The organism is Streptomyces calvus (genome assembly GCF_006782915.1).
GTDB lineage: Bacteria > Actinomycetota > Actinomycetes > Streptomycetales > Streptomycetaceae > Streptomyces > Streptomyces calvus.
Window position 1 is genome coordinate 1 of record NZ_VCNP01000004.1, and the last position, 115343, is coordinate 115343.

Annotated in this window: 96 protein-coding genes and 5 pseudogenes (1 of these 101 running past the window's edge); 61 read left to right on the forward strand and 40 right to left on the reverse strand. The window is 72.4% G+C overall.

All coding sequences use genetic code 11. From position 1 onward, the window contains the following. Positions 1 to 174 precede the first annotated feature (174 nt). The 4 genes from hisG to FGW31_RS00515 form a co-directional block, all read right to left on the reverse strand. Positions 175 to 1071 carry an ATP phosphoribosyltransferase gene (hisG, locus tag FGW31_RS00500; protein WP_142191271.1) on the reverse strand — a complete coding sequence of 299 codons (897 nt, stop codon included), beginning with the start codon at positions 1069 to 1071 and terminating at the stop codon, positions 175 to 177. A gap of 9 nt (positions 1072 to 1080) precedes the next feature. Then, entirely contained in the window at positions 1081 to 1785 is a 705-nt protein-coding gene (locus FGW31_RS00505) for an SDR family oxidoreductase (RefSeq protein WP_142191272.1), read from the reverse strand. After that, complete coding sequence (locus FGW31_RS00510) at positions 1772 to 2527, reverse strand: phosphoribosylaminoimidazolesuccinocarboxamide synthase (RefSeq protein ID WP_182674815.1); 756 nt, start codon at positions 2525 to 2527, stop codon at positions 1772 to 1774. The genes FGW31_RS00505 and FGW31_RS00510 overlap by 14 nt, the downstream gene beginning before the upstream one ends. 147 nt (positions 2528 to 2674) lie before the next feature. Next, positions 2675 to 3430 carry an NADPH-dependent FMN reductase gene (locus tag FGW31_RS00515; RefSeq protein WP_142191273.1) on the reverse strand — a complete coding sequence of 252 codons (756 nt, stop codon included), beginning with the start codon at positions 3428 to 3430 and terminating at the stop codon, positions 2675 to 2677. 424 nt (positions 3431 to 3854) lie between these two features. Here FGW31_RS00515 and FGW31_RS00520 point away from each other — a divergent pair, with 424 nt between their 5' ends. The 9 genes from FGW31_RS00520 (at position 3855) to FGW31_RS00560 (ending at position 15338) form a co-directional block, all read left to right on the forward strand. Continuing rightward, complete coding sequence (locus FGW31_RS00520) at positions 3855 to 5075, forward strand: MFS transporter (RefSeq protein ID WP_233452296.1); 1221 nt, start codon at positions 3855 to 3857, stop codon at positions 5073 to 5075. 434 nt (positions 5076 to 5509) lie between these two features. Then, complete coding sequence (locus FGW31_RS00525) at positions 5510 to 6166, forward strand: hypothetical protein (RefSeq protein ID WP_233452298.1); 657 nt, start codon at positions 5510 to 5512, stop codon at positions 6164 to 6166. Further along, positions 6150 to 6779 carry an NUDIX domain-containing protein gene (locus tag FGW31_RS00530; RefSeq protein ID WP_142191275.1) on the forward strand — a complete coding sequence of 210 codons (630 nt, stop codon included), beginning with the start codon at positions 6150 to 6152 and terminating at the stop codon, positions 6777 to 6779. The genes FGW31_RS00525 and FGW31_RS00530 overlap by 17 nt, the downstream gene beginning before the upstream one ends. Before the next feature lie 55 nt (positions 6780 to 6834). Continuing rightward, the gene (locus tag FGW31_RS00535) at positions 6835 to 7299 is read left to right on the forward strand and encodes a hypothetical protein (protein ID WP_142191276.1); all 465 of its coding nucleotides are present in this window, start codon (positions 6835 to 6837) and stop codon (positions 7297 to 7299) included. 611 nt (positions 7300 to 7910) lie between these two features. After that, the gene (locus tag FGW31_RS00540; RefSeq protein ID WP_142191277.1) at positions 7911 to 8909 is read left to right on the forward strand and encodes a Gfo/Idh/MocA family protein; all 999 of its coding nucleotides are present in this window, start codon (positions 7911 to 7913) and stop codon (positions 8907 to 8909) included. Positions 8910 to 8911: 2 nt separating this feature from the next. After that, on the forward strand, positions 8912 to 10342 hold the full coding sequence (locus FGW31_RS00545; protein WP_233452300.1) for a cation:proton antiporter: 1431 nt from the start codon (positions 8912 to 8914) through the stop codon (positions 10340 to 10342). After that, positions 10339 to 11166 carry a hypothetical protein gene (locus FGW31_RS00550; protein WP_142191278.1) on the forward strand — a complete coding sequence of 276 codons (828 nt, stop codon included), beginning with the start codon at positions 10339 to 10341 and terminating at the stop codon, positions 11164 to 11166. The genes FGW31_RS00545 and FGW31_RS00550 overlap by 4 nt, the downstream gene beginning before the upstream one ends. A 3-nt stretch (positions 11167 to 11169) precedes the next feature. Further along, the gene (locus FGW31_RS00555) at positions 11170 to 11808 is read left to right on the forward strand and encodes a histidine phosphatase family protein (protein ID WP_233452302.1); all 639 of its coding nucleotides are present in this window, start codon (positions 11170 to 11172) and stop codon (positions 11806 to 11808) included. Positions 11809 to 12167: 359 nt separating this feature from the next. Beyond that, entirely contained in the window at positions 12168 to 15338 is a 3171-nt protein-coding gene (locus tag FGW31_RS00560; RefSeq protein WP_267905327.1) for an AfsR/SARP family transcriptional regulator, read from the forward strand. 365 nt (positions 15339 to 15703) lie between these two features. On the opposite strand, the gene FGW31_RS00565 is transcribed toward FGW31_RS00560, so the two are convergent. Together FGW31_RS00565 and FGW31_RS00570 are read right to left on the reverse strand one after the other, a co-directional pair. Further along, positions 15704 to 16117: a hypothetical protein gene (locus FGW31_RS00565; protein WP_182674813.1), complete on the reverse strand. Its 414-nt coding sequence runs from the start codon at positions 16115 to 16117 to the stop codon at positions 15704 to 15706. A gap of 90 nt (positions 16118 to 16207) precedes the next feature. Beyond that, positions 16208 to 17611 (reverse strand): MFS transporter, encoded by a 1404-nt coding sequence (locus tag FGW31_RS00570; RefSeq protein ID WP_182674811.1) that lies wholly within the window; start codon positions 17609 to 17611, stop codon positions 16208 to 16210. Between the two features lie 276 nt (positions 17612 to 17887). Between FGW31_RS00570 and FGW31_RS00575 the strand changes: the two genes are divergently transcribed. The 3 genes from FGW31_RS00575 (at position 17888) to FGW31_RS00585 (ending at position 20835) form a co-directional block, all read left to right on the forward strand. Then, the gene (locus FGW31_RS00575; RefSeq protein ID WP_142191281.1) at positions 17888 to 18310 is read left to right on the forward strand and encodes a DUF6027 family protein; all 423 of its coding nucleotides are present in this window, start codon (positions 17888 to 17890) and stop codon (positions 18308 to 18310) included. Positions 18311 to 18407: 97 nt separating this feature from the next. Beyond that, positions 18408 to 19835: a sulfatase-like hydrolase/transferase gene (locus tag FGW31_RS00580; protein ID WP_142191282.1), complete on the forward strand. Its 1428-nt coding sequence runs from the start codon at positions 18408 to 18410 to the stop codon at positions 19833 to 19835. A gap of 1 nt (position 19836) precedes the next feature. Further along, on the forward strand, positions 19837 to 20835 hold the full coding sequence (locus FGW31_RS00585; RefSeq protein ID WP_142191283.1) for a dimethylarginine dimethylaminohydrolase family protein: 999 nt from the start codon (positions 19837 to 19839) through the stop codon (positions 20833 to 20835). A 163-nt stretch (positions 20836 to 20998) separates the two neighbouring features. On the opposite strand, the gene FGW31_RS00590 is transcribed toward FGW31_RS00585, so the two are convergent. Then, complete coding sequence (locus FGW31_RS00590; protein ID WP_142191284.1) at positions 20999 to 22168, reverse strand: sulfatase; 1170 nt, start codon at positions 22166 to 22168, stop codon at positions 20999 to 21001. A 119-nt stretch (positions 22169 to 22287) separates the two neighbouring features. On the opposite strand from FGW31_RS00590, the gene FGW31_RS00595 reads away from it, so the two are divergent. The 8 genes from FGW31_RS00595 to FGW31_RS00630 all read left to right on the forward strand — a co-directional run bounded on the left by FGW31_RS00595 (position 22288) and on the right by FGW31_RS00630 (position 31595). Further along, positions 22288 to 23334, forward strand: a complete 1047-nt coding sequence (locus FGW31_RS00595) for a ParB/RepB/Spo0J family partition protein (protein ID WP_142191285.1) — start codon at positions 22288 to 22290, stop codon at positions 23332 to 23334. Positions 23335 to 23367: 33 nt separating this feature from the next. After that, positions 23368 to 25050 (forward strand): B12-binding domain-containing radical SAM protein, encoded by a 1683-nt coding sequence (locus FGW31_RS00600; protein WP_142191286.1) that lies wholly within the window; start codon positions 23368 to 23370, stop codon positions 25048 to 25050. Then, on the forward strand, positions 25047 to 26126 hold the full coding sequence (locus tag FGW31_RS00605; RefSeq protein WP_142191287.1) for a sulfotransferase family protein: 1080 nt from the start codon (positions 25047 to 25049) through the stop codon (positions 26124 to 26126). Before FGW31_RS00600 ends, FGW31_RS00605 begins: the two co-directional genes overlap by 4 nt. 262 nt (positions 26127 to 26388) lie before the next feature. Then, positions 26389 to 27156, forward strand: coding sequence for a class I SAM-dependent methyltransferase (locus FGW31_RS00610; RefSeq protein ID WP_202432158.1), 768 nt, complete (start codon positions 26389 to 26391; stop codon positions 27154 to 27156). Between the two features lie 9 nt (positions 27157 to 27165). Beyond that, positions 27166 to 27642 (forward strand): ferritin family protein, encoded by a 477-nt coding sequence (locus FGW31_RS00615; RefSeq protein WP_142191288.1) that lies wholly within the window; start codon positions 27166 to 27168, stop codon positions 27640 to 27642. Then, complete coding sequence (locus tag FGW31_RS00620) at positions 27635 to 29620, forward strand: methyltransferase domain-containing protein (protein ID WP_142191289.1); 1986 nt, start codon at positions 27635 to 27637, stop codon at positions 29618 to 29620. Before FGW31_RS00615 ends, FGW31_RS00620 begins: the two co-directional genes overlap by 8 nt. Further along, positions 29617 to 30999, forward strand: coding sequence for a sulfotransferase (locus tag FGW31_RS00625; RefSeq protein WP_233452305.1), 1383 nt, complete (start codon positions 29617 to 29619; stop codon positions 30997 to 30999). Before FGW31_RS00620 ends, FGW31_RS00625 begins: the two co-directional genes overlap by 4 nt. A gap of 11 nt (positions 31000 to 31010) precedes the next feature. Continuing rightward, the gene (locus tag FGW31_RS00630; RefSeq protein WP_142191290.1) at positions 31011 to 31595 is read left to right on the forward strand and encodes an adenine phosphoribosyltransferase; all 585 of its coding nucleotides are present in this window, start codon (positions 31011 to 31013) and stop codon (positions 31593 to 31595) included. A gap of 68 nt (positions 31596 to 31663) precedes the next feature. Here FGW31_RS00630 and FGW31_RS00635 read toward each other — a convergent pair whose 3' ends face one another. Then, entirely contained in the window at positions 31664 to 32200 is a 537-nt protein-coding gene (locus tag FGW31_RS00635) for a helix-turn-helix transcriptional regulator (protein WP_142230912.1), read from the reverse strand. Positions 32201 to 32473: 273 nt separating this feature from the next. Between FGW31_RS00635 and FGW31_RS00640 the strand changes: the two genes are divergently transcribed. Beyond that, on the forward strand, positions 32474 to 33295 hold the full coding sequence (locus FGW31_RS00640; protein WP_142191292.1) for an S-methyl-5'-thioadenosine phosphorylase: 822 nt from the start codon (positions 32474 to 32476) through the stop codon (positions 33293 to 33295). Between the two features lie 69 nt (positions 33296 to 33364). Then, positions 33365 to 36088, forward strand: coding sequence for an FAD/NAD(P)-binding protein (locus tag FGW31_RS00645; RefSeq protein WP_182674809.1), 2724 nt, complete (start codon positions 33365 to 33367; stop codon positions 36086 to 36088). Between the two features lie 66 nt (positions 36089 to 36154). Here FGW31_RS00645 and FGW31_RS00650 read toward each other — a convergent pair whose 3' ends face one another. Then, a complete protein-coding gene (locus tag FGW31_RS00650; RefSeq protein ID WP_142191293.1) occupies positions 36155 to 37072 on the reverse strand; it encodes a glycosyltransferase family 2 protein in 918 nt (305 codons plus the stop codon). Positions 37073 to 37581: 509 nt separating this feature from the next. Here FGW31_RS00650 and FGW31_RS00655 point away from each other — a divergent pair. After that, positions 37582 to 39468 (forward strand): LamG-like jellyroll fold domain-containing protein, encoded by a 1887-nt coding sequence (locus FGW31_RS00655; protein WP_142191294.1) that lies wholly within the window; start codon positions 37582 to 37584, stop codon positions 39466 to 39468. A 169-nt stretch (positions 39469 to 39637) separates the two neighbouring features. Next, entirely contained in the window at positions 39638 to 40720 is a 1083-nt protein-coding gene (locus FGW31_RS00660; RefSeq protein WP_142191295.1) for a protein kinase family protein, read from the forward strand. 90 nt (positions 40721 to 40810) lie between these two features. Here FGW31_RS00660 and FGW31_RS00665 read toward each other — a convergent pair whose 3' ends face one another. From FGW31_RS00665 to FGW31_RS00680, 4 genes are all read right to left on the reverse strand, one after another. Then, positions 40811 to 42250 (reverse strand): GH1 family beta-glucosidase, encoded by a 1440-nt coding sequence (locus tag FGW31_RS00665; RefSeq protein ID WP_142191296.1) that lies wholly within the window; start codon positions 42248 to 42250, stop codon positions 40811 to 40813. A gap of 62 nt (positions 42251 to 42312) precedes the next feature. Then, positions 42313 to 43227 carry a carbohydrate ABC transporter permease gene (locus FGW31_RS00670; protein ID WP_142191297.1) on the reverse strand — a complete coding sequence of 305 codons (915 nt, stop codon included), beginning with the start codon at positions 43225 to 43227 and terminating at the stop codon, positions 42313 to 42315. 12 nt (positions 43228 to 43239) lie between these two features. Continuing rightward, positions 43240 to 44226 carry a carbohydrate ABC transporter permease gene (locus FGW31_RS00675; protein WP_142191298.1) on the reverse strand — a complete coding sequence of 329 codons (987 nt, stop codon included), beginning with the start codon at positions 44224 to 44226 and terminating at the stop codon, positions 43240 to 43242. Positions 44227 to 44321: 95 nt separating this feature from the next. Further along, positions 44322 to 45632 carry an ABC transporter substrate-binding protein gene (locus FGW31_RS00680; protein WP_142191299.1) on the reverse strand — a complete coding sequence of 437 codons (1311 nt, stop codon included), beginning with the start codon at positions 45630 to 45632 and terminating at the stop codon, positions 44322 to 44324. A gap of 302 nt (positions 45633 to 45934) precedes the next feature. Between FGW31_RS00680 and FGW31_RS00685 the strand changes: the two genes are divergently transcribed. Next, a complete protein-coding gene (locus FGW31_RS00685) occupies positions 45935 to 46948 on the forward strand; it encodes a LacI family DNA-binding transcriptional regulator (protein WP_142191300.1) in 1014 nt (337 codons plus the stop codon). Between the two features lie 230 nt (positions 46949 to 47178). On the opposite strand, the gene FGW31_RS00690 is transcribed toward FGW31_RS00685, so the two are convergent. The 4 genes from FGW31_RS00690 to FGW31_RS00705 all read right to left on the reverse strand — a co-directional run bounded on the left by FGW31_RS00690 (position 47179) and on the right by FGW31_RS00705 (position 51848). Then, positions 47179 to 47634 carry a nuclear transport factor 2 family protein gene (locus tag FGW31_RS00690; RefSeq protein ID WP_142191301.1) on the reverse strand — a complete coding sequence of 152 codons (456 nt, stop codon included), beginning with the start codon at positions 47632 to 47634 and terminating at the stop codon, positions 47179 to 47181. Positions 47635 to 47826: 192 nt separating this feature from the next. Continuing rightward, the gene (locus FGW31_RS00695; RefSeq protein ID WP_142191302.1) at positions 47827 to 48903 is read right to left on the reverse strand and encodes a lytic polysaccharide monooxygenase; all 1077 of its coding nucleotides are present in this window, start codon (positions 48901 to 48903) and stop codon (positions 47827 to 47829) included. 249 nt (positions 48904 to 49152) lie between these two features. Beyond that, positions 49153 to 50286 carry a GH12 family glycosyl hydrolase domain-containing protein gene (locus FGW31_RS00700; protein WP_142191303.1) on the reverse strand — a complete coding sequence of 378 codons (1134 nt, stop codon included), beginning with the start codon at positions 50284 to 50286 and terminating at the stop codon, positions 49153 to 49155. A gap of 539 nt (positions 50287 to 50825) precedes the next feature. Beyond that, complete coding sequence (locus tag FGW31_RS00705) at positions 50826 to 51848, reverse strand: LacI family DNA-binding transcriptional regulator (protein ID WP_142191304.1); 1023 nt, start codon at positions 51846 to 51848, stop codon at positions 50826 to 50828. A gap of 259 nt (positions 51849 to 52107) precedes the next feature. Here FGW31_RS00705 and FGW31_RS00710 point away from each other — a divergent pair, with 259 nt between their 5' ends. The 10 genes and pseudogenes from FGW31_RS00710 (at position 52108) to FGW31_RS00755 (ending at position 64621) form a co-directional block, all read left to right on the forward strand. Continuing rightward, a complete protein-coding gene (locus FGW31_RS00710; RefSeq protein ID WP_142191305.1) occupies positions 52108 to 52887 on the forward strand; it encodes an AfsR/SARP family transcriptional regulator in 780 nt (259 codons plus the stop codon). 88 nt (positions 52888 to 52975) lie between these two features. After that, complete coding sequence (locus FGW31_RS00715) at positions 52976 to 53455, forward strand: hypothetical protein (protein WP_142191306.1); 480 nt, start codon at positions 52976 to 52978, stop codon at positions 53453 to 53455. A gap of 39 nt (positions 53456 to 53494) precedes the next feature. Beyond that, complete coding sequence (locus FGW31_RS00720) at positions 53495 to 54187, forward strand: SH3 domain-containing protein (RefSeq protein ID WP_142191307.1); 693 nt, start codon at positions 53495 to 53497, stop codon at positions 54185 to 54187. Between the two features lie 51 nt (positions 54188 to 54238). Then, positions 54239 to 54925: a peptidoglycan DD-metalloendopeptidase family protein gene (locus tag FGW31_RS36045; RefSeq protein ID WP_142191308.1), complete on the forward strand. Its 687-nt coding sequence runs from the start codon at positions 54239 to 54241 to the stop codon at positions 54923 to 54925. A gap of 16 nt (positions 54926 to 54941) precedes the next feature. Continuing rightward, positions 54942 to 56081: a hypothetical protein gene (locus FGW31_RS00730; RefSeq protein WP_142191309.1), complete on the forward strand. Its 1140-nt coding sequence runs from the start codon at positions 54942 to 54944 to the stop codon at positions 56079 to 56081. Between the two features lie 273 nt (positions 56082 to 56354). Further along, complete coding sequence (locus FGW31_RS00735) at positions 56355 to 58256, forward strand: hypothetical protein (protein WP_142191310.1); 1902 nt, start codon at positions 56355 to 56357, stop codon at positions 58254 to 58256. A 1231-nt stretch (positions 58257 to 59487) separates the two neighbouring features. Beyond that, positions 59488 to 59742, forward strand: a pseudogene (locus tag FGW31_RS35405) (peptidoglycan-binding protein); the annotation flags it as partial. 40 nt (positions 59743 to 59782) lie between these two features. Beyond that, positions 59783 to 60919 carry a hemopexin repeat-containing protein gene (locus FGW31_RS00745; protein WP_142191311.1) on the forward strand — a complete coding sequence of 379 codons (1137 nt, stop codon included), beginning with the start codon at positions 59783 to 59785 and terminating at the stop codon, positions 60917 to 60919. A gap of 158 nt (positions 60920 to 61077) precedes the next feature. Next, entirely contained in the window at positions 61078 to 62127 is a 1050-nt protein-coding gene (locus tag FGW31_RS00750; protein WP_142191312.1) for an LLM class flavin-dependent oxidoreductase, read from the forward strand. 238 nt (positions 62128 to 62365) lie between these two features. Further along, entirely contained in the window at positions 62366 to 64621 is a 2256-nt protein-coding gene (locus tag FGW31_RS00755) for an RICIN domain-containing protein (RefSeq protein WP_142191313.1), read from the forward strand. A gap of 132 nt (positions 64622 to 64753) precedes the next feature. Here the strand turns inward: FGW31_RS00755 and FGW31_RS00760 are convergent, their stop codons facing one another. From FGW31_RS00760 to FGW31_RS00770, 3 genes are all read right to left on the reverse strand, one after another. Continuing rightward, complete coding sequence (locus FGW31_RS00760; RefSeq protein WP_142191314.1) at positions 64754 to 66316, reverse strand: hypothetical protein; 1563 nt, start codon at positions 66314 to 66316, stop codon at positions 64754 to 64756. Further along, positions 66316 to 67497, reverse strand: coding sequence for an FAD-dependent monooxygenase (locus tag FGW31_RS00765; protein ID WP_142191315.1), 1182 nt, complete (start codon positions 67495 to 67497; stop codon positions 66316 to 66318). Before FGW31_RS00765 ends, FGW31_RS00760 begins: the two co-directional genes overlap by 1 nt. 159 nt (positions 67498 to 67656) lie before the next feature. Then, entirely contained in the window at positions 67657 to 68835 is a 1179-nt protein-coding gene (locus FGW31_RS00770) for a Cmx/CmrA family chloramphenicol efflux MFS transporter (protein WP_142191316.1), read from the reverse strand. Positions 68836 to 70217: 1382 nt separating this feature from the next. Between FGW31_RS00770 and FGW31_RS00775 the strand changes: the two genes are divergently transcribed. From FGW31_RS00775 to FGW31_RS00785, 3 genes are all read left to right on the forward strand, one after another. Then, positions 70218 to 71699, forward strand: a complete 1482-nt coding sequence (locus FGW31_RS00775; protein ID WP_233452307.1) for an MFS transporter — start codon at positions 70218 to 70220, stop codon at positions 71697 to 71699. A gap of 45 nt (positions 71700 to 71744) precedes the next feature. Further along, positions 71745 to 72188, forward strand: a complete 444-nt coding sequence (locus FGW31_RS00780; protein WP_142191318.1) for an SMI1/KNR4 family protein — start codon at positions 71745 to 71747, stop codon at positions 72186 to 72188. A 78-nt stretch (positions 72189 to 72266) separates the two neighbouring features. Then, entirely contained in the window at positions 72267 to 72599 is a 333-nt protein-coding gene (locus FGW31_RS00785; protein ID WP_142191319.1) for a putative quinol monooxygenase, read from the forward strand. 30 nt (positions 72600 to 72629) lie between these two features. Here the strand turns inward: FGW31_RS00785 and FGW31_RS00790 are convergent, their stop codons facing one another. Together FGW31_RS00790 and FGW31_RS00795 are read right to left on the reverse strand one after the other, a co-directional pair. After that, complete coding sequence (locus tag FGW31_RS00790) at positions 72630 to 73508, reverse strand: endonuclease/exonuclease/phosphatase family protein (RefSeq protein WP_142191320.1); 879 nt, start codon at positions 73506 to 73508, stop codon at positions 72630 to 72632. 288 nt (positions 73509 to 73796) lie between these two features. Beyond that, positions 73797 to 75323, reverse strand: coding sequence for a PTS transporter subunit EIIC (locus FGW31_RS00795; protein ID WP_142191321.1), 1527 nt, complete (start codon positions 75321 to 75323; stop codon positions 73797 to 73799). A 165-nt stretch (positions 75324 to 75488) separates the two neighbouring features. On the opposite strand from FGW31_RS00795, the gene FGW31_RS00800 reads away from it, so the two are divergent. The 10 genes from FGW31_RS00800 (at position 75489) to FGW31_RS00850 (ending at position 84771) form a co-directional block, all read left to right on the forward strand. Continuing rightward, entirely contained in the window at positions 75489 to 76004 is a 516-nt protein-coding gene (locus FGW31_RS00800; protein ID WP_142191322.1) for a nucleotide triphosphate diphosphatase NUDT15, read from the forward strand. A 128-nt stretch (positions 76005 to 76132) separates the two neighbouring features. Next, positions 76133 to 76699, forward strand: coding sequence for a dynein light intermediate chain family protein (locus FGW31_RS00805; protein WP_142191323.1), 567 nt, complete (start codon positions 76133 to 76135; stop codon positions 76697 to 76699). 302 nt (positions 76700 to 77001) lie between these two features. After that, positions 77002 to 78207 carry a serine hydrolase domain-containing protein gene (locus tag FGW31_RS00810; RefSeq protein WP_142191324.1) on the forward strand — a complete coding sequence of 402 codons (1206 nt, stop codon included), beginning with the start codon at positions 77002 to 77004 and terminating at the stop codon, positions 78205 to 78207. A 440-nt stretch (positions 78208 to 78647) separates the two neighbouring features. Further along, a complete protein-coding gene (locus FGW31_RS00820; protein ID WP_182674807.1) occupies positions 78648 to 79856 on the forward strand; it encodes a sensor histidine kinase in 1209 nt (402 codons plus the stop codon). Next, positions 79853 to 80254 (forward strand): roadblock/LC7 domain-containing protein, encoded by a 402-nt coding sequence (locus tag FGW31_RS00825; RefSeq protein ID WP_142191326.1) that lies wholly within the window; start codon positions 79853 to 79855, stop codon positions 80252 to 80254. The genes FGW31_RS00820 and FGW31_RS00825 overlap by 4 nt, the downstream gene beginning before the upstream one ends. After that, entirely contained in the window at positions 80251 to 80625 is a 375-nt protein-coding gene (locus FGW31_RS00830; protein WP_142191327.1) for a DUF742 domain-containing protein, read from the forward strand. The genes FGW31_RS00825 and FGW31_RS00830 overlap by 4 nt, the downstream gene beginning before the upstream one ends. Beyond that, entirely contained in the window at positions 80600 to 81202 is a 603-nt protein-coding gene (locus tag FGW31_RS00835; RefSeq protein WP_142191328.1) for a GTP-binding protein, read from the forward strand. The genes FGW31_RS00830 and FGW31_RS00835 overlap by 26 nt, the downstream gene beginning before the upstream one ends. Before the next feature lie 101 nt (positions 81203 to 81303). Further along, positions 81304 to 82605: a cytochrome P450 family protein gene (locus FGW31_RS00840; protein ID WP_142191329.1), complete on the forward strand. Its 1302-nt coding sequence runs from the start codon at positions 81304 to 81306 to the stop codon at positions 82603 to 82605. 106 nt (positions 82606 to 82711) lie between these two features. Then, a complete protein-coding gene (locus tag FGW31_RS00845; protein ID WP_142191330.1) occupies positions 82712 to 83974 on the forward strand; it encodes a cytochrome P450 in 1263 nt (420 codons plus the stop codon). Further along, positions 83971 to 84771 carry an enoyl-CoA hydratase/isomerase family protein gene (locus FGW31_RS00850; protein WP_142191331.1) on the forward strand — a complete coding sequence of 267 codons (801 nt, stop codon included), beginning with the start codon at positions 83971 to 83973 and terminating at the stop codon, positions 84769 to 84771. The genes FGW31_RS00845 and FGW31_RS00850 overlap by 4 nt, the downstream gene beginning before the upstream one ends. An 83-nt stretch (positions 84772 to 84854) precedes the next feature. Here FGW31_RS00850 and FGW31_RS00855 read toward each other — a convergent pair whose 3' ends face one another. Continuing rightward, positions 84855 to 85436 carry a DinB family protein gene (locus tag FGW31_RS00855; RefSeq protein ID WP_142191437.1) on the reverse strand — a complete coding sequence of 194 codons (582 nt, stop codon included), beginning with the start codon at positions 85434 to 85436 and terminating at the stop codon, positions 84855 to 84857. Between the two features lie 273 nt (positions 85437 to 85709). On the opposite strand from FGW31_RS00855, the gene FGW31_RS00860 reads away from it, so the two are divergent. Next, positions 85710 to 86636 (forward strand): GNAT family N-acetyltransferase, encoded by a 927-nt coding sequence (locus FGW31_RS00860; RefSeq protein WP_142191332.1) that lies wholly within the window; start codon positions 85710 to 85712, stop codon positions 86634 to 86636. A gap of 40 nt (positions 86637 to 86676) precedes the next feature. Here the strand turns inward: FGW31_RS00860 and FGW31_RS00865 are convergent, their stop codons facing one another. Further along, positions 86677 to 87492 (reverse strand): SAM-dependent methyltransferase, encoded by an 816-nt coding sequence (locus FGW31_RS00865; RefSeq protein WP_142191333.1) that lies wholly within the window; start codon positions 87490 to 87492, stop codon positions 86677 to 86679. An 88-nt stretch (positions 87493 to 87580) separates the two neighbouring features. Beyond that, positions 87581 to 88456: a helix-turn-helix domain-containing protein gene (locus FGW31_RS00870; protein WP_142191334.1), complete on the reverse strand. Its 876-nt coding sequence runs from the start codon at positions 88454 to 88456 to the stop codon at positions 87581 to 87583. Between the two features lie 268 nt (positions 88457 to 88724). Between FGW31_RS00870 and FGW31_RS00875 the strand changes: the two genes are divergently transcribed. Beyond that, entirely contained in the window at positions 88725 to 89294 is a 570-nt protein-coding gene (locus FGW31_RS00875; protein WP_142191438.1) for an ATP-binding protein, read from the forward strand. Between the two features lie 469 nt (positions 89295 to 89763). Here FGW31_RS00875 and FGW31_RS00880 read toward each other — a convergent pair whose 3' ends face one another. After that, positions 89764 to 90708 (reverse strand): helix-turn-helix domain-containing protein, encoded by a 945-nt coding sequence (locus FGW31_RS00880; RefSeq protein WP_142191335.1) that lies wholly within the window; start codon positions 90706 to 90708, stop codon positions 89764 to 89766. 124 nt (positions 90709 to 90832) lie between these two features. Here FGW31_RS00880 and FGW31_RS00885 point away from each other — a divergent pair, with 124 nt between their 5' ends. Next, complete coding sequence (locus FGW31_RS00885) at positions 90833 to 92353, forward strand: alpha/beta hydrolase (RefSeq protein WP_142191336.1); 1521 nt, start codon at positions 90833 to 90835, stop codon at positions 92351 to 92353. Positions 92354 to 92412: 59 nt separating this feature from the next. Here the strand turns inward: FGW31_RS00885 and FGW31_RS00890 are convergent, their stop codons facing one another. From FGW31_RS00890 to FGW31_RS00900, 3 genes are all read right to left on the reverse strand, one after another. Further along, the gene (locus FGW31_RS00890) at positions 92413 to 93327 is read right to left on the reverse strand and encodes a MerR family transcriptional regulator (protein ID WP_233452308.1); all 915 of its coding nucleotides are present in this window, start codon (positions 93325 to 93327) and stop codon (positions 92413 to 92415) included. A gap of 4 nt (positions 93328 to 93331) precedes the next feature. Further along, entirely contained in the window at positions 93332 to 93652 is a 321-nt protein-coding gene (locus FGW31_RS00895; protein WP_142191337.1) for a nuclear transport factor 2 family protein, read from the reverse strand. 63 nt (positions 93653 to 93715) lie between these two features. After that, positions 93716 to 94489, reverse strand: a complete 774-nt coding sequence (locus tag FGW31_RS00900; protein WP_142191338.1) for an SDR family oxidoreductase — start codon at positions 94487 to 94489, stop codon at positions 93716 to 93718. Positions 94490 to 94801: 312 nt separating this feature from the next. On the opposite strand from FGW31_RS00900, the gene FGW31_RS00905 reads away from it, so the two are divergent. The 7 genes and pseudogenes from FGW31_RS00905 to FGW31_RS00935 all read left to right on the forward strand — a co-directional run bounded on the left by FGW31_RS00905 (position 94802) and on the right by FGW31_RS00935 (position 103024). Next, complete coding sequence (locus FGW31_RS00905) at positions 94802 to 96289, forward strand: NCS1 family nucleobase:cation symporter-1 (protein ID WP_142191339.1); 1488 nt, start codon at positions 94802 to 94804, stop codon at positions 96287 to 96289. Positions 96290 to 96315: 26 nt separating this feature from the next. Then, on the forward strand, positions 96316 to 97041 hold the full coding sequence (locus FGW31_RS00910) for an aspartate/glutamate racemase family protein (protein ID WP_142191340.1): 726 nt from the start codon (positions 96316 to 96318) through the stop codon (positions 97039 to 97041). Positions 97042 to 97185: 144 nt separating this feature from the next. Next, complete coding sequence (locus FGW31_RS00915) at positions 97186 to 97935, forward strand: GntR family transcriptional regulator (protein ID WP_233452310.1); 750 nt, start codon at positions 97186 to 97188, stop codon at positions 97933 to 97935. Positions 97936 to 98366: 431 nt separating this feature from the next. Next, positions 98367 to 98646 (forward strand): annotated as a pseudogene (locus FGW31_RS00920) (urease accessory protein UreD); the annotation flags it as partial. Positions 98647 to 98916: 270 nt separating this feature from the next. Further along, positions 98917 to 100629 carry an amidohydrolase gene (locus FGW31_RS00925; protein ID WP_220450344.1) on the forward strand — a complete coding sequence of 571 codons (1713 nt, stop codon included), beginning with the start codon at positions 98917 to 98919 and terminating at the stop codon, positions 100627 to 100629. Positions 100630 to 100847: 218 nt separating this feature from the next. Continuing rightward, positions 100848 to 102359, forward strand: a complete 1512-nt coding sequence (locus FGW31_RS00930; RefSeq protein WP_142191342.1) for a carboxylesterase/lipase family protein — start codon at positions 100848 to 100850, stop codon at positions 102357 to 102359. Positions 102360 to 102427: 68 nt separating this feature from the next. Then, positions 102428 to 103024, forward strand: coding sequence for a GNAT family N-acetyltransferase (locus FGW31_RS00935; protein ID WP_142191343.1), 597 nt, complete (start codon positions 102428 to 102430; stop codon positions 103022 to 103024). 112 nt (positions 103025 to 103136) lie between these two features. Here FGW31_RS00935 and FGW31_RS00940 read toward each other — a convergent pair. Continuing rightward, positions 103137 to 103310, reverse strand: a pseudogene (locus tag FGW31_RS00940) (pirin family protein); the annotation flags it as partial. 111 nt (positions 103311 to 103421) lie between these two features. On the opposite strand from FGW31_RS00940, the gene FGW31_RS00945 reads away from it, so the two are divergent. Further along, positions 103422 to 104576, forward strand: coding sequence for a tyrosine-type recombinase/integrase (locus FGW31_RS00945; RefSeq protein ID WP_142191344.1), 1155 nt, complete (start codon positions 103422 to 103424; stop codon positions 104574 to 104576). Between the two features lie 89 nt (positions 104577 to 104665). On the opposite strand, the pseudogene FGW31_RS00955 reads toward FGW31_RS00945, so the two are convergent. Next, a pseudogene (locus FGW31_RS00955) lies at positions 104666 to 104878 on the reverse strand (hypothetical protein); the annotation flags it as partial. Positions 104879 to 105285: 407 nt separating this feature from the next. On the opposite strand from FGW31_RS00955, the gene FGW31_RS00960 reads away from it, so the two are divergent. Continuing rightward, positions 105286 to 105984 carry a hypothetical protein gene (locus FGW31_RS00960; protein WP_142191346.1) on the forward strand — a complete coding sequence of 233 codons (699 nt, stop codon included), beginning with the start codon at positions 105286 to 105288 and terminating at the stop codon, positions 105982 to 105984. A 113-nt stretch (positions 105985 to 106097) separates the two neighbouring features. On the opposite strand, the gene FGW31_RS34845 is transcribed toward FGW31_RS00960, so the two are convergent. Next, on the reverse strand, positions 106098 to 106244 hold the full coding sequence (locus FGW31_RS34845; protein WP_182674805.1) for a hypothetical protein: 147 nt from the start codon (positions 106242 to 106244) through the stop codon (positions 106098 to 106100). 642 nt (positions 106245 to 106886) lie between these two features. Here FGW31_RS34845 and FGW31_RS36050 point away from each other — a divergent pair. Further along, positions 106887 to 107117 (forward strand): hypothetical protein, encoded by a 231-nt coding sequence (locus FGW31_RS36050; protein ID WP_142191347.1) that lies wholly within the window; start codon positions 106887 to 106889, stop codon positions 107115 to 107117. Here FGW31_RS36050 and FGW31_RS00970 read toward each other — a convergent pair. The 8 genes and pseudogenes from FGW31_RS00970 to FGW31_RS01005 form a co-directional block, all read right to left on the reverse strand. Beyond that, entirely contained in the window at positions 107111 to 107992 is an 882-nt protein-coding gene (locus FGW31_RS00970) for a universal stress protein (RefSeq protein ID WP_142191348.1), read from the reverse strand. The genes FGW31_RS36050 and FGW31_RS00970 overlap by 7 nt on opposite strands. A gap of 651 nt (positions 107993 to 108643) precedes the next feature. After that, the gene (locus tag FGW31_RS00975; RefSeq protein WP_142191349.1) at positions 108644 to 109288 is read right to left on the reverse strand and encodes a CBS domain-containing protein; all 645 of its coding nucleotides are present in this window, start codon (positions 109286 to 109288) and stop codon (positions 108644 to 108646) included. A gap of 239 nt (positions 109289 to 109527) precedes the next feature. Further along, positions 109528 to 109950, reverse strand: a complete 423-nt coding sequence (locus FGW31_RS00980) for a pyridoxamine 5'-phosphate oxidase family protein (RefSeq protein ID WP_142191350.1) — start codon at positions 109948 to 109950, stop codon at positions 109528 to 109530. Between the two features lie 338 nt (positions 109951 to 110288). Then, a complete protein-coding gene (locus FGW31_RS00985; RefSeq protein ID WP_142191351.1) occupies positions 110289 to 110729 on the reverse strand; it encodes a pyridoxamine 5'-phosphate oxidase family protein in 441 nt (146 codons plus the stop codon). A gap of 339 nt (positions 110730 to 111068) precedes the next feature. After that, a complete protein-coding gene (locus FGW31_RS00990) occupies positions 111069 to 111575 on the reverse strand; it encodes a flavodoxin domain-containing protein (protein WP_142191352.1) in 507 nt (168 codons plus the stop codon). A gap of 16 nt (positions 111576 to 111591) precedes the next feature. After that, positions 111592 to 112323: a CBS domain-containing protein gene (locus FGW31_RS00995; RefSeq protein ID WP_142191353.1), complete on the reverse strand. Its 732-nt coding sequence runs from the start codon at positions 112321 to 112323 to the stop codon at positions 111592 to 111594. A 12-nt stretch (positions 112324 to 112335) separates the two neighbouring features. After that, positions 112336 to 115036, reverse strand: a pseudogene (locus FGW31_RS01000) (bifunctional acetate--CoA ligase family protein/GNAT family N-acetyltransferase). 151 nt (positions 115037 to 115187) lie between these two features. Beyond that, on the reverse strand, positions 115188 to 115343 hold the 3' portion of the coding sequence (locus FGW31_RS01005) for a universal stress protein (RefSeq protein WP_142191354.1). The gene runs 708 nt beyond the window's last position; 156 of the gene's 864 nt are visible here — the last part of the coding sequence; its start codon lies beyond the right edge, outside the window — the gene reads right to left on this strand; its stop codon occupies positions 115188 to 115190.

Sequence of the window (115343 nt, forward strand, 5' to 3'; positions counted from 1 at the left end):
GCACGGGCGCGCAGAAGCGGACGGCGACCGCCGCGGGTTCGCGGGGCGGCACGCCGGCGCGGGCTCACCGGGGACTCGGTGTGACAGGGTTCGACACCGTGTGACGCGTTCGGGTGCCGTGCGGTGGACGCGAGAGGGCGCCGGGCTGCCGTCGCCGTGATCGTTCCGGGCGGGTCAGCAGGCGGTGTGCGGCGCCGGCACGGTCTTGCGGATGTCCGACTCGGTGATGTCGAGGGCGCCGGCGGCCAGGAGGGCGTCGGTCGTCTGCAGGAGCTCGGTGTGCGGGGCCAGGCCCTGGAGCACGACGACGCCCGCCTCCGCGAGGTCCGTGCCGGCCCGCCAGGAGCCGGCGGGCATCAGCGGTGTCACCGTGTGCAGCGACTGTTCCGGCACCCGGACGGTGATCATGGTGCGGCGTGTTCCGGCGGCGGCCGCGCGCAGCAGCCGGACCACGTTGTGGACCCGTTCGCGTTTGGACGGGTCGGCGAGGGTGTGCGGGCCGGCGATCACCTGCGAGGTGCAGGTGCGGACGGTCCGCAGGACGCGCAGCCCGTTGTGGCGCAGGGAGTCGCCCGTTTCGACGACGTCGATCACGGCGTCGGCCAGCTCGGGGATCTTCGCCTCGGTGGCGCCGTAGGACCGCACGATGTCGGCGTGCAGGCCCGCCTCCTCGAAGAAGCGCCGGCCGATGTTGACGTACTCGGTCGCCACCCGTGTTCCGTCGGGCAGGTCGCGCACGTCGGTGGCCGGGTGGTCCGTGGGGACCGCGAGGACCAGCCGCCACGGGGCGTCGGAGGTCTTGGCGAAGGCGAAGGAGGCGAGCGTGTCGACCTTCGCCTCCGACTCCTCGATCCAGTCCGCGCCGGTCAGGCCGACGTCGAACGCTCCGCTCGCCACCACCGCCGGAATCTCACGCGGTTTGCAGAAGACAACCCGGATCGGGCCGCCGTAGTCGATGGTGGCCCGCTGGGAGCGGGCGGCGGCGCGTCGGATCTCCAGGCCGGCCGTGGCGAACAGGTCCAGCGTGCGCTGCTCCAGGGACGAGCCCTTGGGCAGGACCAGGGAGAGCATGCGTTCTCCTTAGACGTAGAGCAGCCGGTCGATGCCGGTGACCGGTGCCTGGAGCGGGGCCGCGGGCCTGATCTCGATCCGGCCGACGGTCATGTCCGGCGGCAGGTCCACGATCGACGCGACGCACCGGGCGACCGAGTCGACGGTCATCTTGTACGGGGCGTGGTCGCCGTCCAGATTGGCGATGGCACCGGGCTCCACCAGGCATGCGCGGACGCCGTTGGGGCGTTCCTCGATGAGGAGCGTCTCGGTGAAGGCGGCCAGGGCCGCCTTCGTCGCGCTGTAGGCGGCTCCGCCCTCGAAGTAGCGGGTTCCGGCGTGGCTGCCGAGGAACACGAACAGTCCCCGGCTCGCGCGGATCGCCGGCAGCAGCGCCTGGGTGAGGTGCAGGCTGGCGGTGAGGTTGACGGCCAGCATGCGCTCCCACCTCCCGGCGGGCATGGTGGCGATCGGTTCCAGGACGCGGTCGACGGCGTTGGAGACGCAGAGGTCCACACGGCCGCCGGTCTCCTCCAGGACACGGTCGACCGCGCGCGGGACCTCCTCCGGGACGGACAGGTCGCAGGGGACCTCCGTCAGCCAGTCCTCCTTCAGCAGCGTCCGGTTGAGGCCGAAGACTCGGTGGCCGCGCGCCCGCAACTCCTCGGCGATGCTCCGGCCGATTCCGCGGTTGCAGCCGGTGACCACCGCCACGGGAGCGTCAGCGGAGCTCATCGAGGAGCCTCCGCCAGGCGGTCACGATCTCCTGGTGTCCCGCTCCCTTGCGGAAGAGGTCCTTGTCCAGGGAGGAGCCATCCGCGTGGCGCAGGCGCATGCAGTCCTGGGAGACCTCCGAGATGAGGACCGGGGCCCCGTCGGCAGCGGTGCCGAAGATGAGGCAGAAGTCCCACAGTTCGAGCGGGTGCAGCCAGGAGGCGAGGCTGTCGTTCACGGTGCGGGCGAGCCGGGCGAGTTCGTCCACGTCGATCCCGAGCGCCCGCAGGTAGTCCTCCGCGATGGGCTGGTCCTCGGGATCGGTGCGGTAGTCGAACTTCACGACGGGCCGGGGCAGTTTCTCCTCCGGGACGAACAGTCCCGGGTACTTGATGAGCGTCGAACCCACGGCGCGGTTCTTCACCACCACCTCGAAGGGCGGGGCGGGGCAGTAGTCCGCCAGGTAGCAGATGGGTGAGACCTTCCTGACGAACGCCGTGCGGACGCCGTCGGCGGTCAGGCGTGCGGCCGCCCGCTCGTAGAACTCCAGCCGGAGCGGCCCGGTGTCGGTGACGATCTCGTCGCGGTCGTAGGTGAAGCTGCGCAGGCTCGGGATGAGCTCGATCAGGCAGCGGCCGTCGTCGAGCCGCCACAGCTTCTTGCTCTTCCCCACGATGTCGGGTTCCCGGCGCTCACGCAGTGCCAGCAGTTCGTCGTCCGGCAGGCCTTCAGAGGGTGTGTCGGAGGCAACAGAGACCGGCATGGATCCTCCCCGGATCGCAGGCGTCGCACCTGGAATGTCATGGGCTCGAGGAACTCTCGGCCCCGAGCGTAGCCACAAGGGCGACGATGAGCACTCTTGACGATCAGCACCCCGGGGGACGGCCGGCGGGAACGGCACGCGAATGCTCTATGCGCGTTGCAGCGTGGCCTCCGCGCGACTCAACCCGCGGGCGTGGACGGCGAGTTCACCGATCATCCGGGTCACCCGCTCGTCCAGGTCCGCGGGAGCCCAGGAGCCGTGGCCGGCCACGACGGCCGTGGGCACGGTCGTCGCGTGCATCGAGCGGCAGAAGTGGTCCATCGCGGTGATCGCGTTGGCGCCGCCGAGGGGCGTGCCGCCGACCGCCATCAGCGCGGCGGCCTTGCCGGTGAGCCAGGGCCGGTCGTCGCCCGCCAGCGCCTGGAGGTGGTCGACGGCGTTCTTCAGGGCCCCGGCGACGGTGCCGTGGTAGACGGGCGTGCAGAACACGACGGCGTCCGCCCTTCTGACCGCGGCCAGCAGCTCCGCCACGACCGGCGGCGGGTCGAGGAGGAGGGACTCGCGGAACACGGGCACGTCCCGGTGAGCGAGCGCGAACAGCTCCGTGGCCATGCCCTCCCTCCCGGCGGCGTCCAGGGCCGTGCGCAGGAGCCGTTCGGCGGCCGAACCCGCCCGTGTGCTGCCGCCCAGACCGAGCACCGTCAGCGCGCGGTCCGCCGCCGCGGCCCGGCCGGAGGAGCCGTACGCAGGAGCGCGGGAGGGTTCACGGTGCGGATGTTCGAGAGGGGATTTCTCCGGATGAACGGCGGCGGGTGACGGCGGGGCGGCCGAGGGGACGTCGAGGGGAGCGGCGGGGACGGGGTCGTGGGGGGAGCGCGCTTCAGGGTCTGCCCCGAGGGTCATACGGCCTCCGTCCTGAGCACTGACGCGGAACACCCGCTTTTCGTGGTCAGCCTACGAAATACTCATCAGTAGGGAATCCATGCGCCATGAGCACGGCCGGAAAGGGAAATTGCTCCTTCCGCGCCCGCGGCCCTTACGGCCGTTGGGCTTCGCCTCCGTTCACGGCGCGGACCGCCGGAGGCGCGTACGGCCGGACGCTTCCTTTCGCCTTCGCTGTCGCCTTTACTCTCCCTTCGAAGCGAAACCGGTCGGCTCACCCGCTTCACACACCCGCAGGTCAGTGCCCGGCAGCCGGCCGCCGGCGCATCCGCTCGTCCCCTCACTCCCGCGGTCGCCCCGGCGTCCGCGCACCCGCCCGCCCTTCAAACCGATTTGTACGGGACCGGCACTCGATCCCCTTTCCTCACACTTCAGGAGTTCCCTCGTGCTCGCCGCCTATCGCACGTTCTTCGCCCAACCCAAGGTGATACCCCTGTTCGCCGCCAATTTTCTCGGCCGCATGACCGGCGGAATGGCTCCGCTGGGCATCACCCTTTTCCTTCGCTCCCATGACCACGGATTCCGATTCATCGGGCTGGTGCTGGCGGTCTACCAGCTCTCCAGTGCGACCGGCGGGCCGCTGCTGGGGCGGGCCGTCGACCGGTTCGGGCAGGTGCCCGTCCTGTGCGGCAGCGCGCTGGGCGCCGCCGCCGGTTACGTCCTCCTGGTCGGTTCGGGAGGCGACAACCGCCAGGCGGCACTGGCCGCCGTGATGCTCGCCGGGCTCCTGGCGCCGCCACTGGAGCCGTGCCTGCGCAGCCTGTGGCCGAACGTGCTGGCCAAACCGGAACTGGTCGCCACCGCCTACGCGTTGGACGCGTCCCTGCAGGAGATCATCTTCATCGTCGGCCCGCTGCTGATCGTCCTGGCCGGTGAACTGGCCGGACAGGGCACGGCACTGCTGCTCACCGCCGCCCTGATGCTCCTCGGCACGGCGGCGTACGCGCTGCCGCACCGGGCGGTCCGCGCCTGGCGCGGGCTTCCGCACCAGCCCGACTGGGCCGGCCCGCTGCGCTCGACCGTCCTGCGCCGCTTCGTGCTGGCCATGGTCGGGGTCGGGGTGGGGCTCGGCGCACTCAACATCGGCACCGTGGCCTACGAGGAGCACGTCGGGCAGCCGGGGCTGTCCGGTGTCCTCCTGGGCACGTTCGCCGGCAGTTCCCTGGTGGGCGGTCTCGTCTACGGCGTCGTCCGGTGGCGGATCGCTCCGGCGGGCCGGCTGCCCTGGCTGATGTCCGGCAGCTCGCTGGGCTTCGCGCTGATGATCAGCGTTCCCCGGCCGGCCCTCGCGCTGGTCCTGACGGCCGCCGCCGGACTGTTCCTCTCGCCCGTCATGGCCTGCGGCTTCTCACTGATCAGCGAGCACGTCCCGAACGGAACGGCGACCGAGGCGTTCGCCTGGATGGCCACCGCCGTCACCGCCGGCAACGCGCTGGGCGCCTATCTGGCGGGCCTCGCGGTGCAACAGGGCGGCCTGCGCGCGGTGTTCGTGCTGCCGGTGGTGGCGGCCCTGGCCGCGGCCCTCGTCGCGCTGACGCTGGGGCGCGCGGCCCGCGGCGGGCCCCGGCTGCCGGAACCCCGTCCCGTGAGCGAAGCGGTGCGGTGACGGCGGCACGGCACACGGTGGCGGTGGCCGCGCACACGGTGCCCCGAGACGGCGGCACACGGTGTCCGCAAGCAGGGCCGCACGAGTGGGGGTGCTTCGGAGGTGACCGTTCGGCTACCTCCGACGGCCCACCCCATCGCGCACTTGTTGGCCGTTCGAACAGGGGGTGATGATTCGGGGTATCTGACCGGGATCTCCGGGCACCCCACCGCGGCCGCACGCGTGTCGGCGATCGAGCAGAACACACTCCGTCCTTGGGTGGACCAGTTACAGGAGAAGGTGCGATGGTTGTGCAAGCCGTTTCAGAACGTGTTCTCGGCGGCCTGGGGCCACTTGACCTCGAGGCTCTTCTCAGGGGACTGCCGCAGGCGACGAGCGACCGCCAGAAGGACTACAACCTGAGTCTCGTCCGGCGCCTGGGCACGCGGTCCTGCATGTCCGACCTGCTGGCCGGCTATCTGGCCGACGAGGAGGCGCTGCGCCGGATAGCCGACCGCTCCTACCGGCACGTCAATCACTTCGACAAGATCGTCCTGGTGGACTCCGGTGACCCGCGGGGCTACCGGCTCACCCTGCACGCGTGGTGTCCTCCGTACAGCGAGCAGGAGTTACGCGACGAGCTCATCCATGACCACCGGTTCAGTTTCTGGTCCACGATCCTGACGGGCCGTCTGACGTCCGAGAACTTCGCCCGGCCGGAGCCGGACGGCGCCGCCCGCGGCCCGGTGACGGCGTTCCGGCAGTACCGCTACAGCCCGGAGAAGGCCGGCGTGTCCACCCAGGCGAACTTCTACCGGTTCGTGGACGAGGCCGAGCTGGAGATGACCGGCGAGACCGTCGAGGAGCAGGGCAACGCCTACCACTTGGAGTACCACCGCATTCACCGGGTGGTGCTGCCGCGTGAGTCGATGGTCTGCACCCTCGTGCTGCGCGGCCCCCGCGAGCGCGACTTCTCCAACGTGTACAACACCTCCTACCCCTCGACCGACACCCAGTCGGCGAACGTGATGTTCACCGTCGAGGAGCTGGCGGGCAAGCTGCGCAGGCTGCGGCAGGAGCTGCTCACGCCGGGCGATGGCCGGACCGCCTGACGCCGGACAGGAGCCGCCCGACGGGCAGCAGTGGAGTGTGCGCGCCGTCCGGACCGTGACCGAGGACTGGCTGACCCTGGCCGAGTACCGCCTCGGGGCACGGCAGCCGGACGGCCGCACGCGCGGTGCGACACGGGTGAGTGTTCACCGGGGCGACCGGGCCGCGGTGTTGCTGTACTCCCGCCGATACGGCACCGTCGTCCTCACCCGCCAGTTCCGTCTGCCGGTCCTGCTCGACGGACGGGCGGACGGTCAGCTGCTGGAGACCGCGGGCGGGCTGCTGGACGGACAGGAGGCGCACGAGGCCGTCCGCCGCGAGGCGGAGGAGGAGACCGGCTTCCGCGTCGGTGCGGTGACACCCGCGTTCCGTGTCTATCTGGCGCCTCAGCTCAGCCGCGAACGGACGTACCTGTTCACCGCCGAGTACGAACCGGGCGACCGGGTCGGACCCGGCGGCGGCGTCGCGGCCGAGGGCGAGGACATCCAGGTGGTCGAACTGCCCCTGGAACGGGCCATCGAGCTCGTACAGGGCGAGGAGACCGCGGACGCCAAGACGCTGCTGCTGCTGTTGCACGCCCGCGACCGGGGTCTGTGCTCCCGAGCGGGTCGGTGAGGTGCGCGGCGGCGCACCCGTGGGGACGACACGTCGGAAAGGACACCCGGAGACCATGACCGACCCCTCCATCGGCACACCCGCATCCCGGCCGGCCGCCACGTGCGGCCCGCTCCCACGCGTTCGCGGACGGTACGGGGAGGAGGTGCTGCACGTGTACTGCGCACCGGATCTCGGGTGCGCGGTCGAGCACCACGACCTGGTCGTGCCGAGCGAGATCGACGGCGACGCCGGGGGCCGGGTGACCGATGTCGTGGTCAAGGACCTGCCGGCCGGTGTGCTGGCCAAGCTCGGCCGGCACACCCGCGCGCCGGTCGAGGAGGCCTCGCCCGCCGCGGGCATCTCGCTGGATCCCGACGCCGGCCGGCTGTGGCTGCACCTCGGTGCGGGGCGCCGGGTACGGCGGCGCCAGGTGCGGGCACGGGTCCGGCTCACCTTCGGCGACGGCGTGCTGACCGCCGTGGAACTGGTGGTGCCGGCCGGCGCGGCCGACGGCGGAGCGCAGGACCGCTCCCGGTGAGCCGGCGCTCCCCCGCGCGCCACCGCCCGCCGCACCGCCTCTCCCCCGCACTCCGCTGACCGCCGTAGCCGCACGCCCTGCACTCCACTGACCGCCGCACCGACACTCCCCGCAGTCCACCGGCCGCCACACCGACACTCCCCACAGTCCACCGGCCGCCGCACCGACACTCCCCGCAGTCCACCGGTCGTCACACCGACACTCCCCGCAATTCACCGGTCGTCACACCGACACTCCCCACAGTCCACCGGCCGCCGCACCGACCCCCCCCGCAGTCCCCCGGCCGCCACACAGACACTCCCCACAGTCCACCGGCCGCCACACCGACACTCCCCACAGTCCACCGGCCGCCGCACCGACACTCCCCGCAGTCCACCGGTCGTCACACCGACACTCCCCGCAATTCACCGGTCGTCACACCGACACTCCCCACAGTCCACCGGCCGCCGCACCGACACTCCCCGCAGTCCACCGGCCGCCGTGCCGACACTCCCCGCAGTCCGCCGGCCGCCGTGCCCTGCCGTCCGGCTGACACCGGCGCGGCCGTACGGCACGGGGCCGGTCCGCCGCGACGGCCGGTGGCATCCGAGAACCCTGGAGGAGCATCCTCGATGAACGCAGCCCTCATCGGCACCCGGCGAGGGGCGGTGCACGCGCGCTGGCTGACCGCGGCGCCGGGCTTCACCGTCGTCGGTGTCGCCCACGACCGGGACGAGCGGACCGCCGCCGCGCTCGCCGCCCGCCATCCCGGTGCGCAGGTCACCTCGGACGCCCTGTCCCTGGTCAAACGGCAGGACGTCGACCTGGTCGTGGTGGCCGTGCCGCCGACGGCCTGCGAAGAGGTGGTCGCCCTGGCGCTGCGGCGCGGGGTGCGGGTGGTGTGCGAGATGCCGCTGGCCGCGGACCGGGACACCGCGCTGCGCCTGGCGGAACTGGCCGCGGAGAGCGGGGCGCCGGCCCACGCGTCGTTCCAGTGGCGGTGCAACGAGGCGCTGCGGCAGGCGCGTTCGCGGGTGCTGGGCGGGGAGGTCGGGGAGGTCGTCGCCGTCGACATCACCCTGTACGACGACTCGCACCTCGGGCCGGGCACCCGGTGGCCGTGGCGTCAGCGGGCCGGTGCCGGCGGTGCCCTGCTGGAGCTGGGCACCCACGCCCTCGACCTGGTGCGCTGGACGACGGCCGTGCCGGTCTGGGACGTCGGCTCGGCCTGGACGCACCGGCTCCACGACACGCGGCGCGGTCCGCACGGTCCGGTGCCCGTCGAGGTCGACGACGTCGCGCAGGTGGAGTTGCGGGCCTACGCCCGGGACACCCGGGCGCGGGTGATGGTGTCGCGGGTGGACCCGGAACGCCGCCTCACGGCGGTCTTCACCGGCAGCAGGGGCGTCCTGGAGGTCCGGGTCGACGGCGCGGACGGGTCCGGGGTGGTGACGCTGCGCACCGGTTCCCGCTCGGTGAGCCGGGTGACCGGTCCGGACGACATGAACCCCTACCCGCGGCTCGTCCCGGACACCGCCCTCGACGGCGTGGCCACGTTCGACGACGCGCTGGCCGCGCTCACGTCCGCGCACGCCGCGCTCGCCGTGGCCGCACCCGTCAGTGGGGCCTGAGCGTGCCGGCCACGGCGGGAACGACCGCCCAACTGCTGTGTGCGATCGCGGCGTTGCTGGTGGCAGCGCACGCGATGGGACAGTTGTTCGTCCGGCTGCGTCAGCCGCAGGTGATCGGGGAGATCCTCGGCGGACTGCTGCTCGGCCCGATGGTGCTCGGCATGGCGGCGCCCGGGGTGCAGCGCTGGCTGCTGCCCTCCGACGGTCCCGTGGCGGGGGCGCTGAGCGCCTTCTCCACGCTCGGGCTGCTGCTCCTTGTCCACTTCACCGGCGCGGAATTGCACCGCGGCGCGGGCGGAGCGCGGCGGAACACGATCGTGCTCATCACCGTGATCGGTCTGGTGCTGCCGTTCGCCGTCGGGCTGGGCATGGCGTACCTGGCCGACCTGGACGAGCTGACCGGCCCGCACGGCTCCACCACCACCCTCACCCTGGTCTTCGGCATGGCGATCGCGGTCACCAGCGTGCCGGTGATCTCACGAATCATGCTCGATCTGGGCATCCTGGAGTCGGTGTTCGCGCGGATCGTCCTCGCGGTCGCGGTCGCCGAGGACGTGGTGCTGTACGTCGTCCTCGCGGTGGTGCTCGGTCTCGCGCAGGCCGGCTCGTCCGGAATCCCGCTGTGGCAGCTGGTGTCGCAGGAGGCGCCGCCCGATCTGGTCACCTACACCTACTACGCCGTCGTCCCGGTGCTGTTCCTCGCGGCGGTGTACTGGCTGGGGCCCGGCGTGTACTCGCGAACGGCGGCGGCGCGTGCCAATCTTGTGGCGCGACGCAGTCCGATGGCGTACCGGCTGCTGTTCGTGCTGGTGCTGTGCGCCGCCTGCGCGGGGCTGGGGATCGACCCGATCTTCGGTGCCGTCACGTCCGGGATGTGTGTGGCCCGGGCGGGCGCCGGGCAGCGCGACGACGGTCCCGCGGCCGGCGGCAGCGGGCGCCGGGAGCGGGACGACGGTCTGCGGCCCTTCGCCATGGGCGTGTTCGTGCCCGTGTACTTCGCGCTCGTGGGTGTGCAGCTGGACCTGGCGCACCACTTCGACTTCCTGTTCCTGTGCTGGTTCCTGGCCCTGGCCTGTGCGGCGAAGTCGTTCAGCGTGTGGCTGGGCGCGCGGCTGGCCGGCGAGCGCAACAGCACGGCCGTGAACCTCGCCGTGGCGATGAACGCACGGGGCGGACCCGGCATCGTCCTCGCGTCGGTCACCTACGCCGCCGAGATCATCGACCGGGGGTTCTTCACCACCCTGGTCCTGCTGTCCGTCATCACCTCGCACCTGGCCGGCCAGTGGCTGGGCCGGGCGGTGGCCCGTGGCATCCCGCTCACGGACCAGGACGCACCCGTCCCGCCGCCGCACGGTCCGCGGGAGCCCGGCGCCGGCACATCCGTCGGACAGCGGCCGACGACCGCATCTCACCCGAAGGAGCACCTGAAGTGATCGATCCGAGGATGCCCGAGAGCGACGCCGTCTACCGCAGGGCCGGGGACTTCGTCGTCTTCCAGCAGCTCGCCGTGAAGATCGAGATGGACGAGGTCGACAACGAGGACTACTACCGCTGGCTCGACGACATGACCGCGACCGTCGGCGACCTGGTTCCCGGCGCGCAGATCGCGGAGAAGGAGGGTGCGCGCCACTCTCCGCCGCTCAACACCGCCATCTACTACGACACCGAGGACCTGCGGATCCTGCGGACGGGCGCGCTGCTGCGGACCTCCTGCAACAAGATCACTCACGCGTTCTGCGCCTTCAAGGCCGCCCAGGACGAGCACAACGTCCGCCGCGACCACCGTTATGTGTTCGACGGCGAGGAGAAGGCCACCATCCAGGCGGCGCCCGACTCCCCTGAGGCGGTGGCGATCGTCCAGCGGCTGCTCGCCCGCGACGACATCGACCACCCGGGACTGTTCCTGGAGCGGGAGTACGGCATCCCGCGCACCGAACTGCTGCCCACCGTCCGGCTGGACGACTACCGGTACACGTTCTTCGTCTGGCTCGACGAGCGGGACGCGCTGCGGTGCAGCATCGACCGGGCGTTCGTCAGCAATCTGCGTCTGCCGCCCGAGGAGCGCGTGACCCGGCCCGTCAGCGAGGTGGAACTGGCCATCTACCCGCGGATCTCCGAGGAGATCGCGCAGGACCCGAGGGTCGTGCAGCTGATCAAGGTGCTCTCCAGCGAGCTGTGCGAGCGTTTCGACACCCGCATCACCTCGGACATCAAGTACCAGCGGGCCGCCACCGCGCTGGGCATGCGAGAGAGCTGACCGGTGCCCGAGTCCCCTCCCCCGCGCGGCCCGGGACGGTCCCTGCGGATCTACCTGGTGCGTCACGGGCAGTCCGAGTGGCAGTTGAACCCCGGGGACGACCTGGACATGCCGCTCAGCGCGCTCGGGCACGAACAGGCCGCCCTGCTGGCGGACTGGTGCGCGCGGCGGGCGCCGCTGGACGCGGGTTCCCGGTTCGACGTCGGGCCACTGCGCACCAGCCCGCTGCGGCGGGCCCGGCAGACCGCCGCACCGCTGGCGGCGGCGCTGGGCGCCGGCGTGGACACCCAGCCGAGCCTGAGCGAGGCCCCGTACCGGGTGATCGGTGAACTGCCGCGCGCAGACACACCGTTGACGCCGCCGGTCGGTGAGGTATCGGCGCGCTACCGGGAGTTCCGGCGGCAGGTGCGCGGTGCCCTGGCGGAACTGGTGGAGTCGGCGGACGGCAGCGGCAGGCCGGTGCTCGCCGTCACCCACGGCGGAGTGATCAAGACGGTGCTGCGGGTCGTCGCCGGCACCGACGCCTTCTGCGCCCGGCTGTACAACTGCGGGATCACCGCCCTCGACTGGAAGGAGGGCATCTGGCGGGTCGCGCACGTCAACCTCTGGGACCATCTCCCGCCCGCGCTGCGCACGACGTGACAACGCGGCGCCCCCGCACCGCCCGGACCGTCCCGGCGGTGTCCGGCGGGCGGAGTAGCACCGATCCGGCCACCACGGCCGTCGCCCGGCACGGCGTCCGGGCGGCGGCCGTCGCGCTGTTCACCCGACCACTGCTGCCGGACGCGGGTAGACGAAGGTGATGGGCCAATCAGCCGCCTTCGCCGCAGATTCTGTTGTCATGGCATTTGTGGGGTTACCCTTCGTCCTGGCCCACCCTGGGCACAGCACCGCGCCAGGCCCCCGCACGACCAGGTCCGACCAGCCACCTCACCTGTGCACCCGGCTCACGGACCGCGGGCGTCCGGCAGGGCACAGGGGATCAGAGAAAGGCCAGTGGGTTGACGGATGAGTATCGCTTCGTCCTGTTGGGTGCGGTACGCGCCTACCGCGGCGACACCGAGATCCGGGTCGGCCCACCTCAGCAGCAGGCGGTGCTGTCGATGCTGCTGCTGAACTCCGAGCACGCCGTGTCCATGAACAAGCTGGTCGAGGCGCTCTGGGGCGAGCGGCCGCCGGCCCGCGCCGTGCCCACGGTGCGCACCTACGCCTGGCAGTTACGCAAACTGCTGGAACCGGACTCGGCCGAACCGCGAGTGCTGGTGTCCGTCTCGGGCGGCTACCAGGCGGCGGTGTCGCGGACGGCGTTGGACGTCCGGCGCGCGGAGTCCCTGCTCAACGAGGCGTTACGTGCCCGTGCCGAGGGCCGCGGCAGACAGGCCGACCACCTGCTCCAGACGGCGTTGCGCATGTGGCGGGGCGATCCGCTCACCGGTGTGCCCGGACCGTTCGCCCACCGGCAGCGCGAGCGCCTCGAAGAGCTGCGGCTGGTGATCCTGGAAGAACGCTTCGAACTGGCGATCGAGCACGGTCGGCACCACATGACGATACCGGGGCTCACCGAGCTCACCGCCTCCCACCCCCTGCGGGAACGCCCGCACGGCCTGCTGATGCGGGCGCTGTACGCGGCCGGCCGGCAGAGCGACGCGCTGGCGGTCTTCACCGGGCTGCGCCGCCGCCTGGTGGAGGAGCAGGGCGTCGACCCCGGCGCCGAACTCACCGGCCTGCACCGCCGCATCCTCGGCGCCGACCCCACCCTGCTCCCCGCCCGGTCCACCCCGTCCCCGGCGCCCGCCGTGCATCCCGCGCCCGCCCGCGGGAGCGCTCCCGCACCGGATGCCGTGCCCGTTCCCATGTCCGTCTGCAGCACGGCCGCCGAGGACTGTCCCGGGGCGGCGGAGACGGGCCGCAAGGAACACGCCGGCACCGTCCCGCTGCCCGCCCAACTCCCCCCGGATCTCCCCGACTTCACCGGTCGCGCGGCGCACGCGGCCCTGCTGCACAACCTGCTGACCGCGCGCGGCCGGACCACACCGCCCCTGATCGCCATCACCGGCATGGGCGGCGTGGGGAAGACGGCGCTCGCCCTGCACGCCGCCCACCAGGCGCGGCACGCCTACCCCGACGGCCAGCTCCACGCCGACCTCTACGGCAGCCACGCGAATCCGGCCGACCCGGCCGTCGTCCTCGGCGGTTTCCTGCTGGCCCTCGGTGTGCCGAGCGAAGGGATTCCCGAGCGGCTCGACGAACGCAGCAAGCTGTTCCGGTCGCTCGTCAACAACCGGCGTCTGCTCGTCCTGCTGGACGACGCCCGTAACGCCCGGCAGTTGATGCACCTGCTGCCCGGCTCGGCGGAGTGCGGCGTGGTCGTCACCAGCCGGCACCGGCTGTTCGGTGCTCCGCTCAGCTTCCAGCTCAACCTGGACGTCTTCTCCCCCGAGGAGGCGATGGACCTGTTCGGCACGGTCGTCGGGGAGCGGCGGCTGGCCGCGGAGCGCACGCAGGCGCAGGAACTGGTGCGGGCCTGCGGCTGCCTGCCGCTGGCGATCCGGATCGTCGGGGCGCGGCTGGCCGGACGGCCCCGGTGGTCCATCGCCGCGCTGGCCGGCCGTCTCGCCAACGAGCAGCGCAGGATAGCCGAACTGCACGTCGGCGATGTCGCCATCAGCGCCGTGTTCGAGATGGGCCACCGCCAGCTCACCCCTGCTCAGGCGCGCGCCTTCCGGCTGCTGGCGGTGCTCGGCGCTCCGGACATCCGGCTGCCGACCGCCGCGGCGATGCTCGCCCTGAGCGAGGAACACGCCGAGGACCTCCTCGAATCCCTCGTCGACGCGGCCATGCTGGAGTCCCCCCGTCCGGGTGTCTACCGCTACCACGACCTGATCCGCGTCTTCGCCCAGCAGCGCGCGGCCGAGCCGGGCGAACAGGACGAGCACGACGAACGCGAACGGGCCCTGCACCGCCTGATGCAGTTCCTGCTGAGCACGGCGTACAACGCGTTCGTCCACGCGGTGCCCGGCGACCCGGTGGCCGAGGCGCTCGGCCCCATCACCGCGGCGGGCGTGCGCTTCGCCGACATCCACGCCGCGCGTGACTGGGTGCGCACCGAACTGCCCACGATCACCGCGGCGCTGCGCCTGGTCGAAGGCGCACCGGACACCGACACGCGCTTCCTGCGGATCGCGGTGGACCTGCTCGTGGCGCTCAGCCCGTTCAACCGCGACCTGCCGGGCGGGCGGCTCCGCGAAGCGGCCCTGGCGCTGCTCGAGGCGGCCGAGCCGACCGGGGACCAGCGGATCGTCGGGCGTGCCCGGTTGCTGTGCAGTTCGCTGGCGCTGCAGAGCGGTTCCACGGCCGCGGCGGAGCAGCACGCCCGGGCGTCGGTCGCGGCGGCACGGCAGGCGGGCGACATCGTTATCCTCCGTCAGGCCCTCAACGACCTCGGTCTGGCCGCACAGTACCTGCGCCGCTACGACGAGGCCATCGCCCACTACGACGAGGCGATCGCGCTGGCCCGGCAGCTCGGCCACCGGTCCGGCGAGGCCGCCACCACGGTCAACGCGGCGCTGGTGCATGTGCTCAGCGGCCGGCCCGAACTGGCCGTGCCGTCCTGCGAGGCGATGCTCGACCTGCTGCACCGCATCGACGACCGCGCCGGCTGCGCCTACGCGCTCTACGTGCTGGGCCTGGCCCTGCACGAGCAGCGCCGCTACGACCAGGCCCTCGCGCGGTACCGGCACTGTCTGGTGGTGAGCCGCTCCAACGGGGTGCGGGACCGTGAGGCGTACGCGCTCTACCGGATCGCCGAGACGCTGCGGTGCTCCGGCCGGCTCCAGGAGGCCGCGCACCACGCGGCCCGTGCCGTCGCGCAGTTGGAGGAGCTCGACGCGCGGCGGGATCTGGCGCGGGCGCTGACGGTGTGGGGCAGGACGCTGATCGACCTGGGACACCTCAGTGCCGCCCGCCGTCACCTGCGCAGCGCCCACGAGCTGTTCAGCCAGGAGGAGCTGCCCGAGGCCGAAGAGACCTCCCGGCTGCTGGACGGGCTACAGGACGTGCCGGACGCCGGGCGTGCGGCCCCGGCGGCGGGAGCCGGTGCTGTTCCAGTCGTCGTCCGACGTGATCCCGTGCCGGGCAGCGGCTCGCGCGGACAGCGGGGGTCGTCCCGCTGAACCGGACGCCGCGGGCCCGGAGGTGCGTACGCCGCATTCCTCCGCAACACAATTGCGTCGCATCACCGTCTCCTCGTCGATCGATGGATGTAACGAACCGATGTGCCAGGGGAATTGAATACCACAGGCTCCGCTTTTCACGGCGGTGTTCATTTGCCGGACGTTCATTACCGGCCGATGTGTTTTCCGCCGCGGACGGCGGCCGCCTTCCGGGAGGCACGCCCGCGGACCGGCGGTGCGCAATGAGTGGGCAAAACATTTTTCCGGCCGGATGCGCGCTCTTGTCGCATTTTCCGTGCCCGTGACGCAGGCGCCCGGACGGCGCGCGCCTTCCGTTTCCTGCGCCGCGACCGGGTGCGGAGCCGTCAGGGCCGACCGGGCGTGGCTCGAGCCGGGTCGGCCCGGCCTCGCCCCGGGCGCGCAGGAAGGCGCGCGGCCCGGCCGGGGTGAGCACGGCGGGCCGACGGGACCGGTGCAGGAGAGATCGCGGCCGGGTCCGGGATCACGGCGTCCGGCGCGGCGGCGGGGCCGGGCAGGGGGTCGTCGGGCGGTTCCGCTCCGGCCGGGCCGTTGCGGCCGGCGATGCGGGTCTCGCAGCGGTGGAAGCGAGAGCTGTCCGGATCATCGCCGACGGAAACGGCCTCGGCGAACGCCCGGCGGCCGTCGGCGAGTTCGGCGCGCACGGTGACTCCGGGCGAATGCCCGCCCCACTGGAAGCGGGCCCGCACCACAGCGGGTACGAGCCGGGCGTGGACGTGCTCCCGCACCGTGGCGGGCACCCTTCTCCCACGGCGGACGGTCGTGGGTGGCCGCGGGGCGCGGTGACGCGCGGCGGGCCGGCAGGGCCCGTCGCGCGCCGGCCCGCGGCGTCAGTCGGCGGGAGTGTGCGCGGGTGGCGGGACCGGCGGGCCGGCCGCGTCCGCCGTCACGGACGCGTCGCGGGGCGCGGCACCGGCTCCGGGTGCCGCCGTCGCGGGCCGGTACGGGCGGGCGCCCGCCACCGCGGCCGCCGCGGCCAGCAGGCAGCTCCACAGCACGATCATCGCCGGTGTCGCCGTGCGCTGCTCTCCGGCCAGGGCCGCGGCCAGGAGCGGACCGAAACTCGCGAGGGTGGCTCCGAGCTGGTAGGTGACGGCCAGCGCCGAATAGCGGTGGCCGACGGGGAACATCTCGATCAGCAGGGCGGAGAAGGCGCCGTAGATCAGGGCGTGCCCGACGCCCATGGACAGCACGAACGTCGCCGTGATCAGCACGGGATCGCCCGAGGTCAGCCAGGCCGGGGCGGTCAGGCCCGTCACGGCGCAGACGGTGTACCCGCACAGCATGACCGGGCGGCGTCCGACGCGGTCGGAGAGCCATCCGGCAACCGGCAGCACCACCGCCTCCACCATGGCCCCGACGAGCAACCCGTCCAGTACGGCGGTGCGTTGTCCGGCGTCCGGGCCGGAGGAGGCGTAGGACAGCAGGTAGACCGTGTACACGCTGACGGGCATGGCCAGGCCCAGGGCGGCCAGCACACCGCGCACGACCGGTGCCGGGCCCTGCCGCAGCACGCCGGACAGAGGGATGCGCTCCTGTGCGCCCTTGTCGCGCACCTGGCTGAACTCCGGTGACTCGGCCACGCCGAGGCGGACGAACACACCGACCACCACGAGGACGATCGAGGCCAGGAACGGCAGGCGCCAGCCCCAGCTGAACAACTGCTCCTGCGGCAGGCGGGAGACGAGCTGGAACATGGCGGTGCTGGCGCACAGACCGATCGGGAAGCCCGCGGCGGGGAAACTGGTGAACAGGCCGCGGCGTCCGGCCGGAGCGTGTTCGCCGCTCATCAGGACGGCACCGCCCCACTCGCCGCCGATGCCGATGCCCTGGACGACGCGCAGCACCACCAGCAGGACCGGCGCGAGGACGCCCGCCTGTTCGTAGGTCGGCAGCACGCCGACCAGGAAGGTCGCCACGCCCATGATGAGGAGGGTGGAGACCAGCATCGCCTTGCGGCCGATCCGGTCGCCGAAGTGGCCGAAGACGATGCCGCCGAACGGGCGGGCGACGAAGCCCGCGGCATAGGTGGCGAACGAGGCCAGCGTGCCGGCCGTGGCGGACTGGCTGGGGAAGAACAGGGGGCCGAGCACCAGGGCGGAGGCGGTCGAGTACAGGTAGAAGTCGTACCACTCGATGGCGCTGCCGACCGTGCTGGCCACCAGGACCCGGCGGGACGCCGAACGCCCCGGCGCCGCCTTCCGGTTTCCGGCCGGCGGGCGGGAATTCTCCACGGCCGTCATATACGGACTCCGACGAATTCTCTACGGCTCGTCACAGGAATGTCTTTCCCTTCTCGCCCTCTTTCTCCGGCCTGCTCTTTCGGCTGCGGCGGAGCGGGGGACTCGGCACGTCCGGCGGAATGCCGCCGTGTCACCGGCAAACGTTCTACTCGGCCTGTCGAGCGAACGTCCAGAACGTTCGACGCTCACGTCGGACGAGGTTGCCGGGCCGGTACGCGTGACCCGAAAATCTGCGACGGTAAATGTTCACCGCCGGTGGAGGCAGGCATGGACGACACAACCGGGAACCGGGACGTGTGGACCGACGACGAGGGCCAGGAGGTGGTCCGTCTGCGCCGCTGGAAGGAGACCTGGGCCGCCGACGACCCGCACGCCAACTTCAAGCAGGAGGTGGCCGAGTACGGGCGGCTGGACCCGTTGGTCACCCTGCGCGGCATGTCCCGCAACCTCGACATCCCGGTCGGTGTCATCGCCCGCTACGTCCTGGCCAAGTGGGCCACCGGCGGCAGTGGCGGGCTGCTGGAGGTGGGGCCGGTCATGGTGCCCCGGCTCTGGGCGCCGATCGCCGCCGCGGAGGAGGCCGACAGCGACGAGCAGCGTCTGGCGGCCTACCACCAGCTGCGCCAGATGATCTCCTGGCTCAAGGTGCCGCTGGACAACCCGGAGGTCTACCCCGCCCAGCACGACTGATCCGCCCCGTACGGGGTGTTCAGCCGAGGAGGTTCCCCAGTCGAACACGCCGTCCGCGGCCCCTTTCCGCCGTCCCGACGCATCCGAGGTGAGGACCATGCCCGTGGAGTCGAACGCCCCTTACGATCACGTCGTACTGATCTCCATCGACACCATGCGCAGCGACGCGCTGGCCTGCAATCCGATACCGCTGTGGCCGCACAAGTACCACGACATCCGCCCGGCGCGCACCACGGTGCTGGACGAACTCGCCGCGAGCGGAGCCTACTTCCCCAACGTGATCAGCGCGGCGCCGTACACGGCGGCCGCCCACGGCGCCATCTTCAGCGGGCAGTACCCGCTGCACAACGGGCTGCACGAGTTCTACAACGGCTCGCTGCGCGCCCCGTCGGTCTTCACCTACGGGCGCCGCGCGGGCCGCGACACGGTGCTCAAGACCGACTTCCCCATCATCCTCGGCCCGCAGCTGGGGTTCACCCGCGACATCGACACCTACCTCGTGGAGGAGGACGACGCCTTCATCGACGCCGTCCTGGCACGTGACTCCACCGTCTCCTGCGCCCACTTCGGCGCGGTGCACGCGCCGTACGGCTTCCACAACCTGGCCTTCGGCGGCGACGCCTACCGCGAGAAGGTCGCGGAGCTGACCGCCGAACTGCCCCCGTCGCTGCCCTTCAGCGACCTGCTGGTGGAGAGTTACCGCAGCCCGGAGGACACCGAGCTGCTGGTGAGCTACAAGCGGGCGATCGCCTATCTGCACGCCGAGGGCCAGTACGACCGGCTGTTCCAGATCTACCTCGACGGCGTGCAGCACTTCCTGGAGACCCGCTTCACGGCCTTCCTGGACCGGCTGCGCGAGCGGATGGCCGCGGCCGGACGGCGCATGCTGCTGGTGCTCTTCGCCGACCACGGCGAGGAGTTCGACGAGCGCACCAACGGCCACTTCAACTCCATGGCCGAAGCGGTGCTGCGGGTGCCGCTGATCATCGTCGGTGACGACGTGGCGCCCGGCGTGCACACCAACCGGATCCGGACGGTCGACATCGCGCCCACCGTGCTGGAACTCGCCGGCATCCCGGCGCCCGCCACCGGGGTCTTCGACGGCCGGTCCCTGGCGTCCGTGGCCCGCGGCACGCAGAAGCTGCAGGGTGACGCGCCGGCCGTCGCCGAGGCGTACACGTCGGAGCTGAACGAGTTCGTCGCCTACCAGCAGCGCCAGCTCTCCGGGCAGCAGCCGGGCGCCCTGCGGCACTACCTCATCGGGCACGCCGCCTACCAGGACGACCGGCGCGCGGTCCGGCTGACCCGGCAGTACAGCGAGTGGTTCCAGAACATCCGGCCGACCGAGGCGTCCTGGGTCGAGAAGTTCGACGAGTCGTCGGTGCCCCGGCCGGTGCCGGACGACGACGGGGCCGACCTGCTCGCCACCCTGGACGACTACCGCACGGCGCTGCGCGAGCCGGACCAGGTGCCGTTCACCGACGAGATCCGCGGCCAGCTGCGCGCGCTGGGCTACTCGGTCTGACATGGGCCGGTCCGACACGACACCCCGGGCCGGCCTGCCCACCAGTGACCTCGGCGGGCCGGGCTGGGTCCCGCGCTCCGCCGGGCACCGGGAGGAGGTCGAGGCCGGTGTGCGGTGGAGCAGGTGCGGCTACCGCTCGGAGTGGGCGCCGCTGCGCGAGGTGCTGCTGACCCGCCCCCACGACGGCATCGCCTCGGTCACCGACCCGGCCGCGCAGCTGATGCGCGCGCCGGTCGACCTGGGCCGGATGCGTGAGCAGTTCGCCGCGCTGGCGGAGACGTACCGGACGCTGGGTGTGCGGGTGCACGTCCTCGACCCGCCGCCCACCGCGGGTCCCAACATCGTCTTCGCGCGGGATCTGTTCCTGGCCACCCCGCAGGGTGTGGTCCTGGCGCGCTGCGCGTCGGCGCAGCGCGCCGGCGAGGAACGGCACGCGGCCGCTGCCCTGGCCGCCCTGGGCGTGCCGTTGCTGCGGATCATGACCGGCACGGCCGTGTTCGAGGGCGCGGACGCCCTGTGGGTCGACGAGCGGACCGTGCTGGTGGGGATCGGTCTGCGGACCGACCGGGCGGGCGCGGCGACCGTGCGCGAGGTGCTGCGCGAGCAGGGCGTCGACACCGTCGAGGTGCCGGTGAGCGACGGGGCGCAGCACCTGCTGGGCTCGGTCGTCTTCGTGGACCGCCGGCGTGCCGTGGTCCACACGGCCGCGCTGTCCGCACCGGCGCGCGCCGAACTGGTGCGACGTGACTACGAGTTGGTGGAGCTGCCGCCGGACGACGAGGTGGTGCGGCGGCGGTCGATGAACCTGGTGGCGCTCGGCCCCGGGCGGGTGCTGATGCCCGCCGGCTGTCCGGTGACCCGGCGCCGTCTGGAGGACGCCGGCCTTGAGGTGTTCACCGCGGAGGTCGGCGAGTACGTCAAGGCGGCCGGCGCCCTGGGCTGCCTCACCGGCATCCTGCGCCGCGACGACTCCGACGCGGCGGCGGCGCGGGCCGGTTGACCGGCCGGCGCGGGCCGCGGCTCCGCCGCCGTGGACGGCTGCTCCCCGGCCTGCGGCCGGGGAGCGGACGGCGGCGCCGGGCCCGATGTGACGTGTGACGCCGCAACGCCCGCGCGCCGCCGGAACCGACCGGCGGCGCGCGGGCCGTTGCACCCGGGCGGGGTCAGTGGGGCGGAGCGACGGGGGGCGTGCCGGTGGACAGGGTCTCCCCGTGGTGCTCCGTCGGGTCGGCCCGCAGGTCGTAGCTCTCGACGGTGTCACCGCCTATGTGCCAGATGACCTTCCGGCGCGCGCCCTCCCCCTCGTCCCAGCGCACCGCCGACAGCGGCAGCAGATCGGGGTACTGACCGTCGGCCCGGCGCTCCTCCGGGTAGTAGGTCTCGCTGTAGGCGGGGCGGGAGGCGCCGGCGGGTTCCGGGCGCAGGAACTCGGTCAGGGACGCCCCGTCGGCGTCCTTCTGCTCGAGGCCGAGCAGCTCCAGCACCGTCGGCGCGATGTCGACCAGGCGGACCTGGCTGTCGATCTCCGCGCCGCGCGGCAGTCCCGGGCCCGAGACGATCAGCGGCACGTGCTGGGTGGTGTCGAACAGCAGGCAGCCGTGCCCCTCCTCGTAGGGGTGGCCCAGGTCGCCGGAGTGGTCGTTGGGGTACCAGCCCGCCAGGTCCTCGCCGTGGTCGGAGAAGCACACGATCAGAGTGTCGTCCAGCGCGTGCCCCAGCTCCTCGATGCGTGTGAGCATCCTGCTCACGTAGTGGTCGGAGTAGGCGACCTCCCCCTCGTAAGGATTGGCGGCGGTGGGGCAGAAGTCCTCCGGCGGCTCGTAGGGCCAGTGGGCGTCGAAGAAGTGCGCGAAGAGGAAGAACGGCGACTGCTGCCGGGACAGCCAGTCCATGGCCCGGTCCACCACCAGCGGTGCCCGCTTCAGGGCCAGGCCGCGCATCTTCACGTCGGGCGTGGTCAGCGGGTCGCTGCCGTCGGGCAGCAGCGGGATCTCGTCGTCGTAGAAGTCGAAGCCGCGGTCCATGCCGTACCACTTGTTCAGCCCCGGGCAGGAGACCACCGCTCCGGTGGCGTAGCCGGCCCGCTTCAGGTGCTCGGCCAGCGTGACGGCGTCCGGGGCGAGTTGCTCGCGCAGCAGGTGGCGGATGCCGTGCCGGGCCGGCTGGAGTCCGGTGAAGACGCTGGCGTGGCTGATGGGTGTCAGCGGTGCCGAGGAGACGGCCTGCCGGAAGGTGGTGCCCCGGCGGCGCAGTGATTCGATGCCCGGCATCTTCCCCGAGTAGGCGACATCGGCCCGGACGGTGTCCAGGGAGATCAGCAGCACGTTGGGCATGTCCTGTGTGTCCTTTCGCGGGTTGCTGATGGAGCGTTGATCCCTTACTGATCGCGGGTTTGTACGCTGCCTGACGAATCGCGGATGTTCCGCTGGAGTGTGTTCAGGACGGAGGCCGTATGCCCCTCGGGGAAGACCAGGAAGCGCATCCCCCCCACGACCCGGTCCACCTCGTTCCCCTCGATGCCCTGTCCGCCACCGCGGGTGTGCGCCGCCGCGGTGAGGACCCCGACCACGTGCAGCTGCTGCTGGAGGCCGGCACCGACCTGCCTCCGATCCTCGTCCACCGGCCCACCATGCAGGTGATCGACGGAATGCACCGGTTACGCGTCGCGGCCCTGCGGGGCCGCACCCACATCGCGGTCCGCTTCTACGACGGCGACAGCGCGGACGCCTTCGTCCTGGCCGTCCGGCAGAACATCAGCCACGGGCTGCCGCTGTCCCTCGCCGACCGCACCGCCGCCGCCACCCGCATCACCCGTACCCATCCCCACTGGTCCGACCGGGCCATCGCCCGCGCCAGCGGTCTGTCCCCCAAGACCGTCGCCGCCATCCGCCGCCGTTCGTCCGGGGAAATCCCACCGTCGAACACCCGCGTCGGGCAGGACGGTCGCACCCGGCCGCTCGACGCCACCGAGGGCCGCCGCCGCGCCGGGCACCTCATCGCCGCCCACCCCACCATGCCCTTGCGTCAGGTCGCCGCGGAAGCCGGGATCTCGCTGGGAACGGCTCACGACGTCCGTGAGCGTCTGCGTACCGGCCGCAGTCCCGCCCCCGCCCGCTCGACCGCCCCGTCAGACAGTCACATTCCTCCCGCCGTGGCGCCAGCCCCCCGTGCCCCGCTCGCTCCGGCGCCCGCTCCCGCCCTGGTGCCGGCGCCCGTCCCGGCCGGCACCCGGCCCCGCACCCCCGCCGCGGTCCTGCACGTGCTGCGCAAGGACCCCTCGCTGCGCCTGACCGACACCGGGCGGGCCCTGCTGCGGCTGTTCGACGCCCAGGCTCAACTCATGCCACAGTGGAACCGACTGGTCGACACCTTCCCGCACCACTGCGCCGACATGATCGTCGACCTCGCCGACACGTACGCCACCTACTGGCAGCACGTCGCCACACATCTGCGCACCGCCTCGGCCCAGCCCGACACGGGGCATCGCATGTCCAGCTAGAGAGATCCCGCCGACCGGCATAAGGAGCCGTTCATGGCACCCAAGTCACTCGCCCTGGAGTTATACGCCAACGCCGACGAGCTGGTGGACCGCCAGTTCATGAACCAGATGCGCGAACAGGACATCACCCCGGTCCCCACCGACCCGTCGCTGCCGCGCTTCACGCTGGTCGTGGGGCCGTCCCCGTTCACCATGCCCCGCGGCTGGGAGTTCTTCCTGACCTCCCCGTACGAGGGCGCCAGCTACATCTCCACCGTGCTGCACAACGCCGGCTACCCGGTGCGCATCGTCGACGTCCGCTACGACCTCGACCCGCTGAAGTCGGCCTACGACCAGATCGTCGGGCAGACCGACGTGCTCGGTCTGTGCACCTTCGAGGACAACTTCCCCTTCTGCCGCGAGCTGATGGAGAAGGTCCGCGAGGCGGAGCCGGACGTGCCCATCATCGTGGGCGGTTCGCTGTGCACGTCGGTGCCCCACATCTTCATGGAGCACACGGCCGCCGACATCGTCGTCATCAGCGAGGGCGAACTCACCATCCTGGAGCTGATGGAGAGCTACGCCTCGGGGAACTGGTCCCGCGACCTGCCCAACATCCGCGGCATCTGCTACCGCACACCCGAGGGCGAGGCCAAGCGCACCCGGCCGCGCGGCCAGATGATGGACCTCGACGCGCTGCCGCGCATGCGGCTCGACCTGTGGCCGCAGTACCACAGCCCGATGGGCCTCCAGCCGCAGATCATCTCCTCGTACAGCCGCGGCTGCAAGATGGACTGCTCGTTCTGCTACCGCACGACGCCGCAGGTCAGGGCCAAGTCCCCGGAGAAGATGGACCGGGACATGGCCTGGCTGAAGAGCCAGTACGGCATCGAGTTCTCGTTCTTCGTGGACCTGACGTTCAGCTCGCACCGCAAGCAGACGCTGGAGATCTGCGACGTCATCAAGGACCACGACATCCGCTGGACGTGCCTGACCCGGTGCGCCGACATGGACGAGCCCCGCGTCAACGCGATGCGCGACTCGGGCTGCGACATCATCCTGTACGGCGTGGAGTCGCTGGGCACCGAGGTGCTGCGCGAGGCCCGCAAGGGCAGCAGCGAGAACCTGACCGTGCGGGCCATGCGCACCACCTTCGACGCCGGTGTGCGCTTCGGCTCCCTGCTCATCGTGGGCCTGCCCAACGAGAGCGAGGAGTCCCTCAACCACATGGTGGAGTTCGCCGAGACGTACAACCACGTCACCCGGGTCAAGTACCTGTCGGCGATGCCGGGCACCACGATCTACAAGCAGGCGCTGGCCTCCGGCACCATCCGCTCGGAGATCGACCACCTGAACTGGCTGTCGGTCGAACAGGCCCTGCACGAGGACGAGTTCCTCAACGTCAGCGGCCTGCCGGAGAAGGTGTGCCGGGACGCCTACAAGCGCATCTACGACGCCTACCAGCCCGGCCCGGTGATGGACTTCCGTCACTTCCCCGAGCACATGCAGTACTTCCACCCGCAGCCCGCGGACGGCCTGGAGCGCTCGACCAGCTACGCCGGCACCGGATGGCGCCGGGAGTTCAGCTCCGCCGCCGGCCCGCTGGCGCCGGGCTCGGAGCGCTTCACCCTCGACAAGTGCAGCGAGCCCGAGGTGGCCCGCGCGGGCAGCAGCCTGATGGAGTGCGGCGCGAAGAAAATGACGTCGCCCTCGCTGGCCGGCGTCAACGAGGCATGACAGGCCGACTCGGTCCCGTTCTCATCATCGGGACCGAGCGGTCCGGCTCCAACCTGCTGCGGCTCATCCTCAACGCCCACTCCCGCATCGCCGTCCCGCACCCTCCGCACTTCATGCGGTACCTCGCTCCGCTGGCCGCCTCGTACGACCGCCTCCCGGCCGCGGCCGGGCGCGCCCGCGCCACCGCGGACGCGCTCGGCCTGCTGCGGCGGCACATCCATCCGTGGCCGCACCCGGTCGACGCGGACCGGGTGCTGGCCGCGGCGGAACCGGGGCACGGGCTGTTCGGGATCGTGGCGGCGATCTACGACGAGCACCGGATCGCCGAGGGCAAGGCGCGCTGGGGCTGCAAGAGCACGTTCATGGTGGACCATGTCGCCGACGTCCTCGCGGTCCGTCCGGACGCGCGGTTCGTGTGGCTGGTCAGGGACCCGTGCGACGTGGCCGCCTCGGCCAAGCGCGCGGTGTTCGGCCCCAGTCACCCCTACCGCACCGCGCTGCTGTGGCGGGCCCAGCAGGACCGGGCCCGGGCCGCGCTCGACGCCCACGGTCCCGACGTGGTGCACCTGCTGCGCTACGAGGACCTGGTGTCGAACACGGCGGAGGAGGTCGGCCGGCTCTGCGACTTCCTCGGCGAGGAACTGGAGCCGGCCATGCTCGAGCACCACAGGTCCGCCGACGCCCGCCGGACCGCCGGTCTGGCCCAGGCGTGGCGGCAGGCGGGGCAGCCGGTGACGAACCACCGGGTCGGCACCGGGCGTACGGGGCTGACCACCCGGGAACGCCTGCTGGTGGACAAGGTGACCGGGCCGGTCAAGGAGTCGCTCGGCTACCCGGTCGACCCGGCCGCCGCCGGCACGCCCGATCCCTCGCCGCTCGCGGTGGCACTGGGCTCGGCGTGGCTGCGCGCCCGCATCGAGTGGCGCTCGGCCCGCAACGACGACAACTACCGTGCCCGGATGCGCCGCGACGCCTACGTACGGTTCCTCCGGCTGAGAACGGCCGCGGCGCGCGCGGCCGCTCCGCCCGGGGCCGGCGGGCGGCGCCACCAGGCGCACGGCGGCAGCACCGCCTGACAGCACACGTACAACGACACCATCCGACACGACCTGTACTCCGCACGCCCCGGCGCGGTCCGGCACTGCCCGTGCCGGCGCGACCGGCCGCCGCGCGGGCACCACGTGGACCGTGCCCGCACCGGCGGAGCCTGCGGCCGCACGCGCGGGCACGGCGCGGTGCCGCGCGCGGCACGAGCAGGTTTCCTTCCTCTTCCCGATCCGCCGTCCCCCGCCCCCGGGCGGGGTCCGGCTGCACGGGCCGACCGCGAGGAGTCTTTCCTTGACCATCAGTCGCAAGGACGTGGCCGACCACTTCGGACTGCGCGCGCCCACCTACGACAACTCCAGTTCGTGGTGCACCGACACGGACCTCGGTGAACTGCTGCTGGACCTGGCCCGGCCGGGCCCGCAGGACCGTGTGCTCGACGTGGCCTGCGGCACCGGCCTGGTGTCGCGTCTGTTCACCGGGCGGGTGGCGGAGCTGGTCGGCGTCGACCTCACCGAGGGGATGGCCGAGCAGGCCCGTCCCTACTTGGACCGGCTGGTGCTCACCGCGGCCGAGGACCTGCCCTTCGAGGACGACACCTTCGACATCGTCGTGTGCCGGCAGGGCATCCAGTTCATGGACCTGCCCGCCGCGGTGGAGGAGATGGTCCGTGTGGTCCGGCCCGGCGGGCGGGTCGTGGTGGTGAACCTCTGCGCCTACGACGAACGCGACAGCGAGGAGTACTTCGAGATCCTGCGGCTGCGCAACCCCGTACGGCGTCACTTCTTCCTCCCCTCCGGCCTGGAGGAACTCCTCGCCAAGGCCGGCTGCGAGCAGACGCGGACCCGCTCGTACGTGTCCGTGGAGGACGTCGACGTCTGGTCGGACAACGGCGCCATCGAGGAGGAGCGCCGCGAGGCGATCCGCGAGGTCTACCGCCGGGCCTCCCCCGAGTTCCGCGCGCTGCACGCCGTGCAGGAGGCGGACGGGCGGTTCACCGACCACATGCTGTTCGTCCTGGCGGCCGGGACCAAGCCCGGCCCGGTCGCCCCCGCGCAGTAGAGGAGAACCATGACGCACATCAGTGACCGTCTCGCCGCCGACCTGCGCGCCGCGCTGGCCGCGGAGGCCGCGTCGGCGGTGCGGTACACCTACTTCGCGCACACCGCGGAGATCGAAGGGCACTCCGAGGTCGCGCGGCTGTTCGGCGAACTCGCCGACAGCCTCGTCTGCGCCGCGCACGGCCATCTGGACGTGCTGCGCGACACCGACAGCGAGAACGCCGGCCGGCAGGACGGCGTCGGGGACAGCCGGCTCAACCTGGCCTCGTCGGTGGTGGCGGCGTTGCACGACGCCGGTGACCTCTATCCGCGGCTGACCTCCGCGGCCCTGGAGGAGGGGCAGGCCGACACCGCGAGCTGGCTGAGCACCCTCACCGCCCTGAAGAAGGGGCACACCGCCCGCCTGCAGGCGGCCCTGGACGATCTGACCCGCACGTCCGGCGAACAGCACGATGCCGCCCTCATCCCTGGAGGAGCCGATGAGTGAAAACCTCTCCGCCCCGGCCCCGCCGGCGGCGGCCGGCGGGTACGACGCGGCGTCGATCGTCGTGTTCTCCGGCCTGCAGGCGGTGCGCCGCAACCCGTCGATGTACATCGGCTCCACCACGGCCGAGGGCCTGCACCACCTGGTGCTCGAACTGCTCGACAACGCGGTGGACGAGCACAAGGCCGGCCACTGCTCCACGGTGACGGTGACGCTGCGCGAGGACGGCGCCTGTGTCGTGGCCGACGACGGCCGGGGCATCCCGGTCGGCGTCCACCCGGAGGCGGGCCGGCCCGCCTGCGAGGTCGTCCTGACCACGCTGCACTCCGGCGGCAAGTTCACCGCCGGCACCTATGTGCACTCCGCGGGCCTGCACGGTGTCGGCCTGTCCTGTGTCAACGCCCTCGCCCAGTGGCTGCGCCTGGACGTGCGCCAGGACGGCGTCCACCACAGCCAGGAGTACGCGCGCGGCGAGCCGCGGACCCCGCTGACCGCGCAGGGCCCCACCGACGGGCGGGGCACCACGATCACGTTCCTGCCGGACCCGGACATCTTCGACACCGTCGACTTCTCCGCGAAGGTCCTCGGCGAACGGCTCCAGGAGATAGCGTTCCTGCACCCGGGCCTGGACCTGCGGCTGGAGGACGAACGCACCGGCAGCGTCACCCGCTACGCGTTCACCAGCGGGGTCCGCGGGTTCCTCGACCACCTCAACGCCAAGGCCGCCACCGTCCACCCGGAGCCCGTCGTGGTGACGCTGTCCGGTGACGACACCGTCTCCTTCGACCTCGCCTTCCAGTGGACCGAGGGGTACACGGAGGAGGTCCGCAGCTTCGTCAACGGCGTACGCACCGACCAGGGCGGGTCGCACGTGGACGGCATGCGGGCCGCGCTGTCGGAGGTGATCAACCGGTACGCCGCCGCGCACAACCTGCTCGACTCCCGGACCGCCGAACGCATCACCACCGTCGACGTGCTGGAGGGACTGACCGCGGTGGTCTCCCTGCGCATGGCGGCGCCCCGGTTCGACGGACAGACCAAGAAGCGGCTCACCAACACCGACGCGGGCCGTGTGGTGCACAAGGCGGTCACCGAGGAGTTCACCCGCCGCATCAACAGCGACGACCTGCTGGCGCAGCAGGTGACCCACCGTGTGCTGGACGCCGCGCGGGCCCGGCTCGCCGCCCGGCTGGCCGGCCGCACCGCCCGGCACCAGCGCAAGCAGCTGGACATCGACTACGGCGCCTACCGGCGGCAGTTCGGCATCCGCTCCAAGGACTGGCACGAGTCCTGCTCCTGGCTCACCGACGAGGAGCTGCTGGCCAAGCACGCGGAGCTGTGCCAGGTGGGCGAGGACGCCAGGATGCTGGACGTGTGCTGCGGCAGCGGCGTCGTCGGCGGGTCCTTCCGCGGCCGCGTCAAGGAGATGATCGGCCTCGACCTCACGCCCGAGATGGTCGAGCTGGCCTCCACCCGCCTCGACCGCGTCGACCGCGGCACCGTCTACGACCTGCCCTACGAGGACGGCTCCTTCGACCTGGTCGTCACGCGCGAGGTGCTGCACCTGCTGCCCCAGCCGGAACGCCCGGTGTCGGAGATCTTCCGGGTGCTGCGCCCGGGCGGCCAGTTCATCGTCGGCCAGATCGTGCCCTACTCCGACGCGGACGCCTTCTGGATGTACCGCGTCTTCAAGAAGAAGCAGCCGCTGCTGCACCAGATGTTCCGTGAGGAGGAGTTCCGCGCCCTGCTCACCGGCGCCGGCTTCACCGACGTCACCGTGACGGAGCACCTGCTGTGGGAGTCCATCGACCTGTGGATCGACACCCACGAGACGACGCCCGCGCACCGGCGTGAGATCCAGCAGCTGTTCTACGACGCCCCGCCGGAGGTCCGCGCCGTCCACCCCTTCGAGGTCCTGCCCGACGGGTCCATCCGGGACCAGTGGCGCTGGTGCGTCTACTCGCTCAGGAAGCCCCTGTGACCCGCACCGGCCACCCGCATCCCGCACCGAGCGCGGGCCGCGCGTCCGCCGTCACCGTCCCGCCCGACCCCACGTCGTCGTTGCACGAGCGTCTGGCGGCGCTGCGCGGCGAACGCACCCCGGCCGTGGAGGACTTCACGGCCCGGGTGCGGTCCCTGCTGGTCATCGCGTCCAGTTCGCGGGGCGGTTCGAGCATGCTGGCGGAGACGCTGCGCGCCTCGCCCGACCTCGTGCACCTCCAGGCGGAGATCAACCCGTTCCTGCGTCTGGCGGGCCTCGGCCATCCCGACAGCGGGGCCGGGTCCGACCGGCTCGACGCCGGCCACCTGGAGGCGCTGCCGGCCGCCACGCGCGCCCTCCTCGACGAGGAGCTCGCCCGTGACGCCGGCACCCCCGCCGACCCCGCGGACACCACCGGCAGCGCCGACGCCGGGCAGTTGGCCCTGGACATCGCCTGGCGGCTGACCGTCCAGTGGCCGCACCTGCCCCTCGACCCGCTGGAGCTGGCCCGTCGGGCCCGGGACCTGCTGGCGGCCGCGCCGCCCGGCGGCTCGGCGGCGGTGACCCTGGAACTGCTGCGGCATCTGTACGACCAGGGCCTGCCGGTCAGCCCCTGGTACTACGACCTGCCGCCCGACCTGCTGCGCCGGGACGGTTTCGGCAGCCCGGGTGCGCAGTCCCCCGCGCCATTCCTCGTGGAGGAGCCGCCGTTCGTGCTGGCCCGCCCGTGGCGCCGGGCCGGGCCGGCCGACCTGCGGGAGCGGACCCTGGTCGTCAAGACGCCCAGCAACGCCTACCGGCTGGACTTCCTGCGCGCCCTGTTCCCGAACGCCCGGATCCGTGTCCTGCACCTGACCCGCAATCCGGCCGCCGCGATCAACGGCCTGCTCGACGGCTGGCTGCACCACGGCTTCCACGCCCACCGCATGCCGACGCCGCTGGCCATCACCGACTACGTCGAGCAGTGTCCGGACAACCAGTGGTGGTGGAAGTTCGACCTGCCGCCCGGCTGGCAGGAGTACACCACCGCGCCGCTGCTCAACGTCTGCGCCTTCCAGTGGCGCAGCAGCCACCAGGCCGTACTGGACCACCTGGGCACGGTCCGGACGGACAGCCTGACGCTGCGCTTCGAGGACCTCATCGCCGGGCCCGAGCGCCGCGCCGCGGCGTACCGGCGGCTCACCCACTGGCTCGGCATCCCGCTGGGAGAGGCCCTGCTGCGGTCCATCGAGCACGGCATCGCCCCGGTGGCGGCCACGGCCCGGCCCCGGGCCGGCCGCTGGCAGGCACGGGCCGACCTGATCACCCGCGCACTGGACGCGCCCACCTTCCACCTGGCCGACCGGCTCGGCTACACCGACCCCGCACACTGGATCTGACGGAGCATCCCATGACCGCACCGCACCAGCCGCCGGCCGCCGACCTCGGGCAGCCGGCGGCCGGCCCCGGCGGGCACCTCGCCGGCCACATCCGCGACGTCGTCGACCACCCCCGGCCCGGGGTGACGTTCAAGGACATCACCCCGCTGCTCGCCGATCCGGGGGCGTTCGCCGACACCGTCGACATCCTGTCCGCGATGTGCACCCGGCTCGGCGCCACCCGGATCGCGGGGCTGGAGGCGCGCGGCTTCCTCCTCGCGGCACCGGTGGCCCTGCGCTGCGGCGCCGGGTGCGTGCCGGTCCGCAAGGCCGGCAAACTGCCCGGTGAGACCTTCAGCCGCGCCTACGAACTCGAGTACGGCACCGCCACGCTGGAGATCCAGCGCGACGCCTTCCGGCCGGAGGACCGGGTGGTCGTCGTCGACGACGTCCTCGCGACCGGCGGTACCGCCGAGGCGGCGATCGAACTCGTCCACTCCACCGGCGCCCGGGTGACGGGCGTCGTCGTCCTGATGGAACTCACCTTCCTCCCGGGCCGCGAGCGGCTGGAGCGGCTCGTGAAGAGCGACTGCGTCCAGGCCGCCATCGCGGTGTGAGCAGGCTGCGCCGCCCGGCCGCGGCGCGGGCTCCGGAGACGGTGGTCACCGGCGCGGCGTCGCGGCCCTCACTCCCAGATGCGCAACGCGGCGAGCGCCACCTCGGTCCGGTTGGAGCAGTCGAACTTCAGCATCAGGTTCGACAGGTGGCGCTTGACACCGTGGACCGAGATGCCGAGCGCGCGGGCGATCTGCTGATTGGTCAGTCCCTGCACCAGCAGGCGCAGCACGGACAGTTCCCTGGCGGTGAGCCGGCCGTTGCGGCGTGGCCGGCTCACCGCGTCCGCGGCGTCCGCGCGCAGCGGCGTGGCGACGCCGGCCGTCGGCAGTGCCAGCTGCCGGAAGGTGTCCCGCAGCACGTCCAGCGTGATGCACTGCTCCAGCAGCCAGGCGTCCACGCTGCGTCCGTGCGCCATACCGGGGTGCAGCACCGCCGTGTCCGACAGGGTCAGCACCAGCCGCGCCGCGCCCGTGCGTGCCAGTCTGCCGAGGGACGGGCCGTAGGCGCTCAGGGGCAGCACGCACACGTCGAAGTACCCGCCCGCCAGGTTCTGCTGGGCGGCGGCGGCGTCCGCACACACCACATGACCGGAGACGGAAGGCACCTGGCGGAGCAGCGCCGGAATGCCGTAAAAGGCCAACTCGCTGTGCGCGAGCCACAACACATTCAACTGTCCGCCATCCACGGGGAATGTCTCCCAGCACCTCGGGGCAGCCACAGAAACCAGCGACATTATCGGCCCTTTCGGTCATCTGCCGAAGTCCGCCCTTGAACGCGCGACAGGGTTGATCCAGCCGCGGGAGAGGCCTTGGATGAACTCCGCACCGGGCAGGCAGATATTCCACCCGTGCCGCCCCTTTGCCGTAAGGAGCACAAGATGACCGACCTGCCCCGCGCCGACATCGGCGTCATCGGCGGTTCCGGCCTGTATTCCTTCCTCGACGACGTCACGGAAGTGCCCGTCACCACCCCGTACGGTCCGCCGAGCGACGCCCTGCTCGTCGGGGAGTACGCGGGACGCACGATCGCCTTCCTCCCGCGCCACGGCCGCTCCCACTCGGTGCCGCCGCACCGCATCAACTACCGGGCCAACCTGTGGGCGTTGCGTTCCGTCGGGGTGCGGCGCGTCCTGGCCCCGTGTGCCGTCGGCAGCCTCGACGCGGAGCTGGGCCCGGGCACCCTGGTCGTCCCCGACCAGGTCATCGACCGTACGTACGGGCGGGAGAACACCTACTTCGACGGCCTCCCCCGTGAGGACGGCACGTTCCCGCCCGTCGCGCACGCCCCCATGGCCGACCCGTACTGTTCCACCGGGCGGGAGACGGTCATCGCCACGGCGCGCGAGCAGGGCTGGCCGCCCCACCCGGAGGGCACGCTGGTGGTCATCCAGGGCCCGCGCTTCTCGACCCGCGCCGAGTCGCTGTGGCACCGCGCCGCCGGCGGCACCGTCGTCGGCATGACCGGGCAGCCCGAGGCGGCCCTCGCCCGTGAACTGGGCCTGTGCTACACGTCGATCGCCCTGGTCACGGACCTGGACGCGGGTGCGGAGACCGGTGAGGGCGTCACGCACGAGGAGGTCCTCGCCGTGTTCCGGCAGAACATCGACCGGCTCCGTCCGCTGCTCACCGCGACCATCAAGAACCTGCCCGGCGAGGACGCCTGCGCCTGCCCGGACGCGCCCGACGCCGAGCACGTGTAGGCCCCGCCTCGCCGCCCGGGCGCCCGCCGGACGCCCGCCGGCCCACTCGTCGTCCCGACTGGAGGCAGCATGACGTCACCCGTATCCGCTCCGCGGGGAACCGTGGCAGTGGTGGGCACGGGCGCGGCCGGCACCATGGTCGCCCTCCAACTGTGCGAGACCGCTGTGCGGCGGCGGGTTCCCCTGGTGCTGCTGCTGATCGACCCGGCGCCGGAGGCCGGGCGGGGCCGGGCCTACGCCGGCCGGGAGGCGAGGCACCTGCTCAACGTGCGTGCGGGTGCCATGAGTTGTTACCCGGACGATCCGGCGCACTTCGTGCGCTGGCTGTGCCGTCACGGCCAGCCGACGGTGTCGGCGGACGACTTCGTGCCGCGTCACCGCTACGGCGCCTACCTCGCGGACACGCTGGGGCAGGCCATCATCGCGGCCACCGGCACCGTGCGGGTCCGGCGGCTGCGCACCCTGGTCACCGACTGCCGTGTGGGCGCCGGCGAGCGGGGTGCGGTACGGCTCGAGCTGGCGGACGGTACGACCGCCGACGCCGACGCGGTGGTCCTGGCGAGCGGTCCGACCTCCCCGTCCTCGGCGCGTCCGCCGGCCGCGCTGCGTGCGCACAGCCGTTTCGTGGCCGACCCGTGGGCGCCCGGCGCGCTGGACGCCGCGGCCGCGCCGGAGGACACGGACGACGTGCTGCTGATCGGCACGGGCCTGACCGCCGTGGACGTCGCCCTGCGGCTGGAGCGTACCGGCCGCACGGTGCACGCCGTCTCCCGGGGCGGTCTGCTGCCGCAGCCGCACACGGTGACCGCGCTGCCCCCGGCCGACTGCGAGGACCTGCTCGGTTGCCGGACGCTGCGGCAGATGCGGGCCGCGGTGCACCGGCACGTCGGCCGCGCGCTGCGCACCGAGGGCGACTGGCGTCCCGTCGTGGACGGTCTGCGCCCGCACGTCGCGACGCTGTGGGCCGCGTTGTCGCCGGAGGACCGCGCGGAGTTCCTCGGACGGGACGCCACCGTGTGGAACGTGCACCGCCATCGGATGCCGCCGGCCACCGCGGAGGCCGTGGCCCGGATGCGCCGGGCCGGACGGCTGCGCACCTGGCGGGGCTCGGTCGCCGACGCGCGGGCGCTCGGCGACGGCACGGTGGCCGTGGGGCTCGGGGACGGCCGGGACCTGCGTGTGGGCTGGGTCGTCGACTGCACCGGGCCGGGGCTGCGACTGGCGGACGCGACGGGTCCGCTGTGGCAGAACCTGCGGCGCGGCGGTGTCGCCGTGCCCGGTCCGCTGGGCATCGGGGTGGCCACCGACGGCGGGCGGCTGCGTGACCGGTCCGGGGCGGCGGAGCAGCCGCTGTGGACGCTGGGCGCGCCCCGGCGCGGTGAACTGTGGGAGACCACGGCGGTCCCGGAGATCCGGGTCCAGGCGGCGGAGGTGGCCGAGGCGGTGCTGGCCGTGCCGTCGGTGCGGGCCGCGGTGGCCGCGCCGCCGCACCGCCGCGTCCGCAGACCCTCGGACGGCTCCGGGCTGCCGCTCAGCACCCACTCGTCCGCCGCGGCCGCCTTCCGTACGGGCATCGACCGGGTGCTGAAGGTGCGGGCCGGGGCGGAGCGGGCGTTCCGCCGGGCGACGTCGCTGGATCCCGGTTTCGCCGTGGGCCACGCCGCGCTCGCCCTGATCGGCCACGACAGCGGCGCGGACGTGGACGTCCCGCAGGCGCTGGCGCGGGCGCGGCGGTGTGTGCGGGAGCGTGCCGACGAGCGGGAGCGGGCCTTCGTGGACATGGTCGTCCGGCGGGTCCGGGGCACCACCGCGGAGGGCGACGCGGCGCTGCTGCGCTATCTCGACCGGTATCCCGGTGACCGGCTGGCGCTCGCGGCGGCGGTTCCGACGATCGCCTTCGCCGGGCTGTACGACGCGCACGGCGGGGCGGCCGGGCAGGTGGTGCGCAGGACCGCGCGGGCCCACGGCGGGCACTGGTTCCACACGTCGCTGCTGGCCTTCGTGCACCAGGAGGAGGAGCATTTCGACGAGGCCGGTGTCCTCGCGGAGCGGGCGTTGGCCCAGGAGCCGGACTCCGGTCATGCCATGCACGCGCTGGCCCACGTGCACTACGAGTGCGGTGACCACGAGGCGGGGCGGTCGCGGCTCGACGCGTGGCTGGACGGCCACGGGCGCGGCACCACCCATCGCGCCCACTTCTCCTGGCACGCGGCGCTGCACGAACTGGCCCTGGACGACGCCCCGGCGGTGCGCCGCAGGTGGGCGGCGCAGCTGACGCCGGGCCGGGTGCGCGGGGTGCGTGCGCTCGTCGACTCCGGTTCGCTGCTGTGGCGGGCGCGGCTGACCGGGTCGTGGGAGGGGCGGATGCCGATCGGTGACGTGCTCGACGCGGTCGGTGCGGATTCCCTGGAGCGGCCGTCGACCGCCTTCACCGCCCTGCACGCGGCGGTCGCCCTGATGGCCTCGGGCGATCTGGCGGGGTTGCGGCGGCTGCAAGGGCACGCGCTGGACGCCGACCCGGTGCAGCGGGAGGTCGTCGCGCCGTTGTGCGAGGCCTTCGGGTACGTCGTGGAGGAGTCGTGGGAGCAGGCCGCCGTGCGGCTGGAGCGCCTGCTTCCGAGGCTGCCGGCGGTCGGTGGCAGCGCGGCGCAGCGCGAGGTCGTCGAGGAGACGCTGCTGTACGCGCTGGTGTCGGCGGGCCGTTGCGACGCCGCCCGGGTGCGGCTGGAGCAGCGTCTGGACCGCCGCTCCAGCCCCTACGACCGTCGCCGGCTCGCGACGCTCCCGGCCTGAGGGCCGGCGCGGGCCGGCCCGCACGGGCCCGGGGGGGCGCGGGCCGGCCGTGCGGGCCGTACGGGGTCAGCCGCCGTTCAGGGCGGCGCGGATCTCGTTCACGACGCGCTCCTCACCGTAGTTCGGGTCGCCGAGCGCGTTGTACAGCACGCGCACCGTCCGCTCGTAGTAGTGGAAGTCGACGGGCGTGCCGTTGTTCATCATGTCGTACGCCATCCGGTACATGACGGGCATGAAGCGGCGCACTTCCCGGACGCGCTCGCTGTCGACGCGCCAGCGCTCGGTGAGCAGGTTCCAGGTGTCCTCGTACGGCTTGAGGGCGGCGATGTCGTCGGAGGACACCGTGGTGAGGCTCTGCACGCCGGGGATCCGGTGGACGACGGAGGAGACGCGCGGCTGGTGGGCGATGGTGTAGCCGTGCTTGTGGATCATCCGCAGCCACATGTCCCAGTCCTCCTGGACCATGAGCGTGGGGTCGAACCACACGTCGGCCGCCCGGGGCGAGCGGCACACCACCGCGGTCGGCGGGATGTGGTTGGTCACGTCCAGCAGTTCGCGGTCGCACGGGAAGTCCATGCGGACGAACACTTCCGCCTGGTCGATGGTCGTGCCGGTGACCCGGGTGCGGGCGATGACGACGCTGTTGTAGACGAAGTCGGCGCCGCTCTGCAGGAGCGGCAGGGTGTCCGTCAGGTGGTGCGGGGCGAAGACGTCGTCGTCGTCCAGGAAGGCGACGTACTCGCCCTTGGCGGCCTCCAGTCCGGTGTTGCGCGCGGCGGAGACACCGCCGTTGACGGGCAGGTCGATGAGGCGCACGTCCAGGTCCCGGGCGGCGGCCTCGACGACGTCGTCGACCGGTGTGCCGTTGTCGTTCACCACGATCACTTCGAGCTGTCCGTCGAAGTCCAGCGTCCGCACGCTGTCCAGGGCGGTCTTCAGCCGGTCCGGGCGATTGTGGGTGGGGGTGACGACGCTTACCAGCACGGCACAGTCCTTTCAATGGCACGATTCGGACGCCCGGGGAACCAAGCCGGCAGGGGATCCGATGCGAGGTGGTTTCCGTACCGCCTTTCGGGCCTCCACAGTCTTAGCGGATCGGCCAATGGCGAGCAAGATCGGACGAGGTGGGGAGGGACGGCACGACCGACTTTCGGACATCCGCCGGGCGCCCGGACCGACTTATTGCGCTCCGCATATCAGTGACTCGTCGCCACTTCTCCGAAATCCCCGATCTCTGCCCGTCCGCACACCGATCCCGGATCCCCGATTCCCGACCCCCGACCCCCGATCCCAGGAAAAATTATCCTCAGTTGAACGCTCCCCCGGTTGAAATCGCTTTTCGGTGAGGGGAACGGGCCGCGTGGGGCTCGCGCCCGGTCGTTCCGGTCGGCGGTGTCCATGCAGCCGGTGTTCAGGTCCGCGCAACCGGGCGGCCAGCGCGGGTGAGCAGCATGCGCGCTGACCCCACCCGTCGACCTTTTCGTGGAGCCCTGATGAGCACAGAGGGACAGACCGGTCACCCGCCCGTGCACAGACGCGCGTTGCTGCGCGCCGCGGTGGTGGTGCCGGCCGCCGGCGCCGTGGCCACCGGGCTGGACACCGGAGCGGCGAGCGCCGCCGGAGACGCCGGTGCGGCCGGCGGCCGCTTCGACGCCGAGAGTCCGCGGTTCGCGCTGGCGGTGCTGCCCGACACCCAGTACCTCTTCGACGCCGACAGCGCCGACCCCGCCCCGCTGCGGGCGACGTTCCACTATCTCGCCGCCGAACGGGCGGCGGCCAACATCGCGTTCATGACGCACCTCGGCGACGTCACCGAGCACGGCACGGAGGACGAGATCGGCCTCGCCGCGGACACCTTCCGCGTCCTGCACGGCAGGGTCCCCTACAGCGTCCTGGCCGGCAACCACGACATCAGGTCCTCCACCGACGACCAGCGGGGCGACTCCGCCTATCTCGCCGCGTTCGGGCCGGACCGCTACCGTGCCATGCCCACGTTCGGCGGTGCCTCGCCCGACGGCTACAACAGCTACCACGTGCTGCGCGCGGGCGGCCGCCGCTGGCTGGTCCTCGCCCTGGACTGGCGGGTCTCCGACAAGGGACTGGCGTGGGCGCAGGGCGTGCTCGACGCCCACCGCACCCTGCCGGCGGTGCTCACCACGCACGACATCGCCTGGGCCGACGACGACGGCGGGGCGCGCCTGTCGGATCACGGGCAGCGGCTGTGGGACCGCCTGATCAAGGGCAACGACCAGATCTTCCTGGCCCTGGGCGGCCACTACTGGCCGCCCGGCCGTACGGTCCTCACCAACGACGCCGGCAACGATGTCCACGTCCACATCACCAACTACCAGGACCGCTACTACGGCGGCGCCGGAATGATCCGCACCTACGGCTTCGACCTGGTGCGCAAGGTCATCGACGTCGAGACGTTCTCCCCCTGGTTCCTGGCACGGGACCCGGACCAGCGGTCACCGCTGGCGGCGGAGACCGTCGAACTCACCGGCCCCGCCGACCGGTTCACCCTGCCGGTCGACTTCGACGCCCGGTTCGCCGGCTTCGCCCCCGTCACCCCGCCCGCGCCCCGCCCGGCCCGGTCCGTGATGCCCCGCGGCACCCTCGCCTACTGGCGTTTCGACGGCTCCGGGACCGACGCGGCGGGCACGCCCGGTGCCGCCGTCGCCGACGGCACCGTGGTACGGGACCTCACCGGCAACGGCAACGACCTGACGGTGCGCCGGCTGCACTCCAGCGGCCCCGACGCGCTCACCTGGTCGGCGGACCACCACCGCGGACAGCCGGCACACGCCAGCCTCCGTTTCGACGGCGGCAAGAGCCCCGACCGCGGGGCCGTCCTCACCACCGCCGCCCGTGCCGCCCTGAACAGCGAGAAGTTCCTCAAGGGCTACACCATCGAGACCTTCGTCCGGCTGCCCGAGCCGTTCGAGGGCGACCACAGCTGGATGGGCATCCTCAGCTGGGAGGGACGCAACGCGGAGGCGGGCAAGACGACCGGCTGGTCGCCGCTGGAACCGACGTGCAGTCTCAACCTGTCGCCCGAGCGGTTCCTGCAGTTCGTCGTCTACCCGCACCGGCAGGACGCCGACCCGACGTCGTGGAGCCACGCCGTGCCGGTCGGACGCTGGATGCACATCGCCGTCGTCAACGACGGCCGCCGCACGGTGATGTACGTGGACGGCTCGAGGATCGCCCGCAACCCGGCACAGGCCTCGACCGGCATCGCCACCCTCGGCAAGCCCTTCGTCCTGGGCGGCACCCAGTTCGACGGTGCCTTCGGCCAGGGCTTCTACGGCTGGATCGGCGACACCCGCATCGTCGGACGCCCCCTGCCGGTGCAGGAGTTCCTCACCCCCTCCGACTGAACGACCACCCCAGCCGCCCGGCCCCGGGAGTGCGCGTGGCGCAGTCGCTCCCCGGGCCCCGCGACGCCCCGTCGACCGCCGCCCGCGCCATGAGAGGGTGGCGGCAGTTCCCGCCCCGAGGTCCCGTCGGAACGGCCGTACGGGAGGCGGGACGCGGCTGGAGGCCGATGTGCACGGTCCCGACCTGTCCCGTGGCGCCCGGTTGGCCGCGCACGGTGCCGTCTCGACGTCGCTGGCGCTGTGCAGCGACCGCGGGCTGCGGGAACTCGTGGACGCCGGCACGCCGGTCGGCTCCGGCATCGGCGGACACAGGGTGCTGCTGGACGTCGACGGGACACCGGTCTTCGTCAAACAGGTGCGCCTCACCGATTTGGAGCTGCGGCCGGAGAACGTGCGCTCCACGGCGAACCTGTTCTCCCTGCCGGCCTTCTGCCACTACGGCGTCGGCGCCATCGGCGGCCCGGGGTTCGGCGCCTGGCGGGAACTGGCCGTGCACACCATGACGACGAACTGGGTGATCGCGGGAGACCACGAGGGCTTCCCCCTGCTGCACCACTGGCGGGTCCTTCCCGGCCCCCGCCGGCCGCTGCCCGAGGAGCTGGCCGACGTGGACCGCGCCGTGGCCTACTGGGGAGGCGGAGCGGAAGTACGCCACCGGATCGAGGCCCTCGGGGAGTCCACGGCGGACCTCACGCTGTTCCTGGAATGCATCCCGCAGACCCTGCACGACTGGCTGGGCGGCCGGGTGGCAGCCGGTGACGAGGCGGCCGGGCGGGCCTGCACCCTGGTGGAGGACGCACTCGACGCCGGCCTCTCGTTCATGAACGCCCGTGGGCTGCTGCACTTCGACGCCCACTTCGAGAACATCCTCACCGACGGACGGCGGCTCTACTTCGCCGACTACGGGCTCGCGATCTCCTCCCGCTTCGAACTCGACCCCGAAGAGGCCGACTTCTTCGAACGGCACCGTGCCTACGACCGTGCCTACGCCGTCACGCACCTGGTGAACTGGCTGGCCGCCGCCCTGTTCGGGTACGCACCGCAGGAACGGCGGGAGTTCGTCCGCGCCTGCGCCGAAGGGGCGTCCCCAGGGAACGGCGTTCCGGCGGCTGTCGCGGCGCTCCTCGCCCGGCACGCGCCGCTCGCCGCCGGGATGGGCGACTTCTACCACCGGTTCCGGCAGGAGAGCCGGACCACACCCTGTCCGGTGCGGGAGCACACGCCCGCCGCGGCCACGGCGCCATTGCGCTGAGCGCGGGGCTGCCGCGTCCGCCCCCGCACCCCGTCGGGCGGGGTGCGGGGGCGATCGGTGGGACGGTGGCAGCCCTTCCGTCGGTTCCGGTCAGGCGGCGGGCAGGACGCCCGTGCGGACGACCTCGGAGTACCAGCGGGCGCTGGCCTTGGGGATGCGCCTGCCGGTCGGGTAGTCCACGTAGACGGCGCCGAAGCGCTTGCTGTAGCCGTGGGCCCACTCGAAGTTGTCCAGCAGCGACCACAGGAAGTAGCCGCGCACGTCCGAGCCGTCCGCGATGGCCTGGTGGACGGCGGCCAGGTGGCCCCGCAGGTAGGCGATGCGGGCGGGGTCGTTGACCTGGCCGGCCGGGTCGGCGTAGTCGTCGAACGCGGCGCCGTTCTCCGTGATGACCAGCGGCAGTTCCGGGAAGTCCGTCGACAGCCGGCGCAGCAGTTCGTACAGGCCGCTGGGGTCGACGGCCCAGCCCATGGCGGTGGTCTCGCCCGGCGGCTGGTGGAAGGAGACCTGGTCGGAGCCGGGCCAGGGGCTGTGGGCGCTCCGGCCGTGTCCGTCGGCGTTGTGGGTGCCGGTGCCGTCGGACTCCGAAACCAGCGTGGGGCTGTAGTAGTTGACGCCGAGGAAGTCCAGCGGCTGCTGGATCTGCCGCAGGTCGCCGTCGCGTACGAAGGACCAGTCGGTGAGCGCAGTGGTGTCCTTGAACAGGTCCTCCGGATAGGCGCCGCGCAGCATCGGGCCGGTGAAGACGCGGTTGGCGAGCGCGTCGATGCGGCGGACCGCGTCGGCGTCACCGTCGCTGCCGGTGAGCGGGCGGACGTGGTGGATGTTGAGGGTGACCGAGCACTGGGCGTCGGCGCGGATCCGGTCGCGCAGTGCCTGGACGGCGAGGCCGTGGCCGAGGTTGAGGTGGTGGGCGGCGCGCAGGGCGGCGACCGGGTCGGTGCGGCCGGGGGCGTGCACACCGGAGCCGTAGCCGAGGAAGGCGCTGCACCAGGGCTCGTTCAGGGTGGTCCAGGTCTTCACCCGGTCGCCGAGGGCGTCCGCGGCGAGGGCGGCGTACTCGGCGAAGCGTTCGGCGGTGGCGCGCTCGGGCCAGCCGCCGGCGTCCTCCAGTTCCTGCGGCAGGTCCCAGTGGTAGAGGGTGGCGACGGGCTGGATGCCCTTGTCGAGCAGTTCGTCGACGAGGCGCCGGTAGAAGTCCAGGCCCTTCTGGACGGCGGGGCCGCGGCCGGTGGGCTGGATGCGGGGCCAGGCCAGGGAGAAGCGGTAGGCGCGCAGGCCGAGTTCGGCCATGAGGGCGACGTCCTCGCGCCAGCGGTGGTAGTGGTCGGTGGCGACGTCACCGGTGTCGCCGTTGCGGACCCGGCCGGGGGTGCGGGCGTAGGTGTCCCAGATGGACGGTGTGCGTCCGTCCTCGGCGGCGGCTCCCTCGATCTGGTAGGAGGCGGTCGCTGAGCCCCAGAGGAAGCCCTTGGGGAAGGTGCGGGCGGCGTCCGGGGCGGACGCGGTCTGCTGTGCTGCGGTGACCACGTAAGTCCTTTCGGGGTGGAGGAGTGCGCGGGCGGTGAGGACGGGGAACGGGGCGTGGCGGGTCAGCCCTTGACGGCGCCCGCCATGATGCCGCTGACGATCTGGCGGCCGAAGACGACGAACATCGCCAGCAGCGGCAGCGTGCCGAGCAGCGCGCCCGCCATGATCAGCGACTGGTCGCGGACGTAGCCGGCGCTGAGCTGGGTGAGGGCGACGGGGACGGTCGGGTTGGTCATGTCGAGCACCACGAACGGCCAGAAGAAGTCGTTCCAGGCGTGCACGAACGTGATCATGAACAGGACGGCCATGGCGGGCCGCGCGACGGGCAGCACAATGCTCCAGAAGATCCGCAGCGAGTGCGCGCCGTCCACGCGTCCGGCCTCGACGAGTTCGTCCGGCAGCGCCTCGGACAGGTACTGCCGCATGAAGAACACGCCGACGGCGCTCACCAGCGTGGGGAAGATGACGGCGGGCAGCTGCTGCGACCAGCCCAGCTCCGACATCATCATGAACAGCGGTACGACGCCGAGTTGCGGCGGCACCATCATGGTGCCGATCACCAGCATGAGCAGGACGTTGCGTCCCTTGAACCGCAGCTTGGCGAAGGCGAAGCCGGCCAGGGTCGCGAACATCACCGTGGACAGGGCGATCACCCCGGCCACGATCAGGCTGTTGATCATGGCCTTGCCCATGGCGGCCTCGTCCCAGGCCCGGGCGAGGTTGCTGAACAGGTTGGGGCCGGGCAGGAACGGCGGCGGTGTCTGGCTGACCCGCGTGTTGTCGGTGGAGGCCGCCACCATCGTCCAGTACAGCGGGAAGATCGACAGCACCGCCATGATCACGAGCAGGACGTAGGCGAGCGGGCCGGCGTGGTGCTGGCGGCCGGCGCGCTGGCGCAGCAGCCGGCGGCCGGCCGGCTTCGTGGCGGGGGTGCGGTCCGGGGTGTCCGTCCGGGCCGGGAGGCTGTGGGTGGTCATGACGACTCCAGGTCAGGACGTACGGGAACGCAGGCGCTTGATCAGGCGCTGCACCACGAAGACGAGGACGAGCAGCAGGAACATCGCCCAGGCGACGGTCGCCGAGCGGCCCATCTGGTAGTTCTTCCAGCCCTCCTCGTACAGCAGCAGGCCCAGCGTCTGGTACTGGTTGTCGGCGCCGCCGGTGACGCCGTTGGGTCCCTGGCCGAAGATCAGCGGCTCACCGAAGAGCTGGGTGGCGCCGATGGTGGAGAGCACGATGGTGAAGACGATGGTGGAGCGGATCCCGGGCACGGTGACGTGGGTGAACTGCTTCCAGCGGGAGGCTCCGTCGAGCGAGGCCGCCTCGTAGCGGTCGGCGGGGATCGCCTGCATGGCGGCCAGGTAGAGCAGCGCGTTGTAGCCGGTCCAGCGCCAGATGACGATGGTGGAGATGGCGACCTGTGCGGGCCACTTGTCGGCCTCCCAGTCCACCGGGTCGATCCCGACCGTGCCGAGCGCCCAGTTGATCATGCCGAAGTCGCGTTCGAAGATCATGGTGAAGACGAGCGCGGCGGCGGCGACCGAGGTGGCGTACGGGACCAGTGAGGCGACGCGGAAGAACAGCGAGGCGCGCATCCGGTAGTTGAGCAGGTGCGCCAGGCCGAGTGCCATCAGCAGCTGCGGCACCGTGGAGATGACGCCGATGGTGATGGTGTTGGCCAGCGCGTTCCAGAAGCGTTCGTCGCCCCAGAGCTCGACGTAGTTGTCGAGCGCCACCCACTCCATGACGTCGAGGGTGGCGAGTTCGACCCGGTGCAGGGAGATCCACGAGGTGTAGACGAGGGGGTAGAAGCTGAACGCGGCGAACACGACGAAGAACGGCGCGACGAACGCGTACGGGGCGCCCTTGACGTCCAGGCGGTGCAGCAGTGCGCCGCGCCGCCGGGGGGCGTCCGTCGTGCGGGTCGGGCTCGGCGGCTCCTCGCCGGCCGGGGCCCGGGTGGTGGAGGTGGCCACCGGACTTCCTTCCTGAGAGCGGATGTGTCGGCCGGGCCCCGGGCCCCCCCCGCCGACAGGGCGCGGGCGGACCCGGGGGCCGCGGGGGCGTGCGGTCAGCCGACCGCCTTGTCGATGCGCTCCGCGGTGGTCTTCCACGCGTCGTCCCGCGAGCTGCCCTGCTGCTCGATCAGGGTCAGGCCCTGGGAGAAGGTGTCCTTGATCGTGCCGTCCTTGCGGCCGAGGACCTGCTTGTCCGGGATCTCCTGGGCGGCGGCACCGAAGATCCGGCCGATCGGCGCGTCGTTGAAGTACTCGGAGGTGGCGCTCCTGACCTCGTCGGTCTCCAGCGCCTTCTGCGAGGACGGGATGTTGCCGATCTCCTTGAAGATGTGGGCCTGCTGCTCCGGCGCGGTCAGCCAGGCGACGAGCTTCTTGGCCTCCTCCTTCACCGGGCTCTTCTCGATCACTCCGAGGAAGGAACCGCCCCAGTTGGCGCCCTTGGGAGCCCGGGCGACGTCCCACTTGCCCTTGTTGGCCTCACCGGCCTTCTCGCTGATGTGGCTGAGCATCCAGGCCGGGCACACGGCGGTGGCGAACGTGCCGTTGGCCAGTCCGGGGTCCCAACCGGGCTGGAACTGGCGGAGCTTGGCGGTCAGGCCGGCCTCGGCGGCGTCGGCGGCGAGGTTCCAGGCCTCCTTGACGGCGGGGTTCTTGTCGTAGATCAGCTCGCCGTCGGCGTCGTAGTACTGCTCGGGGTAGCCGTAGACCATGGCGTTGAACAGGCCGCTGGCCGCGTCCATGTAGGCCACGTCCTTGCCCTTGAAGTCCTTCTTGAAGGTACGGCCGACCTCGACGTACTTGCTCCAGTCGCCCTCCCACAGCTTCGCGACCTCTTCGCGGTCGGTGGGCAGGCCGGCCTTCTCGAAGTAGTCCTTGCGGTAGCAGACCGCCATCGGGCCGATGTCGGTGCCCAGGCCCAGCACCTTGCCGTCCGCGGTGCTGATCTGGGACTCCTTCCAGGGCAGGAAGTGGTCGGTGCCCGCCATGCCGGCGAAGTCGGCGAACTTGTCCGACTGGGTCTCGGTGATCTCCTTGGCCCGGCCGATCTCGATGCCCTGGATGTCCTTCAGGCCGTTGCCGGCGGCGAGCCTGGTCTGCAGCGCGGTGTAGTACGTCTGCTCGTCACCGGCGATCTCGGCCTTGATGTCGACGTCGGGGTTCTCCTTCTCGTACTGCTCGAGCAGGCCCGTCTCCTTGATGCCCATGACGCCGTACAGGCCCATGGTGATGACGGTCTTGCCGTCCTTCTTGCCGCCGCCGGTGACCGAGTCGCCGCCACCGCTGCAGCCGACGACGAGTGCCAGCGCGCCGGCGGCCGCGGCTGCCGCCACCGCCTTCGTGCGCAACGAACCGAGAGTGCCCATGGATCTCCTCCTAGCGACGTCGCTGACACATCGGAGTGACGAGTTCTGCGATGACTACAGCGGCTCTGACAGTCGGGTGGGAACGTGCCCATTTCGGGGTGGGCACGTTCCCACCGCGCATCGAAGACTCCTGGGCGGGAGCGGATCTGTCAATAACTTGAAACCAACTCCTCGCCGGGCCGCGCTGCCCGGCACAAGGCCCGCAGGCCCGAGGGGTGCTCCGCCGACGGCGGCATCTGCAACAATTGCCGCTGGTCATCCCCGCGGCCGGCACCGCCGCGGCTGCCGGAGGAGGGGAGCGCATGGCTGGGAATCGCCGGCCCACGATCAAAACGGTCGCCGCCCGTGCCGGTGTCGGCCGCACCACGGTCTCCCGCGTCGTGAACGGCTCAGATCTGGTGAGCGCCGAAGCCCGTTCCCGCGTCCTGGCGGCGATCAAGGAGCTCAACTACGTTCCCAACTCGGTCGCCCGCGGCCTGGTCACCAACCGCACCGACGCAGTCGCGCTGGTGATCCCGGAGTCGGAGAGCCGGCTCGGCTCGGAGCCGTTCTTCGCCGCGCTGATCAGGGGCGTCAGCGGCGCCCTGGCCGAGAGCCGGACGCAGCTGCAGCTCATGCTCGTGCGCGACCAGGCCGAGCGGGACCAGCTCACCGACTCGGTGGCGACGCGCCGCGTGGACGGCGTCCTGCTGGTCTCGGTCCACTCCGAGGACCGGCTGCCCGGCATGCTGGAGGAGATGGGCCTGCCCACCGTGCTGGCGGGCCGCCGGGACGCGGGCGAGCAACTGAGCTACGTCAACGCCGACAACGCCGGTGGGGCCGCGGAAGCGGTCCGGCACCTGCTGGGCAGCGGCAGGACGAGGATCGCCACGATCGCGGGGCCGCAGGACATGGACGTCGGCCGCAGCCGGCTCGCCGGGTGGCGCACGGCCCACGAGGAAGCGGGCCTGCGGGCGGACGAACTGCTGGTCGAGGCGGGCGACTTCACCGAGGAGAGCGGCAGCCGCGCCATGCGTTCGCTTCTTGAACGCGTGCCGGATCTGGACGCCGTCTTCGCCGCCTCGGACCTGATGGCGGTGGGTGCGCTGGCCGAATTGCGACGCCACGAGCGCCGGGTGCCCGACGATGTGGCCGTCGTCGGATTCGAGGACTCCGTCCTCGCCCGGCACACCGCGCCGCCCCTGACGACGGTGCGTCAGCCGGTGGAGGAACTGGGCCGGACCATGGCGCGCATCCTCACCGACATCACCCGGCACGGAGCGCCCCGGCAGCAGATCACCCTGCCGACGGAGCTGGTCGTGCGCGATTCGTCGTAGGGCTCTGGCGGATCACCGCGACGGCCGGGCGCCTCGCCCGCCCGCCACGGGCCCCCAAGCAGGCGCGGGACCCGGACCAAGCGTGCGCGGGAATCCGACCGGGCGGGCGCGGGACTCCGACCGGGCGGGCGCGGGACTCCGAGCAGGCTGCGCGGGCCGCCGCGAGGCGGCGGTCCTCGCGGCGGCCCGTACGCCGGTGCCCGGCCGGGGCTGCCGGCTGGGCGGGCCGATCAGGCGTCCCCACCCGGTCCGTCCGGGTCGAACGCCCGGGCGACGGCGAGGCTGTCCTCGTAGATGTGGTGGCGGGTGATCAGGCCGTCCTCGACCGTCACGTGCAGGGCGAACCGGGCACGGTAGGCGCGTCCGGTGGGCCGGGCCGTCCGATGGATCTCGCCGAGCACGACGGCGTCGTGTCCGTCGACGAGGATCCGCTCGACCTCGGTCGCCGCCCCCTCGGCGGCATGGTAATCGGCCAGCACGCGGTAGTGGGCGACGGCGTCCGCCCGGGTGGAGCGGTGGCAGATCCACGGGGTGGCGGCTCTGCCGTGCTCGTTCTCCGGCCAGTTGATCTTCCAGTCGCTGGTCTCGGCGTACATCTGCGCGATGTGCTCGGGATCGCCCTCGCCGATCCGGCGCAGCAGTTCCTCGACGGTGGCCCGGGTGGCGGCTGGTGCGGCTGTGGTCACGACTCATCACTCCGATCCGGAGGTCCGCGTCCGCCCGGTGCGGTGCGGTACGACGGCCATTCTGGTCGGCGCCCGCCGGCCGTTCCATTAACCTCCCTGGTCATGCTCGCCGGCCGCCGGGACCGAGCCGGCCCCGCAGACGCGCTCCGCCCCCGCGGCGGGGCCGCGGGGGCGGAGCGGAGTGCCGCCGGGTCAGGGCGTCACGCAACCGATCGTTCCTACGGGGAAGTTGTTGCCCGACGAGGTGGCCGTGAAGCCGAACGTGACGGTGCCGTCGGCGGCGATCGTCCGGTTGTGGTCGACGTTCCTCACCGTCACCGTGCCGTCGGACCCGGTGGTCAGGGAGCCGTTCCACGCGCTGCCGATGCGGGTCCCGGTGCCGGGCTTCCACTGCACGGCCCAGCCGTTGAGCGGTTCCGTCCCGTGGTTCATCACCTCGACCGAGCCCTGGAAGCCGCCGTCCCAGGAGTTGACCACGTTGTAGACGGCCATGCAGTTCCCGGTGTGCGTCGGCGGGTCCGTCGGGGTCGGCGTCGGGGTGGGCGTGCTGCCGGAGCCGCGGATGCCGGTCACCTCTCCGTTGCCGCCGTCGAAGACGACGTCGGAGCAGGAGAAGAAGTTCTCCTGGCTGTCCGAACGCACCCACTGCATGAAGATCAGCGCGTCGCCGGAACGGCCGGAGGGCAGCTTCAGGTCCCAGTGGTAGTGGCCGCCGTTGGTGCCGGGCGAGCCCTGCTGGGGCGGGTCGGTGACGGTCTGAATCAGCTCCAGGTCGCCCCAGCCCAGCTGGGACGTGGGCGACCAGCCGGGCTTGGTGATGTACACCCGGAAGTCACCGGGGTGGGCGGCCCAGTTGCTGTACTGCACCTTGACGGTCGCACCCGAGGTCAGGTGCGTGCGCGGCCAGTCCGCGCGGGCCGCGTTGTAGGCGGAGAAGTCGTACGGGGACCGGTCGCCGGCGCTGCAGAGCGTGCCGTCCGGCACATAGCCGGCACCGCGCCCGGCGGCCCTGGAGTCCAGGACGGCGAACCAGTTGTACAGCGCCGAGGAGCCGCTCTTCGCCAGCGCGTCCTTGCAGGCCGGGTTGGTCGGGTCGAGACCGCCGGTGCCGGTGATGGCGTCCAGTTGGCACAGGTACGTGCGCGAGCCGGGCATCATCGCGACGCCGTGCGCCTGGGCGTCCTTCTGCCAGAGGAAGCTCAGTCCGAGCCCTCCGAGCAGCGTGGCGAGCACCGCTGCCAGGGAGAGGAGTCTGCTGCGTAGGGCCATGGGATCTCCAGTTCCGATCGTGAACCTGCGGGGTGTTCGGGGAAGTTGGAGCCCCCGCCCGTCCGGGGAAGGGCGTCGACCGGGCGGGCGGGGGAGTTTCGGGCGGTCCGGGAGGCCGTCCCCTGGAGGGCCGGGCGGTCCGGAGGGTGCGGGCGGTGAGGTTGCGCCCCGGGGCCCGGCCTGTCGGCGCAGGGAGGAAGAACGGGCCCCGGGGCGGGGACGCGGCGGGTGCGGGGTCCGCCGGTCACGTCATGCGGTCGTACAGGCGGTGCCGTTCAGGCTGAAGCCTCCGGGGCGGGTGAAGGTGCCGCTGTAGGTTCCCTGGAAGCCGAAGCTCCGGCCGGCGCCGGACGCGATGCGGGTGCTGCCGTCGAGTCCGCTCGCCGTGACGGCACCCGAGGAGGGGGTGACGGACGCGTTCCAGGCGTGGGTGATCTGCTGCCCGGAGGGCAGGGTGAAGGCGAGCTTCCAGCCGTCGACGGCGGTGGAACCGGTGTTCTTCACCGTGACGTCGGCGGTGAAGCCGCCCTGCCAGACGTTCGTGGCGTACGAGACCGTGCACGCGGCGGGGGTGCCGGGGGCGGGCTGGCCCGGGGTGCTGCCGCCGGTGTTGACGGTCGAGGAGAAGGAGTTCACCGCGAGCCCGGCGCCGTTCTGCCAGGGTTCGAAGCCGGCCTGCACGCTCGTCAGGTACCAGTCGTTCTGCGCCATGCCGCGCGCGACGGTCTCCCGGACGAAGTCCATGACGTCGAAGCTCCAGCTGCCGATGGCGGACGGCGCGACGAACGACAGGACGTCGTTGGAGCCGTTGCTGCCCGACCACACCTGCCAGGTGCGTCCGCCCACGCCGGCCGTGCCGACCTGCGAGCCGATCGGCTGGATCGGGCCGACCTTGTTGAACCAGATCATGATCTCGGTGCGGTTCACGCCGTCGGTGCGGGGCGTCGGGTCCAGCCAGATGTCGTACGAGGCGTTGTAGACGGCGTTGCTGACGTAGCCGTACGAGATGCTACTGGGCGCGGACGAGATGCCGCTGATCCGGGCCGGCAGGTTGGTGCCCGGCGAACAGTTGGTGTAGTGGCAGCCGTTGAAGACCGAGGGGTACGACTTCGGGGCGCCGTTGGTCGGCACCGAGCCGTCGGCCTGGGTGACGCGGAAGCCGCTGTCCGTGGCGGTGACGCACTGGGTGGCGCTGGTGCCCCAGCGGTTGTTCTGGACGACGTAGCGCCCCTGGATGGTGGTCGATCCGTACTGCTCGCACAGCGTGGTGTCGGCCTGGGCGGGCGCCGTCGCGGTCACCAGCGCCGCGACCACGGCGAGAGCCGTGAGCAGCGTCGCGAACAGACCGCGTGGGGTGCGGTTGTGATGCCGTAACCGTCGCATGCGGGGACCTCTCGGAGGGGTGGCGGGGGCAACCGACAGGGAGCGCTCCCTTCTCCCCATGCAATGGGAGCGCTCCCATAACTCGGTTCGCTCGGGACTGTAGAAGCTGCCCATGTCCCTGACAAGACTGTGCGCACGGAAGTGTCGAAGAGATTTCGAAACCGCAGGTCGGCGAGGTGATCCAGAACGGCACTCCGCGACGGGAGCGCTCCCGAAACATTCGACGCCGAACGGGACTTGACGGGTCGTCGGGACGTGGACGACGCCGGGACATCGGAGACGCACGGGGCGGCCGGGCGCGCGGAGCCGGTCCGGCGGAAGGACGGTGGAGCGGGCGCCATGGCCGGGGACGGTGCCACCGTCGGGAAGCGCCCGCGGGCCAGCGGCCGCTCGCGCGGACCGCGCGACACCGGTTCCGTACGGACTCGGTCCTGCCGGCGCCCGGAGTCGTACGGAGGCGGTCCCGTACGGAGACGGCCGGGCCGGCGCCCGGAGTGGTACGGAACCCGGTCCCGTACGGAGACGGACGAGCGGGCCGCTCAGGCCGAGTCGCGCAGCACCAGTTCCGTACGGAGGATGACGTGCCGCCAGGCCACCGCCGAGTCCTCCATCTCCTCCAGCAGCAGCCGCACCATGGTCCGGCCGATCTCCTCCAGCGGCTGACGGACCGTCGTCAGCTGCGGATCGGTGCGCCGGGCGAGCGGGAAGTCGTCGAAGCCGATCACCGCGACGTCCTCCGGCACCCGGCGGCCCGCCGCCCGCAGGGTGTGCAGCGCTGCGGCGGCCATGGTGTCCGACGCGGCGAAGACGGCGTCGATCTCCGGGGACCTCTCGAGGAGTTCGGCCATCGCCCGGTGCCCGCTGTCCTGCGAGAAGTCGCCCTCGGCGACCCAGGAACGCCTGGCCTCGACGCCCGCCCGCTCCATCGCCTCGCGGTATCCGCGCAGCCGGCACTGGGCCACGTACATGTCGAGCGGCCCGGTGATCGTCGCGACGGCACGGCGGCCCCGGTTCAGCAGGTGCGCGACCGCACTGCGGGCTCCGCCGACGTTGTCCGCGTCGACGTAGGTCACGCTCTCGTCGCCCGAGCGCCGTCCCAACAGGACGGTGGGCAGGCCCACTTCGGCCAGCATGTCCGGCAGCGCGTCCCCGGCGTGCACGGACATCAGCATGACGCCGTCGACCCGGCCACCGCGCGCGTACTCCACCAGGCGCTGCCGCTCGGCGTCGGTGCGGACCAGGGTGAGCAGCAACTGCACCTTGGTGTCGGTCAGCGCGTCGCCGACGGACTGCACGATCTCCGAGAAGAACGGCTCACCGAACTGCCGCCAGTCCGGCTCCGTCATGACCAGCGCCACGGCGTCCGCGCGCCGGCCCGCCAGTGAACGGGCCGCCAGGTTCGGGACGTACCCCAGTTCCTCGATGGCCCGCTGCACGGCTCGACGTGTCGAATCCTTCACGCCCGCCGCGTCATTGATGACACGGGAGACGGTTCCCCGTCCCACACCGGCGAGCGCGGCCACCTCCTCCAGCGTCGGTGCGCCGGGACGCTGCCTGCCCATGACCACCCCCCACGAGATCACTAGATCTTACGACCCGGGCCGGTGACGGGGTGGCGAAGGCGCGTTCCCGGCGGAACATCACCCAGGGCTTCCACGAGCCGGCCGGGGCCCGGCGTTCACCGACCACCTGTGGCGCCCGGTGTGATCCGCGCCAACCGCACGGTCCTCCCAGCTGAGTTGCACGGCAGGTCGGCGCGACGAATACTGATGGGGCAGGGGGGCGTTCCCGCAACGCACTGCGCGCGAGGCGATCACCTTGATGCTCCCCCCTCCCCGATTGCGCCTGCTCGGTCAGTTCCGGCTGGAACTCCGCAACGAGCCCGTCGAGCTGTCCCACAACAGTCAGCGGCTGCTGGCGTTCATGGGGCTTCGCGGCCGGGTGTCCCGCTCGGTCCTCGCCGGCACCCTGTGGCCCGACGTCACCGAGGAGCACGCCCGGGGCAGCCTGCGCACCACCCTGTGGAAGGTGCCGCGCGACGATCCTCCGCTGATCCTCTGCAGCGGGGACTCGCTGCAGATCACACCCGCGCTGCGGGTGGACGTCCACGCCCTCACCCGCACGGCGCTCGGCGTGGTCCAGGGCGACGTCCGGACGCTCCGGGTGAGGCCGCCACTGGCCGAACTGACAGGCGAGGACCTGCTGCCGGGATGGGACGAGGACTGGGTGCTGGTCGAGCGTGAACGCCTGCGTCAGCTGCGGCTGCACGCGCTCGACGCGCTCGCCGACGTCCTGACCCGGCAGGGCCGCCCGGCCCTCGCGCTGGAGGCCGCGTGGGCGAGCGTCCGTACCGAGCCCTTGCGGGAAAGCGGGCACCGGGCCGTGGTCGCGGCACATCTCGCGGAGGGCAACGTGCACGAGGCGATCCGCCAGTACCAGGCGTTCCGCCGCCTGTTGCGGGACGAACTGGGCGTCGAGCCGTCCCCCCTGTTCACCCGGATGCTGCCCCGGTACCGGACGGGTGCCGCACCGGCGACGGCCGTGCACCGGTCCGCCCCCGGCGGTGACGTCCCCGGTGACGTCGGGTTGACGGCGGGCTGACGGCGGCTCCGTAACTTCGGACACAGCGATGGGCGCCCGCGACCGCGGGCCCCGCCGTACACGGTCCCGAAGCGGACGGGAGGACGACATGACCGCCACTGCAACCATCGACGAAGTCGTGTGCCTGCGACCGGCGACCTCGACGGACTTCGACCTGGCAGGCGTGATCAACAGCCTGCTGAAGCCCGTCTACGAGCTGCCCGGCGCCGAACTCGTCCACCACCTGAGCGGCATCGGTGACGTGGGCCGGATGATCCAGGACGCGCTCGACGAGGCGCCGGACGATCTCTACGCGACCGGCGTGCCCTCGTCCGGGACGGACCACGCGGTGTGGCCCGTCGGCGGGACCACGGTCGAGGCGGGCGCCGGGGCGCGGCTCGCGGTCGGGATCACCCTGCCCGTTGACGGGTCCCAGGACATCTTCCTGTGGGACCAGGACGCCAGTTCCGACGACCTGCTGGGCTCCGTGACGATCAGCGAGGCCGAGCAGGGGCAGGGTTCCCTGTCGAAGCTCGCCCACTCCGACGAGGAGCACTCCTACTACTACGTCAACTACCACGTCGACTGAGTGCGGCCCGACAGGGCGGCGATCGTGCGGGAGGTCATCATGTCGTGGCGGGTCGCGAACAGTCTGGAGACCCTTCGGCGTCAGCTCGACGCCCGCTTCCCCGGTCGCAGTGTCGCCTCCGACGGCAGCATCGGCGACACGGCGCACCAGGCCCAGGGCCGCAACAGCGACCACAACCCCTGGTACGGACCCGGGATCGTGACCGCCCGGGACTTCACCCACGACCCGGCGCACGGCCTGGACATCCAGCAGGTGGCGGATCAGCTCCTGGACAGCCGCGACCAGCGGATCAAATACGTCATCGCCAACCGCCGGATCGCCACCCACCGCGACTGGCAGTGGGCTCCGTACAACGGTGCCAATCCGCACGAGTCGCACTTCCACCTGTCGGTGGTGGCCGATCCGCGCTGCGACGAGGCCCACGACTGGAACCTCCCGGTCCTGGGCGGGGCTCCGGACGGAGGAGGCGCGGGCCCGGACGGAGCCGGTGACTTCATCACCTGGGGCACGGGCGTCAACGTCCGGGAGGGGCCCCGCCTGAACGCTCCGGTCGTCGCCCGGCTGCCCGGGCCGACGCGGGTGCGGGTGGCCTGCCAGACCCGGGGCGACACGGTCGATGCCGCGGGCCGCCGCAACGACGCGTGGTCGTTCGTTCCCGCGCTCGGCGGATACCTCTCGAACATCTTCATCGACCACCCGGACGCCTGGCTGCCGGGCGTCGACGAGTGCTGACGGCCACGCGGGACGGACCGGCCGTCGGCGAGGAAGGGACGGGGTGTGGCCATGGTGCTGCTGTCCAACGTCCGTTTCGGTGCGCGCAACGAGGACGTGCGCACCGTGCAGAAGGCCCTCATCGCCCGAGGACACCCGATCCCGGACGGGGTCACCGGCCTCTTCGGGGAGCAGACCAGGGCCGCCTACCGGGCCGAGCAGGTCGCCCAGGGCTACAAGGGCGCGGACGCCGACGGCGTCCCGGGCTGCGCCTCGCTGACCGCGCTGGGGCGCAGCGCGGGCTTCGCCGTCGACTGCCGCGGCGCCCCGGCCGCCGGCGGCGGCTCGCCTCGCGGAGGCCGGGTGCCCTCGCCCGTGCCCGGTCACCGGGTCACCTTCGACTTCTTCGCGCGCGGCCCCTACGCGTGGAAGCCGGACGGGGTCGGCCGTCACACGGGGCAGGACTTCGCCGCCAGGACGGGTGTTCCCGTGGTCGCCGTGCGCAGCGGCACGATCACCTGGTCCAACAGCGCGGGAGGCGCGTACGGCCAGTGGATCGGGCTGGCGGCGGACAACGGTCACGTGTACACCTACTGCCACCTCTCGCAGCGGCAGGTGAAGGCGGGCCAGCGGGTCACGGCCGGTCAGCAGCTGGGCAAGGTCGGCAACACGGGCAACTCCACGGGCCCCCACCTCCACTTCGAGATGTCGAAGGGCTCCAGCTGGTCCTACGGCAACGTCGCGAAGCCCGACTGGTGAAGACCGGATGTGTGTCATGGCGGGCAATCGGCTGCAGCGGGCCGCAACGGGACGGCTGCGCGAGTGGTGGCGGGAGCGGCGGTCGTGGGAGCTGAGCGAGGAGGCCCGCGCCAACGTTCGTACCCTCGGTGCGCTGGTGACGGTGCGGGAGGCCGTGCCGTCGCTCACCGACGAGGCGCGCACGATGCTGCAGGGCGCCCGCCGGGAGCTGGAGGCGGCCGACACGGTGCTGCTCTTCGACGAGCACCGCAGGAGCCCTCTCGGCTCGCACGTGACGGCGGCACACCTCCACCTCAACGCCGCTCGGCTGCTGTGGGCCAGGTCGTTCGTCACGTCGCCCCAGGACGTCTCCCCCTATCTGGCCGGTCTGAAGGCGGTGGTCAACGAGCACCTTCCCCCCGGTGACCCGCGCAGGAAGTCCGTCGAACGTCTCCAGGGCATCTCGTCCGCCGACGAACTGGTGCGGCTGACCGAGGCGGTCGAGGCGGCACAGGCGGTCGCCCTGCGTGAGAAGCTGCGCGCCGCCAGCTTCGTACGCATCGTGTGCTGTGTGGCCGGGTTCCTGATGCTGCTGGCGGCCGGGGTCGCGGTACTCACCTCCGTCTGGTCGCAGGCGGTGCCCATGTGCTTCAACCCGAGTCAGTCGATCGGCTCCGTGGCGACGGCACCGGAATCGCCGGTGTCCTACCGGGTGGTCTGCCCCATCGGGAGTGACGACTCGCCACGCTCCCCGGACTTGGACGACAACGTCAAAGCCGTCGCCACGTGGGGCGACTACGTCGTGGTCGAGGTGGTGGGGCTGGTCGCCGCCGGGGTCGCGGCGGCCTCGGCGCTGCGGAAGATCAGGGGAACGTCGACCCCGTATCCGGTCCCGGTCGCCTCGGCGCTGCTGAAGCTGCCCGCCGGCGCGCTCACCGCGGTGCTGGGGCTGCTGCTCATGCGGGGCGGGTTCGTACCGGGGCTGAGCTCCCTGGACTCCTCCGCGCAGATCATCGCCTGGGCGGTCGTCTTCGGCTACTCGCAGGAACTCTTCACCAAGTTCGTGGACCGGCGGGGCCAGATGGTCCTGGACGCGGTGCGCGGCCCGACGAGTCCGCCTCAGGGCACCGCGACCGCTCCGGGACCGGCCGCGGCGTCCGACTCGGCGGGCGTCTGACGGCCCGTGGCCGGATAGCCGGGAAAGGAGGATCGGTGGCGGACGAAGCGCAGGAGGCCCGGTCGGGAGGGCACATTGCAGGACCCTCACCGGATGCCCGGGATGTGCCGTTCACGCGGGCGCACAGTACCGACCGGATCAACACGTACCAGCAACACAACATCTGAGCTTCTCCCTTTGCCTGCCCACACCGCCGCGGCCGACATCGCGCCCCGGACGTCGAAAGGCCCGACGGTGTCGCTCTCAAGGGGAGGGCGGAGAAGGACAGTCGTCATGTCGACCCAGACCGAGCTCCAGGCGAGCGGGGGCGTCACACAGGCGCTCGTCGCCGCGCTGGACCAGATTCACTCAGCCATCACAGCACGCATGGTCGGGCCCGACGGCAAGCCGTCCGGCACGGCCGTCTACATGCACCTGCCGGTGGGGTATCCCATCGACCCGACCATGTACTCCTTCCCGTGGACACCGGCCGGAGGTTCCACCTCCGCCGCCGTGACGAGTGACGGCCGCTTCGCGCCGGCCACTCCGGCCGCGGAGCCCGCGGCGGCGGCCACCACGCCGGCCGCCGCGCTGGCCGCGGTTCCACCGAAGCCCGACCCGCAGTTGCAGCACTCCCTGCAGGCCGCCGCCTTCACCTCGAACCTCGTCGACGAGATGCTGATGGTCACCAAGAACGGCATCGCCGTCGCCTGGCCCAACCGCAAGGTCAGCTTCGCCTACAAGACGGCGCTGGTCGGCATGCAGGCCGAGGAGGTGCCGCCTCCCAGCCCCGAGATACAGGCCCGGATCGACGCCGCCAAGAAGACCCTCTTCACCTTCGACGCCGACGGCAACATGACGGGCTACTCGCGCAAGTACGAGATCTACAACAAGAACAGGAAGGCGTACGAGGACGCGGTCAGCGACTTCGCGAACGCCTTCGCCGCCGCCACCACCGACCCGGTGCAGGGGCAGTCCTGGCCGGTCACCAGCGCCAAGTACAAGGGCGCGGTCGACCGGGCCAGGGCGGACCTCTTCGCGATGGGCGGGCAGGAGGTGGAGGACGCCATCGCCACCACCCAGTCCATCGGGAGCAGCGCGGCAGCCTCGTTCATCGCCCAGGCCCGCACGTTGTTCGACTCCTACCAGCTGGGGCTCGCCGGGGCCGTCGCGGTCAATGTGCCGTACTCCTACATCGATCCCTCCTCCTGGTGGGACCGGAAGAACAAGGACTTCGGCACCGTGGAGGTCCATGTGGAGTCCAGTCGCCTCACCTCGGGCACGGCGGGCGGAAGCACGTCCTTCGGACGGAGTTTCTACGACAACAGCTCCTCCTCGACCTCCGGCAGTGTCGGTTACGGCATCGGCTTCTTCGGTGCCTCCGCCAACGCCTCGCACGCGAAGAGCAGCGCAGTCTCCGGCATGCACACCGACAGCGCCTCCTGGTCCAGCTTCCGTGACGAGACCTCCAACGCCACGGTGGACTTCGAGTGGTTCATGGCCACCATCCGGCGCCCCTGGATGCTGGGCGACCTGTTCCACATGGACGGCTGGCACATCGTCGGCAAGCCCAAGGGCTGCATCAGCGACGGGACGGTCGACGGGCAGCTGCCGCCCGCGGGAACCGACAAGCTCCTGCCCATGGTGCCCAAGGGGTTCGTGGTCATCCGCAACGTGAAGATCTCGGCCGACAACTGGGGTGCCGCCGGTGAATCGTTCCAGAAGGCGGTCGCGGACGCCTCCTCCAACACGAGTTCGAGCTCCACCAGTTTCGGGGGATCGGTCGGTTACATGGGCCTCGGCGGCTCGGTGCAGCACAGTGAGTCCGAGTCGCACGGCGTCTTCGAGTCCAGCAGCAGCAGTGGCCACGGCTGGAACTTCCACCGCGAGGGGCAGCGCGGCACGCTGGAGATCCACGGGTCGCAGATCGTGGGCTGGGTCGGGGAGATCACGCCGCTGGCTCCCAAGGTGGACGCGCCCCAGAGCGAGAAGCCGAAGGACACGTCGGGCGGGCAGGCCGCACCCGCGGCGCCCGCGTCCACGCCCACCCCCGCGCCCGCGCCCGCGGCACCGGCGACCCCGCCCGCGGCCGGTACGCCCTCCGCACCGGCTGCACCGGCCGCCGCACCGGAGCAGCCCGCCGCGGGCACCCCGCCGGCCGCCGGCACGCAGACACCGGCGACTCCCCCCGCCTGACCGAGGTGCCGACATGACCACGTCGGAAGACCTGCCGGTCGCCCTCGGCCAGCAGGTCCTCGACCGGTTGCTCCGGACGTACGTCACGGCCGGCGCGGGACAGTTCGCGCTCGCGGTGCTCCCCGGCCAGGCGGTGGACGACGACATGGTGCAGAACGGCGTGGTCAACCCGCTGGTCGTCTCCGAGTGGCTGCGAACCGACTACGACTTCCCGCTGCTGCTGAGGCTGAGCGACTGCACTCCGATCCCGGCGGCGCTGGGCACCGGGATCTCGGCCTCGTCCATCTACTCGCTGATCGCCCAGTACGGCCGCCCGGCCGCCGCTCCGGACACGGACTCCGGGGTGCGCGTTCGGGACCTGTTCAACCGCGCCAAGCAGGACCTGGGTCCCAACCCGGCGGCCCTCCCGCTGGGGCTCGAACCCGACGACTGGGCGGCCCCCAGCGGGGCGGTGCACTGGCAGACCTTCGACACCACGGTCACGGCGTCCGCGCCGGCGGAGGCAGCCCCGCTGCCGGACGTCAACCCGGCTCTGTGGCGGCTGCGCTCCGAGCACGGGACGCAGGACGTGCCGGACACTCCGCGCAGCACGCTGCTGCGTCTCGATGCCGACCGTACCGACGTGCTGCGGACCGCGGTGGCCGAGGGAAAGGCCGACGTCCTGGCCCCCTCGGAGGTGGTCAGCGCACGGGAGCACGCGGCGTTGACCCGTCCGGCGGCCCGGCTGCTGACCTGCCTGCGCCCGATCGACACCACGGAGCCGCACGACGCGGCCGACCCGACCGCCGAGGCGTCGGTCACCGGCACGCCGACCGACGACGGCAGCCTGCACGTCCACTTCGCGCACAGCCTGGTCCGCATGGTGCGCCGGCACGCGGGCATCCCGTGGTGGCACCCCGAGATGATCGCGGAGCCGGGCTGGTACCTGCCCGGGATGCGCCGCGGCCAGCTGGTGCCGGCCCCGCCCGAGGACGGCACCGCGCACTGCCTCCCCCAGGCCCTGCTCCTCGTGCGGGACGTCCGCATCACCGGCAGCTGGACGGATCAGGCCCACGCCGCGCTCGGCGGCGCGGCGCCCGCCTTCGGCCCGTTCCTGCTGCGGTCGGGCGCAGTTCCGTCCGGCGACGCCCGCACGACGACCGTGCTCGGCCTGGGCACCCAGGTCATCGGCATCCTCGGCACGCCGATGCCCGCGCTGCCGCCCATGGACGACCCGGGACGGCCGCCGCCCCCGGCGTACGTGCCCTTCCCCGGGGCCGCGTGGTTCAAGACCGCGCCGAAGAGCCCGGTCGTCCACGCCATGGGCCGGCGCCTGGTCGAGGAGAACTGTTCCGCCTACCGAGAGGCGCCCGGGCCGCAGTGGACCCAGGCGGACCGCGACTCGTTCGCCAAGTGGCAGCGCAAGCTCGGGTACCGGGGCACGGACGCGGACGGCATTCCGGGCCCGGCCTCCTGGAAGGCCCTGCGCGTGCCGAGCGGGGCATGAGCCGGCGCCGCCGGGCGAACACCATCGACAGGAGACCGAGATGGCCCCACTGACCACGTCGTACTTCTCCTCCGCGGGAGAGGTCGCCGTCTTCGACTGGCCGGCGAACACCGTCGTCGGGCGCCGGCCCCTCACCGACGTCTGGAGCGGGCTGCCGGCCGAGTTCTCGGCCGGCGTGGACGCGGCCGTCGACCTCGGCGCGGGCATGCTGTACGTGTTCCGCGGCCCCGCCTACGTGCGGATTCCCACGGCCACCGACCAGGTCGACGAAGGGTACCCGCTGCCGATCGCGGGCATGTGGCCCGGCGTCGTCTTCGATGCCGTCGACGCAGCCATGAACTGGGGCGACGGCAAGGTCTACTTCTTCCGCGGCGCCCAGTACGCCCGTTACGACATCGCCGCGGACCGGCAGGACCCCGGCTACCCGAAGGACGTGTCCGTGGGCTGGCGCGGCGTCGACCCCGCCTGGGTGGCGGGCGGCATCCACGGGGCCGTCAACACGGGCACCGGGCGCGCCTACCTGTTCCAGGGGGCCGAGTACGTGGCGCTCGACTGGCACGCCAAGGCCCAGTTGCCCGGCTACCCGCTGCCCGTCGCCGACCACTGGCCCGGAGTCATGGGGCCCGTCGAGGCGGCGTGGTCCCACGCGGCCCCCGCGCCCGCCGGCGGCCCCGCCACGGCCGGGGCGGCCGACTTCTACCACCGCTACCACGCATTCGCCGAGCCCGGTGAGGCACACCTCGGAGTCCCGGTCCTGGTCACACTGGGCCAGGCGGCCCTGGAGTCCGACTGGGGCCGCAGCGCCCCCGGCAACAACTTCTTCGGCATCAAGGCCAGGGCGACCGACCCCGAGGAGAGCCGTCAGCTGCTTCGCACCCGCGAGGTGCTGCGCCGCCCCGACGCCACCTTTCCCGAGGTCATCTCCGTGACGCCGCTGCCCGACGGCTCGTTCGAGTACGTGGTGCGGGACTGGTTCCGCCGCTATGCCTCCCCGGAGGAGTCCTTCACCCACCACGCCCGCTTCCTGCGCGACAACTCCCGCTACGCGGCCGCCTTCGACCACAGCGACGACCCCTACGCCTTCGCCCGGGCCGTCGCCGCGGCCGGTTACGCCACCGATCCCCGCTACGCCGACATCCTCACCGGGCGGATGCGTGAGCTGGAGGCGAGCCGCTGACAACTCCCGGGGGCGGGCGCCGCAGCGGACGCGTGGACTCCGTCCCACGGCACGGGCCGGGGAGCGGGCGTGCCGTGCGGGCGCCCTGGCCAGGTGCGGGGCGGGGCTGGAGACTTGGGGGCCGGTGACCGTTCGACCGAGCCCGGGAGGACCCGTCCATGAGGTTCAGCTACGCGCTGTTACCCGACTATCCGCTGCAGGATTCGCTCGCCTCCATCAGACTCGCCGACGAACTGGGCTTCTACGCCTGCTACGCCGCGGACGAGACGTGGCACAAGGACCTGTGGCTGCTGTTCGCCGTGGCCGCGGGCCAGACGCGCACCATCCGGCTGGGCCCCAGCGTCTCGCCGGTCACGCTCCGGGAGCCGACGCTGATCGCGCAGGCGCTGGCCACGCTCGACGAACTGTCCGGCGGACGCGCCGAAGCCGTGCTGTCCAGCGGCAACTTCGGTCTTCTGGCGCAGTACGGCATCGACTGGACGCGCACCCGGCCCCTGTCCCGCGTGAAGGAGGCGCTGCACGTGGTGCGGACGCTGCTGGACGAGGGCGCCATCACCCACCGCGGCGACTTCTACACCTACGACGGGCTGTTCACCTTCGCCCGCCCGGTCCAGGAGCGCGTGCCGCTCAAGCTCGGCGCGATGCGCGGCCCCAAGTCGTTCGAGGCGGCCGGTGAGCTGTCCGACGGATGCCACCACGCGCTGAGCTACACGGCGGAGGCCTACGAGTACGCCGTCCGCCACATCAGGGCGGGCGCGGAGCGGGCGGGCAAGGACTGGCGCTCCCTGGACATCGGCGCGTGGGTGGTGTTCGCCACCGGCCCCGACTCGCGGACGGCGAAGGAGGCGGCCCGCAGCATGGTGGGCATCTACGCCTCCTCCATGCCCGAGGAGCAGCTGCGGCGCAACGGCGTCGACCCCGCCGAGCTGAAACCCGTCATCGAGGCGATCGGCGCGGGCGACCTGGCGCGCGGCATCGAGCTCACCACGCCGGAGGTGGCCGAGCGCCTGTCCGTGGCGGGCACCCCCGAGGAGTGCGCGGAGAAGATCCGCACGCAGATCGCGCCGTCCGGCGTGAACCACATCATCTGCGCCATCACGGACCGGCGGCTGGTGCGGGCCTTCACCGGCCGGGACTTGGACGCGGTGGCGGACACCGACGAGCAACTGCGGCTGATCAGCGAGCAGATCATGCCGGCGATGGCGTGAGCCCTGCGGCCGGCCGCGAGGCCGGCCGCTCCGCCGGTCCGGACCAAACCCTTGACAGGGATTTCCATCACTCCTTAAATCACGGACTGAAGTAAGTGGCGTATCCCCCACGGACGTTCGCCCGCAGGTCCGCGCCGCCTGTGCTCCCGCCCCTCCCTGTGTCCCCGCGCGCACCGGCCGGCCGCGGCCGTGCCTCTCCCCCACCTCTCGAGCCGCCCCGGCGGACAGGAGAACAACGATGCTGAGACCCTCGCGACCACGTCCCGGCGGCCGTTCCGGCCGGGCGCCGGCGCTCCTGGTGCGGCGGCCCTGGACGGCCGTGGTGGTGGCCGCGGCCACCGCCGCCTCCGTCCTCACCGCCGTCCAGCCGGCCGGCGCCTCCGCCTCCTCGGGCCCGGCGGCTGCCGCCGCGCTGCCGACCGGCTGGTCGACGGTGGTGAACAGCGGCAGCGGGAAGTGTCTGGACGCCCGGGCGGCCGGGACGGTCAACGGCACGGCCGTGCAGCAGTACACCTGCAACACGACCACGGCGCAGCAGTGGAGCTTCACGGCGACGAGTGACGGCTACGTGCGCATCGGCAACCGCAACGACGCCCGGCAGGTGGTGGATGTCAGCGATGTGTCCAGTGCGGACAACGCGGCCGTGCACCTGTGGACGTACGGGGGCGGCGCCAACCAGCAGTGGCTGCCGGTCGACGAGGGCGGCGGCGCCTACCACTTCGTCAACCGGCACAGCGGCAAGTGCCTCGACGTGCCGTCCGCCTCGACGGCCGACAGCGTCCAGCTGGTGCAGTACACCTGCAACGGCTCGGCCGCCCAGAGCTTCCGCGTGACGCCCGCGAGCACCGCGCCCGGGGACGTCGACCTCGGCCCCAACGTGGCGGTCTTCGACCCGTCGATGCCGTCGTCGACCATCCAGAGCCGGCTGGACTCGATCTTCCGGCAGCAGGAGACCAACCAGTTCGGCTCCGAGCGGTACGCGGTGCTGTTCAAGCCGGGCACGTACGACAACGACGTCAACGTCGGCTTCTACACCCAGGTCCTGGGCCTGGGCCAGTCGCCCGACTCGGTCACGATCAACGGTGCCGTGCACGTCGAGGCCGACTGGTTCCCGCCGCAGAACGCCACCCACAACTTCTGGCGCGGCGCCGAGAATCTGTCGGTGAACCCGGACGGCGGCACGGACCGGTGGGCGGTGTCGCAGGCCTCCGGCTACCGGCGCATGCATGTCCGGGGCGACCTGGAGCTCAGTGACGGCGGCTGGTCCAGCGGCGGGTTCATGGCCGACAGCAAGATCGACGGCCAGGTGCGCTCCGGCACCCAGCAGCAGTGGCTGACCCGCAACTCCCAGCTGGGCAGCTGGTCCGGCTCCAACTGGAACATGGTCTTCGTCGGCAGCCGGGGCGTCCCCGGCACCACCTTCCCCAACCCGCCGTACACCACGGTCGACCGGACGCCGACGGTGCGGGAGAAGCCCTTCCTGTACGTCGACGCGGCCGGCGCCTACCGGGTCTTCGTCCCGGCGCTGCGGACCGACTCGACGGCGACGTCCTGGGCGGACGGGGCCGCGGCGGGCACGTCGCTCGGCATGGACCGGTTCTTCGTCGTCAAGCCCGGCGCGAGTGCCGCGCAGATCAACGCCGCGCTGGCCGAGGGCAAGAACCTGCTGGTCACTCCGGGTGTCTACCACCTCGACCAGACGCTGCGGGTGACCCGGCCCGACACCGTGGTCCTGGGGCTGGGCCTGGCCACGTTCGTCCCGGACAACGGCGTGACGGCGATGACGGTCGCCGACGTCGACAGTGTGAAGGTCGCGGGTGTCCTCTTCGACGCCGGCACCACCAACTCGCGGACGCTCGTGGAGATCGGCCCGTCCGGCGCGTCGGCCGATCACGCCGCCAACCCCACGTCCCTGCACGACGTGTACTTCCGTGTCGGCGGTGCGCACGCCGGCAAGGCCACCACGAGTCTCGTCGTCAACAGCGACGACGTCATCGGCGACCACATGTGGATCTGGCGCGGCGACCACGGCAACGGCATCGGCTGGAACACCAACACCGCCGACACCGGACTGGTCGTCAACGGCGACGACGTGACGATGTACGGCCTGTTCGTCGAGCACTACCAGAAGCACCAGACGATCTGGAACGGCAACGGCGGGCGGACGTACTTCTACCAGAACGAGATGCCCTACGACCCGCCCAACCAGGCCGCGTGGATGAACGGTTCCACGCAGGGCTACGCGGCCTACAAGGTCGCGGACCACGTGACCAGCCACCAGGCATACGGGCTGGGCAGCTACTGCTTCTTCAACGTCGACCCGAGCGTGACCGCCGAGCGCGCCTTCGAGGTCCCCGACCACCCGGACGTGCGCTTCCGGAACATGGTGACCGTCTCCCTCGGCGGCACCGGAACCATCCGGCACGTCATCAACGACCGAGGAGGCCCCTCCGACTCCGCCACCAATGTGGCGAATTTGGTGAGCCATCCGTGAGGTGACAGCGACCGCGCGCGGCGGGAGCCCCGACCTCTTTCGAGGGGCCGGGGCTCCCGCCGTTCCGTAGCCGTTCCATCGCCGGGGGCCGCACGATGGCGTCCTCCTCCACCGCTGGAGAACCGGGGCGCGTCAGCGTCCGACGGCCGCGTCCGCGGTGCGAGCGGGCTGCGTGGGCGCCGCGGCGCACAGGTAGGGGCGGGCGAGGAGCAGGCCGGTGGTGGTCATGGCGATGCCGAGCCAGACCGGGGCGAGGTGGACGGCGTCGGTGTAGTGGATCGCTCCGTGCACCACCACGGCCGGCAGGAAGCCCGCGGCCGCCGCCGCTGCCAGGGTCCAGAACACCCAGGCCTCGCCGCGCCGCCAGCCCCAGGCGCTGAGCAGCAGGATCGCCACGGCGGCGGACATCAGGGCGCCGCCGAACCCGGCGCGGTCGTGCGCGATGAACGGCACCAGCCGCGGGCTGACGGCCCGGAGCGTTTGCACGTCGGTGTCCAGGAACGCCAGATCGGCGGGGACGAACACACCGGTCAGACCGACGACGGAGATCACCGCTCCGCCGGCGAACAGGCCCACCGCCGTGACGATCAGCAGCAGTTGGCCGGTCAGTGCTCTGCGCCGTTCCGGCTCCGGCCCCTCGGGAACCGGCCGCCACCGCGGTGTGCGCGGGCTCCGGCGGACGGCGGCGACGAACATCGGGAACAGCACCACGGCGGCGGCCGTGTGCAGCGGCTCCACGAAGCCGGTGGCCAGGAAGTAGAACAGGGTGGGGAAGCCGATCGCGCCCGACAGCAGCAGTACCTCGCGCGCCCAGGGCCGGCCGCGCCGGATCCCGCCCGCGGCGAGGCCCGCGTAGAGGACGCCGATCGCCACCATGGTGCCGGCCATGGTGATCCGGTCGTGCTGGAGGAAGTGCACCAGGTGGTGGTTGACGGCGTGCAGGTCGCCCAGCGCCATGCCCAGGTAGGCGCGGTCGTACCAGAGCAGTACGGGTCCGAGGGTGATCGCGGCGGCGCACAGCCCGGCGACCGTCATGCCGAGGCCGAGGAGCAGCGCCCACCACCAGGCGGGCCAGCGGCGCGGATCGCGTCCGATGTCGCGCGGTCCCGGGGCGGGCAGGGTGGGCGTGGCCGCTTCGGTGACCCGTGCGAACCAGCCGGGTCCGGCCGCGACGAGGACACCGGGCCGGGCGAGGAGGACGGCTGCGGGCTCCTCGAGCGCGGCGGCCGCGGCGGTGACCGACGGGTCGGTCACCCGGAGCAGCCGGTGGTCGTCGGCGCCGGTGAATCCGTCGACGTACGGCTCCAGTCCGGTTGCGGTCTCGGCGTCGCAGGCGCCGACGACCACGGGGATCGACCGGCCGGCGGCGGCCTCGCGCACGGTCGGGACGTCGGCCGCGGCAACGGGCGTCACTTCGACGAATCCCGCGCCGAGCGGGGCCATGGCCCGTACCGCCTCGTGAGCGAGTGCGGGCGGGACGGACAGGCCGAGGCGCACGGTCACGGGCGCGCCGCCGACCTCACCGGCGAGGTGCCGCGGCGGATGGCGGTGGCCGAACGCGCGGGCGACGAGTCGCGCGCCGGCGGGGCGGGCTCCGACCGAGGCGAGCAGCCGCAGGGCGGTGCGCTGCGAGCGCCGCTCCCCGAGGAGCGCGGCGGCCGGGCGGCGCAGCGGGTGGTACGTCCAGTCGGGCATCAGCGGTTCCTGTCGTCCGGGACGTCGGCCGGGTCGGCGGGCGGGGTCCAGCCGAGCACGGGTGTCATGGACCGGAGCGTCATCCGCACCGGTGTCAGCCGGGCGGCGGTGTCGCGCAGCAGCACCGCGGGCGGCCAGGACAGTTGGCCGATGGTGCCGAGCCGGGCGGAGCGGCGGGCGACGGCACGGGTGCGTGGGCGGCGCAGCCGGTCGTAGGAGCGCAGCGCGGCGGTCGTGTCCGGGACGGTGTCGAGGCAGTGGGCGAGCGTGACGGCGTCCTCCAGTGCCTGGCAGGCGCCCTGGCCCAGGTTGGGGGTCATGGCGTGGGCCGCGTCGCCCAGCAGCGCGACCCGGCCGCGGACGAAGGAGGGCAGCGGCGGCAGGTCGTACAGGTCGTGCCGGAGCACCGCGTCCTCGGGGACCGCGGCGAGCAGGCGGGGCACGGGATCGGGCCAGGATCCGAACCGGCGCAGCAGTTCGGCGTGTTCGGTGCCGTCGCAGGGTGTGCCCTCCGGCAGCGAGGCGGTGGCGAAGCAGTACATGCGTCCGCCGGGCAGCGCGGTGCAGCCGAACCGCTCGCCGCGCCCCCAGATCACGGCGCCCTCGGCGGGCGGCGCGGCGAGCGGGTCGGTGACCGTGCGCCAGGCGGTGTAGCCGGCGTACCGGGGGCCGGGTGCGTCGGGCCACAGGGAGCGGCGGACCGCGCTGCGCAGTCCGTCGGCGCCGACCACGAGGCCGGGCCGTGAGGTGTGGCCGCGGCGGACGACGACCGGCTGTCCCCCGTCGTCGTGGACGGCGGTCACCTCGCTGCCCGGCAGCAGGCTGTCGGCGGGCAGTGCCCCGGCGAGCGCCCGCAGCAGGTCGGCGCGGTGCAGCACCACCAGGGGATGGCCGAAGCGGCGTTCCAGCTCCGCGTTGTCGGTGCGGGACAGCCGGCGGCCCCTGCGGTCGCGTACCCCTCCCCCGGTCTCGACGGCGCCGAGTGCGCGTACGGTGTCGGCCAGTCCCAGCGTCTTCAGCGCGTGCAGCGCGTTGGGCCACAGGGAGATGCCGGCGCCGATCTCGGTGAACTCGGGGGTGCGTTCCAGCACTTCGACGTGCCAGCCCCGGCGGTGCAGGGCGAGGGCCGCGGCGAGGCCGCCGATCCCGCCGCCGACGACGGTCGCGGCGCGCTGTGGCATGGGTCCTCGTTCCGGGTCCGGGGGCACCGCCCCGTCGTGCCGTCCTGTGACGCGGTGCCCGGACGCGGTGCGGTGCGTGCCCCGGCCGAGCAGCGCCTCATGGCAACACGCCGGGGCACGCCTGTCAACGCGCCGGAGTGCGGGCGGACCGGCGGCCTGTCACCGGAGCGCTTCGTCGGCCCGGCCGCCGGTGAGGGCGGCGCGGAGCGGGTAGGCGACCAGCAGTGTCACCAGGACGAGGAACGCGCTCGTCCACAGCGGCCCGAGTTCCCCCGCCGGGCCACCGAGGGTGGCCCCGGCGGCGAGGGGTCCGACGGCGGCACCGGCGTTGAGTGCCGCGGTCGCGTAGGAGCCGGCCATGGTGGGGGCGCCGGCGGCCTCGTAGAGGACCCGGGTGATGAGGGTGCCGCCCAGCGCGAACGACAGGGCGCCCAGCACGAACACGAGGGCGAGCAGGGCGGGCGGCCGGTCGGCCAGCAGGGCCAGGGCGGGCCAGCCGATGAGCGCCGACGGGCCGCCGACGGCGACGACCAGGTGCGGGCGCCGGTCGGAGAGGCGTCCGGCGAGGGTGACACCGAGGAAGGAACCGGCGCCGAAGAGCACCAGGGCGGCCGGGATCCACAGGTCGTCCAGTCCGGCGGTGTCCGTGACGACGGGTGCGAGGAAGGTGAAGCTCGCGAAGGTCGCGGCGTTCACGAGTGCGCCGAGCAGCATCACCAGGGCCAGGCGCGGCCGTTTGAGCTGCGCCAGTTCGGCCCGCAGGGCCGGCCGGCCCGCGGTGTCGGCGTCGGCGAGCCGGGCGGGCAGGCCCCGGACGACGCCGAGGGCCGCGGGCAGGCAGAGGACGGCGACCGCCCAGAAGGTGGCCCGCCAGCCGGACAGTGCGCCCAGGGCCGCGCCGGCCGGGACACCGGCGACGGTGGCCACCGTCGTGCCGGACAGCAGGACCGCCAGCGCGCGCCCCTTGCGGTCGGGCGGGACGAGCGCGGCGGCCGCGGTCAGGGCCACCGCGAGGAATCCGGCGTTCGCGAGGGCGGCGACGACCCGGGAGGCGAACAGGACCGGGAAGCTGGTGGTGACGGCGCCCACGGCGTGGGCCGCCGCGAACGTGGCGACGAACGCGAGGAGACTGCCCCGTACGGGCCAGTCGCGGGCGAGCGCGGCCACCAGCGGGGCACCGACGATCATTCCGGCGGCGAAGGCCGAGGTGAGGGTGCCTGCCGTCCCGACGGACACGTCGAGGTCGGAGGCGATGTCGGGGACGAGGCCGGCGAGCATGAACTCCGAGGTGCCCATGGCGAACACCGCCACGGCGAGCAGGTACAGCGGGAGAGGCATGGAGGGGCTCCGAGGTGGGAGAGGCACGGTTGAGGCGTCTCGTCACCGCGGTCAGCGCCCCGGGGCGCACTCGTCCGGCCGCGCACCGCGACGGGGCGGCGGGCGGCGGACCGGGAGGTCAGGGACGGTGGTGCAGGGGGCTGACGGCGTGACCGAAAGCCCCCACCTCGTCCGACTCGGGGCTCGACATGTGCCGCACGCTACCCGACAGGGGCGCTTGGGGGCACCTCGGTTGTGCTCACCCGTCCGCCGCGTCGTCGGCGCACCGGAAGCCGAGGTTGCCGTAGGAGGAGTCGGGGTGTGGGAGGAGCGTGCGGCGACCCGGTGGCGGTGGCAGCAGGAGTCGCGGCACGAAGGTGGCGAACCGCGTTGGTGACGGTGGTTGCGTCGATGTGGAACGGTGTGGGACACACCGTGTGGACCGGTGTGTCCCGCCGTCGGCCGGACGCCCTCGCCTCAGGCGTCGCCCACGGCGAACATGCCGCCCGGCAGGCGGTTCTGACCGCTCGTGGAGCGTGCGCGGGAGCCGGGACGGTGGGGCCTGGGTGGGCGGTGTGCCGACGGGGCGCAGCATGAAGTGCGGGGGCCGTGCTCCTTCAGGTGGGCAGTCCGGGTGGTCGACGGTGTTGTGCCGGCCGGGGAGGGCCGGGACGTCGATGCCGTGGTCGGCGGCCGTGCGCCGGGTGCCGTCATGCCGGGAAGGGACGGCAGCGCGGCCTTGCTGGTGGTGGGCGGAGTGCCACGCGCGGTTGCGCGGTGCGGCGAACCCGGGATCGGGCGGAACTCCTCGGCGCGTTCGACGGCGGGGTCGAGTCGATGACGTCGCGGACGCGTCCGGTGCCGGCCGCCATGACGATCACCCGGCCGGCGAGGAACACAGCGTTCCTGGAGCCCGACCCGGGACAGCGCGTCGCAAGCGCCGAAGGGCTCGTCCCTCAGCGGGATCGCCGGGCCGACGGCGTGGACGCGGGAGTGGACCGGCCCGGCCGGCCGGTGGCTGTACGTCGAGCGCCGCAAGGGCCGCACGGCGGCGGCTGACCGCCGACCGCCAACGGCTGACGGCTGACGGCTGACGGCTGACGGCCGTACGGCGCCCCGGCGGGCCCGGTCACCGCGGGAACGTCGGGCGCCGGGCCGACGGAGTGCACCCGCGCGTCGGTGCGGCCGGAGCGCCTGGGCCGGATGCCAGTCGCTGGTCCCCGGTGCAGGGCCGTCCGGGGCTGGGCTGTTCGGGGCTGGGCTGTTCGAGTGGTGACGGGCGGAGGGCGAGCGTACGGTCGAACGGTGGACTCCCGAAGGGGCGACCCCGTATGACCAGCGGTCCTCGATCAGTCCCCGCCTCACAGACCACCGGCCGGACGGGCGGCGGTGGCGGAAACACCATGGCCCTGCTGGTCATCGCGGCGTGCCAGCTGATGGTGGTGCTGGACATCACCATCGTGAACATCGCGCTGCCGCACATCCAGCGCTCCCTGGAGTTCTCCACCACCAGCCTGTCCTGGGTGGTCAACGCCTACACCCTCACCTTCGGCGGCCTGCTGCTGCTCGGCGGCCGGACCGGCGACATCCTGGGCAGACGGCGGGTGTTCATGTTCGGCGTGCTGCTGTTCGTGCTCGCCTCCCTGCTCGGCGGTCTCGCGCAGAACGGCGGCCAACTCCTCGCCGCCCGCGCCCTGCAGGGCATGGGCGGGGCCATCGCCTCCCCGACGGCCCTCGCCCTGATCAGCACGACCTTCCGGGAAGGGCCGGAACGCAACCGGGCGTTCGGCGTGTTCGCCGCCGTGTCGGCGGGAGGCGGCGCGATCGGGCTGCTCGCCGGCGGCGTGCTCGTCGAGTGGCTGAACTGGCGGTGGGTGCTCTTCGTCAATGTGCCGATCGGCATCCTCATCGCCCTGGCCGCACCGCGCTGGATCAAGGAGTCCGAGCGCCGTCCGGGCCGCTTCGACGTCACCGGCGCGGTCGCCTCCACGGCGGGCATGGTCCTGCTGGTGTACGGGTTCATCCGGGCCGCGCAGGACGGCTGGCGGGACGCCCTCACCATCGCCTCGTTCGCCGCGGCCGTCGTCGTCCTGACGGGGTTCGTCCTGATCGAGCGGCGGTCCCGGCAGCCCATCACACCGCTGCACATGTTCGCCGACCGCAACCGCGCGGGCACGTACGGCATCATGCTGTTCCTGGCCGCGGCGATGTTCGGCATGTTCTTCTTCCTGACGCTCTTCGTCCAGAACGTGCTGGACTTCAGCCCACTCCAGGCCGGCCTCGCCTTCCTCCCGGTCAGCGCGGTCATCGCGATCGGCGCGGGGCTGGCCTCCCGGTTCCTGCCCGTGTACGGGCCGAAGCCCTTCATGGTGGCCGGCGGCATCCTGGCCGCGGCGGGCCTGGCCTGGCTGACCCTGACCGACGTCCACTCCACGTACGCCGGCAGTGTGCTCGGCCCGATGCTCGTGTTCAGTCTCGGCATGGGCATGGAGTTCGTGTCGCTGACGCTGATGGCGCTGTCCGACGTCCCCGTCCCGGAGACCGGCGCGGCCTCCGGCCTCCTCAACGCCACCCAACAGGTCGGCGGCTCGCTCGGCCTGTCCATCCTGGTCACGGTGTTCGGCACGGCCAGCGGCAACGAGGCGGACCAGCAGATCGCACGGTTCCTGCGGCAGGCGACACCGGCCGAGCGCGAGCGCTTCCGGCAGAGCGGAGAGCTGCCGCCGCCCTGGGCGGACGAGGTCCTCACCGCCGGCGTCTCGGCCGCCTTCATCACGGCGGCGGTCTTCGCGGTACTCGCCGCGCTGGTCGCCGTGCTGGCCGTCCAGGTGCGCCCCTCGGACCTGCAGCGGCTCCAGGGCGGCCGGGGGCCGGAGCCCGGGTGAGACGTCCGGGTGCGGGGTGCCGGCGGTGGCGTACAGTCCACCGGAATGACAGCGATCACCTACCACGCGCAGGCGTGTGCCCGGGCGGGCCTGCCGGCCCGGATGTGCCCGGAACGCCTGGAGATCCTGGCGGAGCGGCAGCGGCACCTGGGCGTCCGCCTGCCCGAAGCGGTCGTCGAGTGGTACGCGGTCGACGGCGCCGTCGAGTTCCAGGCGTCCCGCACCGACGACCACGTGATGGGCCTGGACGAGCTGGGGCTGCCGTACTGCGACGACGACTACGTCGCCGCGGGCGTGCTGCTGATCTCCAACGAGAACCAGGACTGCTACACGCTCGTGGTGCCGCTCGACGCCGGGCCGAACCCTCCGGTCCAGCTCATGGACCCGTTCGACCTCGAACTGCGGGAGGCGGTCGCCCGGCGCGAACCCTTCGCGGACTCCTTCAGCGACTACGTCCAGGCCTGCGTCCGCGACGCCGCCGGGCGCTGAACCACGTCGGTTACGATCATGGAAGCCCGCCGGGTCCGGCCCCGGGCCCGGCGGGGAGAACGACCGAGGGAGCCCCCGATGATCTTCATCACCGCCAAGTTCCGTGTCCGCCCCGAGTACGCGGACCAGTGGCCGCAGATCTCCGCCGAGTTCACCGCGGCCACCCGTGCCGAGCCGGGCTGCCTGTGGTTCGACTGGTCCCGCAGCCTCGACGACCCGACGGAGTACGTCCTGGTCGAGGCGTTCCGCGACGACGAGGCGGGGGCGGCGCACGTGCAGTCCGAGCACTTCAGGACCGCGCAGCGCACCCTGCCGCCCCATCTCGCGGCCACGCCCCGGATCGTGAACGCGACGGTGCCGCAGGACGACTGGTCGGCGCTGGGCGAGATGAGCGTGCCCGAGCAGGGCTGACCCGCCCGGACACGCTCAGGCGGGCCCCGTTCAGCGACCGCGGCGGTGCAGCAGCAGGTCCGCGACGACCGGACGGTGGTCCGAGGCCGTGCTCGCCACCGTCCGGGCACCGGAGACGGTGACGCCCGGCGAGACGGTCACCAGGTCGATGCGCTTGACCGGGTCGAGCGCCGGGTACGTCCCGCCCCCGCCGGGAGCGGCGTCCCGCAGCTTCGTCCACAGCGGCGCCAGCTCGGGAGCCGTCGGCTCCGCGTTGAAGTCGCCGACCAGGACCTTCGGTCCGCGATCGGCGGCGAGCACGTCCAGCATGTCCGCCACCTGCGCCTCGCGCACCGACGGGTCCGACCGGTAGTCCAGGTGCGTCGAGTACACGTGCACCCGCGCGCCCCGCACGTTGACCACCACTTCGGCGAAGCCGGGCGTCAGGACGGGCACCGGATCGGACGTCTGGGTGGACAGCCGGGTGATCTCGTGGTTCTCGGCGTCGAGCACGGGGTGGCGGCTCAGTACGGCGACCCCGTACTGCCGGCGCTCACCGCCCGGGGTGGCCGGGTCCAGGTCGTAGATGGGCGCGAAGAAGACCCGCATGTCCAGTTTCCCGGCGAGCGCCCGTGCCTCGTCGACGAAGTCGCTGCGCGCGCCCCAGTGCACGTCGACCTCCTGGAGCCCGATCACGTCGGCGTCCAGATCGCGCAGCGCCGCGGCCGTGCGGTCGAGGTCGAAGACCTGGTCCTGGCCGGCGCCCGCATGGATGTTGTACGTCGCCACCCGCAGCGGGACCGCCCGGCCGCGGTCCCCCGGGGTGCCGGCGCCCGCCGCTGTCGCCGGGGCCGCCGTGGCGAGCAGGGCCGCGGCGAGGACCGCGGCGACACGGGTACTGCGGACGGCACGTCCGTATCTGGGCTTCATGCCTTCTCCAGTCAGGTGGAAGTGGACCGGCGCCAGTGCAATCTGTTCCAGGAGACATCCGCGTACTCCCGGCTCCCGGCCAACACGGCGGCCGGGTACGGCCGTTCACGGGCCGTTCGTCCGCGCGACGCCGAAGCCCGTGCGGCGGCCGGGAGTTCGAGGTTCCGTGCCCGCGACGGGCAGTGCCGGCGGGTGCCGCGGTGCCCGGCGGGTGCTGCGGTGCCGACGGACGCCGTACCGGCGGACCGCCGTCCCCGGCGGCGATCGGGGCTGCGGGCCGAGGGCCCGTCAGACCTTCTCGTCGGCCCGTGCCTTCTCGGCGGCCTTCGGGTCCGCCGGGTCCGCGGCCTTCGGGTCCGCCGGGTCCGCGGGCGCGGCGTTGAGCTCGGTGAGCATGGCCTTGGTGAAGCCGAAGTAGTAGGTGGCGAGGAAGCCCGCCGCATAGCCGACGACGAGGCCGGCCGCGTAGACGGCGATCGTCCGTCCCATCCCGTGACTTCCGTCGAGCAGCGGGAAGAGCGCCCAGCCGGAGGGACCGATCGCGGTGGAACCCACGTCCGTGCCCAGCTGGTTGAAGAGACCGACGAACGCGCCGCCGAAGGCTCCGCCCGCGCAGGCCGTGACGAACGGACGGCCCAACGGCAGGGACACGCCGTAGATGAGGGGCTCGCCGACGCCGAGGAGGCCGGGCCAGAGCGCGGACCTGATGGTGGTGCGCACCGAGGTGTTGCGGGAGAGCCGGAAGTAGATGGCGATCGCCGCGCCGACCTGGCCCGCGCCCGCCATCGCGAGGATCGGCAGCAGCACCGTGAAGCCGGCCCCCTCGATCAGCGTGGTGTGAATGGGGATCAGGGCCTGGTGCAGGCCCAGCATCACCAGGGGCAGGAACAGCCCGCCGAGGAGGAATCCGGCGCCCGCGCCACCGTGCGAGAGGAGCCAGTCGGCGGCGTCACCGATCAGGGTGGACACCTCACCGGCGAGGAACATCAGACCGAACAGGGTGGCCAGCCCGGCCACCAGCACGGTGACCGTCGGAGTCACCAGGACGTCGACGGACTCGGGCACCCAGCGGCGGCACCACTTCTCCACGTACACGCCGAGCCATGCGGCGCCCAGCGCGCCCAGCACACCGCCCTGCCCCGGGGAGAGCTGCTGGCCGAACGCCTCGACGTCGGCCACACCGGCGTAGACGATGATCGACGCGACGGCTCCGCCGAGGACCGGCGTGCCGCCGAACTCCTTCGCCGTGTTGAGGCCGACGAACACGGCGATCAGCGCCATGAACCCGGAGGCCATGGCGGCCAGGGCGGGGGTGACGCCCGGGAGCCAGTGCAGGTTGACCAGGAGGCCGTTCAGGCCCGCGATGATGCCGCAGCCGATGAGCGCGGGGATCAGCGGTACGAAGATGTTGGCGATCCGGCGCAGGAAGAGCTTGAACGGTGTGGCGTTCCTCGCCTTCCGTTCCGCCCGGAGCGCGGCGCCCTGCGCGGCCAGCGACTCCGCCGTCACGGCGTCCGAGCCGTGGTCCGGACCGTCCGGCTCGGACCCGGTGTCCGCCGCCCTGACCAGCGCCTCGAACTCCGGGGTGACCCGCGCCACCGTTCCCGGTCCCAGCACGATCTGGTAGGTGTCGTCCTCGACGACGCCCAGGACCGCCGGGAGCGCCTTGAGCCGCTCGTCCTGGACGAGTGATCTGTCGCGCAGCCCCAGTCTCAGCCGGGTCATGCAGTGGGCCACCGACGTCACGTTCCGGGCTCCTCCGACCAGGGGGAGGATCGCGGCGGCGGTGGCGTGGTGCTTGTTCTCTTCGCTCATGGTGCGGTCAGGCCTTGCTGTGAGGTGGGGACTGGCGGGACCCTGCTCGAAATTTTCTTTCGCTTCTCCTCCTTGCGGCTGAAAGATATTTTCGACGCCCGGACACGTCAAGGGTCCGTGGGAGGCGCCGCGGCCACGCGGTTCGGAGGTCGGCACAATGGGCGGGTGGACACAGGTGAACACGGCGCCGAGCGCCCGGAACGAGCCCGCCCCGCCGCGCACGGCCTGACCGGTGTCGGCCTGGCCGTCCTCGACCCCGCCGGCCGCGTGCTGCTCGGCCTCGGCCACGACGGCCGGTGGGAACTGCCCGGCGGCAAGGTGGACGCCGGCGAGGACTTCGAGACGGCCGCGGCGCGGGAGTTGGCGGAGGAGACGGGACTCACGGTGCTTCCGGCCGCCGTACGGGTGCTGGCGGTGCTCGTCGACGGCGTGCACGGCCTGACCCGGGTGACGGCGGCCGCCGTCACCGGGTCGGCGACCGGCGTGCCCCGGGTGACCGAGCCGGACAAGATCGTTCGCTGGGAGTGGTTCACGCGGGAGTCGGTGCCGTCGGCGCTGTTCGCGCCGTCCGCGTCGGTCCTGGACTGCCTGTGGCCGGAGGCGGTCGCGCGCGGGGCGTCCGGGGTGCGTCACTACCGGGTGGACGGGACACCGCCGGGCCCACCGACACGACTTCGGTGACACGGTTCCCGCTGACACCGTGTGAGCCCGCCACGCGGCCGCCCGCGTCCGTCATGTACGCGACGACGGTGACACGTGGCGGCGATAGGATGCGTGCGGTGTGGAGGGGCGGAGGACGAGAGGAACACATGGTTTCCGTATCCCGCGCGGCACATGACGTCGAGATCACCGCGGAGAGCCTGCAGCGGGACCTGGTCCGCCTGGAGACGCAGAAGCAGGCGCTGGAGCGGGAACTGGCCGCCGTCGCGGCCCACTTGAGCTCCGTGAGGCGGGCGCTCGGGGCCTTCGAGGCCCTGATGCGCGTTCCGGCCGCCACCCCGGCGGCCTCCGTACCGGCACCACAGGTGACCGAGCCGCCCGCCACGCCGGCCGGCGGCGTGACCGGGACGGCGGTGCGGGTGCCCCGGCCCGCGGGCCGTCCTGGCGGGCGGGCGCCCGCAGGTGCCGGCGACGGCCCGCGCACCTACGGCAGGCTCACCGAGCAGGTACTGGAGTACCTCGCCACGACGGGCGACACCGATGTGCGGGCCCGTGACGTCGCCGCGGCGCTCGGCCGCGACACCGACAGCGGGTCCATCAACGCGGTCCGCAGCACCCTGGACCGGCTCGTCGGCACCTCGCGCGTCGACCGGACCGGCCGGGGCCTCTACCGCGCCAAGCGCTCCCGGACCTCCACCGGTTCGCCCCGCAGGTGATTCCCCGAACGGTGCGACGACCGGGCACACCGTACCCCGTGCCGCACCCGGAACCGGCCGGATTCACCGGCACGCACCATGATCTGACGATGTGACAGATACGGTGCGGCTGGTGCACTACGATGCCGTCGGCGCCCCTCCGGCCGCCGGTGACCGATCCTCGTCCGACGACCGCGCGACCGCGCGACCGCACGACAGGCAGTGGGCCGAGCCCCGGCCGCCCCGGCGCACGGGGCCGGTCCGGGTGAGTGTCCGGGCCCCGGGACGCCTTCCAGTTCTCCACCCGAGAGATGCGGATGCGGATGCGGATCACACACGTGAGCACGGTGCTCGCCGGTTCCACCCTGCTCGTCACCCTGGCGGCCACTCCGGCCCTCGCGGACGGCACCTCCCTGCCCACCCCGGACACCGCCGCGGTGCGCGCGGTGCACAGGACGGCGCTGGAACAGGGCGCTCCCGGAGCACTCACCAGGATCGACGAGGGAGGCACCAGCCACCGCGTCGCCACCGGGGAGGCCGACACCGCCGCCCACACGCCCATGGACACCGGCCGCCGGTTCCGCGCGGGCAGCGTCACCAAGACGTTCACCGCGGTGGTGCTGCTCCAGCTCGTCGCCGAGGGACGCGTCGACCTGGACGCGCCGGCCGGCCGGTACCTGCCCCGACCGCTGCCGGACGACCGCATCACGGTGCGGCACCTGCTCAGTCACCGCAGCGGGCTGTACGACTACACCAACGACATGTTCCAGCACACCGTCCCGGGCTTCGAGGCGGTGCGCACCAAGGTCTTCAGCCACCAGGAGCTGATCGACCTGTCCACCGCGCACCCTCTCAACCACGCACCGGGCGCCGCCTACAGCTACTCCAACACCAACTTCGTGGTGCTCGGGCAGCTCATCGAGCACGTCACCGGCACGCCCGTCGCCACGCACTACCGGGAGCGCATCCTCGAGCCCCTGCAGCTGGAGAACACCTCCTACGTCCACCCGCGGACCACCATCACCGGCTCCCACGCCCGCGGTTACCTGCGTCCGGACGACACCACGCTGCCGCTGGTCGACTCCACCGAACAGACCGTCTCCTGGGCGCAGTCCGCAGGAGCGGTCATCTCCGACGCGGCCGACCTGAACCGCTTCTTCTCCGCGCTGCTGTCCGGCGGTCTCCTGCCCGAGCGGCAGTTGCGGGACATGACCACCATGGTCCCGGTCACCGCGGACGGCAAGCAGTCGTACGGACTGGGCCTGCGCGGCAGGCAGCTCTCCTGCGGCACCACCGTCTACGGTCACACCGGCACCGTCCAGGGCTACTACACCTACGCGTTCACCACCCGCGACGGCACCCGCAGCATGACGTCGCTGGCGAACACCTCCAACAACGGGACGGTGAACACCACCCTCGGACGCACTCTGGAGGCCTCCTTCTGCGGCTCCGGTGCGGCTGCCGCCGGCCGTACCGGGTCCGTGCCGTCCGCCACCGAGGACATCGCTCCCGGGATCGCCCGCGACTGACCGCCCGGCTGTGGCCCGGCGGCCCGGTCGGAAGCCGCCGGGCCCGCACCCGGACCGGAGCATGACGGCGGGATGAACGGCAGTCCGCGCGCCCGCCACCTGCCCGTCAGCTGGGCGAACGGGCACGGCAGTTGGTGTATTGCCTGTTGCCCGGCGGGCCCCGTGAGGCCCGGAACGCGCCCGGGTGTGTGGGTCTGGTGAGAGTAGTCAAGTACCTTCGACTCCAGGCGTGTTGCAGCTGACGAGCTGTTAAGATCATCGAACTTTCAGTAGGCTGGCGGCGCGTCATGAACGCGTACGGGGGACAGTCTCTAAGGCCCCATCGCTGAGGAGTTGAGGCTAGGCCCGCCCATGGGTCCGCGCCGCTCGACGGCCGGGCCTGTCCGACGGACAGGCGAACCTTCCGCGCTCCCGGCGCGATGCGACTTGAAGAGAGTCTCATGACGTCATTGATCGGGGATCCACTGTTGTGGATCTTGCTTGTGGTGCTCGTCGCTGCGGTCTTCGCAGTGCTGCGGGCCCGGAGAACCAACCTGGCGCTCCGAAGAACAAAGAAGGACCTGGAGACGGGACTGGCCCAGGCCCAGGGCCGCGTCGACCAACTCCAGGGGCACATCGCCACCCTGGACTCCCAGCACCGCGGTGACCTCGCCGACGTGCGGGCGGACGCCGAGTCGGCCACCAAGGCCGTGCTGAAGTCCGCGATGGGCACCCTCCAGTCGCTCGCCGAGGAGCAGCAGCTGCTGCTGGACGGGCTGCTGAAGAAGTACGGCGACGACACCGAGGTGCTCGCCGACCTGATGTCGGTGGACCACACCGGCAGCCAGTTCAGCCGCCGCGCCAAGGGCATCTCGGTGCTCTGCGGCGGATGGCTGGGCCGGCGCGAGGGCGTCGCCACCGTCTACGACGTGGCGCGCAGTGCGCAGGGCCGCATCAAGGACTTCAACCGGGTGGGCATCCACGCGCAGGTCAGCGTCGCCGTCTCCAGCAAGGCCGTCGAGCCGGTGGCGGTGGTCCTGGCCGAGCTGCTGGACAACGCGACGACGTACAGCGCACCGGGCACACCGGTGGAGGTCAACATCCAGTCCGTGCCGACGGGCGTGTGCTTCATCGTCGACGACGCCGGCCTCGGCATGGACCAGGAGACCAAGGACCGTGCTGCGGCCCTGCTGTCCGCGGACGGCCCGGTCGACATCACCAGTCTGGGCGACCCGCCCCGGTTCGGATTCGCGGTGTGCGGCATGCTCGCGGCGCGCTACGGATTCACCGTCTCCGTCGGCTCGGTGTCCCCCTACGGCGGAGTGCGTGCTGTGATCCGTGTACCGGAAGAGCTCCTGACGGCCGACGCCGTCGCCCCCGTCGAACCGGCCCGGGAACCCGCGGCCCAGGAGCAGGAGAGCACGCCGCACCGGCTGGCTCCCGTACCCGTGGGTCCCTCCCACGTGGTGGGCACGACCACCGGCGGGCTGCCCAAGCGCCGTCGGCGCCAGGGGCCCATCGCGGTGGTGCCGGCCCCGGAGGAGACGACCGGTTTTGACGCGCAGACGACCGAGTCGGCCGGCGAGGTGACCGCGTCGCGCCTCGGTGCGTTCGCGCGCGGCACCCAGCTCGGGCGGACCAACACCACGGAAGGACCTGACCACCAGTGAACACCGACCTGTCGTGGGTGCTGAACGACGTGCTCGAGGTGCGTGGTGCCCGCCACGCGGTCCTCGTGTCGGGTGACGGCCTGCTGCTGCAGCGTTCGGACGACATCTCACGCGACGACGCGGAGACCAACGCCGCCGCGATGAGTTCCATGCAGTCCCTCAGCCGGGCGGTCGCCGGCTTCGTCGGGGCGGGGCACGGCATCTGGAAGCAGACCCTCCTCGAGTACGACGGCGGCTGGATCTTCCTGATCGCCGCCGGACAGGGCGCCTACCTCGCCGTCTCGGCGGCACTGGACGTCGACATGGAGGCCATGTCGTTCCGGATGCAGAAGACGGTGGTCGCGCTGAGCAAGGCGATGAGTGTGGCGCCGCGCTCGGACAACGGTGTCGGCGTATGACCACGCCAGGCGAGGAAGCACCCGTCACCAGTGACTTCGTCCGCTCCTACGTCATCACGGGCGGCCGGAGCCTGCCGTCGTCCGACGAACTGGCGCTGCACACCTTGGTGACCCTGGCTCCCGAGCGGACGCTTCCGCTGGGAGCCGGACCCGAGGTGCGGGCGATCTGGGAGCTGTGCGCGGGTGGCTACCTGTCGGTCGCCGAGGTGGCGGGCCACCTCGGCCTGCCCGTCGGCGTGGCCCGGCTGCTGCTCACCGATTTATCGGAACAGGGGCACCTGCTGCGCCGGGCCGAGCCGCCCCGGGCCCAGAACGTTGACAGAGCGACCCTCGAGAAGGTTCTGCATGGACTCCAATCCCTCATCGGCTGAGACGGCCCAGAAGTCCATCTACGTCTCCAGCGCGGTGACCAACGCCGCCAAGATCCTGGTCGTCGGGCATTTCGCCGTGGGCAAGACGACCTTCATCGGCTCGCTGTCGGAGATCACTCCGCTGCGCACCGAGGAGAAGATGACCCAGGCGTCCGTCCACGTCGACGACCTCCGGGGCGTGGCGGACAAGACCACCACCACGGTCGCCCTGGACTTCGGCCGCCTCACCCTCAGCGACGACCTGGTGCTGTACCTGTTCGGCACCCCGGGACAGCAGCGCTTCATGCAGCTGTGGGAGGACATGGCGCGCGGCGCGCTCGGAGCGCTGCTCCTGGTCGACCCCGCGCGGCTGGAGGAAACCTTCCCCGTCATCGACCTCATCGAGCGTTACGGCCTCGAATACGCCATCGCCGTCAACTGCTTCGACCCCGCTGCCACCTACAGCGAGGCGGAGGTGCGCGAGGCGCTCGACCTGCTCCCGGACACCCCGGTCGTCTACTGCGACGCCCGCGACCAGCAGTCCTCCGCCCGGGCGCTGATCGCCCTGGTGAGACATCTGCTCGAACGTGCGGCCTGACCGCCACGCGCCCCCGGCCCGGGAACGGCCGTTCCCGGATCACTAAGGAAGACTTCATGGATCCTCAACCCACCTCTGCGGCGACCGTCAGCAGATGCCCCATGCACGACGCGACGTTCGCCGCCGACCCGCAGCAGGTCTACGACCGGCTGCGCGCCCACGCCCCGGCCGGTCCCGTCGAACTCGCCCCCGGCGCGGACGCCACGCTGGTCGTGGGGCACGAGACGGCGCTGCGCGTGCTGCAGAACACCGAGCTGTTCGCCCGTGACGCCCGCCGCTGGAAGGCGCTCAACGAGGGCCGCATCGCCATGGACAACCCGGTGCTGCCGATGATGGCGTACCGGCCCAACTGCCTGTTCACCGACGGTGCGGTGCACCTGCGGCTGCGCAAGGCGGTGGTCGACAGTCTGGCCCAGCTCAACATCACCCGGATCCGGCGTGACGTCGAGCCGATCGCCGACTACCTCCTCGACCAGTTCAGCGAGCGGGGCCGCGCCGACCTCCTCAACGACTACGCCAAGCTGCTGCCGCTGCTGCTGTTCAACAAGCTGTTCGGCTGCCCGGCGGACATCGGTGACACGCTCACCACCTCCATGTCGGCGATCTTCGACGGCAAGGACGCGCTGCGCGCGAACGAGGACCTCACCTCCTGCCTCATGGAGCTGATCGCCCTCAAGCGGCGCCAGCCCGGTGACGACGTCACCTCGTGGCTGATCCAGCACCCGGCCGGGCTCACCGACGAGGAGCTCAAGGACCAGCTGGTGATGCTGATGGGCGCGGGCGTGGAGCCCGAGCGCAACCTCATCGGCAACGCCCTGTTGCTGCTGCTGTCCGGCGCGGGCGGCCGGCAGAGCGGCATGCTGATCGAGGAGGCCCTCGATCACGTGCTGTGGAACCAGACGCCGATCGCCAACTACGCCACCCACTACCCGGTGCAGGACGTGGACCTGGGCGGCTACGTGGTGGAGGCCAACACGCCGGTCGTGATCTCCTTCGCGGGAGCCAACAGCGACCCGGCGCTGGCCGAGGCCCGCCGCACCCACAGCAAGGGCGCGCACCTGGCGTGGGGGGCCGGCCCGCACGCCTGCCCCGCCAAGGACCCGGCGCAGGTCATCGCGACCACGGCGATCGAACGGCTGCTCAACGCGTTGCCCGACCTGACCCTGGCCGTGCCCGGGGACCAGCTCGAGTGGCGTCCCGGGCCGTTCCACCGGGCCCTGGTCGCGCTGCCCGTGACCTTCAGCCCCATGCCGGCCACCCGCATGGCCGCGGCGCTGCAGAACCGGGCCGCTGCCGGAGGCGCGCAGCAGCCGCTCCCGGCGGAGGCGGCCACGCCGTCGCGGCAGGAGCCGTCGCGCAAGAAGGGCTTCTGGAGCAGTTTCCTGGACATATTCCGTGTCTGATGCACGGCATGTGACGGGAGCAACACACAGGGGCGCATGACACAGGAGGTGAGAAGGGTAGGTTCCGGCGGTATCGATCGGTAGCGCCCAGTCAAAGGAGCTCTGCGTGACCGCCGTTGGCGACATACGCGGCACCACCACCGACCGCCGAGCCGTCATTGCCCTCCTCCGCCGACTGCGTTCCGGCGAAGGCCACGCCAATCCCCTCCCCGTGTGGGAGGAGATGCGCGCCCTGGGGGACGTCGTACGTGCCCCCTGGGGTGGTTACTTCGTCACCGGGTTCGAGGCATGCAGCCAGGTCCTGCGCGGCAGGAACTGGCTGGTGCCGGACTTCGCCTGGCAGGAGCGCCAGCCGGACCCGGAGCGCTGGCAGGCACCCGCCACCCAGGAGATGACCCGTACCCTGATCCGTCTCAACGCGCCCACCCACACCTGCCAGCGGCGCGCCCTGGGCAATCCGTTCGACCGCGGCACGCTGGAGGCGCTGCGTCCCGGTATCGCCGCCCTGGTCTCGGAGCTCCTTGACGACCTCGCCGAGGAGCTGCGCGACGGCGAGGCCGACTTCGTCCGTACGGTCGGCGAACGGCTCCCGGTGCGGACCGTCGGCCGGTGGCTCGGCCTGCCGCCCGAGGACTACGCGCACATCCTGGACTTCACCCACCGTCAGGTCTACGCGCAGGAACTGCTGCCCACCAAGAGCGAACTCGCCGTGTCGGCGCAGGCCACCCTGGAGATGCGGGCCTACTTCACCGAGCTGATCCGGCACCGGCGGGCCCACCCTGGCAACGATGTCCTCACCGGCTGGATCCACTACTGGGACGCCCAGTACCCCGACGACCGGGCCGCGGCGGACCAGGTGATCTACGACCTGACGATGTTCATCACCATCGCCTCGCTGGAGACCTCGGCGGTACTGCTGACCAACGCCGTGTGGTTCCTCACCCAGGACCCCTCCCGCGCCGCCTGGCTGCGCGCGCACCCGCAGCACATCGACGACGCCGTCGAGGAGACGCTGCGCTACGACCCGCCCGTCTGGCTCAACTCCCGTGTCGCCGCCGAGGACACCGTCCTGGCCGGCACCCCCGTCGCCAAGGACACCACCGTCCACGTGCTGTACGGGGCCGCCGCCCACGACCCGCGCCGCAACCCCGACCCGGAGGTCTTCGACATCCGGCGCGGCGGCGGCCACCTCACCTTCGGCGGCGGCGCCCACTACTGCCTCGGTGCGGCCCTCGCCCGGCTGGAGGCCCGCGAACTGCTCGGCCAGGTGCTGGAACGCTTCCCCACGCTGCGTCCCACCGCGCCCCCCACGTACGACACCTCCCGGGTCGTCTTCCGCCGCATCACCTCCCTGAAGGTCACGACATGAACGCCCTGCGCCTCGCCGAAGCCCCCGAACCCGCCGCCGAGCGAATACTCAAGACCCTGCGCACCCACCGGCAGGGTCCTCTCCTCACCGTCGAGCTGAACGTTCCCGAGCAGGGCAACGCCGTCACCGACGCCATGCTGGACGACCTCCTCACCGTCCTGGACGAGCAGGATCCGCAGGTGCGGGTCCTGGTGCTGTCCGCGGCCGGTGACGACTTCTGTCTCGGCGGCGACCGCGGCGAGTTCGCCGAGCACCTCGCCCACGACCCCACCGGCGGCGGCGTCCGCGCCTCCGGGACCAGGGCACGGCGGGTGTGCGACGCGCTCACCGCCAACCCGGCCGTCACCATCGCCCGCGTCCAGGGCCGCGCCATCGGCGCCGGACTGGCCCTCGCGCTCGCCTGCGATCTGCGGGTGGGCGCCGACACGGCGACGTTCCGCCTGCCCGAACTCGCCCTCGGGCTGCCCACCGCCTGGGGCGGGCTGCTGCCCCGGCTCATCAGCGAGGCCGGTGCCGCGCGGGTGCGCGACATCGTCCTCACCGGACGGGTCTTCGACGCCGAGGAGGCCCGCACCCTGTCGGTCCTGCAGCGGGTCGTGCCCGAGGACGCCCTGGACGCGGCCGTCACCGACTGGGCGAAGCCCGTCCTGCGTCGGCCGGCCGCCGCCCTGCGCGTCACCAAGGCCCTGCTGAACTCCTTCACCGCCTCGACGCGCCTCGCCGACGTCTCCGCTCTGGACCCGGAGTTGATGGCGGCGGTCCTCACCGAGCAGCACCGCGCGCGTACGGCGCGCTGACCACCCGGGCCGGCCGGGGCGTCCGCACCAGCAGGTGCCGGGGCCCCGGCCGGCCCGTGCGTGTCGGGCGGCAGCGGCGCCGGTCAGGTGGCCGTGTGCCCGTCGAGCGTCTCGCGCAGGATGTCGGCGTGGCCCGCGTGCTGGGCGGTCTCGGCGATGACGTGGGTCAGCACCCGGCGGACGCTGTACACGCCGCCCGGCTCGTGCCAGGGTGCCTCCGGCAGCGGCCAGGTGGCGGACAGGTCGGGCACGGCGGCGACGATCTCGTCGGTGCGGGCGGCGACCTCCTCGTAGCGTGCGACGATTCCGGCCAGGGTCTCGCCGGGCTGCATGACGAAGCTGTTCCCGTGGTCGGCTGCCCACTGCGGGATCTCCCGCGCGGTGCCGGCCAGCAGGTCGGCCCAGGTGACGCCGTCGGGCAGGTCGTAGCGCATCGCCGACGGGCCGTCGGTCACGAAGCGCAGCCAGTTGTCCTCGACGGCCGTGACGTGCTTGACCAGCCCGCCCAGGCACAGTGCGCTCACGGTCGGGCGTGCGGCGGCCTGTTCGTCGCTCAGCCCGCGGGTCGCGTCGGTGATGGCCTTGCGCACGGCGGCGAGCGCGGCGAGCAGGTCGGCCCGCTCCTCGTCGAGGACGGGGCGGTCGGTGGTGGTGGTGACGGTCACGGTGATCGGGTCCCTCTGTTCGTAGTCGTTGTCGGACACGGGAGAACCGTCGCAGGGAAGTAGGTCGGATCCTGTCCTCTATCGGCAGGATCGGCGGACCGGCTCGTCCCGGCCCGCCTCAGCCGGTGGGTCCGCCGGCGACAGCGCGGCCGTCGGCTCGCAAGAACTCCGCGATCTTTTCGCGCACTTGGCGGGCGCTGTTGCGCCGGGCCGGCTCCCGCGGGCGGGAAAAGCCGTTGCGCCGCGCGGCCCGTGCCCCGACTCTTGGTCCTCGTGTCCTCCTCACTGCGTCCCGTCGCACTCACCGACGCCCCCGCCGTCACCGACCTGCTCAACCGGGTCGACGAGATCGAGATCGGCCGGCCCGAGACCGATCTGCACACCGTCGAGGCCGACCTCAAGCGTCCCGGGATCGATCTGGACCGTGACTCCTGGCTGATGTCCGACGGCGGCCGGCCGGTGGCGTACGGGCTGCTGTGGGACGAGTCCGGCGGCGAGCGCATCGACATCGACCAGTACGTGCTGCCGGAACACCAGGAGGCCGCCGCCCGGATGCTGGCGGCGATGGAGGACCGGGCGCTGGAGAAGGCCCGGGAGAACGGGGCGGCGCGGGCGGTGGTGCATCTGCACCTCAATGCGGCGCCGACCCTCGACACCGCTGTGCTGTACGCCCGCGACTGGCGGGTGGTGCGCCGCTACCACGTGCTGCACCGCCCCCTGGACCCGGCACGGGACCGACTGCCGGAGGTCCCGGCCGGCGTCACGGTGCGCAGCTGCGCGACGCGGGCGGACCGCTCGCGCGTGCACGAGCTGTACCAGGCCTCCTTCGCCCGGCACTTCGACTTCCAGCCGCGCACCTTCGACGCGTGGCTGCACGACATCGGTGCCGAGGGCCTGGACTGGTCCCTGGTGTGGATCGTCGCCACCGACGACCTGGGTGATGCCGGTTTCCTGCTCGCGCGCGACGACCGCGAGGCCATGGGGTGGATCCGCAGCGTCGGCGTCCTGCCCGCGGCGCGGGGCCGGGGACTGGGCGGCTTCCTGCTGCGGCACGCGTTCGCGGCCTTCGCGGCGCGGGGGCGGGACACCGTCGGGCTCGGCGTGGACACGGAGAACTCCACGGGCGCGCCCCGGCTGTACGAGCGCCACGGGATGACGGTGCACTACGCCGTGGACACCTGGGAGACGGTGGTGAGGTGACGGTGCCGCCGGGACCCGCCCGGGGCCCCTGCGCGGAGCGCTACGGCTTGCGGGCGACCGCCCCGTACATCCCGATGTCCGCGTCGCGGATGCCCTGTTCGCCGGTGCCGTCCGGGTGCCACTTGTGCACCTGGACGATGCCCGGCTCGACCAGCTCCAGACCCTCGAAGAACGCGTGGGCCTCGTCGAGGGTGCGCAGCCGCATCGGCATGTTGCGCGCGGCGTACTCGCGCGCCACCCGCCCGATCTCCTCGGGGGCGAACTCCGCCGTCCCGATGGACATCGCCAGGTGGCTGCCCGGGGGCAGCGGCTCCAGCAGGCGCCGCACGATGCCGACGGCGTCGTCCTCGTCCAGCACGAAGTGGACGATGGCGATGACGGTCAGCGCCACCGGCCGGTCGAGGTCGAGGGTCTCCCGCAGCTCGGGGGCGTCCAGGATGCTCGCCGGGTCACGGAAGTCGGCCTCGATGTACGCCGTCCGGCCCTCGGGTGTGCTGGACAGCAGGCCCTGGGAGAGGGTGAGGACGATCGGGTCGTTGTCGACGTAGACCACGCGGGATTCGGGGGCCACCGACTGGGCGATCTCGTGCAGGTTCGGAGAGGTGGGGATGCCGGTGCCGATGTCGAGGAACTGGCGCATCCCCGCCTCCTCGGCGAGCCAGCGCACCGCCCGGTTCATCCAGTCCCGGTTGGCCCGCATGTGGACGGGCAGCGCGGGCCACTCGCGGGCCATCGCGTCGCCGGCCTCGCGGTCCGCCGGGTAGTAGTCCTTGCCGCCGAGGATGTAGTCGTAGATCCGCGCGGAGTGCGCGTTCTCGGTGTCGATGCGGTCGGCCGACCATCCCGTCTCGGGCACTTCGTGTCTCCTTCGCAGGTCGGGGAGCTGGGTCGGGGCTCGGCGGGTGCGCCGCCCCACCCGGGTCGGGGGCTCGGCGGCGGCCGCCTCAGAGGTCCTTGCGGATCCGTTCGAGAACCGCTTCGGTCCTCCTCGTGGGCGTCGCCTGGGCGCTCACCCGGTCGAGGGTTTCCCGGTACACCACCACGTCGTCGCCCTTGTCGAGGTAGACGGCACCCACCAGGCCGTCGAGGTAGACGACGTCGGGCAGTTCGCGTGCCCGGAAGCGGAAGAGCTGGAAGGCGCCGGCGCGCATCGCCGGGTGCGGGCCGTTGGTGAACGGCATGATCTGCAGCGTCACCTGGGGCAGCCGCTGCACCTCGATGAGGTGGTCGATCTGGGCGCGCATCACGTCCGTGCCGCCGACCGGCCACCGCAGCACCGTCTCGTCCATCACCACCCACACCCGCGGCGGTGTGTCACGGGCGAGCAGTTCCTGCCGGCGCATCCGCAGCGCCACCCGGCGTTCGGTGGCCTCGGCCGGGGCGTGCGGGTTGGCGGCGGTCAGCAGGGCACGCGCGTACTCCCTGGTCTGCAGCAGGCCGTGCACGAACTGGCTCTCGTAGGCGCGGATCTGCAGGGCAGCCTGCTCCAGGCTGAGGTAGGCGGCGAACCAGTCCGGCATGACGTCGCGGTAGGTGTGCCACCAGCCACGCTTGTTGGCCTCGCGGACGGACTTCAGGAAGGTGTCGATCTCCTGCTCGTCCGTCACTCCGTAGACCCGGAGCAGTTTCTCGGCGTCCGCCAGCCGGAGCCGGGCCACCTTGGCGGCCTCCATCCGGCGGATCGTGGAGTGGCTGACGCCGATCGCCGCCCCGGCCTCCTGGTAGGTCAGGCCGGCGCGGCTGCGCAACTCCTCGAGTTGTCTGCCGAGGATCATGCGCAGGACGGAAGGGGCACCGCCCCAGTCGGTCTCCGCGGTCACGCCTCGCTCCCTCGCATCGGGTGTTCCGCGCTCACCGTCTCATGTGTGCACTCGGCACGAACACATGCGATCACTTGTCGTCGCAAGCAGCATGCACGCAGTCGAATGCAATTTTCAACTTGCCGGTTGCGAGCTGCGGTTGACCGGTGCCAGAGTGTTCCCACCGTCCCCCGGTCCCGATCAAGGGCCGCAGAGAACCGGTCGGCTGACCCCGTCCGGTGCACGACGGACCCCCCAGGTGCGCAGGCATGACGAAAGGCCCACGGAGATGGCTCGGCTCCCTTTACCCAGCCCGCTGCACCCCGCCAGGAACGAGCCCTCCCCAAGAACGCCCGGAGGCGAGCGAACGGCTCCACTCCCCCAGCCGGACGGCCTCGGCCGTCTCGCCTCCGGGCCCCCCGTCGCCCACGCGCCGCGTGAGACCCGTGCGTTCGACCTGTCGGCGTCCCCGGCCTCCGTACGCACCGCACGTGACGGTGTGCGGGAACTGCTCGCCGCGCGGGGTGCCGGGACCGACATATGCGACAACGCTGTCATCGTGACCTCGGAACTGGTCACCAACGCGCTCACGCACTCGGCCGGCGACCGGATCGTGTGCCGGGTGCGGGTGACCGCGGACCGGGTGCGCATCGAGGTGGAGGACCAGGCCCGCAGCCCCGAACTGCCCCTGCTGCGCCGGCCCGGCCCCGACGACCAGAACGGCCGCGGACTGCTCCTGGTCGACGCGCTCAGCAGTGACTGGGCGGTCAGCCACACACCGGGCAGACCGGGACGGGTGGTCTGGGCCGAACTCGAACTCAATCCCCCGTCCCGTGGGACCGTGGGCCCACGACGCTGACCATCCCGCCGTGGTCCCACGACACCGACCATCCCACCGTGGTCCCACGACACCGACCGCCCTGTCGTGGTCCCACGGTGTGACCGTTCGTCCGTGGCGCCACGGCGCCGGACGTCCCTCCGCCGCTTCGCGCCGACCGCGCCGGAGCGTCCCCGGCCCGGTGCGGTCGGCCGCGGCGCGGTCGGCGTGCCGGCCGGCCTGGTTCCGGCGCGGCGTGATGACGGCGTCGGGGTGCGCAGGGCGGGCCGACCGGTTCGACGCCTGCCCTGACGGGCAGGGCGTCCGCTTCCGCTGAAGAGGTCCGGGCGGCCCCTGCGGATTCGTGACGCGGGGTTGACGACCGGCCGTGGCGACGGGCCGATCCGCACGGTCCGCGTGGGCTGACCGGGCGGACATCGGCACGGTGGCGCTCGACGCCGGACCGCAGCGTCCTCTCGCCGTCCGCGAGCCGCGGCTTCCTGCACGCGGTCTACGCCGCTTCGGCGTTCTCCCGCTCCAGCGCCGCACGCAGCCAGTCGTCCGCGGCACCCGGGGTCGGCTCCGGCCGGCCGCCCGGCGGCGTGAGCACCACGGCCGTCAGCTCCCAGTACCGGTCCAGCCGCGGCTCGGCCGCGAGCCGCCCGGCCAGCAGGCGGCGGAACTCCCGGCTGTCCGGGGTGCCGTAGGCGCTCGCGTACGCCGCCACGTAGGCGTCCAGCGCCTCACCCGGGTACGGCTCCCGTGCCCGGCGCAGCTGCGGGCCCGCGAGTTCGTACGCCTCGGCGAGGCCCGCGTACAGCAGGGCCGCACCGCGGGCCCCGGCCACCCGGTGCACCTCCGGCTGGGGCTGCCGGCCGGGCGGGCAGGGAGCCGTCGTCATCGCGTGCAGCCGGGCGAAGGCGAGCACCTGCGCCGGGTCCGGCTCGTCGGGCGGTTGCGGAACGGCCACCTCCAGGAACGCCGCCGTCTCCCGGGCCGGCATCCGCGGCGGCAGCCAGGCACGCCAGAACCGGGCCAGCGGTGCCGTGTCCGGCGGGGTGCTCACCGCGCCGAGCAGCCGCAGCCGGTCGGCCCGCTCCGCGGACGGGGACTCCCGCACCAGTCGCAGCGCCGCCTCCCGCCAGCGGAGCGCCCTCAGCTCGCTGCCCAGCTCGCGCAGCCGGCCCGCGACGGCGTCCTCCAGCACACGGCCCGCCGCGTCGTCGTCCTCGAGGACGCGCTGCACCTCGGGCAGTGGCAGGTCGAGGGCGCGCAGGGAGCGGATCAGCCGCAGCTGCTCCAGCGCCTCGGGGCCGTAGCGGCGGTGCCCGCCGCCGGTACGGGACGCCTCGGGCAGCAGGCCCCGGTCGGAGTAGAAGCGGACGCTCTTCACGGTGACACCCGCACGCTCGGCCAGCTCGCCGATGCTCCAGAAGACCTCGCGCGACGTGGACAGTTGAACCTCCCTCCGGGGGAGTTCCTACGGTACCGGCGCACGCGGGCCGGGCCTACGCCCCGGTGCGCGGGCCACGGCGTACGCGACCGGCGCGACGTCGTGCGACGGACCCGAGGAGAGGGCCATGACCGTATTCATCATGGTGGCGGGCGTGTTCACCGGCGCCCATGTGTGGCAGGAGACGGCCGCGCGGCTGACCGCGGCGGGCAGTGAGGTGCACGCGGTCCGGCTCACCGGAGTCGACGCGGGCCGCCCCGCCGCGTCGGCCCGCGTCGATCTGGAGACGCACATCGCGGACGTGATCGCGGCGATCGACGCGGTGGACGCGGTGTCCGGCCGGGGGATCGTGCTCGTCGGCCACGACTACGGCATCCATCCGGTGCTCGGCGCCGCCGACCGGCGTCCGCAGCGCATCGCCCGCGTCGTGTACCTGGACTGCGGGATGCCGCAGAACGGCCTCCCGGCGCTGGCCGCCGTACCGGACCAGGCCGTGCGCGCGCATCTGGCCGAGCGCGCCGACCGGGGTGAGACGGACGGCGAGTTGGCGCCGCCGGATCGTGACGTGTGGCAGCGCTGGGGCAGTACCGCCGGCGTTTCCGACGCGGCGCTGGACCGGCTCACCGCCCTGGCCGCGCCGCAGCCGCTGGGCACCCTGCTCCAGCCGCTGCGGCTGACCGGAGCGGTGGCCGCGGTGCCCACCACCGGGGTGCTGTGCACCGGCAACGGCGTCGGCATCGACCTGGTGCAGCGGCTCGTCGACTTCGGCGACCCCGTGTCGGCGGCCCTGGCCGACCCCCGGGTCACCTTCTTCGAACTGCCCACCGGGCACTGGCCGATGCTGTCGTGCCCCGCCGAACTGGCGGACGTCCTGCTGCGGGCCGCGGCCGGCGAGGGGCACCGTCTGCGGCCGGCCGACGGCGGCGCGCCGCCCGCCCATCTGCGCCCGTTCCCGATCGACGTGCCCGAGCTGCCCAGGGACCGCAGGGCACATGTCGACCTGTACGTCCCCGAAGCGGAGGGCCCGCGGCCGGCCGTGGTGTTCGTGCACGGCGGTCCGGTGCCCGCCGGGGCCCGGCCCACGCCGCGCGACTGGCCGACCCTGGTGGGGTACGCCCGCCTGGCGGCCGCCGCGGGCCTGGTCGGCGTGACCCTCGACCACCGGCTGCACGACGTCGGCGACTACGGGCGCGCCGCCGCGGACGTCACCGCCGCGGTGGAACTGGTGCGGGCCGATCCCCGGGTGGACGCCGACCGGGTCGCCCTGTGGTTCTTCTCCGGTGCCGGCCTGCTCACCGCGGACTGGCTGACGAAGCCCCCGGCCTGGCTGCGCTGCCTGGCCGCCTCCTACCCGATCCTGGCGCCGCTGCCCAACTGGGGGCTGGCCGGCAGCCGGTTCCATCCGGTCCGGGCGGTCGCGCACGCGGGTGCCCTGCCCGTCGTCCTCCTCCGTGCGGGCCGGGAGACAGCCGAGATCGCCGCCACCGTGGAGGCATTCGTGACCGCGGCCGAGGACTGCGGCGCGCGCCTGGAGCTGGTCGACGTCCCGAACGGCCACCACGGCTTCGAGACCCTCGACGCGCCCGAGGAGGTCGGCCCGGCCCTGCGCCACGCGATGCGCTCGGTGGCGACCCACCTGGCGGGCTGAGTCCACCGCGCGCCGTGGCCGAAGCCCCGAGGCCGCCGCCGGACACGGCGGTGGCGGGGTCACGGCTCCGGCGGCACCGTGCTCGACGCGGGCGATCGGCCGGTGCCGGGGGTGATCAGCCACGCGACGAGGGTGCGCCAGCGGTCGGGCCGGCCGGTGTCGCGCGGCCCGACGAGGTAGACCTCCTCGACGAGGTTCTGCGGGCGCAGGCCGTTCCGGGCGGCGAAGGAGCCCACGGCGGCGTAGGTGAGGTCGAGATCGTCGTGGGGGCCGGCGTGGGTGGCGACGGCGGCGGTCCGCTCCGGCAGATGGACCTCGCGCACGGTGGCCGGTGCGTCCGGCGGCAGCGGCGCCTCGGCGGGGAGGTAGACGGTGGCGCGGCCGTGGCCCTCGGTGAACAGTTCGTGCTCGTACCGGCCGCCCGGCGGGAGCACCGGGCGCCGGCCGGCCGCTGCGTCCAGGTCGCGCATCGCGGCGTCGTACCAGCTCAGGTCGGCTCCGTGGGGCACGTCGAGGGACACGGCGAGGACCCGCTGGGGCGGGAGGACCTCGACGCCGACGGTCCGCTCCGCCGCCGGGTCGAGGAGTTCACGGAGCGCCTCGACGGCCCGCTGGGTGCGGCCGAGCCGGTCCTCGAGGCGGCGGAGGTGGCTTGCGACGACCTGTTGCGCCGCGGCGCGGCCCGCCTCGCCACCGCCGGCGGACTCGGCCTGCAGGAAGCGCCGGAGGTCCGCCAGCGGGAGGTCGAGGTCGCGGAACCGTTTGATCGTCAGTGCGGGCCGGACCTGCGCGGGCGCGTAGTAGCGGTAGCCGGTGGCCGGGTCCACCTCCGCGGGGACGAGCAGGTCCTGCTCGTGGTAGCGGCGGAGCGTGCGGATGCTCAGGTGCGTGACGCGGGAGAACTCCCCGATCGTCAGTCGCTCGCTCACGCGGTCCTCCTCGTCGTCGTACGTGTCCGGTCCCGGCCGGGTCACGGTTTCAGGGTGTGATGTCCAGCAGGGTGATCTTCCCCTGTGTGTCGCGTTCGAAGGTGAAGCGGAGGGTGACCGGACTGCCGGGAAAGGCGCCGGAGACCTCCGCGACGGCCTGGCAGGCGGTGGCCGTGCCGGTGACCTCGCGCAGGCCGTAGCGCACGGACGGGACCTCGGCGCGCCAGCGGCGCACCGCCGCGATCCCCTGGTGGCTGCGGCCGTCGTCGTGGACGACGGCACCGTCACCGAACAGCGCGGCGTAGCGCTCCTGGTCGGTGTCCGTCGCCGCGGCGAAGTACTCCTCGGCGAACTCCTGGGCGTTCTTCATGCTCTTCATCCTGTGTCGTGGTGAGGGAAACGTGGCGCAGAGGGCGTGGAGGTTTCAGCGGGTTCAAAGAGTGCGGATGGTGCCGCCGTCGACCACGTGCTCGGCGCCGGTGATCGCGCTCGCCCGGTCCGAGGCCAGGAAGGCGATCACCTCCGCCACCTCTTCCGGCTCCGCGGGCCGTCCCAGCGGGATGCCGCCGAGGACGCGCATCAACTCGTCGAGCGCGGCCTGCCGGGTGATGCCGCCCTCGCTCATCCGGCGTGCGAGGAGGTGTTCGGCACCGTCGGTGCGGATGAAGCCGGGCGCGACCGCGTTGACCCGGACACCGGCGGGCGCGACCTCGTTCGCGAGCCCTTTGCTGTAGGTGGCCAGGGCACTCTTGGCGGCGGCGTACGCCAGTGTCGAGTCGTGCAGCGGCATCCGGCGCTGGACGGAGGTCACGTGCACCACGGCGCCCGACCCGCGGGCCGCCATCGCGGGGACCAGGGCGCGGTCCAGGCGGACCGCGGGGAACAGGTTGAGCGCCAGCTCCCGCGCCCACAGGTCGTCGTCGAGCACCGCGTACCCGCCGGCCGGAGCGCTGGAGCCGCCCACGACGTGCACCAGGATGTCCGGCACGCCGACGAGCCCGGCCACCGCCGCGGCCGCGGACGCGGCGCCCTCGGGGGAGCTCAGGTCGGCGCGGACGAAGAGCGGGTCGGCCGTCTCCGGCGGCGTACGGGCGATGGTGACGACCCGCGCCCCGGCGTCTCGGAGCCGGCTCGCCGTCGCCAGCCCGGTTCCCTTGCTGCCGCCCGCCACCACGGCGAGGCGTCCGTCGAGATCGTTGCTGTTCATGACGCCACCGTGGACTCTCCCCCGGGGAGAGGCTCAAGTCCGCGCGGCCGAACGCATACCGCGACCGTGGAGCCGGGCAACGCCTGGGCGGGTGTCGGTGTGGCCGGGTGGCTCCGTCGGGCCGCGCGGTGCCCGTGCGGGCGGATGGGCGGACCCTGGACGGGCGGCAAATGGTATGCCATTTTTCTGCACACCCCTTGACGGTGCCGTTTCGCGAAAACTACGTTCTGGTTTACGAAATCCCGCTTCCGCATTACGGAACTCCCCACTTCCCCTTCCCCCTTCCCTGCGTCCCGATCCCAGGAGTCCTGCATGACTGCCCTGGAAGACCGCCGCTCGTCCGTCGAGACCGGCGACACCGGCACCAGCGCCGGCCTGTACACGTACGACCTGGCCCCGACGAAGAGAACAGGGCGCCGCTGGGGCGCCTACAACGTCTTCACGCTCTGGGCCAACGACGTGCACAGTCTCGGCAACTATGCGTTCGCCATCGGCCTGTTCGCGCTCGGGCTGAACGTGTGGGGCATCCTGGCCGCCTTCGCGCTCGCGTCCGTCCTGCTCTTCCTCCTGCTGACCCTGTCCGGATTCATGGGGCACAAGACGGGTGTTCCGTTCCCCGTCATGAGCCGCATCGCGTTCGGCATCAAGGGGGCGAAAATACCGGCCGCCGTCCGAGGCATCGTCGCTATCGCCTGGTTTGGTATCCAGACCTATCTCGCCTCGGTGGTCCTGAGCGCCCTCCTGGTGGCCATGTTCCCCGAGCTGAGCGCGCTGGACACGAACTCCGTGCTCGGCCAGTCGACGCTCGGCTGGATCACCTTCATGGTCCTGTGGGCCCTGCAGGTGCTGATCGTCAGCTACGGGATGCAGATGATCCGCCGGTACATGGCCTTCGCCGCACCCACCACCCTGATCACCATGTGCGCCCTCGCGGTGTGGATGTTCGTCCGCGCGGACGGCTCGATCTCCCTGTCCAACGGGGCCCCGCTCACCGGCGGCGCGATGTGGCTGCAGATCCTGCAGGCCGCCGCGCTGTGGGTGGTGATCTACGGGACGTTCGTACTGAACTTCTGCGACTTCACGCGGTCCGCGAAGAGCCGCAGCTCCATCGTCCGCGGCAACGTGATCGGCATTCCGGTGAACATGCTCTTCTTCGCCGGCATCGTGGCGGTCCTCAGCGGAGCCCAGTTCAGCCTCGACGGGCGCGTCATCACCAGTCCCACGGACATCGTCCGGACCATCCCCAACATGTTCCTGCTGACCCTCGCCTCGCTCGCCCTCATAGCGCTGACGGTGGCGGTGAACCTGCTGGCCAACTTCGTGGCACCGATCTACGCCCTGGTCGACCTCTTCCCGCACCGGCTCGACTTCCGCCGTGCGGGTCTGGTCAGCGCGGTCCTGGGCCTGGTGATCACACCCTGGAACCTGTACGACAGCCCGGTCGTCGTGAACTACTTCCTCGGCGGGCTCGGCGCCCTGCTCGGCCCCCTCTTCGGCGTGATCATGGCCGACTACTGGTTGCTGCGGAAGTCCCGCGTGAACGTGCCCGCCCTCTACACCGAGGACACGAACGCGGAGTACCACTACCGCCGCGGCTACAACCCGCGGGCCGTCGCCGCCTTCGTCCCCAGCGCCGCGATCGCCGTCGTCGTCGCTCTGGTGCCCTTCTTCCACGCCGCGGCCGGGTTCTCCTGGTTCATCGGCGCGATCGTCGCCGCCGTGATGTACGCGGCCATCGCCGACCGTGCCGCGCCGGTGCACGACGTGGACGGCGAGGCCATCGCCGTCACCGCGGAATAGCCCGACCCAGCAGGAGACCCCACTTCATGCGCATCCTCGTGGTCAACGTCAACACCACCCAGTCCATCACCGACGCGATCGGCAAGCAGGCGGCCGACGCGGCCTCGCCGGGCACCGAGATCGTCCCGCTGACCCCCCTCTTCGGCGCGGAGTCCGTCGAGGGCAACTACGAGAGCTACCTCGCCGCGGTCGCCGTCATGGAGACCGTCCGCGCCCACTCCGAGCCGTTCGACGCGGTGATCCAGGCCGGATACGGCGAACACGGCCGGGAAGGGCTGCAGGAGCTGCTCGACGTGCCCGTCGTCGACATCACCGAAGCAGCGGCGAGCACCGCCCAGTTCCTCGGCCGCAGCTACTCCGTCGTCACCACGCTCGACCGTACGGTTCCGCTCATCGAGGAACGGCTGGCCGTTGCCGGACTGAGCGCCAGGTGCGCCTCCGTGCGCGCCAGCGGGCTCGCCGTGCTCGAACTGGAACAGGACGAGCAGGCCGCCGTGGACGCCATCACCGAACAGGCCGCCCGGGCGGTGGAGGAGGACCGGGCGGAGGTGATCTGCCTGGGCTGCGGAGGCATGGCCGGCCTCGCCGAACGCGTGGTGGAACGGACGGGCGTTCCCGTCGTCGACGGGGTGGCCGCCGCCGTGACGATCGCCGAGTCCCTGGTCCGCCTCGGCCTGTCCACGTCCAAGGTGCGCACGTACGCGCGACCGCGGCCCAAGCAGATCCTCAACTGGCCTTGGCACACCGGCTGACGCTCTCGCGCGCTCCCTCGCCCCGGTCGGCGGCCGGCCCGGTGGCCGCGCCGGCCGTGGGGTACTCTGACGGACCGCACGACTGCCGTTCCGCACGGCCGCAGCCGACGCGTCGAGGGACGGGAAGAAGGACGAAAAACGGCGATGACTGCGTCAGGCGACTTCATACCCGAGTCCGAGCGGGTGACGCGGCAGCTGCGCGACGAGATCCTCGACGGTGTGCGACGGCCGGGCAGCCGCCTGGTCGAGCGGGAGCTGGCCGATGCGCTCGGTGTGAGCCGGCTTCCCGTCCGCGAGGCTCTCAGAACGCTGGTGTCCGAAGGCCTGGTGACCCCGAGGCCGCGGACCTGGGCCGTGGTACGCGAGTTCACCGCGAGCGACGTCGCCGATCTCGACGAGGTCCGTTCGGGCCTCGAAACCCTGTCGTTCCGGCTCGCCGCGCAACGGCACACGCGCGCCGGACTGGCGGAACTGCGCGCGACGGTGGATGCCGAACTCGACGCGGCCCGCGCCGGCGACGCGGTGCGGGCCCGCCGGGCGGCGGCCGACTTCCACCAGACGGTCATCTCCCTGGCCGCCAACGAGTTGCTGAACGAACTCGAGCGCGTCCTGCGCAGCCGACTGCGCTGGCTCATGGGACAGCACGACGACCTGCTGGGCGTCGCGCTGGAGCACGAGGCTCTCTACCAGGCCATCGCGGAACGCGACGTCGAACGCGTGCAAGTTCTCGTACTGCACCATCTGGCGACCAGCCGCAGCGCGGCCCTGGGCCACCTCGCGCAGGACCAGACGCAGGACCAGAGGCAGGACCGACTACAGGGACACGAACAGGAGGAGGAGCGGGAGCGGGGACGACCGACCCGCTCCGGGGCCGGCGGAAGTCCGACTCCCTGAGGAATCGGTTCACGGTACGTCCGTCCGTCCCTCCCTCGCTCCCCTGTCCTCCGACATCGCCGGCAGCACTCCCCCGGACCCGTGTCGAGGCGCCTGCGTACCGCCGCGTCGCACCGCTCCACCGCCGCCCCGCGGGCCGAGTTCGGCCTGCGTCCTCCTCGAGCCGGTACCGCACACACGACGTGACGTCATCGCGTACCGGCCCCTGCGCGGCTCACGGGTGTGCGTTCTGGTGGACGACCGTGATGTGGCGTTCGGGGCCGGGGTCCGTGCTGCGCCGGGAGCGGGCGCGCGGTGCGCTGCCGCCGGGTGCGACGCGTGTGCAGGCCGCGCGGGTGTGCCATGCGCGCGGCGTGGGCGCGCCGGTGCGGGACGCCGTCGGTGCCGCGCTGCCGTGTGGTGACGGTCCGCCTCCCGACACCGTGCGTGCCCAGGAGCCGGCCTGCGGGCCCGGCGCGCCGGACGGCTGGGACGGTCCGGCCGGGCCGGCGGGGCGCCGGGCCGTCGGTCAGGTCGTCGTCGTGCGGCCGGAGTTCGCGGATGATCCGTCGGGCGCCCGGTCGTGGGAGGAGGGCGCGGCGGTCCTGCCGCCGGCGGGGCACCGCCGCGCTGGTGACGGCCGTGGCGCCGGACGTGCTGCGGTTGCGCCGGCTGCTGGACGCGGCACTGGCGAGTCTGGACCGAGGGCACCCGGCGCGCTCCGGCACGTGATCCGGTGACGCCGGACCTCACCGGACGATCGGAGGCGATCAAGGGCGGAGGCCGGGATTCTTTCGGCATGCACGGATCTTGACCGTCCAGTTTTGCGCTGGATAGCGTTCGGCCACCGAATGTGTGACCCCGTCGGAAGCACGGCCGCACAGGCCGACGCGTTCCCGGGGACGTTTCGACTGTCCTGCCGCCGCGGCCGCTCGGTTCCCCAGTTCCCACGGAGTCACCTTCATGTGCGATGCATGCTGCCCCATTCCTCCCGGCCCCCGCATGGGGCGGGCCCAGTTCCTCAAGCTGATCGGGGCCGGCGCCACCGCGGCGGCCCTGTCGGGCACGGCGTTCGCGGGCACCGCCGCCGCCGCTCCCCGTGGCGCGACGGGCGCCGGAGCCGACGGGCCTCTCCTCGTGGACGGCGTCCGCGGCTACACCGTCGACCGCCGCGGACGGCTGCGCCGCTTCTCCCGCATGCTCGTCACCCCGGGCGGCAAGGTCGCGGCCCTCGACCCCGGTGCGGTACGGGGCGCCCGCCGCCTGGACGGGCGCGGCCGTGTCCTGCTGCCCGGACTGCACGACGCCCACGGTCACCTGTGGGGCATCGGCGCGCTCGCCGTCCAGCTCGACCTCTCCGGCACCAGGTCGTTGCAGAAGGCGCTGGACCGGCTCGCCGCGTACGCCGCCGCGCATCCGGGGCAGACGTGGATCCAGGGCCGCGGCTGGAACGAGGTGGTCTGGGGCCTGGGGCGGCTGCCCACCGCCCAGGACCTGGACTCCGTCGTGTCCGACCGCCCGGTGTGGCTCGTGCGGGTGGACGGGCACGCGGGCGTGGCCAACTCCCAGGCGCTTCAGCTGTCCGGCGTCACGGCCGACACCCCCGACCCGGCGGGCGGCCAGATCGTGCGCGACGCCTCCGGTGCCCCGACGGGCGTCTTCGTCGACGCCGCGCAGACCTTCGTCACCTCACAGCTGCCGGAACCGACCCTCGACGACGTGCGGGACCGGGCCCTGGCCGCGCAGACCCGGCTCAACGCCGCGGGCCTGACGTCCGTGTCCGACGCCGGCACCAGCGCCGACGGCGTCGTCGTCCTGCGCCGGCTCGCCTCCTCCGGTGAACTGACGCTGCGTCTCAACGCCTTCCTGGACTACGCGGCGTTCACCGAGGTCGGCGCGGAGGCACGGACCGACTCGTTCGCCGGGGACATGCTGCGCGTGCGCACCGTCAAGCTGTACGTCGACGGGGCGCTCGGCAGCCACGGGGCGGCGATGATCGAGCCGTACAGCGACAGACCGTCGACCAGAGGGCTGCTCCAGATGGAGCCGGCGGAGCTCAACCGGCGCGTGCAGCGGATCCTGCACGGCGGCTACCAGGCCGCGGTGCACGCGATCGGCGACCTCGGTAACCGGGTCGTCCTCGACGCCTACGAGCAGGCCTTCCGGACCGTCGGCGACCAGGGCCTGCGGCACCGGATCGAGCACGCCCAGGTCATCGCCCTCGACGACATCCCGCGCTTCAAGCGGCTGGGCGTCATCGCCTCGATGCAGCCGGTGCACGCCACCGACGACATGAACATGGCCGAGACCCGGGTGGGGCCGGAGCGCATCAAGGGTGGCTACGCCTGGCGCACCCTGCTCGACCAGGGCACGGTCGTCGCGTCCGGCTCGGACTTCCCCGTCTCGTCCGAGAACCCCTTCGACGGCCTGCACGCGGCCGTCACCCGCACCGACCGGGAGGGCAGGCCGGACGGCGGCTGGTACCCGGAGCAGGCCATGACCCCGGTCGAGGCCCTGCGTTCCTTCACCGTCGACGCCGCGTACGCCGCGCACCAGGAGAAGGTGCTGGGCGGCTTGGAGCCGGGCAAGTGGGCCGACTTCATCCTGGTCGACACGGACCCGTTCGAGCTGCCCGCGGGCCGGGCCCTGTGGCAGACCGGGGTCCTCCAGACCTGGGTGGCAGGTCACCGGGTGGGCGAGTACGGCGTGCTGTGACCCGGACGCGCGGCAGCCCGGGAACGGGAGCCCCGGGGACCGGTCACGGGGCGCGGTCGCAGGGGCGCGGTCGCCCGCGAGGACGACCCGGAGTTGGGCGGGCGGCGGCCACGAACCGGTCGCCACCTGCCCGATTTCGGGTAAATCGGTTGGCCGGGCTCGCACCGCACCCATAACCTCAAGATCACTGCAGCGGTCGGCGTGCGAAAGGCAGTGTCATGAGCGAGGTCACCGTATCCACCGCCCACGGAGTGCTCGTGGGCCGGACCAGCGGTGACGTCTCCGCGTTCCGTGGAATCCCGTACGCGGCCCCGCCGTTCGGGGAGCTGCGGATGCGGCCGCCCCGGCCGCCGGCCTCCTGGGACGGACCGCGCGACGCCACGGAGTACGGCCCGTCCGCTCCCCAGCCGGGTTACGGCCCCGCCATGGCGCACCTCCTCGAGGAGGCCGGCCCGCAGGGCGAGGACTGCCTGCGGCTCAACGTCTGGACGCCGGCTCCCGGCCGGACCGGCGGGAGCCTTCCGGTGATGGTGTTCGTCCACGGCGGGGCCTTCCGCAACGGCGCCGGCTCCCTCGCGCTGTACGACGGCTCCCGGCTCGCCGCCGGCGGAGTCGTCTGCGTCACGCTCAACTACCGGCTCGGCGCGGAGGGTTTCCTGCTGCTGCCCGACGGGACGTCCAACCTCGGGCTGCTGGACCAGATCGCCGCCCTGCGCTGGGTGCGGGAGAACATCGCCGCGTTCGGCGGCGACCCGGACAACGTCACCGTCTTCGGGCAGTCGGCCGGCGCGATCTCCGTCACGGCCCTGATGACCATGCCGGACGCCCGGGGACTCTTCCGCCGGGCGATCACCCAGAGCGGCGCCGGACACCACGTCCACACGCCCGACACCGGCCGTCGGATCACGGAACGCCTCGCCGCCCTCGCCGGGGTGCCGTGCACGACGGACGCGCTGGCCTCGGTCGCGCCGGACGTGCTCGTCGCGGCCGGCGCCGCGCTCGGCCAGGAGATCGCCGCCTCGCGGGAACCCCATCTGTGGGGCGAGTCGGCGGGCGGCGGCACCACCGTGCTGCCCGTCGTCGACGGTGTAACGCTGCCTTCCCGGCCGGTCGACGCCATGGCCGCCGGGGCCGGCGCGGAGATCGACCTCATGACCGGCACGACGACCGACGAGTTCCGGCTCTTCGCCGTGCCGCTCGGCATCACGCACCGCATCGACGACACCGTCCTGAAGGGTTTCCTCGCCGGGTTCGGGCTCCCGGCGGACAGGGCCCACGCGGTCTACACCCGTGCGGCGGCGCCCGACGCCACACCCGGGGACGTCTTCAGCGACGTCATGACGGACCACGGTTACCGGATCCCCGCCATCCGCGTCGCCGAGAACCGCGCACGGCACGGCGCAGAGACCTACGTCTACGCGTTCGCCCGCCCCACCGGGGCCGCCGACGGCGCACTGGGCGCCTGCCACATGGCGGAGCTGCCCTTCGTCTTCGGCACCCTGGACACCTCGCTGGGAGACCGGCGGCCCGACGCGGAGGCGCTCTCGGACCACATCAGGGCCGCCTGGATCTCCTTCGCCCGCGACGGCAGGCCCGCTCCCCCGCACGGCGCGCGGACCTGGCGGCCGTACGCCCCGGACCGGACGGTGCTGAGGATCGACGGTGACACGGCCGCGGAGGTCCACGACCCCGCAGCCGAGCGACGGAATCTGTGGGAGGGACGCCGATGACCGCGCACGACCGTACCCCGGACCTGACCGCCCGGGATCACGCGGAGCCCTCGGAACGGAGAAACACCATGCCCTGCACCCCTCACGTGCGGATCGCGACGCGGGAGGACGTACCCGCCTCGGTCACGACGCTGGCGCGCGCCTTCGCGGACTATCCCTTCACCCGGCACGTCGTCGCCGCCGACGACCACCGCGAACGGGTGCGGCGCTTCCAGGAGTTGTTCCTGACCCGCGTGGCGATGGAGTACGGCCACGTCTGGGTCACCGACGACTGCCGTGCCGTCGCCGCCTGGACCAGTCCCGAACGGGACCCCGAGCCCGCCTTCGCGGAGGTCGGGCCCCTGGCCGCCGAGCTGGCGGGTGACCGGATCGCGGCGTACGAGTCCGCCGAGCGCGCGCTGGCACCGCACCGCCCGAGCGGCCCGGTGTGGTTCCTCGCGACGGTGGGAGTGGACCCGTGGGCGCAGGGCACGGGCCTGGGGACGGCGGTCCTGCGGCCGGGTCTGGAGGCGGCCGCACGCGCGGGCCTGCCCGCCTTCCTGGAGACGTCGGACGCGCGCAACGTGCGCTTCTACGAGCGTCTCGGCTTCACCGTCACGGCCGAGGTGCCCCTGCCCGACGGCGGTCCCCGCACCTGGTGCATGCTCCGCCCGGCGGACCGCTGAGCCCGGCCGGGCGCCACCGCGCGCGCCTGGCCGGGCCCACGTCCTCGCGCTCGACGCGGCCTTCCCAGCGGTTCCAGAAGCTTGACGCGGCCTTCTCCGCGGTTTCAGCAGCTCAACGCGGCCTTCGTCGCGGCTTCAGCGGAACGTTCGGCAGCTCCGGCGCGGGCAGTGGAGCGCCGTCGTAGCCGTGCACCTCACCGAAGCGGGTGCCGTTCATCCAGTCCTCGCGGGCCTGGACGATGTCGTCGTGCGAACGGCCGATGAAGTTCCACCACATAGCGAACTCCATCAGCGTTTCCGCACGTCAGCGGCTTGCCGCAGGCCTGACGGTCAGCAAACTGTCAGCATCGGTCGTGGGAGTCGGTCGGGCATGGGGCGGGATTCGCTGGTTCGTGGGATGGGGTCGTTCTTCAAGGAGTGTGAGCATCCGCGGTCGCGGTGGTCGAAGTGCCCGCACCCCTACAAGATCCGGTACCGGTCGGCGGCCGGGAAGCAGGTGGAGGAGTCGGGGTTCGCGACCCAGGACGATGCCATCGGGCGTTTGACGGATGTCTACAAGGCGAAAAAGGCCGCGCCGCGGGGGCAGGCGAAGGCGGAGCGGCTCGCGCGGTACGGGGCGATGCGATTTTCCGAGTACGCCACCGAGTGGAAGGCCGGCCAGCGTGACCTGGGCCCGGCCTCGGTGCGGCATCTGGACTCCCTGCTGGAGCATCACATGCTGCCGCTGCTGGGCAGCCGGCGGATGAGCACCTTCGACTCCAGGGTCGTCGAGGGCTTCATCCGGTCCATGGAGCGCGCCGGCGTCGGCCTGGCCACCCAGGCCAACGCCTTCGACAAACTCAAGGCCATCCTCCTGGACGCCCACCGCCTCGGCCTCTTCGACGACCACCCCCTCACCGGCGTGAAACCGCCCCAGTACGACCCCAAGCGCGCGGTCATCCCCTCACCCGAACAACTACGGCAGATACGCGAGGCCGGCGACGACCGCTTCCGGCTGATCACCGACCTGATGAGCGGTTGCGGCATGCGCAACGGCGAGGCCGCCGCCGTCAACCTGCGCAACATCGTCGCCGACGACGTCTACCGCATCACCGAACAGGTCAACCAGACCACCGGCCACTACGCCCGTCTCAAACACCGCAAGACCGGCGAATACCGCGACGTCCCCCTGCCCGCCCGCGTCAGGCAGACCATCGAGCGGTACGCCGACACACACGGCACCACCGACGGCTACCTGCTACGCCACCCCCTCGACGCCTCAAAGCCGTTCCCGCACTACTACCTCAACAACCAATGGCAGCGGATCAAGAAAGCCCGCGAGGCCGACATTCCCGAGGGGATGGTGCTCTACAGCTTCCGGCACTTCTTCGCCTCCAACTGCCTCACCCACAACATCCCCATCACCGACGTCGCCGAATGGATGGGCCACAAGAACATCGACGTCACCTTCAAGATCTACCGACACCTCATGCCCGGCACCATCAGCACCGCCGCCACCACCCTCAACCACGACTTGACTTCGCCCGACGCTGCGGGCGTCGCGAACCAGTAGCGTCGACGCTTGATCGCGGGTGACGATGCCGACAAGTCGGTCCTCTTCGTCGAGTGCCGACAGCCGTTCCACGCGTCGCTCGGTCATCGTCCGGGCCGCTCGGAAGCACAGGCCCGGTCGGCGGCCATCCGGGCGGATCGACGGCTCACCGCGAAGAACCTCATGCGCAGGTTCTCCGGTGACATCTTCTCGTAGAGTCCCTCGAGTTGATCGTGGTCACCGGGCCGCACGGGGCGAATGCACACCGTCGTGCCGTCCGTGAGCAGTGCGTGAACGGGCGGTCGGCTGATCACGTCGTCCATCACGGGTCACCTCCGAGCCTCGCGACGCTTCGAGCGTCCAGCACTTCTCCATCGGGTGCCAGGGCTGTCCGGGACCGTCTGAGGGCCGATCGGCCCCAAGCCCCGCTTTGCCCGGATCGCGGGGCCTTCTCGACCAATACTGATGTTCCCCCGCCACGCGGGAGGGATCGACCATGGTCTGGCTGTTCATCGTATTGAGGGTCATGACGGCCTCCACGTCGGGAAAGGCGCGCCGGATCCGCCACAGCGTGCGGACCGGGCACCAGGCCGGTCGGACCTCACGAAGGGCCGGCCAGCCCTCGCGCGGCCGCCGCGCACCGGCTATGCCGGAATGAGGCGAGGGGGCACTTGCTCCTCGGCCTCGGGCCCGATCAACCCGGGCCAGGTAGGTGACCAGGGAGTACAGAATGTCCGAGAAGCAACCACGCCGACGAACGGAAACCGGTCTGCTCCCCTTCGTGACAGCTTCCGCAACGCTGGCGTTCTACACGCTGCAGTGCCGGCCGAGGCTGCTCACCTGGGGTGCGACGCAGGACGAAACCGCTCGCGCGTACCCCGGCGACGAACTGGTGCCCGACCCCGACGGCAGCTCGACGATGGCCACCGACCTTCCGGCACCACCCGAGCAGGTCTGGCCCTGGCTGGCGCAGATGGGGTACGACCGCGGAGGCTGGTACAGCTGGGACTGGCTGGACCGCTATGGGCACCCCAGCGCGGACCGCGTCGCGCCCGAGTGGCGGAAGCTGGAGGAAGGTCAACGCCTCAAGGCATCGCGGGACGGAAGGTTCTGGTTCACCGTGGCGCTGCTGGAGCCGAACCGGACTCTGGTGCTTCGCTCGGACCTGAACCTCTCCGGAGGGCGGTCCTTCGACCCGCGGACCAAGCCCCTGCCACAGGCGCGGCTGGACGGAATCTGGGCCTTCCACCTACGACCGGCCCCCTTCGGTGAGACACGTCTGGTGGTCCGCACGCGCGGTCAAGGCCACCCCCGATGGCTCACCCGGCCTTTCGACCTGGTGTTCGGTGAACCCGCGCACTTCATCATGCAGACCCGCCAGTTCCGCAATCTGCGCGCCCGGGTCGGCGCGGAAGGCATGACCCCGTAGTGCCACGGCCTCGTCCCGGTCCACCAGCACGGCCGGTCGGCCGTTAGTCGATCCACGGCGTCACCGAACCGCGAGAGGACCGCGGACAGCTGCCGCACCGCCACAGGTCCCTGTTACTCGAAGGCGTCCGCCCGCAAGTTCTCCAGATGCCGCAGCAGCGTGCCGTCGACGCTGACGCGCCGCTCCGGACGCACAGCCGCGGACACCGGCTCGGGCAGCAGGACCCGCAGATAACCGACGCGGCTCGTGCCGACGAGCACCCCGTCACGAGGGCACCGGGATCGCCCTCCAGGCCGGAGGAAAGCACGATCGTGTCCACGCACGACTGGACCAGGGCAATGGAGTCGCACGCCTTTCCCCTTGCGCACTCGACGGGCCGGAGCGCTGTTCAGCACTCGATCCACCCGGCGCCGGCCCGCTCCGGAGCAAGGACGAGCGCGACCTCTCCGAAGGATCCGCCTACGCTCCACTGCACGGCCGCGCAGCGACAAGGAGGTGCTCGCGGCACTTCGTACGCTGATCACCGATGCACTCGCCGGCACGGCCGAGGACATGCCGGAGGAGGGCTGTCCACTTCCCGAGGACCTGGGGGCCACGGTCGCTATCGGCTACGACGACCAAGGAGTGCTGCACTCTCTGTACGGGTCACAGGTCCGAGACAGTCGGCGTCGCACGGACCACCACGATCACCACCAGGGAGGCCGCGTCACCCCTCCGTCCCAAGGTCTGCGACACCGGCGTCACGCTCCGACGGCCGCCCGCGCGTGGTCGACGTGACCGCGGCCCCGGCTGGAAACCCGCCGAGGTGCTGCGGCTGGCGGCCACGGTGGACCAGTACTCGCCGCACGTCCCTGGCCCACTCCATCGTCGACGCGGCCCGTGAGCGCGGACTGGAGCCGTCGATGGCGACAGGGGTGTCGGAGGAGGCCGGCCGGGGCGCGTACGGCGTGGTCGAGGGCCGCAGGACGACCGTGGGCCGTCCGGAGCCCGCAGCGGTGGTCCCGGACTGGGCGCGGGCCGCGGAGAACCGGGCGCTGCTGGACGGCGCCGCCGTCGCCTGGCTCACCGTCGGCGGTGTTCCCACGGGAGCCGTCAGGTTTCGGCACGGGGATCACCCCCCGGTGGTTCAGTAGTGGGGTACGACGGCCACGGGGCAGACCGCCTGCTGGATCACGGCGTGGGTCACCGGGCCGGTACGCGCAATCCTCGGGCGGTCGGTGAGCCGGTGTCCGACGACCAGCAATTCCGCGCCGGACGCCGCCTTCAGCAAGGCCCCGGAGGGCTTGCCCTCCACCACCGTCTCGAGAACATCGACGTCGGAGTACTTGTCGCCCCACGGCTGGAGCACGGCGGCGAGGAACCGCAGCCACTCCTCGGCCCGCTCCCGATCGCTCACCAGACCGATCTCGCCGGGACCCAGGGTGAGCAGGTCGGGGGCACGCCAGGCGTGCAGAACCCTCAGCCGCGCGTGGCGCACGCGGGCCGCCTCGAAGGCGAACTCGATCACCTCGTCGCACGGTTCCGTGACGTCGACACCGACAACCACGTCCCGTCGGCCGCCGCCGGCCACTTCCTGCGTCTCACCAGCCGTGCCGTCGGCCCGCACGAGGACGACGGCCCCGGTGGCCCTCGCCACGACCTCGAGAGCGACCGACCCCACGAGCAGTCCGGTGATACCGCCCAGCCCGCGCGAGCCCAGCACCAGCAGCTCGGCGCCGGCCGACGCCTTCACCAGGGCGGCGGACGCCGGCCCCTCGACCTGCTCGTCGTACACCCGCACGTCGGGGCACGCCGTGCGAACGCGTTCCTCCGCCTGTCGCAGGACACACCGGGCCCGGTGCCGCTCAGCCGCGTAGGAGATCTCCGCCCCACCCTGGCGCGGGTGCCAGTTCCGCACATGCAGCAGCCGCAGTGGCCGTCCGCGGCGGACGGCCTCACGAGCCGCCCACTCGGCGGCGGCGAGACTCTCGGGTGAACCGTCGACCCCGACGGCAACAGGTGAAAGCATGACGCGCACCTCCAGAAGACCTCCCCATTCATCAGTGTCACGCGGGGGCGGTGTCCGGGACCGGGCCACCGGGTCCATCCGGAGGGCCATCAGGCCCATGTCTCCGACCGGCTGACGGGACAGCCATTCGGATCGTGCGGTACGACTACCACCGGGCCCTGTGCGCGGTTCGGCAGGGCGTGGCTCGTCCGGCCGGGTTGGAGGCTGAAGCAGCCCCGGTGTTGTCGGGCGCCGACGATCACGAGATCGCCGGCGGCCGACCGGAGCGTGAGCACCTTGCTACCGGGCCTTCGACCATCACGCGACGGACCCGGACACCCGAGTGGGCGGCGATCTCGGGTCGACCGCTGCCGCGAGGACTGTCCGATGGCGGTCGAGCAGTTCGCCGAGGATCGCGGCCGATGGCCTGCGGCATCGGCTCGCCGATGAGGTCACCGTCACGGTCGGCGAACAGGCCGTAGTCCCACAGGGCGGAGACGTCCTCAGCGCGTCGGTTCCGGGGGTGCCGGACAGCTCCTCGACGCGGTGCGGCAGCAGCGGACTGCGCATGGTGGGGTGAAGGACTCCCCCTGCACCTCCGCCCCCGTTGCCGTTGCCGTTGCCGTTGCCGTTGCCGTTGACGACGGTGGAGCGGCCGGCTGTCCCCGCATGCTAGCCAGCCCGGCCGGCGGAAAGGTGGGCATCCACTGTGACGACACCGTCGACACCCTGGCACAGGCCCACGATCACCGGGATGAGACGCGGTTCCGGGACGTGTCCCCGAAGGGTGACGACCCCGTCTCGGGCCTCGATGGCGACGGTGCCCTCATCCAGGCCGAGGATGCGCCCCAGGACCTCCTGCTCGACCTCGCCGCGGATCTCGGCGTCCGAGCGGATGAAGGCGTCGAGCAGGTCGCTGCGGGTGACGATGCCGGTGAGGAGCCCGTCGTCGCCGACCACCGGCAGCTGCTTGACGTGCCTCCTGCGGAGTTCCCGCGCGGCCCGGGGGATCGTCCAGTCGGCGCGGGCGGTGAAGACGGGGCTGCTCATGAGTTCGCCTGCGGTCCGTGCCCGGGCCTTGCTCCAGGCGTGCTCGTCGGTCCCGTCCTGCCCCTGCGGATCAGGCGTGCCGGTCTCGTGCCGCAGCACGTCGGACGCGGACACGACGCCGACAGGGGCGCCGTCGTCGTCGACGACCGGTGCCGCGACGATGTCGTTCGCGTCCAGCAGGGTGGCGGCCTCCTGGAGTGGTGTGGTGGGGCGGAGGGCGACGACCTCCTCGGTCATCACGTCTCCGACCGTGCGGCGGTGCAGCATGACGTCGGTCTCCTCCGCATCACGACGGGGCGTCCGCGGTCGGACCGCCCGGGCGGACCACGTGCGGTGCGTCGACTCGTGCACGCCGTCTTCCCTACCCATGACAACACCGCGCTGCTCAGGCGACCAGTGACGTTCGGCCTGGCAGGGAGGGCCGACGGTCCCGCGGCCAGGAGTGCGACATTGTGCGCGAGACGCTGCCGACGTCGGGCAGTCGCGAACGCCGCACCGGATGCGGCTCATCGCGTGGTGCGTGCGCCCGTGATCTCGCGTCCGGTGACCAGCTCGGACTCGATGCGTACGAAGACCCCGTCACGTACGGGCATCCAGGAATGCGGGCCGGTCCGCGAGAGCCGTTCGTGCTCCGCGGCGTCGGTCACCACGGAGGCCCGGCCGGTGACGATCACGCTCCAGCCGGATCGGGTCGCCGCGGTGAACTCGTCCGCCTCGAAGGCGACCACGACACCGTCGACGGCGCGTACGAGATCGGAGCCGGCCGAGGTGCAGAGCAGAACGGAGGCATCCTCGCCCAGGGAGAAACTGACCGGGAGGACTGCGGGCAGCGCCTGCCGGGTGTACACGACCCGGCCGACCTGCACCTTGGCCAGCAGGCGAAGGCACTCCTGCCGGTCGAGAATGCGAAAGGCGTCGTTCTCGAGCATCAGGCCATCATCAGTGTGGCCGCCCTGTGGTGAGTAGGGCCGGTCGGCCCCACTTCCGTCCACCGCCCGGCAGCAGACGCCCGCAGCCGCCGTTCTGCTGGCCAGTCACGACGAGGGCTGTCCGGGCGGAGGTGGCTTTCATCAGCGCCTGCGCGAACGCACGCCCTACCACGCGGGCATCGACTGCCACCCGCGGGGACGACTCCCGTGTCGCTGCGGTGTCCGCACGTCCGTGCAGCCGGCCATCGGCTGGTCGATCCGAGCAGCAGGCCGGCAGTCCGGTCCAGGCCCAAGAAAGTAGTTGAGGCCTCCGCCGTCCCAGCGGCGCACGCGGCGGCTCACGACGGCACGTTGATTCCGTAAAGGGTGCGCCCGCCGACCAGCTCCCGGCCGGTGACCAGTTCCGGCTCGATGCGCACGAAGACCTCCACGGGCCAGGGCACCCAGGACCGGGGCCCGGTGCGGACCAAGTGCTCGTGCTCGTCGGGGTCGGTCACCACCGAGGCGGAGCCGGTGACGACGACGCTCCAGCCGGAACGCGCCGCGACGTCGACCTCGTCGGCCTCGAAGGCGACCACGGCGCCGTCGACGGCGCGGACAAGCTCCGAGGAGGCCGACGTACGCAGCAGCACGGCACCGCTCTCCTCCAGGAGGAAGTTGACCGGCAGGACGGCGGGCAGGGCGTCGCGCGTGTGCACGATGCGGCCCACGGTCGCCTCGGTCAGCTGGCGCAGGCTCTCCTGCCGGTTCAGTTCGCGGAATCCGTCATTGCGGTACATCAGCCGGTCGTCTTCCCGTGTGTCGTCCGGTGCTGCCTTCCATCTTTCACGCGTGTGGCGGCCGGCAGTGAGGGCCGACCGTCCCCGGTCGGCCGCGGAACGGCCCTCGCCCCGACGGGACTTGGTGCCGTCTTCGGATCGCACCGACCTCGCGCCGTGGTCCGTCCGGCACGGTCTTCATCGCGCCGGTTCCTGCGGCTGACGGCCGACTGGTCCACCGGCCATGTCGCCGAGCGCGCCCCGGCGCCCACGCCCTCGGCTCGTACGCGGTCGTGACCGTGCTCCCGACACCCGGTCTCCCGGTGTCGGGGGCACGGCGAACCGTACCGCGGCACCTGTTCACCGGTGTGACATGGCGCCGAGTTCCCTCGCCACGCCCGCCGCCCAGTTCTCGATCACGGCGAAGTCGCGGAAGTCACCGCCCTTGCCGTTGCGAAGGATCATGCGGGCGATGCGGCCTTGCGCGCCTTCGGTGAGGCAACCGCCGAAGGTGACATGCGCACGGGCGTCGAGCTTGGCCATGGCCCTCTTGACGCCCGGAACGGGAGAAATGTCCCGCTGTGAGGCCGTCGAGTCGAGTGGTCCGGAGCTGAAGAACCACACCGGCCGGTGCGCCAGTGCGCCGCGGTGCCGCCGTACGAAGCGCCTGGCGTCCTTGTGCCAGCGCCCGGCGTACAGGGCACCGCCGACCACCACGGCCTCATAGCGGTCCAGATCCGTCACCGACCGGGCGGACAGCGCCTCGGCCGTGATCCCCGTCGTCCGCAGCACCTCCGCTATGGTCTCGGCGATCTTCTGCGTCGATCCGTTGGCCGACCCGTAGGCGACCAACACCGTCTGCTCCATGGTGCTCCGCCTCCTCTCACAGGCGCCGCAGCCAGTCGTCCGCGACGCCGCCCGGCGCGCGCGTGTCGTCCCGGAACTCGGAGTCGTCGAAGCGGTGGGTGAGCCTGTCCACGACGTCGACGACTCCGTCGGTCCTACGGGTCATGGCCACCGCGATCTCGCTTTCGCTCTTCCGCTCCAGCTGCCCTTCCAGCGTGACGACTCCCTCCGTGACGGTGACGTCGACGCTGCCGTTGACCAGCCACAGTCCGCGTTGCAGCACCTCGCGGATCACTTCCTCGCGGATCTCCGCGTCGGGTCGCAGGAAGGTCTGCAGCAGGTCGTGCCGGGTGACGATGCCGACCAGGCGGTCGTCCTCGTCGAGTACCGGGAGCCGGTTCACCCGGTGCTCGACCATGGTGCGGGCGGCCTCCACGACGGTGTCCTCGGCGTGCACGCTGACGGCGGGCGCCGTCATCAGGCGGCCGGCCGTGCGCGCCCGGGCCTTGGCCGCCCGCCGGCGGGCGCGCGGGGTCAGCCGTGCGAGGCGGAACCGCGGGGTCGGCTCGTAGGCGAGGGGGGTCGCGGCCTGGTGGAGCATCAGGTCCGTCTCGGAGACGACGCCGATGACGTGCTGGTCGTCGTCCACCACGGGCAGTCCGCTGACGCGGTGTTCCACGAGCAGCCTGGCGACGGCCTTGAAGGGGGTGCCGTACTCGGCGCGGATCACCTGGGTGGTCATCACGGAGCCGACCTTCTGGTTCCTCATGTCTGTTCCTCCTCAGCGCAGTCGGCGCAGATAGGGGTCCTGTGGCCGACGGGGCAGCAGGCGTATCCGCGCGTCGAGGACGGTGACCTCGCCGGGTGTGGCGAGGATCGGGTTGAAGTCGGCTTCGGCGAGCTGCGGCAGGTCCATGGCCATCCGGGACAGCTTGTGGAGTACCTGTTCCAGCCCTTCCAGGTCGACGGGGCCGCCGCCTTGCGTGCCGAAGAGCAGGGGGGCGCAGCGCGGGGCGGTGATCAGGTCGTGCACGTCCTGACCGGTGAGTGGGGCGAGGCGGGCGGCGTGGTCGGCGAGCACCTCCGTCGCCGTGCCTCCCAGGCCGAAGACGACGAGCGGGCCGAAGACGCCGTCCTGGACGACGCCGGCGAACAGTTCGGTGCCGCGGGGTGCGAGTGGCTGGACGACGACTCCGGTCATGAGTCCTTCGAAGCGGGCCCGCAGGTCCTGGAAGGCCGTGCGTACCTGGGCCTCGTCGCGCAGGTCGAGGTGGACGGCGTGCTGGAGGCTCTTGTGCACGAGTCCGAGCCAGTGTGCCTTGAGGACCACTCGACCGTCGGTGCCGCGCAGGCGCTCGGCGGCGCGTACGGCGTCGTCCTCGGCCTCGGCCCAGGCCCAGGGCTGCTGGGGGATGCCGTAGCAGGACAGGAGCTCGGCGCAGGCACGCGGGTCCAGCCAGCCTCCGTCCGGTCGCTGGGCGAGGAAGTCGTCCGCCAGGGCCTGCGCACGGGAGGTGTCGATGTCGTCCGGGTCCGGCACGGTGCCGACGGGCCGGGCGAGCCAGGCGGCCCGTCGGGCGGCGTGGGCCAGCGCCCGTGCCGCCGCCTGCGGTTCGGCGTACGAGGGGATCGCCTCGCCGTCGGAGACGGGCAGCAGGGTGACCGGCAGGTCCTGTTCCAGGCGTACGACCATGACGGGCTTGGCCCGGCGGCCGGGCCCCCGGGTGACGGCCCGGACCAGGTCGTCGCCCGTCGCGGCGGCGACCGCGGTGGGGACGAGGGCCACCAGGACCGCGTCGACGGCCGGGTGACCCGCGAGCCGCTCGAGGCAGGTGTGCAACGCGTCCTCGGTCACGGCGGCGGTGGCGTCCACGGGGTTGCCGGCGCTCGCTCCGGCGGGCAGCGCGGCGAGCAGGTCGTCGGCCAGTTCGGGGCTGGGCGGGTTGAGGGTCAGGCCGGCTTCGGCGCAGGCGTCGGCGGCCAGGACTCCCGCGCCACCGGCGTTGGTGATCACGGCGACGCGGGTGCCGGCCGGCAGGGGCTGCGCGTGCAGCAGGGCCGCCGCTTCCAGCAGCTCGCCGACGGAGCGGGTCGCGGTGACGCCGGCCTGGGTGAACAGGGCCTGGCGGGTCATCGTGCCGGTGGCCGCGGCGGCGGTGTGCGAGGCTGCGGCGCGGCGGCCGGCGTCGGTGCGTCCGGCGTCGACGGTCAGCACGGGCATCCGCCGGGTGACGCGCCGGGCGGTGCGGGAGAAGGCCCGCGGATTGCCGAAGGACTCCAGGTGCAGCAGAGCGAGGTCGGTGCGGCCGTCGCTCTCCCACCACTGGAGCAGGTCGTTGCCGCTGACGTCGTACTTGTCGCCGAGCGAGGCGAACGTGGAGACGCCGATGCCCAGCCCAGCCGGGACAGTCCCTCCAGCAGGGCGATGCCGACGCCGCCGGACTGTACGGCGACCCCCGCGGTCCCGGCGCGTGGGTGTGCGGCGGCGAAGGTGGCGTCGAAACGGTACCCGGGGGCGGTGTTGGCCACGCCGAGGCAGTTGGGGCCGACCAGGCGCATCCCGTGGGTCCGGCAGGCGGTGAGCAGGGCCTCGGACTGCTCCGTGTCCAGTCCGGCGGAGACCACGACGAGAGCGCGTACGCCCGCCTTGCCGCACTCCTCGGCGACGGCCGGCACGGTCCCGGCCGGGCTCGCCACGACGACCAGGTCAGGGATGACGGGAAGGGCGCCGACGCAGGGGTAGGACGGTACGCCGAGGAGGGCGGTGGTGGCGGGATTGACCGCGAACAGGCGGCCGGTGAAGCCGTCCTCGTGAAGGTGGTGCAGCAGGGCGCGTCCCACCGAGCCGGGACGGCGGCCGGCCCCGACGACGGCGATGGAGCGCGGCTTCAGCAGCGGCTCCAGGCTGGCCACGTCGGCGGTCCGTCCCCGGGCCTCCGAGGCCGTGAGGTAGGTCTCGTCGACGTGCAGGTCGATGGCGCAGTACACCTCGGGGCCGTCGAACCGCCGGGTCGCGGCGAGGCCGAGGTCGGCGAAGAGCCGCAGTACCTCGTGGTTGTCGCTGAGGACGTCGGCGGTGAAGGCGGTGATGCCGTCGGTCCGGGCGGCCGAGACGAGGTGCTCGACGAGCAGGGTCCCCAAGCCCCGGTGGTGCAGGCCGTCGGCGACCGCGACGGCGAGTTCGGCGGTGTGCGGCGCGTCGTCGGCGGCGTGGTACTCGACGAGGCCGATGACCTGTCCGGCGCGTTCGGCGAGCAGGGCCCGGTGCCCGCGCCGGGCCGGCGCGCACACGGTGTCCGCGGCCAGGCCGGCGGAGCGGGAACCGGCTGAGAAGAAGCGCAGGCGGCGGTTGTCCGGTGACATCTCCGCGTAGAGCCCCTCCAGTTGGTCGTGGTCCCCGGGCTCGACGGCGCGGTACCGGCGGTGGTGCCGTCCGTGAGCAGCGCGTGGACTGCGGGGCGGTGTGGCGTGTCGTCCTTCATGGCGGTTCTCCTTCGAGCCGCTCGGGTCCTTTGGCCTGTCGAGCGTCTGTCACGACGTCGGTCGCGCCCAGGGACCGACCGGGGGTGCCCGCAGGGCCGGTCGGCCCCCGGTCTCCCGCCGGTCGTCCCGCACGGCGGTGGCTCCGGACCGTCACGCCGTGTCGGGTACGACCGCGATCGGGCAGGCGGAGTGGTGCAGGAGCGTGTGGGCGATCCGGCCGAGGCGGTGCCCGAACTGCCCGGGGCGCCGTCGGCCGACGATCAGCAGGTCCGCCTCGTGCGAGGCGGTCAGCAGCACTCGGCGGGC

What these genes read in the sequence shown, in the direction of transcription:
- hisG (WP_142191271.1), bottom strand. Translation starts at nt 1,071, where the DNA reads ATGCTCTCCCTGGTCCTGCCCAAGGGCTCGTCCCTGGAGCAGCGCACG.
- FGW31_RS00505 (WP_142191272.1), bottom strand. Translation starts at nt 1,785, where the DNA reads ATGAGCTCCGCTGACGCTCCCGTGGCGGTGGTCACCGGCTGCAACCGC.
- FGW31_RS00510 (WP_182674815.1), bottom strand. Translation starts at nt 2,527, where the DNA reads ATGCCGGTCTCTGTTGCCTCCGACACACCCTCTGAAGGCCTGCCGGAC.
- FGW31_RS00515 (WP_142191273.1), bottom strand. Translation starts at nt 3,430, where the DNA reads ATGACCCTCGGGGCAGACCCTGAAGCGCGCTCCCCCCACGACCCCGTC.
- FGW31_RS00525 (WP_233452298.1), top strand. Translation starts at nt 5,510, where the DNA reads ATGTCCGACCTGCTGGCCGGCTATCTGGCCGACGAGGAGGCGCTGCGC.
- FGW31_RS00530 (WP_142191275.1), top strand. Translation starts at nt 6,150, where the DNA reads ATGGCCGGACCGCCTGACGCCGGACAGGAGCCGCCCGACGGGCAGCAG.
- FGW31_RS00535 (WP_142191276.1), top strand. Translation starts at nt 6,835, where the DNA reads ATGACCGACCCCTCCATCGGCACACCCGCATCCCGGCCGGCCGCCACG.
- FGW31_RS00540 (WP_142191277.1), top strand. Translation starts at nt 7,911, where the DNA reads ATGAACGCAGCCCTCATCGGCACCCGGCGAGGGGCGGTGCACGCGCGC.
- FGW31_RS00575 (WP_142191281.1), top strand. Translation starts at nt 17,888, where the DNA reads ATGGACGACACAACCGGGAACCGGGACGTGTGGACCGACGACGAGGGC.
- FGW31_RS00580 (WP_142191282.1), top strand. Translation starts at nt 18,408, where the DNA reads ATGCCCGTGGAGTCGAACGCCCCTTACGATCACGTCGTACTGATCTCC.
- FGW31_RS00585 (WP_142191283.1), top strand. Translation starts at nt 19,837, where the DNA reads ATGGGCCGGTCCGACACGACACCCCGGGCCGGCCTGCCCACCAGTGAC.
- FGW31_RS00590 (WP_142191284.1), bottom strand. Translation starts at nt 22,168, where the DNA reads ATGCCCAACGTGCTGCTGATCTCCCTGGACACCGTCCGGGCCGATGTC.
- FGW31_RS00595 (WP_142191285.1), top strand. Translation starts at nt 22,288, where the DNA reads ATGCCCCTCGGGGAAGACCAGGAAGCGCATCCCCCCCACGACCCGGTC.
- FGW31_RS00600 (WP_142191286.1), top strand. Translation starts at nt 23,368, where the DNA reads ATGGCACCCAAGTCACTCGCCCTGGAGTTATACGCCAACGCCGACGAG.
- FGW31_RS00605 (WP_142191287.1), top strand. Translation starts at nt 25,047, where the DNA reads ATGACAGGCCGACTCGGTCCCGTTCTCATCATCGGGACCGAGCGGTCC.
- FGW31_RS00615 (WP_142191288.1), top strand. Translation starts at nt 27,166, where the DNA reads ATGACGCACATCAGTGACCGTCTCGCCGCCGACCTGCGCGCCGCGCTG.
- FGW31_RS00620 (WP_142191289.1), top strand. Translation starts at nt 27,635, where the DNA reads ATGAGTGAAAACCTCTCCGCCCCGGCCCCGCCGGCGGCGGCCGGCGGG.
- FGW31_RS00630 (WP_142191290.1), top strand. Translation starts at nt 31,011, where the DNA reads ATGACCGCACCGCACCAGCCGCCGGCCGCCGACCTCGGGCAGCCGGCG.
- FGW31_RS00640 (WP_142191292.1), top strand. Translation starts at nt 32,474, where the DNA reads ATGACCGACCTGCCCCGCGCCGACATCGGCGTCATCGGCGGTTCCGGC.
- FGW31_RS00645 (WP_182674809.1), top strand. Translation starts at nt 33,365, where the DNA reads ATGACGTCACCCGTATCCGCTCCGCGGGGAACCGTGGCAGTGGTGGGC.
- FGW31_RS00655 (WP_142191294.1), top strand. Translation starts at nt 37,582, where the DNA reads ATGAGCACAGAGGGACAGACCGGTCACCCGCCCGTGCACAGACGCGCG.
- FGW31_RS00670 (WP_142191297.1), bottom strand. Translation starts at nt 43,227, where the DNA reads ATGACCACCCACAGCCTCCCGGCCCGGACGGACACCCCGGACCGCACC.
- FGW31_RS00680 (WP_142191299.1), bottom strand. Translation starts at nt 45,632, where the DNA reads ATGGGCACTCTCGGTTCGTTGCGCACGAAGGCGGTGGCGGCAGCCGCG.
- FGW31_RS00685 (WP_142191300.1), top strand. Translation starts at nt 45,935, where the DNA reads ATGGCTGGGAATCGCCGGCCCACGATCAAAACGGTCGCCGCCCGTGCC.
- FGW31_RS00695 (WP_142191302.1), bottom strand. Translation starts at nt 48,903, where the DNA reads ATGGCCCTACGCAGCAGACTCCTCTCCCTGGCAGCGGTGCTCGCCACG.
- FGW31_RS00700 (WP_142191303.1), bottom strand. Translation starts at nt 50,286, where the DNA reads ATGCGACGGTTACGGCATCACAACCGCACCCCACGCGGTCTGTTCGCG.
- FGW31_RS00705 (WP_142191304.1), bottom strand. Translation starts at nt 51,848, where the DNA reads ATGGGCAGGCAGCGTCCCGGCGCACCGACGCTGGAGGAGGTGGCCGCG.
- FGW31_RS00710 (WP_142191305.1), top strand. Translation starts at nt 52,108, where the DNA reads ATGCTCCCCCCTCCCCGATTGCGCCTGCTCGGTCAGTTCCGGCTGGAA.
- FGW31_RS00715 (WP_142191306.1), top strand. Translation starts at nt 52,976, where the DNA reads ATGACCGCCACTGCAACCATCGACGAAGTCGTGTGCCTGCGACCGGCG.
- FGW31_RS00720 (WP_142191307.1), top strand. Translation starts at nt 53,495, where the DNA reads ATGTCGTGGCGGGTCGCGAACAGTCTGGAGACCCTTCGGCGTCAGCTC.
- FGW31_RS36045 (WP_142191308.1), top strand. Translation starts at nt 54,239, where the DNA reads ATGGTGCTGCTGTCCAACGTCCGTTTCGGTGCGCGCAACGAGGACGTG.
- FGW31_RS00730 (WP_142191309.1), top strand. Translation starts at nt 54,942, where the DNA reads ATGGCGGGCAATCGGCTGCAGCGGGCCGCAACGGGACGGCTGCGCGAG.
- FGW31_RS00735 (WP_142191310.1), top strand. Translation starts at nt 56,355, where the DNA reads ATGTCGACCCAGACCGAGCTCCAGGCGAGCGGGGGCGTCACACAGGCG.
- FGW31_RS00745 (WP_142191311.1), top strand. Translation starts at nt 59,783, where the DNA reads ATGGCCCCACTGACCACGTCGTACTTCTCCTCCGCGGGAGAGGTCGCC.
- FGW31_RS00750 (WP_142191312.1), top strand. Translation starts at nt 61,078, where the DNA reads ATGAGGTTCAGCTACGCGCTGTTACCCGACTATCCGCTGCAGGATTCG.
- FGW31_RS00755 (WP_142191313.1), top strand. Translation starts at nt 62,366, where the DNA reads ATGCTGAGACCCTCGCGACCACGTCCCGGCGGCCGTTCCGGCCGGGCG.
- FGW31_RS00760 (WP_142191314.1), bottom strand. Translation starts at nt 66,316, where the DNA reads ATGCCCGACTGGACGTACCACCCGCTGCGCCGCCCGGCCGCCGCGCTC.
- FGW31_RS00765 (WP_142191315.1), bottom strand. Translation starts at nt 67,497, where the DNA reads ATGCCACAGCGCGCCGCGACCGTCGTCGGCGGCGGGATCGGCGGCCTC.
- FGW31_RS00770 (WP_142191316.1), bottom strand. Translation starts at nt 68,835, where the DNA reads ATGCCTCTCCCGCTGTACCTGCTCGCCGTGGCGGTGTTCGCCATGGGC.
- FGW31_RS00775 (WP_233452307.1), top strand. Translation starts at nt 70,218, where the DNA reads ATGGCCCTGCTGGTCATCGCGGCGTGCCAGCTGATGGTGGTGCTGGAC.
- FGW31_RS00780 (WP_142191318.1), top strand. Translation starts at nt 71,745, where the DNA reads ATGACAGCGATCACCTACCACGCGCAGGCGTGTGCCCGGGCGGGCCTG.
- FGW31_RS00785 (WP_142191319.1), top strand. Translation starts at nt 72,267, where the DNA reads ATGATCTTCATCACCGCCAAGTTCCGTGTCCGCCCCGAGTACGCGGAC.
- FGW31_RS00790 (WP_142191320.1), bottom strand. Translation starts at nt 73,508, where the DNA reads ATGAAGCCCAGATACGGACGTGCCGTCCGCAGTACCCGTGTCGCCGCG.
- FGW31_RS00795 (WP_142191321.1), bottom strand. Translation starts at nt 75,323, where the DNA reads ATGAGCGAAGAGAACAAGCACCACGCCACCGCCGCCGCGATCCTCCCC.
- FGW31_RS00805 (WP_142191323.1), top strand. Translation starts at nt 76,133, where the DNA reads ATGGTTTCCGTATCCCGCGCGGCACATGACGTCGAGATCACCGCGGAG.
- FGW31_RS00810 (WP_142191324.1), top strand. Translation starts at nt 77,002, where the DNA reads ATGCGGATCACACACGTGAGCACGGTGCTCGCCGGTTCCACCCTGCTC.
- FGW31_RS00820 (WP_182674807.1), top strand. Translation starts at nt 78,648, where the DNA reads ATGACGTCATTGATCGGGGATCCACTGTTGTGGATCTTGCTTGTGGTG.
- FGW31_RS00830 (WP_142191327.1), top strand. Translation starts at nt 80,251, where the DNA reads ATGACCACGCCAGGCGAGGAAGCACCCGTCACCAGTGACTTCGTCCGC.
- FGW31_RS00835 (WP_142191328.1), top strand. Translation starts at nt 80,600, where the DNA reads ATGGACTCCAATCCCTCATCGGCTGAGACGGCCCAGAAGTCCATCTAC.
- FGW31_RS00840 (WP_142191329.1), top strand. Translation starts at nt 81,304, where the DNA reads ATGCACGACGCGACGTTCGCCGCCGACCCGCAGCAGGTCTACGACCGG.
- FGW31_RS00850 (WP_142191331.1), top strand. Translation starts at nt 83,971, where the DNA reads ATGAACGCCCTGCGCCTCGCCGAAGCCCCCGAACCCGCCGCCGAGCGA.
- FGW31_RS00875 (WP_142191438.1), top strand. Translation starts at nt 88,725, where the DNA reads ATGGCTCGGCTCCCTTTACCCAGCCCGCTGCACCCCGCCAGGAACGAG.
- FGW31_RS00885 (WP_142191336.1), top strand. Translation starts at nt 90,833, where the DNA reads ATGACCGTATTCATCATGGTGGCGGGCGTGTTCACCGGCGCCCATGTG.
- FGW31_RS00895 (WP_142191337.1), bottom strand. Translation starts at nt 93,652, where the DNA reads ATGAAGAACGCCCAGGAGTTCGCCGAGGAGTACTTCGCCGCGGCGACG.
- FGW31_RS00900 (WP_142191338.1), bottom strand. Translation starts at nt 94,489, where the DNA reads ATGAACAGCAACGATCTCGACGGACGCCTCGCCGTGGTGGCGGGCGGC.
- FGW31_RS00905 (WP_142191339.1), top strand. Translation starts at nt 94,802, where the DNA reads ATGACTGCCCTGGAAGACCGCCGCTCGTCCGTCGAGACCGGCGACACC.
- FGW31_RS00910 (WP_142191340.1), top strand. Translation starts at nt 96,316, where the DNA reads ATGCGCATCCTCGTGGTCAACGTCAACACCACCCAGTCCATCACCGAC.
- FGW31_RS00915 (WP_233452310.1), top strand. Translation starts at nt 97,186, where the DNA reads ATGACTGCGTCAGGCGACTTCATACCCGAGTCCGAGCGGGTGACGCGG.
- FGW31_RS00925 (WP_220450344.1), top strand. Translation starts at nt 98,917, where the DNA reads ATGGGGCGGGCCCAGTTCCTCAAGCTGATCGGGGCCGGCGCCACCGCG.
- FGW31_RS00930 (WP_142191342.1), top strand. Translation starts at nt 100,848, where the DNA reads ATGAGCGAGGTCACCGTATCCACCGCCCACGGAGTGCTCGTGGGCCGG.
- FGW31_RS00935 (WP_142191343.1), top strand. Translation starts at nt 102,428, where the DNA reads ATGCCCTGCACCCCTCACGTGCGGATCGCGACGCGGGAGGACGTACCC.
- FGW31_RS00945 (WP_142191344.1), top strand. Translation starts at nt 103,422, where the DNA reads ATGGGGTCGTTCTTCAAGGAGTGTGAGCATCCGCGGTCGCGGTGGTCG.
- FGW31_RS00960 (WP_142191346.1), top strand. Translation starts at nt 105,286, where the DNA reads ATGTCCGAGAAGCAACCACGCCGACGAACGGAAACCGGTCTGCTCCCC.
- FGW31_RS36050 (WP_142191347.1), top strand. Translation starts at nt 106,887, where the DNA reads ATGGCGACAGGGGTGTCGGAGGAGGCCGGCCGGGGCGCGTACGGCGTG.
- FGW31_RS00970 (WP_142191348.1), bottom strand. Translation starts at nt 107,992, where the DNA reads ATGCTTTCACCTGTTGCCGTCGGGGTCGACGGTTCACCCGAGAGTCTC.
- FGW31_RS00975 (WP_142191349.1), bottom strand. Translation starts at nt 109,288, where the DNA reads ATGCTGCACCGCCGCACGGTCGGAGACGTGATGACCGAGGAGGTCGTC.
- FGW31_RS00980 (WP_142191350.1), bottom strand. Translation starts at nt 109,950, where the DNA reads ATGCTCGAGAACGACGCCTTTCGCATTCTCGACCGGCAGGAGTGCCTT.
- FGW31_RS00985 (WP_142191351.1), bottom strand. Translation starts at nt 110,729, where the DNA reads ATGTACCGCAATGACGGATTCCGCGAACTGAACCGGCAGGAGAGCCTG.
- FGW31_RS00990 (WP_142191352.1), bottom strand. Translation starts at nt 111,575, where the DNA reads ATGGAGCAGACGGTGTTGGTCGCCTACGGGTCGGCCAACGGATCGACG.
- FGW31_RS00995 (WP_142191353.1), bottom strand. Translation starts at nt 112,323, where the DNA reads ATGAGGAACCAGAAGGTCGGCTCCGTGATGACCACCCAGGTGATCCGC.